The following is a 115,343-nucleotide window of genomic DNA, read 5'->3' on the forward strand; positions in this document are numbered from 1 at the left end:
GGAACAGCAGCAACTCGCTGAGATAGCTCGCCTAAAACGCCAGCTTGCCGAGAAAGATGAGGAATTGACCATCCTCCAAAAGGCGGCCACATACTTCGCCAAGCATTTTTATATGCTATAAATTCACCTTAATAATTAAGAGTCCTCGCTGACAAAACACATTTAACGATGAACTCAGCTCTCATTTATTATATATTTACTCAAATGTTATAGAGAAATTTATTTTGCATTGCCCGACTGACCTGTAACGCATTTCCGCCGATGATTAACTGCATCTTACCGGTACAATCTCGTTTTATTTTTTCTATTGCATTAACATTGACAACAACGGAGCGATGGATCTGCCAGAACTCGTCTGGATCAAGTTGTAACAATAGCTCTCGCAGTGAACTGCGCAGCAAGAAAACGTCTGACTGAGTTTTATTTTTCTTATACAGTGATATATATTTATCTTCTGCCTTAAAAAACTGGATGTCTGAACAATGAATTAATTCTATATCCTCACCCTTTTGCACACGGATCCATTTTAGATAGTTCTTATGCTCACTGGGAAACAAAGATTGAAATTTTTCGAATAACATATTGAGATCGGGTGTGGTTTTTTCTGTCGAGTGATCAATCAGACGTTGCTTCATCTTTAACACACATTGTTCCAGCCTTTTTTCATTCAGCGGCTTTAACAAATAATCGATGGCATTCGTTTCAAAAGCACGCACTGCATACTCATCATATGCCGTCACAAAAACAACAAACGGGAATTTATCGAACTGGTTAATCTTTCGCATCAATGTCATACCATCCATTTCTGGCATGCGAATATCCAGAAATGCAATATCAGGCTGCTTCGCGACGATAGCATCTAACGCGTCTTTACCATTCTCACAACTGACCAGTATGTCTAACTCCGGCCAAACATCAGCCAGCATTTTGTTTAGCTGGTATCTCAGTAATGGCTCATCATCAGCAATAATCGCGGTTATTCTTTTATTCATGACTCATTACCTGAGTTAAACCGGGTACAATCAGCGGTATGCAAATTTCTGCGGTGACGCCCTGGGATACATTCTCTTTGATGCGCAGTCGCGCTTTACCCATATAGATAGCTTCCAACCTTTGTTGGATATTCTCCAGACCCAGCCCATGCCCATGCCCATGCCCATGCCCACACGATGATATTTCCATAGAAAGACCACAACCATTATCTATCACCTGGATGCGCGCACCTTCAGTATCTTTGTAAACCTTGACTTCTATATACCCGGTTCGATGCTGTGGCTCGATACCATGTCGGATTGCATTTTCAACCAGTGGCTGAATTAACATGGGCGGAATAAAAAAAACATCGGCTTCGAACTCATTGGTTATCTGATAAACCAAACGCGTCCCTAATCTTATCTGTTGAATAGATAAGTAAGCATCAATCAACATCAACTCTTCATGGATATGAACAAAATCGCTTCGATTTTTTTTCAATGTACAACGTAACAAGTCAGTCAGATTAATCAGTAAAAGTTTAGCCAGTGCAGGATCTTTATCAATTAATACATCTAGATTCGCCAGAGTATTGAATAAAAAATGTGGTTCAATTTGACTTTGAAGCTGTTTAAGTTGACTCAATGCTAATATTTTCTTTTGTTCTGATTGTTGTCTCTTTGATACGTCAAGTGCATTCTGGGCTTTTAATTTTTGCTCATGAATATAAAAAAAAGTAAAACTGATAACCGACAGAATGAATCCTGGTACGAGTGTTGAACGTTGATTCAGAACAAACTCATGATAAGACAGTGGGCTAAACCAAAAAAACGCGTTAAGACTCCCAATCAGAATACAGCAGATTAAGGATATACCGTTAATTTTTGCTTCAGACAATGATGGTTTCATCCACCGTAACAGCACTGCACTGAACAACGCACTGTACCCATACCCAAAACTGATGATCATTTTCTTGAATAACAAGGATGCCCAGTTTTCGGATAAATCTGATGGCAACTCGAAAAAAATTAGCACCCCAGCAACGCCCATGCAATACAGACTCGTTTGTATTAGCTGCGATTGAAACCTTTGGCTTACTGGTAATATCCTGCGCATCCAAATGTCCTTTTAGCTTTATATTATAGTGATGTTGCCATTCTGTAATATTGTCTGAGCTAATGTATTTTTCTGCTACATAAAGAAAATAGTATCATATTGATTAGAAACTTCCTTTAAGATTTATAAAAATCAAATCCCGGTCCGGAACATTTGCATACACGGAGTTACCGAGTCCGGTATAAAACCGACTTGCCAGCTCAAGCTTCAGCTCAGATGCTCCAGACTCATACACCTGATATGAGAGTCTTGGGGTCGCTATCAGACCGCCATCGGTTGGCGACACCAACAGATCCAGGCTTGGTTCAAATTTTTCAAGCCACAGGTCATTGGAATGCAATGCGGACATATCCATCTTAAAATGCAGCATCACGTTCTGTGCAACTAAACTTGTATTGTCCAGCCCGTACGAATAGCTACTCGCTAAATCTATCGTAGCCGAGTGATGTGATAGTTCGCCTATTCGTTGAAATGCTTGCTTCCACATTTTTTTATCCCAACTACGGCCATCGTACCAATATTCACCGATAATATTCAAACCAGCGGTATTAGCCCAATTAAAACCCAGCAAAAATTGATACGAATCATCACTTATCCCCCATTTGACGGGCTCATTAATGTCACCTTGCTGGTATGCCTGATAACGCTGTGCATAAGCAAACGAACTGTGCACCTCCAGGGCTGGAGTAAGCACCGCCACGACAGATCCCCCAACAGTGCTTCGATGGATCTGATCAAAGTATATGACCCCCTGCAGCTCAGTATTACCCACCAAGGCATAGCGCCGCAGACCGATGCCATGTTGTTTTTTCGCCAGCCGGGCTTGATCTGTATTGGTTGAGGCCCAGGACTCATCGGTAGCCACCAGTTCCCATTGCCCGAGACCATCAAAATAGGAGGCCGTTGCCGCACCTACACCTTCGTCAACCTGTAATCCGATCGGGTTTCTCTCGTAAGACTTAAAAATGTCTAAGGGGCGAAATCCATACCCGACTCCCCAGTCCAGGCGTTCTTTGCCAATGCTTAAATCAATTGGCACACCTGCTAACGCTGTTTCCGGTTGCCAAAACAAATCCTGCACGATGAATTTTTTTTCTGCGGCGTCCTGGCTGGCTGTCGTTAAAAGATGATTACCTTCCAATGCAAACATCCCTGTTACGCTGTCCCACTCAACTTTTGACGTGAGTAGAGAATCCAGAGACTGGACCGCCGTCTCCCCGGAGGCGACGTTAAGCGTCGAGTGGCGATACTGTTCTTTTTCAAAACTGCTTTGCCATGTCCAGTTAATGTCTAATTTGGCTTCAGCTTGCCCATCAACAATGAGTATTGAGAATACAAGCAGTTGCCCCGTTGTGGTCACAAATCTACCCTTGGCTGTTGAATTAAATATGCTGGATTGTAATATTTTTCATCGAGCTTATAGGGCACTACATTCTGGTAATCAATTACCGTTTGTTTTTCAGGTTGAATGCTATCAAGCAATGTCATTGAAACTATTTTTTGCGGGTGAAGTGGATCATCAGGAGTAAAAAATGCTTGTTTCGCCATTTTTTGTGAAAGCAAATAAAGGTCGGCTTTTAGTGGGAAATCATTCGTTTTATCCAGCCATAGCTCGATTTTGGCGTAAGTTTCACCCGCTGTTTTTGCCGTCAGTTCAAGCTGATTCGACATTATGTGCTTATCTTTTATAACTATGTCCTGAGTTCCATGAAACGTACCCTGATAATGTTCGCTCCAGTTCAAGGTCGAAATATCGCCAACCGATGCATTTCCAAGGAGCTTTTGAATTGGGGTGATTCTGATTGGCCGGCGACTTTGCGGCATCAGCAACCAATAATTATCGTCCAACATAAGTAATTTCTGCCCATCTTCAGCTTTTGACTTGAACAACACCAGCGACTCACGCATTGGACGGATATAAACCTCATACAATCTGGTGGTATCAAGTTTATTATCCTGATAGAGCTTTACCAACGTAGTTACCTTTGCGTAGGGTTCTCTTGAACGATATTGATCCGCTTTTTTTAGCATCTGTTCGACTGTTTCAGCATGGGCGGAAAAAACAATAATCCCTGCTAATAATATTGCAAATAGCCTACACATAAGTCAGTGCCTCAATGATGGGTTTTTTCACGCCTTTACGGGCAGCAAACCATGCAACAACAAAGCAAATAATAGCCACGGCAAGCGCCACACTAATAAAAAGCTCTGCAGAGAAGTAAATATGGAGCGGATAACTTGCTGTCCTGCCGGGCGCCGGTGGCATTCTGACGTCAACGAATGTTAACAATATTGCCATACCGGCTGATAATCCTCCCCCCATTACCGCTCCGCAAATTGCCATTAGCACGGCTTCAAGTAAAAAACCTCGAATAATTTCTCCAGGATATGTTCCGAGGGCAGCAAGCGTCCCTATTTCACGTGTTCTTTCTGTTACCGACATGGTCATAGAGTTAAATAAAGCGGCAAATACAACCAATGCCATGACCCCGCCCATAATGACGAAGATACGGTTGTATAAATTTTTAACCCCATCATAGAATACGGCTAATTTCTGCCATGGCGTAGTCATTACCGGCTCTGCGAGTCTCATTTTACTCAGCTTTGCATCAATTTGTTTTTGTATCATTGAAGTTTGTTGTGTTTCAAACAAATAGACTGATAGCGTACTGACTTTATGCGTTGCGAGTAGAGCTTGCGCGGAAGCAATGTTGATATAAAGCTGCCTTTTATCCAGATCCGGTACACCTGTAGAAAAAATCCCGCGGACTTTGAAATCAATCGCATTAAGCACACCATCAGCGGTGGTCGACAGCAATGTGACGACGTCCCCGATGGTGACGTTGAGGTTCTGTGCAAGATTCGCCCCCAACATTACTTCCGGTTCATCTTTTTCAGCCGAACCGTCACTATACAGGGATAAGGTCTTCCCGGACTTCACTGCCAAGAATTCACCTTTGATCGCAAATTCCTGAGGATCTATCCCTGTGCCCATATAAATAGTCGACTTTCGGCCATTACTAATTAATCCATTAAATTCAATGCGCGGCAAAATAGCATGAATCTCCCGAATTGAGTCCAATCCTTTACTGATCATGGGATAATCAGACAACCCATTATCCAGTGGCAAGTCCTCTTCTTGCTCAAAATACTGCGGTTGACTAAGCGTTATATGACCGATACTCATTGCCGTTTCCTTCATTAACGACTGATAGGTATACAGACCAAACCCACCGGTACAACATAACGCAAAAACAACCACCGCTATAATTAGAATTGATAGTATTGACCGACGGCTATTACGTAGCAGGTTGAGCCATGCGCTTTTAATACTCATTGGCATCAGGCGTTCCATTGAATATCCTCGGAAGAGATTAGCCCATCGATCAGATTTATACATCTGTCACATTGACTTGCCATCCGCGAGTCATGCGTTGCTATCACGAATGTCGTTCCCATTTCATGACCGAGCGTTTTCATTATATGAATTACATTGTTTGCTGAATGGCTATCCAGACTGGCAGTGGGTTCATCTGCAATAACTAATCTGGGTTGATGCACCAACGCTCTTGCAATCGCCACTCGCTGTTGCTGGCCTCCGGATAATTGCTCCGGACGATAATGAAAAAAATCTTTCAGACCCACGTTCACCAGCATTTTTTCTGCTTTTTCTTTTTGCATTTTCGCGCTGAATTTATTTAGCATTAATGGATAGGCGACATTTTCGATAGCCGACATAACCGGGATTAAATTGAACCGCTGAAAGACAAAACCAAGACTGGATCGGCGTAACGCAGTGGCTTCGCTGACCTTACGGGGAAATGGTGTTCCATCAATAAATACATTTCCCTGATAGTTCATATCAAGCATCCCTAAAATGTTCAGTAATGTACTTTTGCCAGAACCCGATGGACCGCATAGTGCAACCATCTCACCTGACTGAATTTCACCATTCACGTCACCTAACGCTTGTACAGTTTGCGCTCCCAACCTGTAGTCTTTTTTAATGTTCAAAAATGACAACATCGCTATTCCCCTTTTAGATGCATGAATTAATGGTATCCAATCTAAGGAATATCGTAACCAAAAACTACACGAAGTGACGAACCGTCATATACGGAGATGAAAGGTAACATAGTGGGATAAATTGCAACGTTGAGTACAGCAGGACGCAATCAAAGGGGCGCGTCGCATCACTTTAAATCGACTGACGATATGCTTGTTGGATTTACTCCGATAACTTCAGGTTCATTCGACTCGATAATGAACTGAAGTGGTCAAGTAGAATTGATCACGTTATTAGAGTAGTAATGATGAAAGAGCCCGATATCGCCAGTTGTCAGATGCCGACACACAAATACAAACGAAGAGATAATGAACGCGTTGAAATCCCACATCGTCTCGACAGGCAGCTCGCGGTCACAGGACCGGATCAGATTTGGTGTGGTGGCGTGCCGATATCTGGACTGGCAAACGATCGGCCTACCTGGCTGCGGTGCTGAACGTGGTTGCCCGCAACCCGGTGGAATGGGCCGGTCTATCCAGTAAATCAAGCAGTGCATGCGACTGACGACCCGACACAACACGTCATGCATCGCTAATTCCGTCGACTCTCTTGGCGTCATCACAGTGGAAATGGCCGTAATGCGAACACCCACACATGCAAACTGTCTTCATTGGCGCTGTTGGCCGGTTTGATGTTGCCGAGGGCTTTCGCTACCGAGCTAAAGATTGCCCACGGTCCCCTTGCTTTCAGGAAACATACATCCGCCATTGCGGATCAGCGCCTTCACCTCTTCGCTCACCAGCATGGGGCTTTGACTTAATCGAGCAATGAACTCCTTGCGTCGCCGCACGTACGACTTCGAATCGTGCTTCGCGCTCCAGAGGACGATGTTAAGCACAATGGGAATGAGGTCCAGGCCTTTCTCGGTCAGAGTGAAGAAGTCCTTGCGCCTGTCGTCGGGGCTGGGCGCCCTCGAGAGAATGCCTTGTTCCTCAAGAAAGGCAAGGCGGGAAGCAAGTACATTGGTCGCAATCCCCTCTTCCGATTTCAGGAACTCACCATACGTCTTCTTGCCAACAAAAACGATGTCGCGAATGATCAAGAGCGACCACCGGTCGCCGAAGATCTCCACACCGTAGTTCACTGCGCAATGGGACCGAACTTCTTTACTCGTCGTTTTCATGGCGAGATCTTAACATCGCTTGCATGTCGCAAGCAAACTCAATTGCTAGCTTACTTGTTTGTTTACTTGCTTTTTACAAGTATTTTAACTTGCTTATTGCAAGTAATGTATCTAGCATGGCTTATATGTTGAGCGCGGTCGCTGGATCGCGCCGGCAGTCCATGATTGATCAACCCCATATCAGTAAGGAAAATGCACATGAGCACTATCAGCATTATCGGCTCAGGTGGCATGGCCGCAGCGATCGGCGGCCTTGCCGCCAGGGCCGGACACACCGTCGAGGTGATGAGTCGCGACGCCGTCAAGGCGAGGGCTCTGACCGGGCAGCTCGGAGTGGACGTGACGACAGGAACGTTCGGCGCTGCCCCGGCCGGGGATATTGTCATCCTGGCGGTACCCTATTCCGCCGTTCTCGACGTGGTGAAGCAGTACGGCGAATCGCTGGCAGGCAAGCTTCTTGTCGACATCACCAACCCCATCAAATCCGACTTCACCGGTTTCTTGACGCCTGATGACAGTTTCGGTGCGCAGGAGATCGCCAAGGCCGCCCCTGCCGATGCGGATATCGTCAAGGCATTCAATACCCAGTTCTCCCACGTCCTGGCTGCCGGTCCAGTCGAGGGTCATCCGTTGGACGTGTTCATCGCCGGGGACGACGCACAGGCTAAGGCACGCGTCTCGGCGTTCATCGAGAGCCTCGGACTGCGCTCGATGGATACCGGGCAACTGCCCATGGCGCGGACGCTGGAGCACGCCTGTATGCTGACGCTAGGCCTCCTTACCCACGCCATCACGCACACCAACTTCGCACTCGGCGTGAGCCTGCTCGGCTGAGCGCACCCGTAGCACCACTTTCTCGCATCATATCACTCACAAGGAGCAGTAATATGCGCGTTTTCATTACTGGCGGGACCGGCCATATCGGTTCGTACATCATCCCTGAACTCGTCGCGGCCGGACACGAGGTCACTGGCCTGGCCCGGTCGGAGACGGCCGCGGCTGCGGTGTCCGCGCTCGGCGCCAAGGTGCGTCGTGGTGAACTTTCCGACCTCGATGGACTCAAGGCCGCGGCGGCGGATTCTGACGGCATCATCCACGTTGCGCACAGGCAAGACCTGCTTCCCTCCGGCGGGATCGACGCCGTGGCCGCTGCGGAACTCCAGATCATGCTCGCGTACGGCGAGGCACTGGCGGGGACCGGAAAGCCGCTGGTCGCGTCGGGGAGCATTGGCTCGCCCGGGTGGGAAAACCTGGGCCGGCCTGCCACCGAGAACGATCCGGCCCTTCCCGGCGGCGCGGCGTACAAGGGGACCCTGCGGGTTCGTAACGAAGTTGAGCGCGCCGTCATCGACCTGGCACAGCGAGGCGTGCGCTCGTCGGTCGTGCGGATTGCCACCATCGCGCACAGCACGACCGATGCCGGCTTCCTGCCATTGTTGATCGGGCTGGCGAAAGAAAAGGGCGTCATCGGTTACCCCGGAGACGGCGCGAACCTGTGGCCGGCCGTGCACGCCCGCGACCTCGCTACCTTGTTTCGTTTGGCGCTGGAGAAGGGTCCGGCTGGCAAATATTGGCACGGGATTGAGGGCGAGGGCCTCCGGTTCCGCGAGATAGCCGAAGCCATTGGGCACCGTCTGGGCCTGCCGACAGTGAGCATTCCGGCGGACGTACTGATGTTGCCGGGGTATTTTGGGTTCCTCGCGAATCTGGTCACGCTGGACCTGCCGGCGTCCAACCTCATCACCCGCCATACCCTCGGCTGGGAACCCGCTCAGCCCAGGCTGCTCGCCGATTTGGACAACGGCCATTACTTCCCTGTCGGCTGATGATCTGACGGCAGGGAGACGGGTCGCAACCAGTCCGGCGGACAGCAATGTCGTGATGTCGTGATCCGTTCGACCAAAGACTCTGTCAAGCAATACACCAACTCACGAGGAAACTACATATGAGCACTATCAGCACTATCAGCACTATCAGCACTATCAGCATCATCGGCTCAGGAGGCATGGCCGCGGCGATCGCGGGTCGTACCGTCAAGGCTGGACACACCGTCGAGGTGATCAGCCGCGACCCAGCCAAGGCACAAGCGTTGGCCGACCAGCTTGCAGCCGGAGCGACCACTGGGACGTACGGCGCCGCGCCGGCGGGTGACATTGTCATCCTCGCTGTGCCGTACAGCAGTGCGGCGTCGGTGGTGGCCGATTACGGGAACGCACTCGACGGCAAGGTGATCATCGATATCACTAACCCGATCTCCTCCGACTTCACGGGCCTCGTCACCCCCGACGGCAGTTCTGGTGCGCAGGAGATCGCCAAGACAGCCCCCGCTGGCGCGCATGTCGTGAAGGCGTTCAACACCCTTTTCGGCCACGTACTTGCTCGGGGTGGACGCCTCGACGCGTTCATCGCAGCCGACGATCCGCAGGCCAAGGCGCGTGTCTCGACCTTTATCGCGAGTCTCGGGCTGCGTCCGTTCGATGTCGGCGGCCTGCACATGGCCCAGGCGCTCGAGGCGCTCGGTCTGATGATGATTGGCCTGGCCAAAAACGGCACCGGTACCTGGGACATCGCCTTGAACATCGATATAGGCTGAATCACCGGCAGGTTCACAAAGCATCCGAATAGATCGGACACGATCCTATGTAAGGGAAATGGAGAGATTTCGATGAGCACACAAAAGAATGTTCAGATTGTGAAGGATGCATTTGCAGCAATCGGCCGTGGCGATATACAAGGTCTGCTGGCGTTGTCTGCCGAAAGTATTGAGTGGATCATTCCGGGCGAGTGGCCGCTGGCTGGCACGCACCGTGGGCATGCTGGATTGGCGGATTTTTTTCAGAAGGCTTCCGAAACGGTGGAAACTGCCTTCTCAGAGCCCCGCGAATTCGTAGCGCAGGGAGACCGGGTTCTGGTTATCGGCTTCGCCAGGGGGAGAATCAAAGCCACGGATAAGACCTTCGAGGACCATTTTGTCTTTGCCATTACCGTTCAAAATGGCAAAGTGACGAACATCCGGGAGTATATCGACACGCTAGCACTGGCACGGGCCTTCGAGATGACCACGAGCCCCAGGCAATGCGGTGCCTCACGATAACGCGAGGCCGATGACGGACAACCAGCGGGTGATCCTACCCAGCAATAACGGACACAGCCCTAAGTAATGTGGGCTGCTACCGAAACCGTGGACATTTCCTGTCCCCACCACGAGGTCTGTTCGACGGTCTTAGGGCTGAGGCCGTCGAGGTGGGTCCGGTTGTAAAACAACGTAAACATACATAGAGGAAATATCACAATCGCTATCCCTCGCATCAACGACCAAATCCATGCTGGCAGACTTCTCAGTTCGGTGCCACTTTATGGTTGAATCAGCGATCACGTGTGGTACAAAATCAAGAGATAAACCCATCTTGACGCAGACATATTTGGCTTTAGCGTTCGATTGGCACTGTTATCGGTGAGCACAAAATGGGAATTTTGCCGATTAAACCGGACTGGTTATGAGTGTGTTCTGGAAGGAATATGCTGTTTTTTCAGACATCAACGCCGTAATCGGTTATCACTACGGCGCTGTTCTGTTCTCGTCGGAGGGGATCAGGCTGCGTTCACCGCTCTGATTTTTTTTGTGCCAGCATCGGCATCGTCATCAGCTTCCATGCTTTCCGGTTCATCTGAAGGAGCCTGAGCGACGACGACTTCCGGCAATTTGCTGGTACGCAGGATATGCTGAACGTCATCTTTATGCTCGGCCAGATAAAGACCCAGATTTTCAGTCTGCGTTTCATCCAACGGCATCCCGCTGTTCAACAACCAGTCGCTGAACGCTTCAGCCATATCCAGCATCTTGTCGTAGGCCTCTGCTGCTTTTTTACTGGCAAATGTCATTTTCTCTTCACCCTTTCTGACAACCACAAATTTTATTTCAATAGCCATAACCGCCTCCAATACTGTAATTATAAACAGCATACCAGCAAGTGCCGCTCATCGTCCACAACACATTCAACGATTGTGTGTATTGTGATCTATTTCCATTAAACACGTCTTGCTGGCCTCATGCTGGGGGACATGCGAGCCGCTATGCGATTTATCCGCCAGTGGGATACTAAAGCAGCAGCAACTTACGCGCATCACAACAAGCAATAACTATGGCGTTCAGTCAATTATGCGTCTGTATTCTGCCATTGCATCGGAGTAAGAGCCCTTTCGCACTGATAACATATTTATTTTATTTATAGTTAACCTGAATTAATGGCCGGATGCTTTATTTATAGCGCTGGTCAACGCTGTCTCATCCACAGCACCGGCAAACACCGTAATACGATCTTTATTATTTGCCGATATGGGCATAACAATAAAAGCCGGCGTTCCGTTAAACCCCAGTTTATGTGCCAATGAATTTATGTTGTCAATAACTGGAGTGGTTTGCGCTAACGTCGCTGGGCTAGGCGCAGGAATATCTATTTTTTTAAGTACCTCCGCGATATCTTTATCGGTCAATTCCCCTTCATCGTGACCTGTTTTGTAAATAGCATTGTGGTAAGCTATATAGTCATCTGAGCCCCGTTCTTTCCATACTGACAGACCTGTTTGTGCAGCGGTAATGGACGAGTGCCAGCGGCTGCCAAATATTGGCCATTCCTTGAAAATGAATTTTACACTGGGGTTAGACTTCATGACATTTTCTACAACAGGCGCCATTCGGCTGCAATAAACACACTGGTAGTCAAAAAATTCAATCACCGCAATCTTTGCGTCAGCGGGCCCTACAGACGGGGTATTTTTATCCGCAAGCAATGCGTCCTTATTAGCAAGTACAACTTCGGCAAAGGCATTTGCTTGCTGCGCCGCCTCTTGTTCCTGTAATTTCTGACTAACCTGGAGCAATATGTCAGGATGCGCGACGAGGTAATCTGCCGCAATTTTTCCAATCTCTGCTTGTTGTTTTGTGTTGAACGTGGGTTGGGGATCTTCAGCGTAGGCCAGATTAACTGAAGCAATGCATGTCGCTATCAAAAAAAGGGAATGTTGCAGATTTATTCTCACCACACTTGCTCCTTAGCAAAGATGACTCGACGTTCGAGTAAAACAAGACGACGCTTAATAAGGCATTAAAACCCAATGTAGAGCAGTTATAGAAAAATCAAACCTGTCTTTGATTATATAAATTTTCTATCCTTTCAACTATAACTGATAAAGTCATTCCACTATATTACATTGATAAAAAGACTGTAAACATGTATTAGCCCCCTTCCAACTATGACTTTTTGACCAAGCTACCGGCATTAACCTACTGATCGTGCACGCCTTCCACATTCATCGTAAGAATGTGGACATTCGGGTAAACAACCCGGACCAGTAGCTTACTTTGCCAGTGGACACGTTTCGGGTGCCGCAAATGCACTGAGATATACATCGGTCGCGTCCTCAACCGCAGCCCGGCGAATCGCTGCATCGGGAACCAGGTCTAGCCCCCACAGCTGGCGCTCGACGAGGCCTGCTTCACAGAGTGCCTTGAAATATAGACCGGCTTGCCGGACGTTAGTGCAACGCAGCTCGCCACGATCCATCAGCAGTTCGATCGTTTCGCAGATGACGATCAGGGTCTTTCGGGGACCGTTCTCATAGAAGATGCGGCTAAGTTGAGGATGTCGCCCGGCTTCTCCCATGATCAGCCGGTTGATCGCGATCACGTCCGAACGCGTGACCAGGTTCAGATATGCCATACCAAGGCGATGAAGAATCTCCTTCACCGACCCAAACTGCTTTGCGGCGTCGAGTTCTTCTAAGCCACCCTTGCCGGCTTCGTGCACAAACGTCTTGAACAGGGCTTCCTTGCTCGGAAAGTAATTATACAACGTAGCTTTGGAGGCACCGGCCCGCAATGCGATTGCTTCCATCGTAACGGCACCGAATCCCTGTTCGACGGACAGCGCGCCAGCAGCCTCAACAAAGCTCAGTCGACGATCCTCAGTTTTCCTTCTCACTAATGATTACTCCTTTAGACACTTCTGATTACACAGCGGTGATTCTGCTTACACCTTAATTGAACGACATCGTATAGAAAACTTGACTTTTATCAAAGAATAAATAATAACTAAACGATGTCGTATAGATATCATTTACCTATGGCCCATACATTGATACAAAACCGGTCCGACGAGAGGGCCTTTCCATCTCACCAAGCCCATCGTGAGATCGATTGTGTTCGAAAGGTACCTCACATGAATGTCCCACATTCGCAATGGCCTGCGATGTTCGCACTGCGGACAACAACCGCTGCGCTTTTCGCTTTCGCCGCCGCCTGGGACTTCGGTATCCACCATCCTTGGTGGGCTGCCATGACCGTGTGGCTTGTCGCACAACCGACACAGGGGCTTCTATTCGAGCGTAGCCTCGCGCGTCTTATCGGGACAATCTGCGGCGCACTAACCGGAGCATTGATCCTAAACCTGTTGGCAGAGAATCGGCTAGATGCGCTTGTGGCTGTCGCCGCCTGGCTGGCTCTGTGTGCCGGACTAGGCAGCATCTTTCGGCATTTTCTCAACTACGGCTTCGTATTGGCCGGCTACACGGCGTCTATCATTGTCCTGTTCGGAATTGGCGAGAGAGTGTCCGATCCCGGCCTCACGCTCGACCGGGTCATCTGTACAATGATCGGCATCATCTGCTCAGCGGTCTTCTCGTACCACGCATTGCCGGGCCGTGGCAAGGTACTGGCGCATCGGAGAGCCGACGTAGTGGACCGCTGCCTTGCTTATGTGGAGGAATTCCTTCGCAAGGGCACTATTGGCAAGCCCTGCGTTACTCTTTTGTCCGAAATCGCAACGCTCGATCGCTGCGTCGATGAATATGCCGCGGGTTCGCTCCATCGCCAACGCGAAGCCCGACGCACACGATGCATCTCGGGATTGCTGCTGGAATTGATCGCCCTGAGCGCCACGTCGCACGGGGGCAACTTGCCACAGGAGACTCAGGGCTCTACCAAAAGGCATCTGGCGATGCTGATCGCGGCGGCCAACAATTCCCGTCAGCCGGCCATGGCGGACACGCTTGACGAATTGCGGCAGATCCTGGTGAATGAGAGAACGTCGCCTGAGCCCTTACAGCTCGATATCGATCCATCGTCTGTCTGGCGTGCGGCGTCGCGTCCCGTTGTGGCCCTGGCGATTGCTGCAATCATCTGGTGGGTGTCGGGCTGGGGGACTGGTGCCATGATGGTGATGACGGCAGCACTTTTCACATCGCTGTTTTCCAGCCACGACCATGGCAATCACATGGTAATCCAAGTGCTACTCGGCACTATGGCCGGTGCTATCACCGGGGTCCTGGCTCGACTCTTTCTGCTGCCCCATGCTGATGGCCTCGCACCGACCTTGCTGTGTATCGCTCCCTTCCTGCTTGCCGGTGCCTGGTTAATGCAGCGTCCGGCAACATCGAAAATGGCAATTGACCTTACCATGACCTTCCTGCTGACGTCACAACCCTCCTCGCCACCCGTTGGGGTCGAGCTCGCGTTCAACGAAGCTGCAGCGATGATTGTTGGCGTGATGATCGCCGTGGCGACATTCTGGACCCTCCTTCCTGCCACACCCGCTGTTTACAGCAGTTTGCTAGCAAAGCGGATCGTCCGACTGACCCTGCAACTTTCGACAAATCGGGGCACCGCGTCGGCCAAAGCCATGCGGCAAAGTCTGCGCAGCGCTGTGGCAAGACTGCTCTGTTTCACGAAGCCGCAGGACGCGATTTTTCTGGCAGCTCAGGAATGCCTCGCAACCGCCAACCAAGTTCTGGCAACGAAGATCGGAGATCAAACCCCATCAACCTCATCGCCGAATGCATCAGCGTGTGACTCTGCTGCAAGGCAAGCTGCCGCCATGCTGGCCGACGCACTGACAAAAAACCAAAACGGAGAAACCTCATGAGTGCTATTTATCAAGCTCAAAATAACTACACAGGCCAATATATCGCAGGTCAATGGCGGCCCGGCCATGCCGGAACCACGCTTCAGGACCATAATCCCTATAATCAGAAACTGCTGACCGAGATTGCCTGTGCCTCGCACGATGATCTCGATGACGCCTACCGCTCCGCCGCCGCAGTTCAGCGCGACTGGGCGCGGCTGATGCCAAGCGAACGGGCCGCCGTCATGTACCGTGCTGTCGAGGTCCTTGACCGGCGTCATAGCGAGATCGTCGACTGGCTGATCGCCGAGTCCGGTAGCACACGACTGAAAGCAGAGATGGAATGGGATGGGGTTCGCGCCTGTACGCTTGCGGCTGCCACCATGCCGGCCCGTATCGCAGGGCAGATTCTACCGATCGACGTTCCCGGAAAGGAAAGTCGCGTCTACCGCCGCCCTCTCGGCGTTATCGGCGTCATCAGCCCCTGGAACTTCCCTATGCATCTGTCCAATCGCACGATCGCACCTGCACTTGCTATCGGTAACGGCGTTGTGGTCAAGCCGGCGGATGACACACCGATCACCGGAGGCCTGCTGCTCGCGAGCATCTACGAAGAAGCGGGCCTGCCTCCCGGCCTGCTCAATGTCGTGGTTGGCGAGGTCAGCGAGATCGGTGATGCCTTTACGCTTCACCCCATCCCGAAACTCATTTCCTTCACGGGGTCCACACGTGTAGGCCGCCATATCGGCGAACTGGCAATGACGGGGCCGATGTTGAAGCGGGTTGCACTTGAACTCGGCGGCAATGCCCCCTGTGTGGTGCTGGATGATGCTAATTTCGACCGCGCGGTGAGTGGGGCTATCGTCGGTCGTTTCCTGCATCAGGGCCAGATCTGCATGAGCAGCAACCGAATCATCATTGAAAATGGTCTTTACGACCGTTTTGTCGACGCCTTCGTCGAGCGGGCACGCAAGCTCAAGGTCGGCGATCCCAACGAAGCCGATACTGTGATCGGGCCGTTGATCAATGAGAAACAGTTCAAGGCCGCACTGAACCATATTAAAAAGGCCCGCGCCATCGGCACCCGTCAGCTTCTCGGGGAAGAGCCGTCGGGATTAGTGCTACCGCCGCAGGTCTTCGCCGATGTCGCCAACGACTCGGACCTCGCGCAGACCGAATTGTTCAGCCCAATCGCCCCGCTCATCCGAGCGAGGGACGAAGCCGATGCCCTGCGCCTAGCCAACCAGACAGAGTTTGGACTGTCAAGTTCGGTGTTCACCGAGAACACCGAGCGGGGCCTTCGTTTCGCCCAAAGCATCGAGGCGGGAATGACCCACATCAACGACATTTCTCCCAACGACGATCCCAACACGATGTTCGGTGGTGAAAAGAACAGCGGCCTTGGCCGCTTCAATAGCGACTGGATCATCCAGGAACTGACAACCGACCACTGGATTAGCGTGCAGCATGAACCGCGCGCCTATCCCTTCTGAGCAGCATCTGGTCGGCAATTTATCGAAAAAACTGAGGAGCAAGGATCATGAGTTTGAAATTTCCTGAAACGCCGGAGTTCACCGGTCTGTACAAACCGAGCCGTGTCGAGACGCAGATTTTCGATCTGGAGATAGAAGGCGACGTCCCACCCCAGATCAAAGGTACCTTCTTTCAGGTCTCGCCGGATTCTTACTATCCGCCGATGCGGGGCAAAGACATTTTCTTTAACGGTGATGGGCTTGTATCGGCCTTCAAGTTCGAGAACGGCCACGTCAGCCTGCACCGACGTTACGTGCAGACCGACAGGCTAAAGGCACAATGGAAGGAACGACGTTCCCTCAACGGCGTCTACCGCAACATCTACACCAACGATCCGCTGGCAGCCGAGAACAACACCACTGCCAATACTACCGTGTTGTTCCATGCTGGCGTCTTGCTGGCAATGAAGGAGGACGCACTGCCTTACGCGCTCGATCCTAATACATTGGAAACGCTTGGCGTCTGGGACTTCAACGGACAGATCAAATCGGCCACCTTCACTGCGCATCCCAAGATCGATCCCGACAATGGCGACCTTCTGTGCTTTTCCTATGAAGCCAAGGGCGACGGTACGTCGGACATTGCCTATTTCGAGATCGACGCCAACGGCAAGCTAAAGAAAGAAATCTGGTTCAAGGGACCCTATGCGGCGATGATTCATGACTTCGCTGTCACCGCCCGTCACGTCGTCTTCCCACTCATCCCACTGACCGTCGATGTCGACCGGATGAAAGCGGGCGGTCAACACTTCGAATGGCAGCCGGACCTGCCACAACTCTTCGGTGTCCTACCGCGTGACGGCAGCGGTGAGGATGTTATGTGGTTCCATGGACCGAAGGACGGCTTCCAGGGGCATACCCTCAACGCTTACGAGGAAGACGGTTTGCTGCGGGTCGATATGCCGGTGACGAGCGGCAACGTTTTTTATTTCTTCCCACAGGCCGACGGCTCTGTTCCCTTGCCAGAGGCCCTGAGTTCGCAGCTCATGCGATGGACGTTCAATCTCAACGGCCTGGGAGAATCAGAGGCTGGCAAACAGACTCTCCAGCCACAACCGCTCACTGCGTTCCCTTGTGAGTTCCCCCGCTGTGACGAACGCTTCATCGGCAAGTCATACGAGCACGGTTTCGTCCTTGCCTTCGACCCGACCCTGCCCTTCGACGAGACCCTGGGCGAACGGCCATTCCAGTTCTTTAACCAGCTTGCCCATGTCAACGTAAGGACAGGCGAGACCGAAGCCTGGTATCCCGGGAATGCGCAGTGCTTTCAGGAACCGATTTTCGTTCCCCGCTCACCAGATGCGCCTGAGGGCGACGGCTATGTGATCGCGTTGCTGAATCATCTCCACGGCAACAATACCGAATTGGTGGTGCTGGACTCGCTGAAGATGGCTACCGGCCCTGTCGCCCGTATCAAAGTTCCGTTCCGTCTACGCATGTCGCTGCATGGCAACTGGACCCCGGCAGAGGTGTTGGAGGGTACCCAATCTGGCCGGTGATTTGGACATTAGACTCCGTCAGAAAATGAAAAAACGAACAGCCCAACACAAACAAAGCCAAACTCCCCGTACAAAGAATACGAACGGCGCCGCAGGCGCCGTTCGTGGAGTTTATTTGGCGGGCCAAATGCCTGCGGGGCTTGCTTGCCACCCACGCAGACACCTTGTCGCTGACTTAAATGTCATCCTCAAAAAAAGCCGCGACGAGAGCACATGAAATCCTCGCTTTATTGTTTCCAGCCCCCACCCAGTGCTTTATACAGCGTAATTTGTTGATTCAACAAACCAAGATGGGTAGTAATCTCCGATTGTTGTGCGGAATAGAGCTCTCGTTGCGCCACTAACACATTTAAAAAATTATCGACGCCTGCATGAAAACGCAGGGTGGAAAGGTCGTAATTACGTTGATTAGCCGCCGTGTCTAACTGACGAGCGCTAAGTTCATCTTTGTACGTTGCCTGCCCCGCCAGCGAATCCGCAACATCCTTGAAGGCCTGCTCAATAGCCTGCTCGTAATTTGCCACTTCGATTCGTTTTGATAGCTTGGCAATATCCAAATTGGCGCTGTTCACGCCACCATCAAAGATCGGTATACTCACCGAAGGGACAAAGGACCAGTTGGCGGTCCCGGCGCTGAAGAGATGATCAAGGCTACTGCTTGCCGATCCCCCCGAGGTCGTCAGGCTGATACTGGGGAAGAAAGCGGCACGAGCCGCGCCTATATTGGCATTGGCCGCTTTCAGTGTATGTTCGGCCGCAATAATATCCGGGCGACGCGCCAATAGATCTGAAGGCAAACCCACCGGCGTTGCCGGAAAATGCCAGTTATTATCCAATTTGGCATTTTGCATAACGGATGTGGGTAATGCCGCGCCCACCAGTAGCGTCAACGCATCCAGATCCTGTTTCACCTGGCGAGTATATTTCGCCACATCCGCTTGGGCCGCCCGTACCGTGGTTTCCGCCTGGGCTAAATCCTGCGATGTACTGACGCCATAGTCATAGCTGCGCTTAGTCAGATCGTAAGAGCCCTGCTGACTTTGCATCGTTTGTTCAGCCAGTTTTAGCAAATCATTGTCGGAACACAGCGTCAGATAGCCCGTGGCCACGTCTGAAATCAGGCTGATCTGGGTCGCCTGCTGCGTGGCGGCGCTCGACAGATAACTTTCCAACCCCTCATCTTTCAGGCTACGCAACTTGCCGAAAAAATCCAACTCCCACGACGTTACGCCCAACCCGCCCTCATATTGATGATACGTTGCCGGACCGGTGCTTTGGGTGCTGTATAACCCTCCCGGCAAGTGTGCCGAAGTCTGACTCGCAGTGGCATCAATGGTGGGGAGCAAGGCAGCCCGGTCGATCCGGTATTGGGCTCGGGCCTTTTCGACATTCAGCACTGCGACCTTGAGGTCGCGATTGTTGGTTAACGCCAGGATAATCAACTGGCGCATCTCAGGATCGGTGAAAAACTGTTGCCATCCCGTATCCACCACATTCGGCATTGACTGCGGCCCTTTAGTCGATTGTTCCCAATGATTAACCACCGGCAACGCAGGTCGATGATAGTCCGGTTGTAAGGTACATCCTGTCAGTAACGCTGAAACAACCACAGCACTCACTGATAAAGACCTGACAGGATTACTCATCGGCGGACACCTCATTTTGACGACTAGTGGATAACGTTTTGCGACCTGTAAATAGACGCACCACAACAACATAAAACATCGGTACAAAAAATATGGCCAGGAAAGTGGCGGTGATCATGCCGCCAATAACCGCAGTCCCAATCGAATGCTGGCTACCCGCGCCCGCACCATGTGAGAGGGTCAGCGGCAGCACGCCCAGAATAAACGCCATTGACGTCATGATGATCGGGCGAACCCGAAGTTTAGCCGCGGCTATTGCGGCTTCGACAATATCTTTGCCCTCCTTTTCATGCAGATCTTTGGCAAACTCAACGATCAGAATGGCATTTTTTGCCGCCAGCCCCACGGTGGTCAGCAACCCAACCTGGAAGAACACGTCATTTTCCAATCCCCGTAATAACACCGCACCAATGGTCCCCAGTACGCCTAACGGGACCACCAGTAATACCGAGATGGGAATAGACCAGCTTTCATACAGCGCAGCAAGACAAAGAAACACAATGATGACCGAGATACCGTACAGTGCTGGTGCTTGGGAACCTGAGAGCTGTTCTTCATAAGACAAACCATGCCATTTCACTTCAAATCCCGGCGGTAATTTGGCAGCGATTTCCATTACCGCCTTGGTTGCGTCCCCTGAGCTATAACCCGGCGATGGCGAACCCATGATCTCAACGGAAGAGACCCCATTAAATCGTTCCATACGGGGTGAGCCATAGACCCATTTTCCGCTGCCGAACGCAGAGAACGGGACCATCTGATTACTGCTATTACGGAAATACCATTGTTTCATATCTTCTGGCGTAACCCGCGAAGACGCACGGCCTTGGATATAGACTTTTTTGACACGCCCCTGATACAAAAATTGATTGATATAACTCGAGCCCCAGGCCGCAGAAAGCGTATCGTTAATATCCTCAAGACTTAATCCCAGCGCCCGCGCCCGTTCATCGTCAATAATAAGTTGATACTCGGGTTCATCTTCCATGCCATTGGGACGCACGGCAGTAAGACGGGTATCTTGTGAGGCCAGTTGTAAAAATTGATTACGAGCCGCCATTAACGCCTCGTGCCCCTGTCCATTAATATCCTGCAAAAAGAAGTCAAAGCCGGTAGCATTACCTAACTCCATCACCGATGGCGGCACCAGGGCATATATTTTAGCGCTCTTAACATTGGCAAAATATTGCATAGCCCGCCCAGCAAGGGCTTGCACCGTATCTTCGCGACGGCGTTCACTCCAGTCCTTTAATCGCACGAAGGCCATACCTACATTTTGTCCCCGCCCGGCAAAACTAAACCCATTGGCGGTAAAAACCGACTGAACCGTCGCGCTTTCCTTGTTAATCAAATAATCCTTCACCTGCATCAACACTTCTTGGGTTCGTTCGGATGATGCATTGGCCGGCAGGGTAACCTGTACCATCATCGTGCCCTGGTCTTCATCAGGGAGGAAAGAACCGGGAACTTTGGTAAACAAAAAGCCGGTAACAACCACAATCCCCAGATAGATCAACAGGAACAGACCACGTCGAGAAATAACCCCGGCCACGCTTTTACTGTATATCACCGTCCCTGCATCGAATTTACGATTAAACCAGCCGGAAAATCCGCGTTTGGCTTTTTCCTCGTCGGTGGGTTTTAGCAAGGTGGCGCAAAGCGCCGGGGTGAAAATCAGTGCCAGCAGCACTGACAGAGCCATGGCCGAAACAATGGTGATAGAGAACTGGCGATAAATAATCCCGGTCGAACCACCAAAAAAGGCCATCGGCACCAGTACGGCGGAAAGAACTAACGCAATGCCGAACAGCGCGCCCTGTATTTGGCCCATGGATTTTTTGGTGGCCTCCTTGGGACTTAATTTTTCACTACTCATTACGCGTTCGACATTTTCCACTACCACTATTGCATCATCCACCAACAGTCCAATAGCCAAAACCATGGCAAACATCGTCAGTGTATTAATGGAATAACCGAAGGCCGCGAGGATACCGAAGGTGCCCAACAGTACCACCGGCACCACCAGGGTAGTGATAATAGTCGCACGTAAATTCTGCAAAAACAGGAGCATTACGCAAAACACCAGCACGATAGCTTCAAGCAGCGTTTTCACCACTTCGTGTATTGAAGCGCTAACCACCGGCGAAGTGTCATAAGGAAATTCAACTTTTACCCCCGCAGGCAGCGAAGAGTGCAGACTATCTATAGTTTGTCTGACCGCTTTGACGGTATCGAGAATATTGGCGCCACTGGCAAGACGCAGCGCGATACCGGCTGACGGTTTCCCATTGAAGGTGGAGGAAATACTGTAGTTTTCCGGTCCCAAATCGGTGGTGGCTACGTCCTTAATCCGCACCTGAGAGCCATCGGCATTGACTTTCAATAAGATATTTTCAAATTGTTTAACGCTGGATAACCGTGTTTTCCCGATGATGGTCGCACTGGTTTTTGTTCCAGGCAACGTCGGTGTGCCGCCGATTTTACCTGAGGAAATCTGTACGTTTTGTTGAGCGATCGCCGTGGAAACATCACTGGGAACAAGCTGGTATTGGTCGAGTTTGGCAGGGTCAAGCCAAATCCTCATACCATATTCAGCACCCATTAACGTATAGTCGCCCACCCCCTTGCTACGCAAGATCGGGTCCTGCAGTTTGGAAACCAGCAGGTTCCCCAAATCGGCATCGCTGAGCTTACCATCTTCAGATATTAGGCTGATAACCATCATAAAGTTGGCTTGATATTTGGCTACGCGCAATCCCTGTGACGTGGCTTCAGAAGGCAATTGGGCTTCTGCCAGCGAGACCTTGTTTTGCACCTGTACCTGGGCGATATCGGGATCGGTGCCCTGATCAAAAGTGGCAATAATCGTGGCACTGCCATCACTGCTGCTCTGGGATTCAATATAACGTAAATTGTCCAACCCATTGAGTTGCTGCTCAATAACCTGCACTACGGTGCTTTGTACCGTTTGCGCGGAGGCGCCGGGATAGGTTACGTTGACGGAGATTGCCGGCGGGGCAATGTTCGGATATTGGTTGATAGGCAATGTCAGGATCGACAATCCACCTGCCAACATGATGATAATAGCGACGACCCAGGCGAAGATCGGACGCTCGATAAAAAACTTCGACATTGGTTAACCCTTATCGTGCACTTGGATCGGTCATAGATAAATTATTGGTCACCGAGGGTGCGGTCTTATCTTCAATTTGTTCAGTGGCCTTAACGTTGCCGCCCACCCTCACGTTTTGTAATCCTTGTGTAATAACCCGCTCCCCGGCCCTCAGCCCTTGCGTGACCAACCACGAATCGCCGTACATCCGATCCGTTGTGATAGTGCGTTGCTCGACGGTATTATCATGGGTGACCACATACACATAAGGTCTGCCCTTCACATCCCGTCCTACCGCTTCTTGCGCTACCAAAATCCCTTGTTCCTGTACTCCTTGCGATAGCATGGCATGCACAAACATGCCCGGTAGCAGCTCACCACCGGCGTTGGGAAATGACGCTCGCATCGTGACCGAGCCGGTACCTTCATCCACCGTCACTTCAGAAAATTCGAGCTTACCCTCATGGGAATAGTGACTGCCATCCGCCAAGATCAAACCCACCGCGGCGGCATTATCACCTGCGGACTTCAGTTTTCCGGATGCCAGCGCGTGCCGTAGCCGCAACAGATCCTGCGATGACTCGGTAACATCAACATAGATAGGATTCAGTTGTTGGATTGTGGTCAAATATGAAGATTGGCCATTGGTCACCAGGGCACCTTCGGTGAACAATGAACGTCCGATATGCCCTGATATGGGGGCAAGAACTTTGGTATAAGTGAGATTAACCCGTGCAGTTTCAACATCCGCCGCGGCTTCTTTCTCTGAGGCTACCGCATCATCATATTGCTGCTGGCTAATGGCATGCGCCTGGGATAATGATTTGTAACGCTTAGCCAAGGCACTGGCATTCGCCAGTGTCGCCGCCGCCTTGTCATAAGCTGCCTGATAAGTCGCGGGATCGATTTGGTAAAGTTGTTGCCCCGCTTTAACATCTGAGCCTTCGACAAAATAACGTTTAAGGATAATGCCATTGACCTGGGGTCTAACCTCAGCACTGCGAACGGGTGACGTTCTGCCAGGGAGGCTGGTTGACAACGCGACGGGTTGCGTATGCAGCGTCATGACATCAACTTCAGGGATAACCGCCTGGATCCTGGGTGACGCGGCGCGATCACAAGCAGAAAGCAATATAACCATAGAGGCTATGTAAATTTTACGATGCATAGTTTTACTCTTGCAAAATGATGGGAACAATACCCAGCCCCCTTCCAAGACAACGGGTGCCGAAGGGTAAACTGATATGTACGTCGTGCTTGGTTTAAGGAGTGCCGTACGAGGAGATAAGATGCCAAACAAGCACCCGACGATCAGGATAGTGAAAAAAGTCTTCAGAATTCAGTGGGGCGGGTTTTGCCTTCAGAAAGTGGAGCCGGCATAACCCTCTAAAAAAACACAAAAACAAAGACATAAAATCACCCTCATAACTGTACGAATACGTTCACATTTAAACATACACTCACTTTCCCATAATGACAATATAAATGTACAATGTTGGACAGTTATAAACAGGAGGACAACATGCGCGTTAAAACTGAAACCCGCCGTCAGGCGATTATTGCCGTGGCGGGAGAATTATTCCTGCAACATGGTTATGCAGCGGTTTCAATGGCAGCAATCTCAGCAAAACTGGGTGGTTCGCGGGTTACGCTGTATAACTATTTCGCTACCAAAGAACAGTTATTTGAAGCTTATGTTATTGAGGCAGGCAGTGAACGTAGCAAGGCAATACTCAACTTCCATGATCAGTGCGTTACCGATCTGCGCAGCCGTCTTTTCAACCTAGGAAAAAGCTATTTGGCACTGGTGCTGGATAGCCAAGTATTGGCTATCCACCGCATGATCATTGGGGAAGTTGGCCGTTTCCCCGAACTGGCGAGTATATTCTACGAAAGTGGTGTTAAAATCATTTTGCAACAAATCCAGTCGATACTGGCAGCTGAAATAAAACCGGGTCGTTTAAGAACCTCGTGCCCCAAGACCATGGCTTTGCATTTTAGGGCACTATGTGAAGCAGGAAACGTCGAATGGCGGTTGTGGGGACTGCGAGAAGAGATAAATGAACAGAGTTCTGATCAGACATTATTTACTGCCATAGATGCCTTTCTAGAAATATATGCTGACAGCCCACGGGATGTGGGTTGATAATGAAAATTCCCACCGACTTAATAATATCTGTTAATCCCTTTAATATCTCCGGTGCACGTTTGAATAAGACTGCTAGCGGTGGGCTTTGGACTGTCAGCGCTGTTGATAGTATAAAACGCAGGCTTTGACATTTCAGTCACAAAAAATTGCCCGCATCGGACAATGGCGGGCAATGGAATGCAAATCTTGGATTATAAACTCAACGGCTCTCTGACCGTATATCAATTATAGTGCAACTGGTGGCTGGCGTGTGTTTAGATTATGTTTTGAAAACGTACAGATTTGAAAGGAAAGATGCATTTCTCAGGATCGAGTAGGCCGCAGGATGACTCCCGTTGTCCTCTCACATACCTTGACCCCCTGTTTGCTAAGCCTTCAATTGATGACGACACAGAGGAGGTTAAGATTGCTGCCATACATCCGGACTTTATGTGAGGTTATGCCCCTGTCCCTGATGGAATTGGCTGATCGGGCTCTTATCACCACCACGTGCTGGACGCGATGTTGCAGTGACCGTCTGAATCCACATGGCTGGATACTGCATGATATGGTTACGCGGATGCGGTATTTGTACGAGTTAAGGAAAACAGGCCAGCCCCAAGTGAGTCAGGGCTGGCACTGGCAGCTATCAGAAGCCGCCATCGATATCGGTCACGCCAATCAACTTATGATTGACGAACTCTTTCAGCCCAAGGCCGATAAGCTCACGGCCATAGCCTGAACGACGCACTCCGCCAAACGGTAAATCAGCTTTCACCGCAGTCGGGTGGTTGATATAAACCATGCCGGTGGATATCTGCGCGGCAACCTTGCGGCCGCGGTCGATATCCTGGGTGAACACTGAACCGCCCAGTCCGAACGGAGAGTCGTTGGCGATTTCAATAGCATGTGCTTCATCTTTGGCCTTGAAAACCAGCGATACCGGGCCGAAGAATTCCCAGTAATACGCTGGGTTGTCCTTTGTCAGGTCGGTGAGAAGCACCGGCTGCACAAAAGCGCCCTGCGTCGGCACGTTGGCACCGATCGTGGTCAACGTCGCCCCATGACCAACGGCCTGATCCACCTGCTTGCGCACATCGTCGGCCGCGCCCTGAGAGGACAGCGGTGCCAGGGTTGTCGCCGGGTCCAGGGGATCGCCAGCCTTGAGCTGCGCCACGCCGGCCTGGTACTTCGCCATAAAGGCATCATAGACAGCTTCAACCACGATGATACGTTTGGACGAGCAACACACCTGGCCAGCATTCCAGTGGCGTCCGAATACCGCCCACTTGGCTGCCTTGTCTACATCGGCATCTTCCAGCACCACAAAAGCATCGGCGCCACCCAATTCCATGGTGGATTTTTTCAACGCCTTACCGGCCTGTGACGCCACTATCGCGCCCGCATCTTCCGAACCGGTCAGCGCAACACCGTGCACGCGGGGATCGTTAATGATGGTTTCGAGTTGGTCGCGGGTGGCGTAAAGGTTCTTGAATCCGCCCACCGGCAGACCGGCCTCCAGCATCAGCTTCTCAAACATATCGGCGGATTGCGGCACGTTGGACGCGTGCTTAAGCACCACTACGTTGCCAGCAGCCAGCTGCGGCGCGATGATACGAGCAATTTGGTAGTAAGGGAAATTCCACGGTTCGATGGCCAGAATGATACCCAGGGGCTCGTTCACCAACCAGGCCTCGATCACCGCCGGATCCTTCGACGGCAGAGTTTCCGGTGCCAGTTGTTGCTCGGCATTCTCGACATAGTACTCAAAGATCGCGGCCGATAATTCGACCTCCGCCTCTGCTTCGCCCAACAGCTTACCCATTTCCAGCGTCAGCATCTTCGCGTATTCGGTGTGCTTGGCTCGCAGCAGGTCGGCTGCTTTTTGCAGCACGGCAACACGATCGGCTACACTCGTGGTTTTCCATTGCCGGAATGCAGCATCGCCTTGATCCAAGGCTCTTGAGACCTCGGCATCGGTAGCGTTGGGAAACGTCTTGATGGTTTTTCCTGTATAGGGATTGATTGTTGCATAGGCCATATTTCATTCCTTTTTTTATTACAGGGAGTTACCCCGAAAAAAACAGCCCGAAAACCAGGTTAAAATTCGAGATCACTATCTTAAACGTCAAATATTCTTTCTCTTGGATCAACATAACAAAGATAGTCGAACATTCACCGAACCTTTAAATAATGATCTCAATCAATATACGCTTATGGACTCACTGTTCAAGCGATCCGGTGTTGGTTAAACATAAACCAATAGCCTGTCCAGTGCACGCCGCGCAGCAAAAAATGAGGTTGAACAGAGTAAATATGCACTGAAGGTGAGAGCACCGACACACTATCTCCAAGGTTTACCGATGCGCATTATTCGTATTTAATACGATACTTGACGTTTTCGCGTTAAAGCAAAAGGAAGATTGTCTATGCTTCGCACTGCATTTTTTATTCGTCTCATCAGCATCGTCACTCTTTTGCATGTGTATATCGGCATGCGGCTCATTCCTGCCCTGTCTATCGCGACGCCCTTCAAATGGCTCGCGGCGCTACTGTTGGTGGCCTCTATTTTGCTGATCCCGCTCGGCATGGCGGCGCGCAGTATAAAAAAACAGCCGCTGTCAGACCGGCTCGCGTGGGTAGGCTTGCTCATGATGGGCGTTTTTTCGTTGCTGTTGGTGCTGACAGTGCTGCGCGATATGGTGTTTTTTTTGCTCCAGGTGGTGTTCCGCTTGCAGGGCATCACCCCCATTGCCATGGCGGAGTTCACCGCCACCAGCGCGCTGTGCGTGCCTCTATTTGCCCTACTGCTCACGTTGTTGGGTGTCTATAACGCGCGTCGCAATGCGCCGGTTAAGATGATCGATGTCCCGATCGCAGGACTGGCGACGGCGCTCAATGGCTTTAAAATTGTGCAGATCAGCGACATTCATATCGGCCCAACCATTAAACGCGGTTATGTCGAGAAAATCGTGGCAACCGTCAATGCGCTCAAGCCGGATCTGATTGCGGTGACCGGCGATGTCGTCGATGGATCCGTGTCGCAGCTGGAGGCTGATGCTCGACCGCTAGGCGCCTTATCCGCACGGCACGGCACATTTTTCGTCACCGGCAATCATGAATATTATGCCGGCGCGGAGACATGGATTGTGGAGTTTCGTCGGCTGGGTTTTACGGTGTTGATGAACCAACATGTGGTGATTAACCACGATGGCGCACGCGCCATCGTGGCGGGCGTGACGGATTACAGTGGCGGTAACTTCGACCCGGCGCACACCAGCGATCCGCACAAAGCCCTGCACGGCGCACCGCACGATATCTTGTTCCGGCTATTGCTTGCCCATCAGCCACGCAGTGCACCAGCAGCATCAGCGGCAGGTTTCACGCTGCAATTGTCCGGCCACACGCATGGCGGCCAGTTTCTGCCCTGGCAATACGTTGTTCGGTTACAGCAGCCGTTTGTTCACGGACTGTCCAAGCTCAATGATCTCTGGGTATACACCAGCCGCGGCACGGGCTACTGGGGGCCGCCGATACGCCTGGCTGCGCCGTCTGAAGTCACGCTCTTGCGTCTGGTTACGGCTACGTCTACCATTTGATCGAAGGCGTCATCAATACGGATATCACCCAAAAGCAACTGCGCACAGTGTGGTAAACCTGTCATTTTTTAATCCTGCATTTATTTTATTGTAAATAATATTTAATGTTATTATTTATAATAACATTACCAGTCATCGGCATGTATCCATTAATTTTCTATGCATTATTAACTTATACATCAAAACTTAGTTAGACAATATTCTAATAAGTGCGCTATTATTCGGTTGTTCCCGTTAAAAAACACCGTAAGGTAAATCAAGTGTACACCAATACAATGAGCACCACGTCGACTGTCACACCTATTAATAAATCAGAAAATATAATAAACAGTCATTTCACGAGCAAGTCGCTTTATGGGCGTGATGTAGTATTAATCAACCCTTTTATCGGTGGTAACGGGGATCATGTTTTAGCAAATAAAATAGCCAACATTGCATTAAATGAAGGCTGCCGGGTAACCATTTCATCCGTAGATGCTAATGAACCAAAAAAAATCATTTTACGCAACTTGTCTATGCGCGATAACGTCGTACATACAATAGGAGAACTGTATAATCCTATTTTTGTGGTTGCACCCCTTGATATTTTTAATTCGACCTATTTGGTGGACCATATCAATCAATTATGCGATAAATATCAGTTTCCTAAACACGATATTGTGCTTATTGAAGAAATGGATCTGTTATGTTCAAAAAATAAAGGTCTGAGTCACTACGAAACAGTAATTGATGGTATTGGCTTTGAAAGAATCAGTGCATATAATTTAGGATTTGGCGTAGATTCAATCGGTTACTTGCCAACAGATACCGGTACAAAAGATGCCATCAAAGCACGATTCAAAGGAGAATTGCTAAAATTAATTGACAGTAATAATATGTCTCTGGCACAGGACAGTCATTACCATTTGGCATATATCAGTTCAAAACTCATGATCACCGGCATGCAAGTTTTCATTGCGAACACCCTCAGTGAAACGATGACAGAGGATAAAGATCATAATTACATTATGGTAATGCGTCAATTAAACAGCGAGGTTAAACATAAGTTGCCAACGGCATTAAAAGATATACTTGAATTAAAAAATGACCAGTTTGACCTCCTTGGACTCTTTGCCAAAGCGACACTGTTTTTCGCCAACCCAGACAATGGTAATCTGACGCGTTCCATAGAAATTACTGGGCAAGGGAAGGCCAAGATAAATGTTGTTATTACCCAGTCTTTGCCACATCCTATTTTCGAAGATTTCATGTGTTTGTCTCATTCGGGTATGGCGAGTGGGGACCAATCGCTTGGAGAATTTTTGTCTCTGACCGGTAAGATGCCTTATTATGATACGCAAACCTGGAAATATCCGCTGGCGCAGGCGATAATGAACATGGGTGGAGCCGAGTTGCAACAATATATTGCCCAAAAAATAGTGGGTGTCAAACCCGTTTCTGCGGAAATATTTTATCAATTAGCTGCAAATCAAAATCAGCCCGAACCCAGCCCTGAGATACACAGCCAGCAGGATGAACTGGACCGCAAGCTATCATCCCGTACCGCAACCGAGGTTATCCGTAAGCACTTTATGGCTCGCAAAAATACGTTAAGCCGAGCCTAAAAACCTGACGTTTGAAGACCCGGCTGCGCGTTAACTTTGTTTATTTTTAGGTGTTATTTCGATTCTAATAACTTCAGCATCTCATGCGCCACCAACGCAGAAGATGCAGGGTTCTGACCGGTGATCAGTTGGCCATCGATCTGCGCAAAGGGCATCCAGTCAGGGCCTTTACTGTATTGGCCACCATTGGCGACCAGCATGTCTTCAACCAGGAAGGGTACAACGTCAGTTAATTGAACGGCTGCTTCTTCGCTATTAGTGAAACCGGTCACCCGTTTTCCTTTAACTAAGGGTTCACCATTGGCCGCCTTGGTGTGGCGGAATATGCCAGGGGCATGACACACCGCGCCCAGGGGTTTCCCAGCAGCATAGATGCGCTCGATTAGCTCGATGGATTTGGCATCTTCAGCCAGATCCCACAATGGCCCATGACCGCCAGAGTAGAATACCGCATCGTAATCCGAGGCTTGGATGTCACTGAGTTTGTGGGTATGCGCGAGTAAACCCTGGCTGCCCAGATCCGCTTTGAAGCGATCCGTTGCCGCTGTCTGAAAATCGGGTTCGTCACTTTTGGGATCAATTGGCGGCTGGCCGCCTTTTGGTGAGACCAATGTGATGGTGGCACCAGCATCTTTAAAGACATAATAAGGCGCGGCGAACTCTTCAAGCCAGAACCCGGTTTTAAGGCCGGTAGTACCCAGTTGATCGTGCGAGGTTAGAACAATAAGAACTTTCATTTAGTATTCCATGTGTTGCCAACAGTGTTTAGCCAACAGTGCTGATCATATGATGTTGCCAACGTGCGTCTTCAGTTGGCCGACATGACGGCCGGCACGTTAACGGGCAAAAAGTAGGTGGGCAAAAACGTGCGGGCCCGTTGGCATAATGGGCTCACAGCGCCGCCTCTAGCACTTTGCGACTTTCAGCCAACGTCACTTCATGGCGTTCGCCTAATGCCACCATGCCATGTTCTTCAAGTTGTTTGAGGATCGCCGTGATGCCATCTTCACCAATGTCGTAAGCAGCAAGGTGGGTTGGCAGGCCAAGTGATTCGAAGAACGCGCGGGTTTTAGCAATAGCCGCATCGATGATGTCATCATCAGAGCCCTCAGTGATCTGCCAGACGCGTTTGGCGTATTGCAGTAATTTCTCTTGTTTTGCTACCCGGCGGATTTGCATCATGGCGGGTAATACCACCGCCAAGGTACGGGCGTGATCGATACCGTATTTAGCGGTCATTTCATGGCCGATCATATGAGTACCCCAGTCAGAAGGCACACCAGCAGCGATCAGTCCATTGAGCGCCAGGGTTGCGGTCCACATCAAATTGGCGCGCGCAGTGTAATCAGTCGATTCGACGGCAAGCGGACCTTGTTCAATAAGGGTTAGCAGTAAGCTTTCAGCAAAACGATCCTGAATAACACCACCCACCGGATAAGTCAGATATTGTTCCATCACGTGGATAAACGCATCAACCACCCCATTGGCCAGTTGGCGCTGCGGTAAGGTGTAGGTTTTGGTCGGGTCTAAAACCGAAAAACGCGGGAAGACGTTATTATTCAAGAACGGTAGTTTGGCACCACGGGATTTAATGGTGATGACCCCGCCATTATTCATTTCTGAGCCGGTAGCCGGCAGTGTCAGCACCGAACCGAATGGCATGGCTTGGGTGATTTTAGCGCCAAAAGAGCTGAGGATCTCAGTCGGGTCGCCTTCATACAGGCTAGCGGCAGCAACGAACTTAGTCCCATCGAGTACCGAACCCCCGCCCACCGCCAGCAAAAAATCTATCTTTTCTTTTTTTATCTGCTCTACGGCCAACATGAGTTTTTCAAAACTCGGATTAGGCTCAATGCCATTAAATTCTGAAACCTGACGTGAACCTAGCGCGGTGCGCACTTCGTCCAACGTACCGTTTTTACGTGCACTTTCACCACCCAATAAAATCAGCACATGCGCATGTGCAGGAACCAGCGTCGCCAGATCAGCGATACGTCCTTTACCAAACGCAATATGGGTCGGGTTGTAAAAATCGAAATTAAGCATGAGGTTCTCCGTTAGGGAAAAATTTGCCAGGCTGACGGGTATAGGCATCAGCGCAGTTCTAAACCAATGGCCATAACTTAACACTGATTAGACCGGTCGTCTAGTTGGCTTTTTTTGTATTTGCAATTTTTGCCAAACACGTTGAAAATGCCTTCATTGATTATTAGACGATCGGTCTAATCTCTGTGGAAAACGAATCATGGCAACTGAACATAAAGATGTCCGGCAACATATCCTCGATACCGGCAAGCGGGTGATTGTAGGCAAAGGGTTTTCAGCCGTTGGGCTGTCTGAGATCCTGGGAGCCGCAAAAGTACCAAAAGGGTCTTTTTATCATTACTTTAAATCGAAGGAATCTTTTGGTGAGGCATTACTGCAAGATTACTTTACCGATTACAACCAGCGCCTGCAAAGCGTACTGACGGATCGTAGCAGGACCGCTGCAGCACGTTTGATGACCTACTGGCAATGCTGGCAAGAAACCCAGGAAGGTGACGATCTGACAGGTAAATGTCTGGTGGTTAAACTCAGTGCCGAGGTGTCTGATCTCTCTGAGATCATGCGTGAGGCGTTAAAACACGGAACAGAAAACCTGCTTGCACAGCTCAGTGCCTGTATTGCCGAAGGCATTCAGGATGGTTCCTTATCTGCTGATTTGATTCCGGAACACAGCGCACTGGCCCTTTATGAATTGTGGCTGGGGGCGACGCTGCTGACGAAATTGCGCCGTGATAGCAGTGCGCTGGATCAAGCGATGCTAACCACCCTTAGGCTTTTGCAACTATCGGACGCTGACATGGCCAGTCATTAAGACTTGGCGCCCACGACGGGAAATGCCTGGGGATTTTTTACTGATTAAGTTGTATTGGTCACGGTGTGTTGGTAAAGGCTGGCGCAGTTTGCCAGAAAGCACATCATGCTTAATAACAGAAAATCCCCTCAGAATCAGCGCCTCATTTAAATTTCTTTGTATTCGCGAGCGCAAGATAACTGATTGATATAGTTACGCAACATTGTTGCAGACGACCGATTCTGGCCGTCATGAAGATAATGCACCTGCTGCAGGACTTCGTGGTTAACGTCAGGACTAAGCGCCTCAAGTTCCGTGGTAGCAAGGCCTTGTAGCAGCTTTTCCTCACCTGATTCGGCATTGGCGCACATGATTTTATGGCATAACGGCATAACAAGCCCTCCCGTTTGATGTTTATTTTTTATAGACTGCTTTATACAGCAAGTTTGCTTTTTCCTCTGCAACCTTTGATTCACACAACCGCAAAACACACCATAATTGTGCAAATTAGCGTTGGCTAGTGCTGCCACTGTGAATTTGGCTAAACAACACCTCTACCTGCTTGAGCATCATTGATGCTGCCAGAGACAGTTGCCGTGACGGGGATACGCACAGCGCCAGGGTAAATGATTTAAGCTGTGGATCGGTAAGCGGGATAAACGCCAGTTGGTCGTTGGCGATCTCATCCAAGATGTCCAGGCGGCACAATACACCAATCCCTATTTGCTCCTTAATCAAGGAGCGAATCATGTGAATGTTATTAGAAACAGCGGCTTCTTTAACCGAAATACCCGTAATATTCACCAGTGCATCGACCGGTTCGCATAGCATCAGCGGGGCAGACGGCAGGATAAACGGGTATTCAGTACACTGATTAAAACGAATACCGCTTCTGCCCTCCAGGGGATGCCCTTTAGGGACCACAATTCCAATAGCAATTTCGGTAAAGGCGCGGACCTGTAACTCTCTTGAGCTTTGAGGATTGAGCATAATGCCAAAATCGGCATCGCCGGATATCAGCGCCTGTTCTATATCAACATTGTTCATGGTGGTTAATGTAAAGGAAATATTGGGGTATTCGTGATGTACCTTTTTTAGCATCGCCGAGAAAAAATTCCGGTTGATGGCATCAATAGTGGCAATGCGCACATGACCACGTCTGAGCCCCCGCAGGTCATCAAGTTGCTCACATACCCGGTTAAAATCTTTTTTCCAGTTATTGGCCGCATGCAGCAGCAGTTCGCCCGCGGCGGTTAACCTCAGCCCCGTCGGATGGCGTTCAAACAATGGCATAGCCAGCTCTTTTTCTACCCGGAGTATCTGTCTGTCGATAGACGACGCCGCGACGTGCAAGGTTTCTGAGGCTTTGCGAAACGATCCCTGGCGGCTAACTTCAGTGAAATACAGCAAAAACCGCGAGAATGCGAACATAGTTAACCTGCTCTCTTTTATGCAACGGGTTGTGCGAATCAAAGCTCTGGACGCAACAGTTTTATCACAATAACGTATCGTTCATGACAACGGAAACATTCGTTTCACAGATTCATCAACCAGCAGCGGATATCTATCCTGCTCGATGTTTAACTGGTAGGGATGCCACTAGGTATCAACATACATTCTATTTTTACGGTAACCGCTAATGAAACACACTGACCTGATTCCTGTATCCATCAAAACAATGACCGAAAACGGTCTGGGAAATGTGTCAATACAGATGGTCGCGCAGCAAGGTGGTGTTTTACCGGCTTATTCCCCAGGCGCTCATATTGATATTTTCATTCCCGATATTGGCACTCGACAATACTCACTTTGTACCGAATGTAACCACACAGACCATTATGAAATTTGTGTTAAATTGGCGGACCTGTCTGCCGGTGGGTCAGATTTCATTCATCATCGTCTCAAGCCCGGTGATAGCCTGAGTATCTCAGCACCCCGTCATCATTTCCCGTTGCCCGCAGCAGGACGCTATTTACTGTTTGCCGGGGGCATCGGCATTACCCCCCTGTTGGCAATGGCTGAAAATTTCGCCAATCAAGGCATTGATTTTGAGCTGCATTACTATGTTTCTGATGTTAAGGAAATTGCATTTAAACACCGTCTACATGCGTCACATCTGGCGAAACAGGTCTACCTGCATGGCAGCGACACCCATGATTCCCTTCGCGATACAACGCCGGTATGTTTATGCCATCCAGACCAAGATACTGCCGTCATTGCCTGCGGGCCAGACGGTTTTGTCCAACGCCTGAAAGAAATTATGCAACGGTATCAATGGAAACCCTCTCAATTATCCTTTGAACGATTCACTCATGCTGAATTGGATAAAAAAACGGAAAATCAGGATTTTTATATTGAACTGAATTCCACCGGGCAACGTTTCCTCGTCAAGCCTGACCAAACAATTGCCGAAGTCTTATTAAGTGCCAAAATCGACATTATGCTGTCCTGCGAACAAGGGATGTGTGGCGCCTGTATTACCGAGGTTATCGACGGAATTCCCGAACACCGGGATTGTGTGCTCAGCGAGGACGAAAAAGCACAGAACACGCAGATGACGTTGTGTTGTTCGCGCTCGAAAAGCCCGGTTTTGGTGCTGGATCTGTGATGCCTATGTGGAGCTATAGATGAGTATGCCCATGGCCCAAACGCAACTTAACGGCATCAGCAACGCCCGTTTACCCGTATGGGCGCTGCCCGCCGACTGGCCGATGCACCATGGCGAACCGCTGACAGCTGATATTGGTTTTGCCGACGGGATGATTTCCTCGCTCTCGCCGACAAAATCGTCTCAGTGTGCGTTATGGAACCTCGATGGCGCATTGGTCCTGCCGGGGCTGATTGAACCACACGCCCATCTGGATAAGACCTTCACCATCGGGCGCAGCCGTCCGGCTGGGCCGGGTTTATTAGCCGCCATTGACGCCATGCAACAGGATCGTTGGCACTGGAACGCACAAGATATTCATCAGCGTGCCGCCCAGGGATTGGCACGGGCAGCAGCACACGGCGTCTCGCACTTGCGCACCCATATTGATTGGTTCGACGCGACGGCGCCGGCTGCCTGGTTGGAAATGGCCAAACTTGAGCAACCGGGTGTCACCTTGGAGCGGGTTGCATTGGTACCGCTGGTTTTTTTTGCCGATGCAGCCACGGCAGATGCCATTGCACAAGCCGTAGCACACAGCGGTGAGCACGGCTTATTGGGCGGATTTATTCACTCGTCCAACTGGGATCCGGCGGCGATGGAAAATTTGATGCTGAGCGCCGCTCGCTGGCATTTGAATCTGGATCTTCATATTGACGAGGAACTGGGCAAAACCGCAAACGGGCTGGTCTGGTTGGCTGAGTATCTGTCCAACCACGAATTTCCAGGCCACATTTGCTGCAGCCACGGCTGTGCGCTGGCTTCTGGCGGTGAACAACAGGCAAAACAAGTGCTGGCCTTATTGGCCAAACAGCGCGTTACGCTGATCGCGCTGCCCATGACTAACCTGCTGTTGCAGGATGCGGTCGTGGGCCGAACGCCGCGCCAGCGCGGGATAACGCTATTAAAAGAGGCGCAAACCGCAGGGGTTCCAACCCTGCTGGGTTGTGACAACGTTCAGGATGCCTTCTGTCCGGCAGGCAGCTATGACCCGCTCGATACCCTGACCTGCGGGATGTTCGCCGCCCAGCTTGAGGATGTTTTCGACCAGCAGTCACGGCTCATCTGTGATCTGGCCGTGTTGACCGGTGCAACCCGTGCTGGCTCTCCGCTGGTTGTCGGAAACGCCGCCAATATCGTGATTTTTCCCGGTAGCGACCGCTTTACTTGGCCATTAAACAGTGCTGCGCGTCTGGTGATTAACCACGGCAAGCTTATCTATCAACGGATGTGGGATCAGGAGCATATCAATGAGTCTTGACGCAGGTGCAGGTAAACCCCTTGCGCACTATGCCGCTTGGCGTCGCGCCGGTGATTTTATCTTTCTCTCCGGCATTATTCCCGTCAATCCGCTGAGCGCGACATTGGTGCGCGGTTTTCAGGATATCCCCGCCGAGGCGCGGCAACTCCTGGGCGAAACGGGTGAGTTTTCTACGGATGCCAAACAGGGGCCGATTCTCGCACAAAGCTGGTATGTGCTCGAAAGCATACGTCAAACCGTTGAATCGGCGGGGGGACAAATGAGCGATGTGATCAAACTGGTGCAATATTTTCGCCACCTCGACCACTTTCCCTATTACAGCCGGGTAAGAAAACTGTTTTACCCCGAACACCCGCCGGCATCTACCGTGGTGCAGGTCAGTGAAATGCTGCCCAGTGCAGAGGTGCTCATTGAAGTTGAAGCGACGGTGTGGTTACCACAATAATTTCTGACACAGAGGCACAGCCATGATCAACGGTTATATTCCTGCCGCACGCTTTCTCCCTTTCCTTAGCTGGACGGCGATTGCGGCCCTGCCAGACAAAGCCAATACCGTTATCGTATTACCGACGGGCGCTATTGAACAGCACGGTCCTCATTTGCCGTGCTCAGTAGACAGTGTCATTTCCTCCGGAGTAGCCGGTCATGCACTCGCTCGCCTGTCGGCTGAGATTCCGGCTTATGCCATCCCACCGATAACGTACGGTAAGTCGGATGAACATCTGAATTTTCCCGGTACGCTGACCCTGACCGGTAGCACACTACTGCAGACCATTCTGGAGGTGGCCGAATCGCTCTATCGCGCGGGTTTTCGCAAGCTGCTGATGATCAATGGCCACGGCGGACAGCCGCAGGTATTGCAGATGGCTTCACGTGAAATGCGCCTGCGTCACGGCGATATGGTCATGATCCCTCACGACGTGTTTAACGTTCCCAATGTGGCAAAACAATTTTTGAGTGCTCAGGAGCAAAAAATGGCCATGCACGCAGGCCACAGCGAGACCGCCCTGATGCTGGCCCTGGCCCCTGAATGTGTTCATATGGAACACGCTGTTGCCCACTATCCACCGGAATTCCCTTGCCCGACACTGTCTAGCGGCCGCCCTGCTGCAGCCTGGGTCGCTTACGATTTTGGTCCCAGCGGCGTGATCGGCGATCCAACCCAAGCCACCGCCGAGCAAGGTCATGCCATTATTGATTCCTTGGCCGCCAGTTGGGCGCAAGCCATCACTGAGATCCACCAGATGGAATGGCGGGTGCGTAGCGAACCCACCTGGGGAAACCACCATTGGCACGGTTTTGTTCAATCCGCATTTACTCCACCGACATCTTCTTTGGTTTGTGAATAAAAGGGACTCCCATAATGAAAAATATGCGTACGCCAACTTATCCATTGCTTACTTTGCTGCTGATCAGTACCTCTTGGTCCACTCTGGCTGAAGAAAAATTCACTTTTCTCACTAACTGGTACGCTCAGGCGGAACATGGTGGTTTCTACGAAGCGCAGGCCAAAGGTTTGTATAAAAAAGCCGGACTTGATGTGACCATCAAAATGGGTGGGCCACAGGTCAACGTGATGCAACTGATGGCTGCAGGCCAAGCCGACTGTACTCTCGGCGACAATGGCCAAGCGCTCGAAACCTGGCAAGCGGGGGTGCATGCCATGACCGTCGCCACCGTATTCCAACATTCACCGACGGTGTTTATCAGCCACGATAAGATTGATAAACCACAACAATTAAAAGACAAAACGTTCCTGCTGGCCACCGAGGCCTATACCTCATTCTGGCCGTGGGCAAAAAGCGAATTAGGCCTGGGCAACGCCAAAATCCGTCCTTATACCTTTAGCGTGCAGCCTTTCCTGGCCGACAATAATCTGGTGCAGCAAGGTTACGTCACCTCAGAACCATTTTCGGTGGCCAAAGGGGGGAAACCTTTTTACGTCTATCCGCTCAGTGACTGGGGTTACCCGCCCTATGGCAACTCCATCATTTGCATGGCGGATACCGTTAAAAAACGGCCAACCGCCGTCGCGGCCTTTGTCAAAGCCTCCATGCAAGGCTGGAAAGCCTATCTGCAGGATCCCACCGAGGGTAATAAGCTGATCCACAAAGATAATCCGCGCATGGGTGTTGACCAGATTGAATTTGGCATCGCCCAAATGAAGAAATATCAGTTGGTCACCGGTGGCGATGCCCAAACCGACGGCATCGGCATTATTACCGAACCTCGGCTGAAAAAAACCTGGGATATGTTAGTGAAAAACAAGCTGATTGACGCTGATAAAGTCCCGTTTAACCAGACCTATACCCTCGACCTCATCAAAAACGCGAGGATCATGCCGTGAACACTGCGCAAAATTTGACCATCATGAGTCAACTGCGACCGCCGCGCCTGCCGACGACGCCTGCCATCGAGGTGCTGTCGGCAGAGAAAATCTACAGTAATGGCACACGTGCGCTGTTGCCGGTCAATCTGACGATCAATCAGGGTGAGTTTGTTACCCTGCTAGGGCCTTCGGGCTGTGGCAAAAGTACCTTGCTAAAGCTGGTCGCCGGTTTGGTCGAACCCAGCGACGGCAAACTGATGCTGTGGCGTCGTGACAGCCGTGAAAAAACGCAGGTGCCACTGTCCTTTGTGTTTCAGGAGGCCACGCTGATGCCGTGGAGCAATGTGCACAGCAACGTCCGTTTGCCGCTGGATTTAGCCGGGGTACCTCGCGCAGAGGCCAACACGCGTGTCAGCGAAGCATTGGCGTTAGTCGGGCTGGGCAAGTTTGCCAAGGTATTACCCCGGGAGCTTTCCGGCGGGATGCAGATGCGGGTGTCCATCGCCCGCGGGCTGGTGACCCGGCCTAAATTATTGCTGATGGATGAACCTTTTGGTGCACTTGATGAAATAACCCGCAACAAACTCGACAGTGACTTGCTCCGGCTATGGCAGGAGCAAGAGCTGACAGTGGTGTTTGTGACCCACTCGATTCATGAAGCCGTATTTCTTTCCCAACGAGTGATTATGATGGCGGCGCGACCAGGCCGGGTGGTGGAAGATATTGCCATTACCGAACCTTTCCCGCGCAACGATGATTTTCGCGTCAGCCCGGTTTTTTCACGCTATGCCAAGCGGTTGCAGGACAGCCTGCTGCACGCTAGCCAATCTGGTACGGAGTAAACGCATGAAAACCCATAAAACCGCCCCATGGATCGACAATCCACGTTTTCTCAAAATTATTTATCCGGCACTGGTCGCCGTGGTGATGCTTGCATTCTGGCAGGGCTCGGTCAGCTATTTCAACATTCCACAGTTTCTGGTGCCGTCACCGCTGGTCATGCTGCACAGCCTGTGGACTAACCTGGCATCACTGATGATGTCGTTATTGTTCACCCTGAAAATCACGCTTATCTCGTTTTTATTGTCAATTGTGATCGGTGCCGCTGTTGCTTTTTTACTGGTACAAAACCGCTTTGTGGAAACTGCGCTATTTCCCTACATTGTATTTTTGCAGGTGACACCGATTGTGGCCATTGCGCCGCTGATCATTATTTGGGTCAAAGATACCACACTCTCTCTGGTGGTCTGCGCTACCCTGATGGCAATATTCCCCATTATTTCCAATACCACTCAGGGGCTACGCAGCGTTTCACCAGGCCTGCTGAGTTATTTCCAACTGAGCCATGCCAGCCGATTACAAACGTTGGTCCGCCTGCGCATCCCTTCGGCTCTGCCCTACTTCTTTGGCGCGCTGCGCATTTCCAGCGGGCTTTCGCTGATAGGCGCCGTTGTTGCCGAGTTTGTTGCCGGTACTGGTGGCAGCAATACCGGTTTGGCTTATCAGATATTGCAGGCCGGCTACCAACTGGACATCCCACTGATGTTCGCCGCCCTGCTGTTAATTTCACTGACGGGCATTGTGCTGTTTGGGGTGATGTCCTGGATTTCGCATTGGGCGTTGAGCGCCTGGCATGAAAGCGAAGTCGTACAATCCCATTAACGCATCCATTATTTACGGGTAAAAAGAATATGGACAGTGAACAACGTCAGCGTGCGGTCGCACTAATACAGCAGACACTTCCTGACCTCGAGTGGACGTTACAGGCGGCAAAGGTCAAACGCCTTTCCCGTGATTTCCACTGGTTTAGTCCGCTACTGAACCAGCAACTGGAAGGTAAGCAGGCTGATGCGGTGGTTCGCCCACGCAATGAGGACGAATTGCATCGGCTGGTGTCAGCCTGTGTGCAACACCAATTGCCGCTGATGTTACGCGGTGGTGCAACGGGCAACTATGGTCAGTTGGTGCCGTTGCACGGGGGTATTCTCGTCGATATGACCGGCTTTAATCAGATTTGTGAGCTGAAAGACGGCGTAGTGCGTGCTCAAGCCGGTATTCGTTTGGTCGACATCGAAACGGTGACACGCCCGACAGGTTGGGAATTGCGCTGTATGCCGTCCACTTACCGGCTGGCCAGTTTAGGCGGGCTTTATGGTGGCGGCTTTGGCGGCATTGGCTCAATCAATTACGGACCGCTGGCCGCGCCGGGTAACGTGCTCAGCGTGAAGGTGATGACTATGGAGGCCGAACCCCGTATTCTGATCGTTCCCGCCCCCCAGGCACTGTTGTTACACCATGCTTACGGCACTAACGGCATTATTCTTGAGATTGAGCTGGCATTGGCTCCCGCCCACCGTTGGATCGAGCGGCTGGACGTGTTTGACGATCTCACTGACGCGCTGGACTACGCGAATACCTTTGCCCGCTCACCGGGACTGATAAAACGCGAACTGGCACTGTTTGGCGCACCAATCCCGCACTTTTTCACCCATTTGAACGGGCTTTACCAGGCACATCAGCACGCTGTCATCAGTATTATTGCGCAGGAAAGTGAAGGGTTGTGTGCAGACCTATTGCGCAAATCCCGGGGGCAAAATGCCGTGCGCCAGACCGCGGAACAGGCGCGTGACACCAACACATCGCTGATGGAATATTGCTGGAACCACACCACGCTGCATGCCCTGAAGGTCGACAGTTCCTTAACTTATGTACAAACGGCATTTGATCATACACATTATCGCGAACACATTCTCCATATGCATACCCTGCTCGGTAATGAGGTCATGTCGCATATTGAGTTTCTTCGCGACAATGAGGGAAATATCACCGCCAGTGGATTGCAGTTAGTGCGTTATTCAACGGAAGAACGATTAAATGAAATAATGCAAATATTCCGCGACAATCAGGTAAAAATAAACAATCCACACGTATTTCAAATTGAAGAGGGGAAACAAGGGAATATCCGCCCTGACGTGGTCTCGGTTAAGCAATGCCTTGACCCCAATGGCTTACTCAATCCCGGCAAACTGCGTGGATGGGATCTTCGCAATAGCTTAACCTTAGACGACAATCCCTTGTTGTTAGCGGATAACTAACGATTTACTCGATTAACAGGTGCTCTCATGCAATAACCGGGAATGCCGCTCAGCTAAACTTGATGAATACCATAGCGTGGCGAACAGGCAAAACGTATAACCCAGTAACTCAGTGCCTTCTTCAGCCATATTTTTCGCCACGCGCTGATAATCGCCTGATAGTATTCCTTTCCATAATATTTGCATGCCGAACAGGCGAGAAAATACCAATACGCACAATAAACCAGCAATCATCATTCCATAACTTGGATGTTTTAGGAATGCCACCAATCCGGTCAACGTAGTAGCCGGACGACGTAACGCGAATATGACACAGATGGCGGCTACGGCAGAAGCGAACCAAAACCAAGCACCTTGTCTGATGACATCCATTAAAAAATCCAATTCACGGATCAACATGCACGTAAAAAAACCGCCGACCAACACCAGGCTATGGCGTAGCAGAGGATACCGGTAGGCTTGATAGAAAAAGATTGATACCATCACCAACAGGAGAACTTCCTGAGTGATTTCGACCAAAGACGTCTCATGCACTGAATTATGTATCCAGTGAATATCAATAAACATCATCCCTATAATAAGACCAATAGCAATGGAACAAATAATAAACAAACCAAATCTTTCAAGTATAAAACGTAAATCTTGACGCATACAAACCTCAATGGCGATCTTTGACAGACTAATGATAATTTATTGTCATCACTTATTTTTGGCTATTGATGCGACTGTCTAAAAACCCAACAACATGGATGACATGGAACACTCAGCGCTGACAAGTAACCACTGAGTAAAATATACGCGTTATACAGCACAACAACGTAAATCGGTAAATATTGCTATCGTACCGGATGAATTAAATCATTCATTATCCCTTATTAATTTTACATACAATTTAGCGCGTTTAACTATCAGCTTTTACTCACTATAAGTAGGGTTATTCACATGATCCTGTGGCATCTTCTTGCGCCTTGCCCTGGATGATTGCGTATTTTTCATGCCAGACTGAGCCCTTTTTGATATGGAGGTTGTTGAACCTGACGCTTATCGGTTTTGTGTTGCTGTACCCCTCAATGCTAAAGGACCCTGCGGTCAACACCCGCACGTTGTTAAAGGTAATATCTCGAAACTCCGGTATCAAACTGCCACTGGCCGTGCTGTCATAATGGGTATCCAGTACAATGGGATGTTTCACGTTCTCCATGCACACGTTGTCATAGGTCACGCCGCTCACCAGCCCACCGCGTGAAGGGTCACTTTTGATGCGCAGGCCATTGGTGGTGCCGTTAAGGGTCAGCGTGCTGACCGTCACGTCACTGACGCCTTGGTTCACCTCGCTGCCGATAGACATACCGTGCCCGAAGCCAAAGTGGTTGTTCAGTATCGAAATATGAGAGGATGCCGCATTGCCGGCCTTGATCGCCACGTTGTCATCCCCGGTGCTAATGTTGCTGCGAGCGAGTGTGACGTTGGTTGATCCCATCGGGTCGACACCGTCAGTATTGCGGGCGCTGGCTGGGGTATTGATGGTGATAGCCCAAAGCGTCAGTCCGTTGGTTTTATTACTGGCGATGTGAAAATTCGGCGAGTTTTTCAAGGTGATCTGGTAAAGCGTGATGTTTTTTGAGTTATCAATCTGTATCAAACGAGGCGCGTTCTGTTTTTGGTGTTTATTTTTAGCGTCAGTGGCCAGTTGCCACCAGGTTTTACTTTTCCCGATCATGGTGGCATTACCCTGACCGTCAATGGTGCCTTGCCCGTAGATGCCGCTACCGACCGCATTTTTTATCCAGATAAACGGATTACAGCCTTTGCCTGAAGCGTCCAGCGTGCCGCAGGTGTGGTGACCGGTGTCATAGCGCGACGGATTGGCGATAGCGAAAAGAAAGGCCCCGTTGTCCACCCACAGGCTGACACCGGAAGGGAGTGTCAGTGGCCCGCTGTAGAATCTAGGGTGGTCCACCGTGGGTGACAGATGCACCGCCTTACCGCTGCCGCAGGTGTCAAGAGCATGCTGGATATTCTGAGTGGAATCGGCGGTGCCATTGGCATGGAGAACCTGGCAAGGTTGCGGGGGCACCGGCTGACTGACGGTGCGGGTGTCGCCCGCATGCGCTACGGCGATAAACAGCGTGGGTAGCAAGAATACCCAGCCTCTTGGCGTATCGGGATTTTGCATTTTTTCCCCTTGGTAACACAGCACTAGCGTCATACCTGCCTGGGTTGAACATCACTCATCAATTGCGGATCAACGGCTGACTGCCTGGACACCCAACAATGATATTAGACACTATTATGTCCTCAAATAGATAGAAGATGTCTTTATTTAATGAAGGTAATAATATTATTTAGCTAATAATAAGTCTTAATTTCTCACCGTATGACTGCTTGGTAAAAACGTTATGCCACTTTTCATCACCCACGTTTGGTGTCAGGCTCGGGCATTTTTGTTGATTTATGCTTGCCTGTATCTGGGCATCGGTATTTCTACCCTTCTGCCGATAACACTGCCGGGCAGTATTATCGGCATGCTGGTGCTATTCACGCTGCTGTCGTTACAAATCATCCCGAGTCCATGGGTAAAACCAGGATGCCATCTGTTAATCCGTCATATGGCCCTGTTGTTTGTGCCCATTGGAGTGGGTGTTATGCAGTATTTTGATGTATTACGTGCGCAATTCGCGCCGGTGGTCATTTCATGTAGCGTCAGCACCCTCATGGTTCTCATTACCGTGAGTTGGTGTTCACACGCGATACACAAAGAAAAACCCGTGCTGAGCACGACCGAAAGAAAGAAAGGAATAAAACATGCTTCATAATATCTGGTGGTCTTTGCCGACTACGCTGGTGGTGTTTTTCCTGGTACGTCGGTTGGCAACACGGCTTAATAATCCGTTATTCAATCCATTGCTGATCACGATGCTGATACTCATTGCTTTATTGATGCTGACCAAAATACCCTATACCCGTTATTTCAGCGGCAGCCAACTGCTTAATAGCCTACTGCAGCCTGCGGTGGTAGCGCTGGCGTATCCGTTGTATGAACAGTTGCATCAGATCAGGATGCGCTGGAAATCGATTATTAGCATATGTTTTATCGGCAGTCTGGTTGCCATGATAAGCGGCACCTGGATTGCGTTATGGCTCGGGGCCACGCCGGCCATCGCCGCGTCCATCATGCCGAAATCCGTGACCACACCGATTGCCATGGCAATCGGTAACAGTATTGGCGGCATCCCCGCTATCAGCGCGGTGTGCGTGATCTATGTCGGCATTTTGGGCGCCGTTTTTGGTCATATTATCCTCGATGCCATGTGTATCCGGACCAAAGCATCGCGCGGTCTGGCGATGGGCTCCGCCTCCCACGCGCTGGGGACTGCCCGCTGTGCCGAACTCGATTATGAAGAGGGGGCGTTCAGTTCGCTGGCATTGGTCATTTGCGGAATAATGACCGCCTTGATCACGCCTTTTCTTTTCCCGCTACTGCTGGCACTGCATTGATATGCCTGCCTAGACAACCGGATCATGTGAGGACAATGCAATGATGTCTTGCCCCGTAAAAACATTAACCACACGCGCTGAGACGCTGGCGAATACTGGCTTTCGCCGACGGGCGGTCCAGTTGTGGCGGACTATTGCCATACATCCAGATGCCAGCGACAGTGAGCGCGAACAGGCTTGGCGTCAGGTGTTGGCAACGCAAACATTGACCGTCGAAGCCCAGAGAGAGGCTGAACATAAAAAGCATCAAGCAACGGCTATGAAAAAAGAACAGTTGGAAAAAGATCGTCTACGCATTCTGGATCTATTTTCTCAGGGCTATACGCCGGTACAAGTACGGACAATGACCGGGCGCTCCCGTTCTTTTGTCTCCGGGTGTCGCAAGAAAACGGCCTAGTACCTGATACGTTTACATCTGCCGTTTTTCACGCCTGACAATCGGCGGGTTAAGGTCTAATAACGGGTCGGCGGTACGCCAAACATCTGGCGAAAGGCAAAAGAGAACGAGGCGGTGCCGGAGTAGCCGAGATCCAGTGCCACCTGGGTCACGCTGCGGTTATTTTTAAGCATGATCACGGATTCCAGCAATCGCATCCGTTTTTTCCATTCGCTAAAGGCAACGCCCGTTTCTTTTTTAAAACGGCGCGAAAAGGTACGTACCGACATCCCGATTGTAGACGCCCATCGTTCGATACTGTGCTCTTCATCGGGGTGTTCCTGAATGTCCCGGCATACCCGCATCAAGGTTGGCGAACTAGGCCATGGCAGTGAAAAACCGGCATCCGGCAGTTTTTGGATCTGTGCACTCAGCACAGCGACCAGCATGCCGTCATCTCCTTGGCTATCGTACTGTTCCGGCACATTTTTTGTTGCGTGATGAATAAATTCTCTGACGAAGTTGCTCACCACGACCACCCGGCAATTGTCGTGATTGAGAACCACAGAATCCGAACCGATATAGAGGCTTTCCAACAACACGTTGCTGGTAGTCAGAACGCGGTGCGGCACATTTGCCGGGATCCATATACCATAAAAACCCGGCACAATGAGTGCCTGTCCTTCGATCTCGACCCGCATCCCCCCCTCGCGCGCGTAAAGAAACTCAACAAACGGATGTTGGTGCTCGTTAATCAGCACGCCTTTAAGCAGTAAACAGGTGCGAAAATAGACAGGACGGGGCAAGGTCAGTCGCTCAGGCACCGCAATATGTTGAATTAACACGTCTTCATTCAATGACAACGGGGATGGGGATGAATATGACATGGAATGGCCGTAAATCTAAATAGTTTGTCCTTTTATGGTAACACAGGACTGCGTCATCTGCCTGATAATAAACCCGCCGCATTTACAGACGTAAAGAAACGTAATTTATTGTCAAATCAGGGTAATATTCATGAGTAATATATGCGCGATCAATAGCTGTGATAATAAAAACGAATGGTTCCGTATTGCCAACAGTATGCTTACCCAGGCCGGTATTGCCATCAATGGTTCTGCACCCTGGGATATCCAGATTAACAATCCGCTGTTTTTCAAGCGTGTATTACAGCAGGGTTCGATCGGTCTGGGAGAGAGTTATATGGACGGCTGGTGGGATTGCGATAGACTGGATATGTTCATTCAGCGAATATTGCTAGCCAAACTCGATAAAAAAATGCCATCGAGTATCAATGATATTCTGCGCATTGCCCTCGCGCGGCTGACCAATCTGCAGTCAAAAAAACGCGCCTGGATCGTGGGAAAAGAGCACTATGATCTCGGTAATGATCTGTTCTGTCATATGCTTGATCCTTACATGCAATATTCGTGCGGATACTGGAAGCAGGCCGAAAATCTGTGTGATGCCCAGCAGGCCAAACTGGAGATGATTTGCCGTAAGCTACAGCTGCAACCCGGCATGACACTGCTAGACATTGGTTGTGGTTGGGGGGGCCTGGCAGCCTACGCGGCGGAGCATTTTGGCGTCACGGTGCACGGTGTGACCATTTCCGCCGAGCAGCAAGCCTTGGCTGCCGAACGTTACCCTGCCCTGGACATCCAGATTCTATTGCAGGACTACCGCAGCCTGAACCAACAATATGACCGCATCGTATCGGTGGGTATGTTTGAACACGTTGGCCCGAAAAATTACGCGACGTATTTTAAGGTTGTCGACCGTTGCTTAAAATCGGACGGCATTTTTCTGCTTCATACTATTGGTGCCAACCAAACCAGCCATAATGTCGATCCATGGATTAATAAATATATTTTCCCGAACGGCTGTCTGCCATCAATTAAACAAATTGCGAACGCCAGTGAAAAAATTTTTGTCATGGAAGACTGGCATAACTTCGGTGCAGATTACGATACCACCCTGCTCGCCTGGTATGAGCATTTCCTCACCGAATGGCCTAGGTTGAGCGCGAGTTATTCCGCGCGATTCAAAAGGATGTTTGCCTATTATCTTAACGCCTGCGCCGGTGCATTTCGGGCCCGAGATATCCAATTATGGCAAGTGGTCTTCACCCGCGGTCTGCAACATGGGTTACGGGTACCACATTAACGTATGAGAACCATTATTATTTCTGTCTCAGCGTCTATTTAATAAAATCGTAATGCTATGAAGTTGGAGGCCGGTCGTGAACGTCAATATTTTTGTTACCTGCATTGGCGACGCACTCAAGTATCGTATGGCGCGCGACGTTGTGCTGTTATTAGAGCAACTTGGCTGTCAGGTCACTTTTCCAGACAAACAGTGTTGTTGTAGTCAACCAGCCATTAACAGCGGCTACATCAAGAACGCCATCCCCGGAATAAAAAACCTGATCGCCGCATTAGAGGAAAATGATGATCCCATCATTTCTCCTGCCGGATCATGCATGAATGCTATCCGGCACTATGCCGATTATTTGGCGGATGAACCGGCGTGGGCGCAGCGCGCCAGACGTGTGGCCCATCGAATGCAAGACCTGACATCCTTCATCGTAAACACATTGGATGTGACAGATGTCGGCGCTCGATTGCCTGGCAAGGCGGTGTATCATCCGTCTTGTAGTCTATTTCGTAAATTGGGGGTACGCGACGAGCCCATCATGCTGCTGCGGCACGTGCGTGATTTAGAGGTATTGTCTTTTCAGTCAGAGGAAACCTGCTGTGGTTTTGGCGGAACCTTTTCCATCAAAATGGCGGAAATCTCCGGTGAAATGGTGAAAGAGAAAGTGAGCCATATCATGGCGGTTCAGCCGGACTACCTGATTGGTGCCGATATCAGTTGTTTACTCAATATTGGCGGACGCATACAGCGCGAAGGCCATCCGGTCAAGATTATGCATATTGCCGAAGTCCTGATGAGTCGGTAAGGAGAGCTGATGTCCCTGAAAACCAGTAGTTTGACATTCAAGGATCGTATTCGCATCCAGATTCAAGATCCCATCATGCGCCAGGCGGTCGCCAATGCACAGGAACGCATCGGTGCCAACCGTCAAAAAATGGTGGACGATCTCGGAAATTGGGAGGCGTGGCGCAAACAGGCGCAAAGCATTCGCGACCATGTGCTGAACAACCTGGATGCTTACCTTTACCAACTGTCGGAAAAAGTGATCGCCAATGGCGGTCATGTCTATTTTGCCAAAACCAAAGAAGATGCTACCCGCTACATTCTTCAGGTTGCCCAGGCTAAACAAGCCAAAAAGGTGGTTAAATCAAAATCAATGGTAACCGAAGAGATCGGCATGAATGCGGTACTAGAGGCTGCCGGTATCAAGGTTGTCGAAACCGATCTGGCCGAATACATTCTGCAATTAGACCAAGATCCCCCTTCTCACGTCGTTGTGCCAGCCATCCATAAAGATCGGCATCAAATCCGCCGAGTGCTGCACGAGCAACTTGGTTATGACGGTAGCGAAACGCCGGAGGCCATGACGCTATTCATTCGACAAAAACTGCGAGAAGATTTTTTCAGCGCAGACATTGGCGTGACCGGCTGTAATTTTGCCGTGGCGGAAACCGGATCGATGTGTCTGGTTTCCAACGAAGGCAATGCCCGTCTGTGCACAACGCTGCCGAAAACCCATATTGCGGTGATGGGGATGGAACGCATCGCGCCGACGTTTGAAGAAGTCGACGTGCTGATCACCTTGCTGGCGCGCAGTGCGGTGGGCGCCCGGCTGACCGGTTATAATACCTGGCTAACCGGTCCGTGCGAATCGGGACAAATCGACGGTCCGCAAGAGTTTCATTTGGTGATCGTCGATAATGGACGCTCACAAGTACTGGGTTCACCCTTTCAGGCCATCTTGCGTTGTATCCGTTGCGGAGCATGTATCAATATCTGCCCCGCGTACCGACACATTGGTGGGCATGGGTATGGCTCGATTTATCCCGGCCCGATTGGCGCGGTGATCTCACCCCTGCTGGGCGGCTATAAAGACTTCAAGGAACTCCCCTACGCCTGTTCGCTTTGTACTGCTTGCGATAGCGTTTGCCCGGTGCGGATCCCACTGTCGACATTGATCCTGGAACATCGACGTGTTATGGCACACACCGGCATGACACCCAAGGCCGAGCGACACGCTACCAAGCTGTTTACTTACGTTAACAGCCATCCAACACTGTGGAAAGTCGGCATGATCGCCGGCGCACGGGCCGCCGGTTGGCTTATCAAGGACGGCCAACCGCGGGTCGGCGGCGGGGCCGTAAGTGCGTGGACCGAAGCCCGTGATCTTCCCAGTGCCGATGGCAAAAGTTTCCGTACCTGGTTCAAAGAGCATCAGGCCAAAGGACATCAATAATGGAAAACCGAGATACATTTCTAGCCGATATTGCCCGCCGCCTGGGCCGTAATGTGAGTCATACTCCCGAGCCACTACCGGAAGTTGAGCCTAATTATGCCAAGACACGGCTAACGGACTTAAACGCCCAGCAGCGTTGCGATGCCTTTATCACGGTCGCAACCGACGTGATGCTGGCACATTGTGAATTAACCGGCGCTGCAGACGCAGGGTGGGCAACACTGCGCCTTTGCGACAAATACGGTCATGCGCCGGTGATTGTCAGCGGTGATCGGCGCTTGGCAGAACTGGGGATCACCGAACTCTTGCAGCAAAAATGTCAGGCAACGGTGTGGAATTCCTGCGCGGGAGAAGACGACCTGCGCCTGGCCGCACAGGCCAAGATAGGCGTGATTTATGCCGAGTACGGTCTGACTGAGTCCGGCAGTGTTGTCCTGTTTTGCGCGCCCGACCGGGGAACAGCGATCAGTCTGTTGCCAGAATCTTCCATTTTTGTATTGCGCAAAAGCACACTCTTGCCACGCGTCGCCCAGTTGGCGCAGCTGCTCCATATGGCGTCACAACGTGGTGAACCGATGCCGTATTGTATCAATATCATTGGCGGTCCCAGTTCTACGGCAGATATAGAGCTGATTAAAGTCGTGGGCGTGCATGGCCCGATCAATGCGGCTTACTTGATAATTGAAGATTGTTGATTTTTTTTCTTAACCTATCAGGGGGTAAACAAGTATCATTTAACATCGCAACATAACGCCCGCTATAGAACAGGAAACACTCATGACAATGAATGCAGCAAAACGTTTGGTCGCTACCCTGGTAATGATGGCCGGACTGGTGATCACCCAACAGGCACAGGCGCATGCTCACCTTGAGCACGCGCTGCCCGCGGATAAAAGCGTGGTGCAAACATCCCCAAAACACCTCACGCTCTCATTCAGCGAAGGAGTGGAAGCCGCCTTTAGCGGTATCGTATTAAAGGATGCGGCCGGCAAAACCATTGCCACCGGCAAGCCTGCCGTTGACGCAGCGGATAACAAACAACTGCTCATTGCGCTGTCAGCGCCGTTGACAACCGGTAAGTATCAGGTCAACTGGCATGCCGTCTCGGTGGATGGTCATAAAACCCACGGTAACTATATGTTTACGGTAAAATAACCGATAGCGCACCGAGCTGCATACCGCTCGGTGCGCGCCAAGCTGACTTCGGGTTATCAGCACACAACGGAACATATCTCCACACCTGCCCCGCCCTGCGTAACAAAACGCAGACTACACCAGAGGTTGATGCGCTAAGGATTCCAGCACCCGCAACGGCGAGCGGCCCTGATCCTGCATCGACGCCGGCGATAATAAAAAGGTTTGTTCCAGCATAAACTGCCCCGACATTGCCGCATGGGGAGTCTGATCGGAGAAGCAGATCCAACTGCTTCCCGGCGGGAATTCTAGCGCTAATTGCGGCCCATGCTGCTGATATTCCTGATCCGCTTTCATGCTATCGTGCAATTGCAGCATCAGGTGGTCATAGTGGCTACGGCGGGTTTTGGTGATACCGAGCCGGTGTTGCACCCAACTGACCAGGGGCGAATAGCGCTTCAGGCGCGGCAAAAATCGTTGAGCCAAGGCGGGAAAAGGTTCACCCACCCGCCAAACGCGGTTTTGCCCTGAGGGATTGATATTGGTGAAAATACGCATAATACGTTCTCCCCGAGTGGGCCGGGAAGGAAAGGCGTCCACGTGTAGGCGACTGTCGTCTTTTCGCCATGAGGTGGTGTCGCGCCAGGCGGTGATCGGGTGTAGCCGCAAGGTGTTGGTCGGACTATGCAACACCTGTTGGTAATCGGGCAACACTGCGGCCACCAGTTGGCAACTTTGCTGGTAATAGCGTGTCAATAATTGCCGGATCGCCGGACTTTTGGCGGCCGAGGCAACACCTTTAAGGTGATGAGTCAGCGGTTGGAAGCTGATATTTTTGCGTTTCACATCCACCAGTTGCGGATCCAATAACGCCACCTCCTCCAGCGTTAACGGGAACGACAAATGGGGAAAAAATAGGACTTTTCCTTGTTCCAGTGCGTCGACGGCCCTCGCCATATCGTGCCCGGATTCATTCCATTGACGTGGTGAAAGTGTCATTACGGCCTGCTCAAATGCTATGCTAGTCGGCATACATTTTTTATCCTTCATCAATACGCCCGATATCTCTCAAGCTGTATCTACGCGCACTACGCTGTGAAATCTATTGGGTGTCGGTAGTTGATATTTTATCAGAACGGTTTTTTGTATTTTTAAAACCAAATAATGCTGCTTAAATTGAATTTTTCATCTACCCGATGCATTTGCATTACTGCTAGAAAAAAGTATAAACCTTCTCCGAGTAACGAAATAATTAAATCAAATAAAGCAATATTCCATCTAAGCCGAGGTATTTTGATCTGTGTTTATTGATATGAGTCGATAAATTCCCCTTACCTATCTTCTTTTGAGCGCTAAACATTTTAAATTACAACCAATAAGGGAAACGAACCTAATGTGCCTTTAGGCGTTCATTCTGCAGACGAGGCCGAGGCGCGTTGCCACATGCTTGCTAACGGGCTGCAAAACTAAAGTGAGTCTACACAATGAAACATAGACTGCCGACGCCTACGTAGGAGGAGGTCCATATATCGGCGGCACCGATGCCTGCCGGTGGGTTGTCGGACCGCTGAAACACCAAGAGAGTCGATAAAAAAATGGCCCGTGACGTAACGGGCCAACAAATTGGGTTGCTTAACAAGGGAATGGTCACTGCGCAGCGCACCAGCCCCAGCATTCACACCAGGTTATGGCTTAAATTTCAATTTGGGTTCCCAGCTCCACCAGTCGGTTTGGTGGGATTTCAAACTCCTCCGCCGAACGCAGCGCATTGCGACTCAGGTATAAAAACAGTTTGCCGCGCAGAATAAGATACCAAGGTCGCTTTGCCAATATCAGTGACTCTTTCGACATAAAAAACGACGTTTCCATAATTTGGCAGGACAACCCCTCCAGTCCGCAGCGATGGAACACTTCGAGCATATTCGGTTTTTCATGCCAACCATAGCGGGCTACCACCCGCCAGAAGGTAGGTGATAGCTGTTCGATAACCACCCGCCGGACATTATGCACATAGGGCGTATGCTCGGTACGCAGCGTCAGTAAAATAACCCGTTCATGTAATACTTTATTATGTTTGAGATTATGCAGCAGTGAAAAAGGAATCACGTTAATCCCGCGCGACATAAACACGGCGGTACCTGGCACCCGCACCGGCGGGTGTTTTTCCAGCGAGGCGATCATGGCTTCAAGGGAATTGCCATGCGCATTCATCCGCCGGATCAAACGAAAGCGTTCACTCTTCCAGGTGGTCATGATGGAAAACATCACCAAACCCAGCGTCAGCGGTAACCAGCCGCCGGAGAATAATTTTAGCGCATTGGCGGCAAACATAGGCACATCAATAATCAGCAATATGACCAGAATTAACGACACCAGCAAACGGTTCCAGTGCCAGTTTTTGACCGCCACCCAGGTGACCAACACGCTGGTCAGCAGCATGGTACCGGTGACGGCGATACCGTAGGCCGCCGCCAGATTGGTTGAATGACGCGCCACCAGGATCACCAACACCACGGCGATATACAAAATCCAGTTAATCACCGGGACATAAATCTGTCCGGCCTCCACTTCAGAGGTGTAGATAATCCGCATCGGCGGCAGATACCCCAGACGTACCGCCTGCCGGGTCAAGGAAAATACCCCGGAAATAACCGCCTGGGACGCGATAATAGTCGCCAGCGCCGCCAACACCAGCAGTGGGATCAACGCCCAACCAGGTGCGAGCAGGAAAAACGGATTGGCAATAGCGGCCGGATGCCGTAGCAGCAACGCCCCCTGGCCAAAATAGTTAAGCACCAGCGCAGGCAATACCACCGAGAACCAGGCTAACCGGATGGGAACTTTGCCGAAGTGTCCCATATCAGCATAAAGCGCTTCCACACCGGTAATCGACAGCACTACCGCGCCCAAGGCAAAAAAAGATAATTTTTTGAACTCGGCAAAAAAACCCATCGCCCATTTCGGGTTAAGCGCCTGCAGAATTTCCGGGTAAGCGATGATGCTGCGTGCACCCAGCAGCGCCAGGGTCACAAACCAGACCAGCATCACCGGCGCAAACAGCTTGCCGACACTGCCGGTACCGTGTTTTTGAATCATAAACAACAGCGTGATCACCACGATGGAGGCCGGGACAATATAAGCCTCGCAGGTGGGCTCGACGATCACCAACCCCTCCATGGCGGAAATCACTGAAATGGCCGGGGTGATCACCACGTCACCATAGAAAAAACCGCTGCCAATCAACCCAAGCACTACGATCCAGGTGGTGGTTTTCGGCAAGGTATTTCGACCGGCCAGCGACATCAGCGTCATGATACCGCCCTCGCCGGTATCATCGGCCCGCATGACGTAGAGCAAGTACTTCAGCGACACAATAAGGATCAGCATCCAGAAAATCAGCGATAGAAAGCCAAATACCGCATCGGGACGCATTGCAATGCCATAATTGTCGGAGAAACACTCCCTGAGGGTATAGAGTGGACTGGTGCCGATATCACCATAGACCACACCGATCGCCGCCAAGGTCACTACCGGCAATGATTGTTTTTTTTCTGTACTCATGTGTTTGCGGCAACATCCGAAGGCCATTGGCACGAGTCAAAAACCACGACGCCCGCGCAAAAGCGCTTATTATGCGCTTATGGGAAAAATTGCCCAGTTAAAATTTCATGTCAAACCACATTGCTGTTTGCTGGCCTGTATCTGCGCGTGAAGGCTTGACCCGCGACCTCAGCCGTTATCCATTACCACATAATAGGGGTTCGCCTGGCGGGATGAAACGTTAACTACTGGTCTGTTTATCAACCCAGGCTGCGATCTCTTGGTAAGGCACAAACAGGGTTTGATCACGCTTGGAATGGGTGGCGGTAAAAACACCAATAACCGCACCGTCATTGCCGTATACCGGACCGCCGCTCATGCCCTGCACACCGCCGGCGTTACTCATCCCCACCAGGCAACTCTGGTGTGGTTTGCCCCACCAGCCAAATGATTGTAATACCCCGGAGGATGACGTTGGCATGGCGGTATAGGCGTTATAACCGTACATTTGCATTTTTTCGCCTTGCGTCGCAGCCTCGAGCTTAGGTAATTTACGGCTGGCATTGTCATGGTAGATGATAGCGACGTCACACACGGGGTTATACGCCTTAACCCTGACCATCATGATTTTCGCCACATGTCCGGCGGTAAGGCTGTATTTTGCGGTAATGGGAAAACTGGAACCGATGGCACCAGCCAATACCGGGATCCCGACAAAATGGATATCCGCCTTTTTTGTTGCCGATTGATCCACATGATAATGACCCACAGCACTGCAGGCGGATAAAAACAATGATAAAAAGATAAAATAACGAAATTTCATATTGACGACTTCATAGATGCTCCTATATAGAATTGACTGATCAATTAATTACTCATAATCTGTTAGCTATGGTAATTGTGATTAACCACCGAAGACCATTCTTTAATGAATATCTTCTTTGTACACAATGTTCAACAACGGACTGCCAATAGTTCTTAGAATTGCTAATCAACTAATAAATCTAGCGTTACTCAGTAAAAGAACTTATGGTGTGAAATAATAAGATGGGAGGCAAAATATGCTATAAAAGGCTGATAATTTTTTTGCCAGACGAGAGAGGTGTAAATTATTTGATTACATCATGGTAACAAAAGGAAAGCATGCTGAGCTGAACAGCTTTAAATATGTTTGCTTGAGCAGTAAACAATACTCCAGATCACCTTCCACACTCCCTACATGATAGTCCTACTGGCGCATTAAAGCGAATAAAGTGTGTTATTTGATCCATGCCGTCGTCGGATCGCACGTTTCCATTAGCCATGCTAATGTCATTAATTTACCTGGCCGTAAAATAATATATTATTAAGATTGATGATTACATTAATAAAATTCCATTTACTTTGCCGGCACGGTGACAACAATATGATAGAGAGCCATTGCGCACTGGCCGCAGGCGATAAAACCCGATAAACGTTGTGATCGACTGGCCAGGTGCAAAGGAAGCACGGCGGGTCGGCCGACCAACAGCGTGGCAGGACCCTATACCGTTCACTGAGAAGGTAATCCGCATGAGCAGACCTGATATCTCCCGCGACATCTGGCTACGGAGCATGGTAATACTGGCTTGTCTGGTTATCGTGATGATGGGGATCCGTTTGGCCTCGTCAACGATTGTCGTCATGTTGCTGGCACTGTTTCTGGCGATTGTCCTGGAGCCGGTTATTGTGTTGCTGTCGCGTTTATGGCTGCCGCGTCTGGCGGCCATTGCACTGCTTAGTGCCGGACTGCTGATTGCGTTGCTGCTCACCCTCATGCAAATCATCGGCAGTTTGCCGGAACTGACGCAGATGAGCATCCAAATGCGCAACGTGCTGGCGGAGCATCTTACGACCGGGCTGGAACCGCTAACACGGCTTGGGCTGACGTTAACCTCAGATGAGCTCATGGCTTTGGTCGATCCTGGCCAATTACTGAGAATGGCCACCCGCACCGTCGGACGTATTTCGGATATTCTCTCGGCGGTGCTGGTGGTGTTCTTAATGGTGGTATTTATGCTGATCGAGGTGCCCGCGCTGACCGCCAAGAGCCAGCGTTTATTGCACCATTCCCCTGCCGGTCTGGCGGCTATTCGTTATGGTTTGAGTTCCGTTACCCGCTATCTGGCATTAAAAACCCTGATTAGTCTGCTGATCGGTCTGACGGTCTGGGGGACCTTACTGGTATTAACGATAAAATTCGCCTTTATCTGGGGCGTGTTGGCATTTCTACTGAATTTTATTCCGGTAGTCGGCTCGGTGATTGCCGCTATCCCGCCGTTGGTTCAGACGTTTGTGTTTAACGGCATCGGCGCTGGCGTTTTGGTACTGCTGGCATTCGTACTGATTAACCTGATTCTGGGATGCCTGCTGGACCCCTATCTGATCGGTCGTAAGCTTGACTTGTCCACCAGTACCGTCGTGATATCGTTACTTGTCTGGGGAGGATTGCTGGGGATAACCGGAGTTTTGTTGGCGGTGCCGCTGACGTTGTCGGTCAAACTGACCCTGGAACACATCAGCGGCGGTGAAAAACTGGCGATCCTGCTAGGCTCGAAGGCGTAAGGCCGAAGCATAGCAGGAGGTGAATCCATCTTCAGTGGCTGATATGTTGAAAACGTTGCCAAATATCATCTAGACCCGGCAGCGGCTGAGGTAAAAACTGGCACGCGGTAAAACTGCGCGCCACGATCTGGCGCCAACCGGCAAGGTCAGCCACATCACCCAGAGTCATCAGTTGGCACCCCACGTTACCAAGCGTCGTCGCCTCCACCGGCCCGGCGGTAACCGGGATCTGGCAAATGTCCGCACACAGCTGGTTAAGCAACTGATTTTGGCATCCCCCGCCAACGATATACAGGTGATCGAGCTCAGCACCCCGCAACGCGCTCAGTTCTTGCAACACCTGGCGATAACACAACGCCAGGCTATCGAGGATCACGCGTGCCAGGGCGGCATCATCTTGCGGTACCGGTTGGCCGGTTTCCTGGCACGCATCGCGAATGGCCTGGGCCATGGAGGGCGGGTTAAGAAATCGTGGGTCGTTGGGATTAATCAAACTGGCAAAAGGCGGGCACGCTGCTGCCCGGGCAATCAACGCCGGCAGATCTGCGATCGACAGTTCCAGGCAAATCCGTTGCAGCAACCACAGTCCCATGATGTTTTTCAACACCCGGAACGTACCACTGACACCCCCTTCATTGGTGATATTGGCCGCCAGCGCCGCATCATTATTATAAGGCTTATCGCTTTCAAATCCGATCAGCGACCAGGTGCCCGAGCTCAGGTAAGCGCTGTGCCTATCCTTTAACGGCGCAGCCACCACTGCGCTAGCGGTGTCATGGCTGGCCACCGCGATAACCGGTACCGAGCACCCGGTGGGGCTGGTCCATTGACCCACCGTGTTGCCGGGCAAGCGCGGAGTGCCGAACCAGCGCCGTGGAATACCGAGATAATCCAGCAGGCGCTGATCCCAATCACCCGTAGCCAGGTTAAGCATTTGCGTGGTGCTGGCATTGGTATATTCGCGGTTCATTTTTCCGGTCAGGCGATAGGTAAAATAATCCGGGATCATCAAAAAATGCGCGGTTTTCTCGACAATATCCGGTTGTTGCTCGCACAGCGCCTTTAGCTGGAACAGTGTGTTAAACGGTAAAAATTGGATACCGGTATGGCGATAGAGCATCTGACGGCTGAGCGCGGCGGTGACTCGCGCCATCACACCCTCAGTGCGATGGTCGCGATACGACACCGCGTTGCCCAGTCGTTTGCCCTGTGGGTCGAGCAACACATAATCGACCCCCCAGGTATCGATACCGATACCATCAAGCCGTACTCCATGGTTATCTAATTGGTTATCTAATTTGACCAGTCCGGTCACTATCTCCTGCTCCAGCTGGTCCAGATCCCAACAATCTTGACCCGCAACCGGCGTAAAACCGTTGGTAAAGCGGTGTATCTGTGTCAGGGTCAGCGTTTGTGCGTCAGACTGCCAATTGGCCAGCATTACCCTACCACTGGAGGCGCCGAGGTCTATCGCAGCCAGATTACGTATTGTCATATCTCCCCCCTATCAGGACGCAATGCCAAGGCCAACGATATTGGCGGCCAGGATGATCACCAGCGCACCGATACACAGCACCCGAACCGGTTTTTTGCCGACACCCAGCCACTCCTTGAGCACTAACCCTACCAAACCACCGCATAACACATAGAAACTCATGTGCAACATCCAACTGACGTAGTGGTATTGAACCGGAATGTTGGCCTGCCCCCAGGCATAAAAGAAAAACTGCAAATACCACATCACCCCGCCCAGGATGGAGAACAACGCATTCACCAGCAGCAACTGTTTACCCAGGGACATATCCGCTTTTAATGACAGTTCCGGTTTGGTGGCCAAGCGGATAAAGCAATACGCCAAATTGACGATAGCGCCACCGCCCATGATCACCACATAACTTGGCAAGGCCACATACAACGGGCTGATACCGACGCTTTTCGCGGCGGCCAGCATTGGCAGGGCGGCATCCATGGCGAACGACATGCCCGCGGAGAAAATGCCGCACATAATGGCCAAAATCAGCCCTTTTTTCAGGTTGAACTCTTCTGCGCCGATGCCCTGAGCCCGCTCTTTCAGTACGCCGGCATAACTGACGATACCAACGCCGACCACCGCAACCAAAACGCCCAGCAGGGTAACTTGCCCGCCGGTTGAGTGAATCATGGCACCGAATTTACCCTGGATAACCGGTGTCATCAGTGTCCCGACAATCAGGGTGATACCGATGGCAATCCCGATCCCCATGGACATGCCGAGATAACGCATGGTCAGGCCGTAATTGACATTACCGATGCCCCACATAGCGCCAAACAGAAATACCGGCAGCAGCGTTGAGAAGGAGAATGACGCGTAATATCCCCAAAAATCGGGTAGCAGAATGGCGCTGACCGTCCAGGGTAGGACGATCCACGAAAAGAAGCCGCCCAACGACCACATGGTTTCCCAACTCCAGCGTCGCACCTGCTTAAACGGTGCGTAAAAACAAGCGGCAGAGGCGGCACCAACAAAGTGCCAGAAAATACCGAGTATGATGGAACTGCCCATTGAAAAATTCCTTTAAAATAAATATCTATAAAAAGACAGGAAAGATCTTGAATACAGTAATAACGATATGCATGGTGGCTATTCTTAAGCATTGTTAACCGCATGACCTTATCGGCATTGCCATTTTTTTACCCAGCATGGCAGTCACCTAAAGAGCTAAGTGATGTTGATCACATAATCATTCAGATTTATTTTATAAATAGCGTTGTGCTATCCGCCTTCGGAAAAAGTCAATAAACAGATCACGCGTAGAGAATATGATAATGTCGAGCTAATGCTTAAAAAGCATAGAAATATCAGGATAACTTCATCCCATTGCCATGTTTTATTTTTAGCCGGCACGCAGAAGAAGGTCTGACAAACTGGGGCAGATTAATATTACTCACTGAGGATTGACAATAAGGAGACAATACACCATTGATCAATGATTTATTGGCAACCTTATCTTATCCATCTATGCCATTATAACCGTCAAGGTTCTTATTATGACTAATCGTATTATTTTAAATCAAACAGCTTATTTTGGGCGCGGCGCCATTTCACATATTATTGACGAAGCGAAATCACATGGTTATAAAAAAGCGCTGATTGTTACCGACAAAGAGTTAATTAGGGTAAATGTTGCTACCCGAGTAGTGGCTTTATTGAAAAGCGCCGGTCTTGATTTTGCCGTATTTGATGAGGTGATGCCCAATCCAACCGTAGATGTGGTGAAACACGGCGTTAACGCATTTAAACAGGCACAGGCGGACTACCTGATTGCCATTGGCGGCGGATCACCGCAAGATACCAGCAAGGCAATCGGCATCATTATCAATAATCCTGATTTCGCCGATGTGCTCAGCCTGGAAGGCGTGGCACCGACCACCGCGCCCTGTGTGCCGATTATTGCCATTCCCACTACCGCCGGCACGGCGGCGGAAGTCACCATAAACTATGTGATCACCGATGAGCAACGGCGGCGCAAGTTCGTGTGTGTTGACCCTCACGACATTCCTTTGGTGGCGATTATCGACCCGGATATGATGTCGAGCATGCCGGCGTCCCTTAAGGCTGCCACCGGTGTTGACGCCTTAACTCACGCGATTGAAGGGTACACCACCCAGGCAGCCTGGGAACTGACGGATATGTTTCACCTTAAAGCGATTGAGATCATCGCGCGCGCGCTACGCGCCTCGGTGCAAGGCGATCCTCAGGGCGTGGATGACATGGCGTTAGGGCAATACATCGCCGGCATGGGTTTTTCCAACGTGGGTTTGGGCCTGGTGCACGGAATGGCGCATCCGCTGGGGGCGTTCTATAACACCCCGCATGGTGTCGCCAATGCCATTCTGCTACCGCATATTATGGAGTACAACGCGGCGCAAACCGGTGAAAAATTCCGCGCTATCGCGGTGGCAATGGGCGTCGAACAGGCTAAAACCCTGTCCCTAGAACATGCCAGGACGGCGGCCGTTGACGCAGTTAAACAGCTCTGCCGCGAGGTGGGCATTCCGGCCAGCCTACGCGAAGTAGGGCTCAAAAAAACCGATATCCCGGCACTGGCGCAAGCCGCTTTGGACGATGTTTGTACTGGGGGCAATCCACGTCAAGCCACACTTGAGGATATACAGGCATTGTATCAAGCCATTTATTAACCCAGCGGCGTGTCAGCGAATTAACGTGGTGCCGGCCCTTTCGTGAGGGGGCGATACCCGCCGACATCCATGTCATCAGTGCCGGTATTAAGATGCACGGGTGCGCATGCACTCGGTCGTCGCCGGTAATGCTTTAAGTCTCGCGGCGGATATGGAATACTTTTGGCCTACTCAATATGGCCGGCTAATGCATGCCGGCCGTATTGATATGTCATGCCAGAATGAGGGCGGCCATGATGACCGACCCTACCGGGAGCGCCGTAAGATGTTGATCGACCTGAACTGCGATATGGGGGAAAGTTTTGGCCCCTGGACTCTGGGCGAAGACCTGGCGATGCTTGGCATTGTCACCTCGGCCAATATTGCCTGTGGTTTTCATGCCGGTGACCCGGACGTCATGTTTTCTACGCTGGTTCAGGCGCAAGCGAATGGCGTCGGTGCGGGTGCTCACCCCGGTTTTAACGATCTGCAGGGTTTTGGCCGCCGGCAAATTATCGGCGACAGCCCGGCACAAATCGAACGGCAAATCATCTATCAGATTGGGGCGTTACAGGCGCTGGCCGCCAGCATGGGTTATCCATTACAGCATGTCAAAACCCACGGCGCACTGGGCAATATGGCCGCGGAAAACGCCGACCTGGCCATGGCGGTGGCACGGGCTATCCACAGTGTCGATCGCAATTTAATCATGGTGGTCATGCCGGGTATGGCAACGGAAAAGGCCGGCGAAAAACTCGGTCTGCCGTTGGTCAGGGAGATCTATGCCGATCGCGCTTACGCAGACAATGGTAACCTGCTGTCACGCCAACTGCCCGGCGCCGTGTTGCACGATCCCGATCAGGCCGCGACGCGCATTGTGCAGATGTTGCAAGATCGCGCAATACTGACGGTAGGCGGCAAACGACTGCCCTCGCGTATCGACAGCATCTGCGTACACGGCGATACGCCCGGAGCCAAAGCGATGGCGGCACGGCTGCGCACCCTGCTAGAGCAACAGGGGGTGACCCTGGCACCAATGCGCCAGGTAATTGACGCCACGCCGTAATATTCACCGCCAGCGTGGGATCAATTGGCCGCGTCTGCGTCAAACTATTCACTATTCACTATTCACTATTCACTATTTACCGCCCGCGCGGGATACATTGGCCGCACCCGCGTTAAACACCCTTCAGGTCAGGGTGTTTGCCATGGTGGCGCGCAGCGCCATCACGCATCGGCCTCATCCACCAGCAGCACCTGGATGCCCTTGCCACGCAGCGCCTCCAGGTACTCTTGACTGATGCCCCGGTCGGTGATCAGAATATCCACCGCAGTCAGATCACAGACCACATTAGGGCTTTTGCGGCCGAACTTGGAGGAATCCACCAGCAAAATCAACTGCTGTGCGGCTTTACACATTGCCTGGCTGACGCCGTGCAGTTCGTTGAACGTAGTCACGCCGGCGTTCAGATCGACCCCATCGGCGCCGATAAACAATTTATCAAAACTAAAACGGGGAAACGCCGCTTCGGCCAGGCTGCCATGAAACGACGCGGAATTTTTCCGATAAGTGCCGCCGGGCATTAGAATAGTTTGATCATTGTCCAACTCCACCAGCTCATTGACGATGGTTAAGCTATTCGTCATCACGGTAATATTATTGAATCGGGCCAGATAGGGCACGATTTGCAGCACAGTGCTGCCGGCGTCGAAAATCAGCGAATCACCATCATTGATTAATTTGGCCGCCGCACCGGCAATGCGCTTTTTTTTGGCGGTATTGATATGGGTTTTACGATCAATAGGCTGATCACCCTCGTCCCGGGACAATACCACTCCACCATAGGTCCGGATCACCCCCCCTTCATCCTCTAGCAAGGTTAAGTCTTTACGAATGGTGGTCCCAGTGGTCACAAAGTGGCTGGCAAGATCATCCACTGAGGTTTTGCCGTGGAGTTGCAAATACTCCAATATCGCCGCCTGGCGCTGCTTAGGTTTCATAACGATTTCCATTTCAATACAATTGACAACCTCCTGACAATTATTATTCCAAATGAATAATCTCTAATGAAAGGAAGTTTCTTTTAAAATGAAAATATCATAATTTCGGTTCAATCGCTAACGCTAGTGCAGTTTGACTAGCCGGATCTTTCGCAAAGATCACACTTGGGACTAATTGCGTTTTATGCAACCCGATCAACCGGGTTAATGGTCGAGGCCGCGCAAACACGCTTAGGCCCCGCAGGGTAAAGCCATTACGCACATAACCATCGGCATCGAAGGCCAGCGCCATCACCACCCGTGGTGTAAAACGTCCGCCGGAGCGGCCCAACCCCACCAGGTGCCCCTGTCCGTGCAGGGCGTCATAGGCACAATTAAACTGATAAACCTGCCATCCTCCCAAGAGGATTTGACCGAGCCAGGCAAGGGCCGCAATACTGATAAACCACGACGTAGTGCTCATGTTATTTTTCCTTGTATCCAGCCCCAGCCGCCGGATTTAGCGTGCTGGGGTGGTAGCTCAGAACATCACTTGTCCGCCGGTAATGTTAATCGACTGCCCGGTGCAATAAGCCGCTTTATCACTGGCGTAAAATAGCAGTATGTTTAACACATCCTGGTAATCGCAGCCCCGCCTTAACGGCACTTTATCGATATAATATTGCTCCACCTCATCAACTTGCAGTCCGAGTTTTTCAGCGTATTGCGGTAACAGCGACTGAAACATTGGTGATTTAAGTAAATTGCCTAACATCAGTGAGTGGACGGTAATACCGTATTCCGCCAAATCGAGCGCCAATGATTGGGTCAGGCCAACGCCACCAAACTTGGCTGCGCTATAACCTGAATTATGTTTACTGCCGACTTTGCCGGACTTGGAATTGATCTGAATAATGCGCCCCGCCACCTTATCGCGAATCATCAACTGGGCAAATTCGCGGGCACAAAGGAAATAACCGACCAGATTCACCTGCAACGATAAGTCGAAATCATCCAATTTAAACTGGGTGATCGGTGCCGCTTTCGCTACGCCGGCACTGTAAACCAGCAAATTAACCTGGCCGAAGCCTTGATCAACCGCCTTTGCCAACTGTTTAACGCTGTTTTCATCCGTGGCGTCCGCGCCAATACCCAACGCGCGTCCCGCACCATAGCGCAGGTTAATGTCTTGGGCGACATGCTGGGCATGCTGCCCATTCAAGTCTGCCACCGCGATATGGTAACCGGCCTGTGCCAGGCCTTCGCATAAAAATGCGCCCAGGGTTTGCCCTCCGCCAATGACTACGGCAACTTGTTTCATGTGTTACTCCTGAACTGCTTAGTTAATCGAACATTACGCGAAAATAGAAAAATCACTGCCAATGGAGATATCGGTCGGTATCCTGCCAGCCAGGTGCATCGAACCGGGGAATTCCGCTTGCACCGCGCCATCAAAACGCAGGGTGAGATGACCCAGTTCACGCAAATTTTCGGTTGCCACAGCACCCACCGCAGTAATGGCATAGGTGTCTTCCCCGATGATCACCTTGCCCCCGACCCGCAATTCACCGTGAGTCTCGCTATGGCTGTGGATAAAACAATAGGATTCAAGGTCTTCAGGCGCCCCCTCCCGAAAGGTGATCACCATATTGTCTGCTAATGACTCGGCAGCATGCTCACCGATACGGGTGAAGGTCGTGTGAAAAATAGGGTTCATAGCTGTGCCTCCCAGGCTGTATGTTTAGTGATAAATAAATGCTGACGCGGCCCATGCCAACAACACCGTTGGCGCACCAGTCAGAAAACGACCCACCAGTACCGAAGGCACCCCAACCCGCACGGTGTCCTGCTTGGCTTCCGCTAGCGACAGACCCACCGGGATAAAGTCGCAAGCCGCCTGAGCATTGATGGCAAACAGCGCCGGTAACGCCAGGTGTGGTGGTATATTGCCCAAACCGATCTGCACGCCCACCAATACCCCGATCACTTGGGCGATAACCGCACCTGGGCCGAGAAAAGGTGAGAGCAGAGGAAAGGAACAAATCAGGGCCAGGATCACCAGGCCTATCGGGCTACTGGCCAGGGGCGTTAATCCATGGGCAATAAAATCGCCTAACCCAGAGGCCAGGATGATGCCGATTAACGCCGAGACGAAAGCCATGAATGGCAGAATGGTTTTTAACACCGTATCAATGGTTTCGCGGCCGGCCTGGAAAAATACCGCCACTACTGACCCCATGCCCATGCCGACTTTGGCCAACAGGCCATCGCTTTGTTCGGTGATTTTTTTGCTGGTGTCATAGTCACGACTGGCTAGCGACGCTTGCGGTTCTTTGCGCGAGTTAACCGCTGCTGCGTCGATATCGGCTGCAACGGTTGGCGACAGTTCGTCGTGTTCTACCCGTTGGATATTCTGTTCACGCACCCCGGAGACGTAAATATCCTCCAGAATATACTGAGCCATAGGTCCGGATTTTCCGGTAGCGTGGATGTTAATCGTCGGAATGCGACGTTTGGGATAAAGGCCACAGCGTAACGTGCCGCCGCAGTCGATAACCATAACGCCAATTTGCTCACTGGGCGGTTCACCGTCTTTAAACCCATCCACTGCGGGCCAGCCGGTCAGTTCGCTTAGCCGGTTGACGATCGCCGGTCGAGTGCCGGCGGTGATATACACCACTTTTTTACCCGAGACGGCCTCTAACACCAAAGGACCACCCCAGCCGCTTTCGCCTTTTTCAATCCGAATAAACTGGCTCATTTGACCTCCACGCTTGATAGACTCACGTCTTGTTCTAATTGAATATGCATTTTGCGTGCGAACAGGTTGGTCGTGAGATCGGTCACCCAGCCACGGAAAAAATTGGTGAACATCCCCACCAATAGATAACTCACGGCCAGCGGTCCCAACGGCAGATTTAACGTGGTAAGCCCGCTGGCAATGCCGAGATAAACAAACAGTTCACCAGGATTGATATGCGGAAATAGACCATTCATGGAATGGCAACTGTAGGATGCTGCGGCGTAGTAGCTGGGCTTATACTTCTCGGGCATAAAACGACCCAGGCTCAGGGTCATCGGGTTACAAAACACAAAAGTACCGATCACCGGCAACAACAGATAGCGTGATAGTGGGTTGCCCGCGCAGCGCTGTGCCAAACGTTCGATTCTAGCCTGTCCGACAAAGACGATTAACGCATTCATAATTACCAGCAAACTGATCAACAAGGGCAGTATGCCGGTCACCATGCCGACGAATACTGTCCCGCCCTTTTGGAACAAGCCGATAAACCACTCGGCGCCGTGGGTGATGATTTCTATCATGGTGTCTCCAGTGTTTTTTTATTAAGCGAAAGAGCGCCGACGCGCCCGGGGCCATGGCCCTTAAACTAGCCGTTTTCGCGTGGGTATAATTTGAACAAGATCACTTTCTTATGAATTTTCTTTTATTTTGAAATAAAAATAATATTTTATTATTCACAATAATCTTTTTTATTTTTCAAAATGATATTTTTTATTTTTCAAAATGATATTTTTAAATCACAAAATAGCTCATTTATTGATGGTATTAGCTCGATTTGGCCGGAGGGAATAGGGAAAGGGCAACATAGGCATAAGGCGATAGCGAGGAGAAGGATTTCGCTAGAATCATAAAAGATAAATTGTATCATTATCAATTAATTAATTTGAATTAATCGAATAAAAATCATCTCACCGCTCGCGCATTTTCCTGGGTAGTGACATGATGGAAAACCTTCATTTTGTCAAACGGCGATGAGGAGCCCGGCCCAATGATGACCATCACCCATCAGTGTCATCATAGTATTCAGCCGCAGCCACCATAACCGGCGTGACAAGAATAACGTTTGAAGTGAAAGAAAATGAATTTTCAAAAACAGAAACGTCCTGGGGTGTATCGCGCTCAGTGACAACAGGGTGTGCCGCGCGTTATACCACCGGAGGTATGGTCTACCGGCTGCTTGAAAAACAGCCAGTACACATACATTGCATTACAACCGCCCCCAAGGGAACTGATAGTTGATAATAAACCGGTACCCTCGCAGAGGATTCATTGATAAGTTTATCTAACCCGCCCTTGATGAATTTAACCACCAGATAATTATCCTGACAAGGAACCAGACTCAGCGCTCCTTTTAGCGGTTTAATATCAATTATCGGCGGCGGTAGTTCATCATACAGTACCGGTTTAATATCGTCAGAGTATAACTGTTATTTTTGACCGTGCTCCAGATAGATATCGGCTTTAATTTTATAGGTGGTGGGATTTGAGTATAAAAAGGCAATTAATTCATTGCCATACGCGGTTTTGCTTTGCACAACCCCGTCATGTGTCAGTAAATGATATTCTACTTTACAGTGGTGAATTCCCCCCAAGCATCGTACGTATATTTTGCCAGTAGGGCCGTAGGTACTATAATAATCCAACGATAAATTCATGGTTTTTCCTTATATTACAGTAAGAAAAAATATATTATGAAATACCATTAGTGAAGGTGGTCAATATCACTCATCACGACTCAATAGCGAAAAAAGGTAATATTAATATCTCACACGGCGAGCAATACACAGTAAAATTCGGTTTATAACGCAGACCATAAATAGCCTAAAACATCTTTTTTATTCAATAAAAAATATCATCTCATTCTTTATCTGACGATGTTTTTTTTTAGCAAAAGGCGTGGCCATTATTGCCGTTCGAATCGGCTTATTCCCTGGCGGCTATAGCGAGAAAAAATCGGGCATAGCACGGATTTTAAACGATACGCGCGCTGGCGTGGTTATTTTACGCCGTCTATCGTTATGTCTTCGCCTAACAAACGGTCGATATAAGCAATAGCCTGCGCCGCGTTCGGCCTGACACCTATACCGTCTTGCACCCCTTCCCGACCGCCAGTCGCATTGATAATGCTCAGCATTTGTCGATTGTTCAGGATCCGGTGGTACCTATTTTTTGCATGGGACTGCAGCAGGGTCAATACCCCGGCCACCATCGGTGTCGCAGCTGACGTACCACTATAATTGTAGGTATAGCTTCGGTTAGGGGTGCCAGGGTCAAACAAAGTGCCATAGCCGCAGGTGACCACCCACTGTCCCCAGGCGTTCACCATATTTCTGACGTTATAATTGGAAAAACCTAATCTGCGACCGTTAGTGGGATAGCAGGCTCCGACAATAAAGGCGCCACTATCACCATGGTCTATAAAACCTGACGCGGGATCGCTTAAATCAAGTCCACGGTTTGACGCGCTGATGACGACCAGCACACCGGCATTCACCATGCGGCTTATATTGTCCCAATGTTGTCGATTGTTGACCATGGGCAATCCCCAACCGTCGTGCAACGACATGGTGACCACGTCCCCGGGTTGTGCTTCTCTGAGTACCTGCCCCATGGAATAACGCTGGCTATTATAACTGGTGATCGCGGCATCATACGCAATCCCGGTCATGCCAGAACCATTATTGCGCGCCATAATAACACCAGCGCTGGCAGTACCATGGTGTAGATTGGATGCGCCGTGGGAAAAATTTCTGATCCCACTAAGATCTTCATGCTGTGCAAATATACCGGTGTCGCGCATATGAACGTGCATATTCTTCCCGGTGATACCTCGCTCCCACAGTGGCCGGACGTTCATGCCGAACCCATTTTCAACCTCGAGATAATCTTGATATTTGATAAAGTTCGGCGTCGGCATACTGGCTGGCAGCGGCGGCTGATAATGATCCCTCTCCGGGCTCGGTTGTGGCGAAAAATAAGGATCCAGCGACGGAGAATGATCGTGCTGATCGCCCAGTTTCCCGGCAAGTTCACAGTACTCGACATAATCCAGCCGCTGCAGTTCGTTGCCTAAATCAAGCAACACCTGATTGCCAATATCGGGTTCAACCTGGTACTCGTATTGTACGCTTTCCAGCTCCGGGCTATATTTGACAATCTTATCAATAGTCTCTTTATCAAAACAGGGTACAAAACGGATCACATTACGCAGTTGATAATAAAGCGGTATCTCTGCGGAGGATTCATTAATAAGTTGATCTAACCCATCCTTGCTAAATTTAACCACTAGATAATTATCCTGATCCGGAACCAGACTCAGTGACCCTTTTAGCGATTTGACCTCAATTATCGGCGACGGCAGTTCATCATATAACACCGGTTTGATATCATCAGAATATAACTGTTGTTTTTGGCCAGACTCCAGATAGACATCGGCTTTGATTTTATACGTGGTCGGTTTTGAGTATAAAAAGGCAACTAATTCATTGTCACAAGCGCTCTTACTTTGCACAACCCCATCGTGAGTCAGTAAATGATAATCCACTTTATAGTGGTGAACCTCACCCAGACAACGTACATATATCTTGCCAGAGGGACCATAGGTACTATAATAATCCAACGATAAGCTCATGATGTTTTTCCCTTAAATTTCACAATAAAAAATTATTATAAAACACTATTAATTGTGATGGGCAATATTATTCACCGCGACTCCATAACGGTGGATGGGTAATATTTTGCACTCTTGTTTCTTGCGATGCACAGTGAAATCCGGCTTATAAAATAGCCCGGAGATATCAAATGACATCTTTTTTCTTCAGTAAAAAATATCATCTCATTCTTTATCTGACGATGTTTTTTTTTAGCAAAAGGCGTGGCCATTATTGCCGTTCGTATCGGCTTTTATCTTGGCGGTTATGGCGAGAAAAAAACCGGGCATCGCCCGGTTTTTAAACAAGAAGCGGACTTGGCGTAGTTATTTGGCGCCGAAGCAGGAGTCAAGCCCCGCCTTGGCATTTATGCTGGGTTGACCGGGCATTGGTTGTTCCGCGATCAGCGTCACACCGGTATCGACATAACCTGAGGCTTTTTTACCGTGTTTGGCATACGCCACGGCGGCATCCACCCCCATCGCCGCCATGGTAAGCGGGTATTGCTGGGAGGTGGCGGCGATCACGCCGGACTGCACATTTCGTACGCCATCGCAGCCGCCGTCCACGGAGACAATCATGGCATTCTTATCTTTGCCCGCTGTCTTAAGCGCCTGGTAAGCGCCGGCGGCGGCCGGTTCATTTCCGGTATAAACCAAATTGATATCGGGATGCGCCTTTAGGCAGGCGGTCATCACCTCCCGTCCCTGATCTTCCGCGCCACCGGAAAAACCCATGCAAAGGATCTCGCGAGTACTCGAGAGCTCCCCAGACTCAGCGCCACTAGCTTTTAGCCCCAGGCCAGACATAAAACCGTTATGCCGCTGTGCTCCCACTGGTTGACCAGGGGATAAATCCAGCATGGCAATTTTCAGCGGTTGGCCGGGAAAGCGCAGCGGCATCGCCGCCTTGGCATACTGGCCAATCAGCTGACCGGCCCGGTAGTTATCGGTGGCAAACAGTGCGTCAGTCGCACTAATAGGGTCGGTGGGTGAGTCCAGCGCAATAACCTGCACGCCCATGGCACGAACACGATCAAGTGCCGGTACCACCATGCGTGAATCCCCCGGCGTGATCAATAATGTGGTGGCTCCAGCAGCCACCATGGAATTAATGGCGTTAACCTGGGTCGCGTAATCATTATCATTGTTGCCCGCTGCCGTGAGCAGCTTAACCCCATGTACCGTGGCACCCAGCATGGCACCCTCCTTCATCTTTTGGAAAAAAGGGTTGGTATCGGTTTTGGTAATCAAACCAAGGGTAATGGCGTCATTATTCACAGCAAGTGCTACCGGGCTAAACAGCACCGCCATCAGTAAAACAGAAGGGGACATTTTCATCGTTAGGCCTTAGCGGTTAGCGGAAACACTGCGATCGGTTTCACCGGCGTTGGACACATCAAAGGCCGAGATTTCCTGCAGTAAAACACCAGCCTGTTGTTTTAAGCTCTCAGCAGCAGCGGCGCTTTGTTCAACCAGTGCCGCGTTCTGTTGTGTTGCATCGTCCATCTGCACCACCGCTTTATTGACCTGTTCGATCCCGGTATGTTGCTCGGCAGTGGCCAGGGTAATTTCCGCCATCAGATCGTTGACACGTTGCACCGCCTCCACCACCTCTTTCATGGTGCTTCCCGCTTCGTCCACCTGCTGTGAGCCAACATTCACCCGATCCACCGATTGACCAATCAGATCTTTGATCTCTTTGGCGGCGCTGGCGCTACGCTGGGCCAGGATACGCACTTCCCCGGCCACCACGGCGAAACCACGCCCTTGTTCACCGGCGCGTGCCGCTTCAACGGCAGCATTCAGCGCCAGGATATTGGTCTGAAAGGCAATACTTTCAATCACGGTAATGATTTGCGTCACCTTGCTGGAACTTTCGGCGATGTCATGCATGGTGGCCACCACCCGCTGAACCACATTGCCACCGCGTATCGCCACCGCCGACGCGCCGGTGGCCATCAGATTGCCCTGACGGGCATTGTCAGCATTGTGTTTCACGGTGGCGGTCAACTGCTCCATACTGGCGGATGTCTGTTCCAACGACGCAGCCTGCGCTTCAGTACGACGGCTAAGATCTTCATTGGCGAACGTAATCTCCGACGAGGCGCTGGCGATACTTTGTGCGGACGAAGCCACCTGACTGACCAACCGATGCAATTGCTCTTGCATCCGGGCGATCGCCGCCAGTACGCTGCCTTCAGCAGCCTTCGCCGCGCCGGCCACCTGACTGAGATCGCCACCGGCAATGCGCTGCACGACGTGTCCCAATACCACCGGCTCGGCACCTAACGCCAGCAACAAACTGCGGGTGATGGCCAAGCCCAACAACACAGCCAGCGTCAAAGCAAACAGCCCTGCACCGGCTAAAATCAGCTGTGTGGTTCTAAACACTCTGCCCGACTCATTGACGCTATCCACCGCACGCTGCTGGCTATACTTAAGATAGTGCGTGGTGGCATCAAGTAGCCTGGTCAATTGAGGACGCAACTCGCGGTTCATCCGGTCGATGGCTTCAGCCTTTTTTTCTGCCAAGGCCAGTGCGACGATGCTGTTGGCAATCGGCGTATACGCGGCTTCGCTTTTGACAATTTCCGCCACCAAGTTGCGATCCGCATCGGTAACGTCAGGGTTGTGCGCAATTGCCTGGCGTAATTTTTCCAACGCACCGTCACTGATCTGCTCGGCAAGGGCAACCTGCTTTTTGCCCGCTTCGATATCGGCCGCTTCACTGACCAGCACCAGCCCATAAATATCTAACGATCGGTCTTTGATGGCGCTAAGGATCAAATTGGTCGAGGATTCACGAGCCGAAACCTGTTCGACATGGGATTTGAATCGACTATTCGCGTCGCTTAAGGCTTGGAATGCGAGCACCGATACCGCCAACACGGCGGCAACCAGTAATCCAAAAGCCAGTGTAAGCTGGGTACGAACCGTAGCACGATGAAATTGCATAATGTTGACTCCCTGGGATAAGCGCAAGCTCATCTGCTGTCGCGAAAAAACTGCGTTAACAGGCGATTATAGATGCGTGTGGTTTACGGGTGATAAGCGATAGGCTCACGCTAACGCTGGCGCGCATGTCGACAGCAGGTAACACGAGCACCCTTATCAACGTTAACGGCAGGAATGAGGGAAATCTTTACCGATAACCGCGGGTCATGGGGTTGATTGGATTATTTTTGTGAGGGAGATCGGATCAAGAGCAATATCACGACCAAAAGACTTGCAAACCCCCCCCATCTGACGGTGATTTACTCATGGTCATCCTGTAGCTCCGGCATCGCCGGCGGCGGCACCAGCGGCAGCGAAATATAAAAACAGGCGCCGCCCTGCGGCCGGTTACCGGCGCGGATGTGCCCGTGATGCATGTCGATAATGGCCTTGCAAATAGCCAGTCCCAGCCCGACGCCCGGCACCGAAGATTCTTTGGCGCCACGGGCGAATTTTTCGAAAATAGCCAATTCCTGCCCGGGGACAATACCCGGGCCGTTGTCCCACACCTCAAGTTCCAGCCAATCTTGTCGCTGATAAGCGGTAATACCCAGTTGGGCCTGTTCACCGGCATATTTCAATGCATTTTCCAGCAGATTGGTAAATACCCGCTCAAGTAACGGTGCGTCAACCTTGATAAGCAGCAGCGGATCGGCCAAATTAAGCACGATGCGCCGATGATTGAGCAACGGGTCAATGATTTTTAGCGCGCTGCCAATCGCCTCTTCCAACGTTACCCACTCTGCACGCAAGTTAAAGCCGCCGGACTGAATGCGCGCCATGTCCAACATGTTATTCACCAAACGTATGGTACTGAGGGTTTGTTGGCGTATCTGACTGGCCTGGGGTGCATATTGTGATCCTTCCGCCGCCAGATCCAGCGTTAATATTTCCGATTGGCCAAACAGCACGGTCAAGGGGGTGCGCAAATCATGGGACAAGGCCGCCAACAGCGAATTGCGTAATTCTTCTCGTTCGGCCGCCAGCCTGGCCCGTTGCTCGCGTCGGGTCAGTTCCATACGTTCCAGCGCGCTGGCAAGCAGCATCGTAAACGTTTTCAACATGCGCTGTTGTTCAGGGATCATCAGTTGGCGCAGGTTGGCTGGTTCAATCACCAACAGCCCCAAGGGCGCCAATGTGGTCTTAAGCGGCAGGATCTGCCAGGGCACGCCTGGCAAGGTATCCGTGCCGGCACCAGCCGGTAGCCCGCGATCAAAACTCCAGCGGGCAATGGCGCGATCGGGCGCCGTGGTCAAATGCGGTCCGCCGGCCGGAATTAACTCGCCATCCTCCTGCGGCAGCAGTAATTCGCTGCGCGCCTGTAGCGTCACATCAATGATTCGCTGACAGGTTTCGGCGATATCATCCATGTCGCGGGCACTGCTCAGCGCCCGTGACATTTCATACAAATGCTGGGCCCGTTGCTCACGATAACGCGCCACCCGCGCCTGGTAACGCACGCCCGCCGTCAGATTGCCGATAAGCACGCCCACCGCCAGCATGACGCCGAAGGTGAGCAGGTACTGCACATCCGATACCGCCATGCTGCCGGTGGGGGAAATAAACACCAAATCAAAAATGGCCACGTTCAGCAACGTCGCCAATACCGATGGCCAGCGCCCATAGCGCAATGCCACGATGACCACCCCCAACAGGTAGATCATCACCATATTGACGGCGTCCACCCCGGGCAACAACCATTTGCCACTCAGGGTTATCAGCGCGCACAGCGCTACCGCAGCCACGCAGCCACGCAGTTGTGCTCGCCACTTTTCCGTGGTCGGGCGGTGATCCGGCAGTGGATTGGGCACGGTATCCGGGTGTTCATCAAGGGCGACAATCACCAAATCGAGATCCTGGCCGAGCCGGCCCAGTCGTTCGGCAAACCCGTCCGAGCCCCAGCGCCAGCGGCGCGGGGGCCTGCGGCCAATCACGATCTTGCCCAGATTATGGTCACGCGCGTAGCGCAGGATGGCGTTGACCTCGTTGGGGTCTGACAGGGTGGCGGTCTCCGCGCCCAGTTCCTGGGCCAGTTGCAGCGTACGCAGGATATTGCGGCGACGCGGTTCTGCCAGGCGATGCAGCGCCGGGGTTTCCACATAGACCGCATGCCATACGCTGCCAAGCTTGGCAGCCAGCCGGGCGGCGGTGCGTACCAACTTTTCACTGCCGGTGTTATCGCCGATACACAGCAAAATGGCATCGTGGGTATGCCAGACTTTTTCCCGCCCTTGTACATCACGCCAGGCACGCATTTGGTCATCCACCCGATCGGCGGTACGGCGCAACGCCAGTTCGCGCAGGGCGAACAGATTACCCTTGCGGAAAAAATTCTCAATTGCCCGTTCCGCACGATCGCCTACATAGACTTTGCCCTCTTTCAACCGCTGGCGTAAATCATCCGGCGGTAAATCTACCAGCACCACTTCATCGGCAGAATCAAAAAAAGGATCGGGCACGGTTTCCCGTACCCTGATCCCCGTTACCCCACTCACCACGTCATTAAGGCTCTCCAAATGCTGCACATTGATGGTGGTGATAACATCGATACCACTGTTAAGCAGCTCGTCCACATCTTGCCAGCGTTTGGGGTGGCGGGAGCCGTGCGCATTGGTATGCGCCAGCTCATCCATTAACATCACCGCCGGGCGCCTGGCCAACGCGGCGTCGAGATCGAACTCCTGGTGCCGATGCCGACCCGTCAACCGCCGCGGCAGCAGCGTCAATCCTGCCAACAGTGCCGCCGTTTCGGCGCGGCCGTGGGTTTCCACCACGCCCACCAGCACATCCAGTCCCTGGGCACGCAGTCGCCGCGCCTCTTGCAGCATGGCCCAGGTTTTACCCACCCCCGCGCAGGCGCCGAAATAAATCTTCAGTTTACCGCGTGCCGTGTTGCCGGCTTGCACCAACAACGCGTCAGGATCGGGACGATGCTGCTCATCACTCATACCACTTCCTTAAGGACGTTGGATGTTGTCCAACGCCACATTCAGCTTTAGGATGTTGACTGTGGGGTCGCCTATAAACCGTAGCAGTGGCTGCATGGTGTTATCGTTGATCAGGCGTCGCACCAACTCCGGCGGTAGCTTGCGGGCGGCTGAAATCCGCGGTTCTTGCCATAATGCAGCCTGCGGTGAGATATCGGGGTCCAGTCCGCTGGCGGAGGCAGTCACCAAGTCTACCGGTACCGGCCCCAGCGCCTGCGGATTGGCGCTTTTCAACGCGGCGACCCGCTGCTTCACCGCCTCGTCCAGCGCCGGATTACTGGCCGCCAGATTACTGCCCGACGAGGCCAGAGGATTATAAGGCCCATCGCCGGTGGCGGAAGGCCGTCCTTGAAAATAGTCCGCACGAGTAAAGGACTGGCCGATTAGCGTTGAACCACGAATGACACCGTTTATGTTTAACAGTGACCCCTCAGCCTGCTGCGGAAAAAACCAGTGGCCAAGCTCAGTGGTTAATAACGGATAAACCACACCGGTTATCACACTCAACAGGATCAGCAACATCACTGCAGGACGTAATTGACTCATAGCCATTCCTCTCACGCCAAACCCATAACGGTCAGCAACATATCAATCAATTTGATACCGGCAAAGGGAACCAGCAGCCCCCCCACACCATATATCCACAGGTTACGACGCAGCAGCGCGGCGGCGCTCATCGGGCGATAACTCACGCCTTGCAGCGCCAGCGGGATCAGGAAAACAATCACCAGCGCGTTAAAAATCACCGCCGACAGAATGGCTGAATGCGGTGAATGCAAATGCATCACGTTAAGCCGGTTTAGCTGCGGATAGGTCACGGCAAATGCCGCCGGGATAATCGCAAAATACTTGGCCACGTCATTGGCAATGCTAAAGGTGGTGAGCGAACCTCGTGTCATCAGCATCTGTTTACCGATATGCACCACTTCAAGCAGTTTGGTGGGATTGGAATCCAAATCCACCATATTGCCGGCCTCCTTGGCCGCCTGGGTGCCGGAGTTCATCGCCACCGCCACATCGGCCTGCGCCAGCGCCGGCGCATCGTTGGTGCCGTCGCCAGTCATGGCCACCAGCCGGCCTTCTGACTGGTATTGTCTGATCAGCGCCAGCTTGGCCTCCGGCGTGGCTTCAGACAGATAGTCATCTACACCGGCCTCAGCGGCGATAGCGGCGGCGGTGAGCGGGTTATCCCCGGTGATCATCACCGTTTTAATGCCCATACGCCTTAACTCGACAAAGCGTTCCTTGATCCCGCCCTTGACGATATCCTTAAGTGCCACCACCCCCATCACCCGGGCATCTTCCGCCACCACCAGCGGCGTACCGCCGGCACGCGCCACCTCTTCCACCAGCGTATTGACCTGTGGCGGGAAGCGGCCGCCGTTGGATTCAATATGGCGACGGATCGAGTCCACCGCCCCTTTGCGAATCATCTGCTCGCCAACGTTGACACCGCTCATGCGGGTTTGCGCCGAGAACGGTATAAAGGTGGCATTCATGCTTTGCAAATCCCGTTCGCGCAGATTGAATTTCTGCTTAGCCAGCACCACGATACTGCGGCCTTCAGGGGTTTCATCAGCCAGGGAGGCCAATTGAGCCGAACTGGCCAGCTGTTGTTCGCTCACACCGGGCGCAGGCATAAAGCGCGTGGCCTGACGGTTACCCAGTGTAATGGTGCCGGTTTTATCCAGCAGCAACACATCAATATCGCCGGCCGCCTCTACCGCACGACCGCTGGTGGCAATCACATTGGCACCCAACATCCGGCTCATGCCAGCCATACCGATGGCGGACAGCAACCCACCGATGGTGGTAGGGATCAGGCAAACCACCAACGCCACCAGCACTGTGACGCTAACCGGCTCCCCGCCCCAAGCCGAGAATGGCCATAGGGTGGCGGTGGCCAACAGCAAAACCACTGACAACGACACCAATAAAATGGTCAGGGCAATTTCATTGGGCGTTTTGCGGCGTTTTGCGCCCTCGACCATGGCGATCATGCGATCGAGGAAGGTTTCTCCCGGATTCACACTGCATTGCACCACCAGCCAATCGGACAGAATACGTGTACCACCGGTCACCGAGGCAAAATCGCCGCCGGCTTCGCGGATCACCGGTGCCGATTCGCCGGTGATGGCGCTTTCATCCACCGAGGCGCCGCCGACCAACACTTCACCATCACAGGGGATTATATCACCCGCTTCCACCAGCACCCTATCGCCTTTGCGCAGCGATTCCGCCGCAACGCGTTGCTGGGCAGCGTCCTGGCGCGGCGCCGCCAATTTTTTCGCCCAACTGCTTTTTTGCACCCCTTTCAGGCTTTCCGCCTGGGCTTTGCTGCGCCCTTCGGCTAACGCTTCGGCAACGTTGGCAAACAGTACGGTAAACCATAACCAAACGGAAATGGCCGCTGAAAAACCCGCATCGCCCACCGTCACATGCATGGCCATGGCCATCGACAGCACGGTAGTTATTATGCTGCCGACATACACCACAAACATCACCGGATTACGAAACTGCACCCGCGGATCCAGCTTTTTGCAGGCATCGACGAGTGCAACACGCAGCATTGCCGCGTCAAACAGCACCTTTTGATTACGACTCATGACTCTATTCTCCGGCAATTACTGACCAAGCTGCTGCATATGTTCCGCGATCGGGCCAAGTGCCAGCGCGGGGATAAACGTTAACGCGCCAACCAGCATCACGGTGCCGATCAACAGTGATATAAACAGCATCCCATGCGTAGGCAGTGTACCGTTGCCCACCGGTTGCACTTTTTTCACTGCCAGGGAGCCGGCAATAGCCAACACCGGCACAATCACCGCAAAGCGGCCCAGCAACATGGCCACCGCCAGCAGCAGGTTCCAGAACGGCGTGTTGGCACTGAGCCCGGCAAACGCACTGCCGTTGTTATTGGCCGCTGATGACACCGCATACAGCACTTCGCTAAAACCATGGGGGCCGGGATTGGCCATGCCAGCGCGTCCAGCGTCGGTCATCATCGCCACGGCGCTGCCGAGCAACACCAGCGACGGGGTGATCAAAATGGCCAAGGCGGTCATTTTCATGTCCCATATGCCGATTTTTTTACCCAGGTATTCCGGCGTACGACCGATCATCAATCCGGCGATAAACACTGCCAGCAACACAAACAGCAGCATGCCGTACAAACCAGAGCCCACCCCGCCGAACACCACCTCGCCCAGTTGTATTAGCCACAGGGGGATCATGCCGCCAAGGGCAGTAAACGAATCGTGCATGGCGTTAACTGCCCCACAGGACGCCGCGGTGGTGATCACCGCATAAAGACTGGAATTGAGGATGCCGAAACGGGTTTCTTTCCCTTCCATATTGACCGCGCTATCAGCGCCCAGTGTCAGAAAATGCGGGTTGCCGTTCAGTTCGGCCCACATCACTACCGCTACCGCCGCGATAAACATGACTGACATGGCCCAGAGCAACGCATGCCCCTGGCGCCGGTCGCGGTTGACATCGCCGAAGGCAAAACACAGCGCGGCGGGGATCAGAAAGATCGTTAACATCTGGACAAAATTGGTGATGGCATTGGGATTTTCGAACGGATGGGCCGAGTTGACGTTAAAGAACCCACCGCCGTTGGTCCCCAATATTTTAATCGCCTCTTGGGACGCGACCGGCCCCAGCGGCAGCGTTTGTTTGGCCCCTTCCAGGGTGTGAAAGGTGAGGTAATCACCGAAACTTTGCACGGTGCCCTGACTGATGGCAAACAACGCGATCAGCAGTGACAGTGGCAACAGCACATACAACGTGATGCGGGTGATATCCCGCCAGGCGTTGCCCAGCGTCGCCACCGAGCGGTTGGCAAATCCGCGGGTCAACGCGAACGCGACGGCAATACCGGTGGCGGCCGACAGGAAGTTCTGCACGGTTAATCCCACCATCTGGCTAAAGTTACTCATGGTGGATTCGCCAGCATAAGATTGCCAATTGGTATTGGTGGTAAAACTAATGGCGGTATTGAGCGCCAAATGCCAGGACAGGCCCGGCAAATGCTGGGGATTGAGCGGCAACACGCCTTGAAATATCAACAAGGCAAACAGCACGATGATGCCCAGCAAATTGAATAATAAAATCGCCAGCAAGTACTCTTGCCACCGCATCGCCTGGTTTTTTACCCCGCATATACGCCATAATAACCGCTCGATACCGGCAAAGCCGGGCACCGGTTGATCATTGATTAAACCGGCCAATCCGCGTCCCAACGGCCGGGCCACTATCAGTAATACCGCCATATAACTGGCGATCAATAACAATGCGCTGGACACCATCAGAAATCCTCCGCCCTAACCAGGGCATAAATTAAATAGCCCAGCAGTAACAACACCAGCACGATGCCGGAAATCAAAGCCATGCTCATGGGGCAGCTCCATCGAGGGGAATTACGTGATGATGAGTGTAAAGTTTTGTCTGAAAAGGAAATGTAAAATTACTGATGTGGGATATAAAAATTTTATAAAAATCGCGCTACCGCCGTATCTATCGCGTTGCAGGTGCGCAGATCGTCCTGCAACATGCATTATTTAGCGAATACCACCCGAATAAGTCGCTAATCGCGCATTTTATTTTCGTTTATGGTTCGAAATTGTTCCTTATCACACAAATTAATCTCGACTTGTGCCTTAATACCTTCATACATTGCCGCCGGCACGGGGTGGATTGACAGGAGGTGCTATGAGTAACCGTTCTCCTTATGCAGATGCGGATGTGATTATCATCGGTGGCGGGGCAACCGGCGCGGGCATCGCCCGTGATTGTGCCTGCCGTGGTCTGAATTGTGTGCTCCTGGAACGCTATGACATCGCCAGCGGCGCTACCGGCCATAACCATGGCCTGTTGCACAGCGGCGCGCGCTATGCGGTTAACGACGCAGAATCCGCGCAAGAATGTATCGCAGAAAATCGCATTCTCAAGCGCATTGCCCGCCATTGTGTTGAACCGACTGACGGTTTGTTTATTACCCTGCCGCAGGATTCATTGGCTTATCAACAACAGTTTATTAGCGCCTGCATCGATGCGGGAATTGACGCGCAGGCCATCGATCCCACCCTGGCGCGACGCATGGAGCCCGCGGTGAACCCAGCCTTGATCGGTGCGGTTCGGGTGCCGGATGGCACCCTCGATCCCTTTCGTTTGTCCACCGCCAATATGCTCGACGCCCGTGAACACGGCGCGCGATTTTTGACCTATCACGAGGTCACCGGCCTGGTACGCCATAATGAGCGGGTCAGCGGTGTGCGAGTCTATGATCATCAATCCGGTCAACACCATGAGATACACGCCGCAGTGGTGGTTAACGCCGCCGGCATTTGGGGACAGCATATCGCTGAATACGCGGATTTACGCATCCGCATGTTCCCGGCCAAAGGCGCACTGTTGATACTGGGTCACCGGATTAACAACCTGGTGATCAACCGTTGCCGCGCGCCGGCCGACGGCGACATATTGGTGCCGGGCGATACGATTTCTTTGATTGGTACCACCTCGACCCGGGTCGATTATCAGGACATTGACCGGCTGTCGGTGACGGCACAAGAAGTGGATTTATTGATCCGTGAAGGCGCGCTACTGGCGCCACGGCTGGCCCAGACCCGCTTACTGCGTGCGTATGCCGGCGTCCGTCCGCTGGTCGCCAACGACGATGATCCTTCCGGGCGTAAGGTCAGCCGGGGCATAGTACTGCTTGATCATGCCAGTCGCGACGGTATGGAAGGGTTTATTACCATCACCGGCGGCAAGCTGATGACCTATCGTCTCATGGCACAATGGGCCACGGATAAAGTCTGCGAAAAACTGGGTGTGACCGTGCCGTGCTCCACCGCACAAAACCCGCTACCCGGTTCACGCGCGCCCGCTGACAACACCAAAAACACCCTCAGCCGACAGTCTGCCAGTATCGCCGGTTCGGCGGTCTACCGTCATGGCGATCGCGCCAACCGGGTGATCGGCGATAACCGGTTAGATAGCAGTCTGGTATGCGAATGCGAAGCGGTTACCGCCGGCGAAGTGCGCTACGCCGTAGGATCACTGAGCGTCAACAACCTGACCGATTTACGTCGCCGGACCCGGGTGGGCATGGGCACCTGTCAGGGTGAACTGTGCGCCTGCCGTGCCGCCGGTTTACTGACTCGGTTTAACGTCACCACCGCCGAGCGCTCCATTGAGCAGCTCTCTGCATTCCTTAACGAGCGCTGGAAAGGCGTCAGGCCCATCGCCTGGGGCGATGCGCTGCGGGAAAGCGAATTCACCAGTTGGGTGTACCAAGGACTGTGCGGGCTTGACGGCGCTCCCCAAGAACAACAGGAGACGGATGATGCAATTTGATACCCTCATTATTGGCGGCGGCCTGGCCGGCCTATGCTGCGCCATCCGCCTGGAAGAACAAGGTAAACATTGTGCCGTGGTCAGTGCCGGCCAAAGCGCACTCTATTTTTCCTCCGGCTCGCTGGATCTGCTGTGCCGTTTACCTGACGGCACGCCGGTGTCGGCGCCATCCAACGCCCTGAACGCGCTGGCCAGTCAAGCCCCAAGCCATCCTTACAGCCTGATCGGTGGACACATCGGTACCGACGGTGTCATGGCCCTGGCGCACGAGGCTCAGGCGCTGCTGGGCCGCTGTGGTCTTGATCTTTATGGCCATCCAGACCTTAACCATCAACGCATTACCCCACTGGGCACCCGCAAACCGACCTGGCTTAGCCCGGTGGATATCCCGGTCACCACACTCGAAGGTCAACTGCCCTGGCGTAAACCGGTGATTGTCGGTATCGAAGGCTTTTTGGATTTCCAGCCACAGATGGTGGTCAGCTCTTTAGCGACGGAGCAAGGCATCACCGCTGAAGTGGCTTACCTACACCTGCCGGCGCTGGATCTCTTGCGTAATAATCCCAGCGAATTTCGTTCGGTTAATATCGCCCGGGTACTGGACCAGCCGCAACATAGCGCCGCGTTGGCCGACGAGTTATCGCGACTGGCCGGCGACGCCGACTGCATTATTCTGCCGGCCTGCATCGGCCTGGACGATAACCTCGCCCTAGAACGACTTCGGGCAGCTGTTGACTGCCCCATTCTCCTATTGCCGACCCTACCCCCATCATTGCTGGGCATGCGTTTCCACCAAGCCATGCAACGGCGTTTTAATCAGTTGGGCGGTATATTTATGCCCGGTGACAAAGCGCTAAAGGCCCAGTTCGACGGCCAACGGATCGTGGGTGTGTATACCCGCAACCATGGAGACATTGCGCTGCGTGCGCGGCATCTGGTGCTGGCCAGCGGCAGTTTTTTCAGTAATGGGCTGGTGGCCACCCGCGAACGCATCATTGAACCGGTTTTTGGTCTGGATATCTTAAGCCACGCCGATCGCGGCGACTGGTGCCAGGCCGATTTTTTTGCCCCACAACCCTACCTGCATTTTGGCGTAAAAACCGATGGCGGGCAGCGGGCATTGCTTGCCGGCCAGGCGCTGGAGAATGTCTACGCCGTCGGCGCGGTATTGGGAGGATATGACCCGCTGCGTCAAGGTTGCGGTGGCGGTGTATCGCTAATAAGCGCCTTGTACGCCGCCCGGCAAATTGTCCTGGCGCAGGAGAAATAAATATGAACCTGTTAACCGAAAGTAGCTTTGACAGCTGCCTAAAATGTACCGTGTGCACCACCTATTGCCCGGTGGCTAAAGTCAATCCGCTGTTCCCGGGGCCCAAGCAGGCTGGCCCGGACGGCGAGCGGCTCAGATTGAAAGATCCGGCGCTTTATGATGAAGCGCTGAAATACTGCACTAACTGCAAGCGCTGCGAGGTTGCCTGCCCATCGGATGTCCCGATTAGCGACCTGATTCAACGTGCCAAGGCGCGTTATAGTCGTCACCGCCCGACATTGCGCGACGCCATCCTCAGCCATACGGATCTGATGGGTTCCTTGTCTACTCCGCTGGCGCCGGTGATCAATCTGACTACCGGTCTCGCGCCGGTGCGCCAGTTACTGGATAAAACGCTGCATGTCGACCACCGTCGCCAACTGCCAAAATACTCTTTTGGCACCTTTCGCCGCTGGTATCGCTCACAGGCGGACGCGCAACGATTATATCCGCAGCAGGTGGCGTTTTTTCACGGCTGTTTTGTCAATTACAACCATCCGCAGTTAGGCAAGGATTTGATACGGGTGTTTAACGCGCTGGATATTGGCGTGCAATTGTTAAAACAAGAAAAATGCTGTGGCGTACCGCTGATAGCCAACGGATTTATCGACCAGGCCACCCGACAGGCACGGGTCAATACCACCGCATTGGAACAGGCAGTGCTTGAACACGGATTAAGCGTGGTGGGCACCTCATCAAGCTGTATTCATGCGCTGCGCGACGAATATCCTCACCTGCTCGGGGTCGATACGTCACCGGTGCGCGACCGGGTTGAACTGGCGACCCGCTATCTGTACCGGCAACTGGAAGCTGGCAAGACACTGCCACTGAAATCAACGCCCATGCGGGTGGCCTACCACACCCCCTGCCATATGGAAAAAATGGGCTGGACCGCGTATACCCTGGAACTGCTGCGGCAAATCCCCGGTTTGGAACTGGTGGTACTGGATTCGCAGTGCTGCGGCATTGCCGGCACCTACGGGTTCAAAACGGAAAACTATGCCACGTCGCAGGCGATTGGCGCGACCCTGTTCGAGCAGATAGCCCAAAGCGGCGTGGACCTGGTGGTCACCGACTGCGAAACCTGCAAATGGCAGATAGAGATGTCTACCGGCCTGCGCTGCGAACATCCGATCACCCTGCTGGCACAAGCGCTGAGGTGATATCACGACGGGTAACGGCCAATCTCGCCGTTCCCGTCGTCAACCGGGGTAAATGGCGATAACTATAATGAGGTGGTTTGTGGCCGGCGTTTTACCATGGCTTTGGCTATCAAATGCGTCAACCCGCTAAAACAGCCGATACCGGATTTCTGCTTTACCCCCTCGTCACAAAATAACCCGGTGAGGGGATTGTAGCTTTTCCCCTTTTGCCCCAACTGTTTAATCTCCTGATAGTGATCATCAGGAGAAAACAGGTGGTGTTTAACATGACCTTCCAGCGCGATATTTTCATATATTTGTTTCCCAACAACCCGACGGTTGGGGGATGACGGGCGCGGTGCATCTGTGATCAACGATCGCTTACCCTCTAGCGCGCCTGCCTCGATGTTATGACAAAGCGTACCCCGCGACGCATTATAGTTTATAAGGGAAAACAGAGAGCTTTGATTACCGCTTATCCCTTGGGCCGCTGCAGAGGTCGCCGTTTCGCTATGGCATGCGTACCGGTGGTATACACCGTTATTTTGTGGGTGTTCAACATTACCCATACCTGACAATCGATCTGACGGCAGCGTTTTTATCTCCTCATAAATGGGGTCGCAGGAAGAGAGATAACCGCCAGCATCATAATGACAGGATGATAAACTCTCTACAGAGGAGCACATCGCGGCATGACAATTAGACACCATGACCAGAGGGGGCGCCAACAATCGGCACGGGTCTGACTCTCCCGCGGTTATCCTCTTTTTTTTATCCAATGATATATCCACTGGGTCTTTGACCTGATGAGGTTGGGCGTGATGGGTCTTGGAAGAACTCGAAGGAAAATGAGTTAATGGCATAATTTTCGCTCACGTAGACAACCGCATTGATGCAACAAAGATGCACGGATCACGACATATTCACCGGCTTACCCTGTAGAGAATATTCCAGTCAACGTCAATCCAACGCCAATCAAGTGAAATATCATCCTAGTAACAGGATGGGCAACGCTAACGCACAATCGGAATCAGATATTCACAATGGACCCAATCCGTTGTGTCGCCGGCGTGCGGGTCAGGCCATTGATGGAATTGTTCAATATCGTATCCATCGCGTCGCACCACCTGCATTAGCGGCAGGCAGATGCCGTAGAGTTCCAGAATAAAACCTTGCAATCCCTCGGGCACACCTTTATAGGTGAATTGGACATAGTCGCCCAGATTCAGACGGTGTATCGCCACATTAGCCAAAGGTTCTGACAGATACTGCGCTTCCACGGCAGTGGTATACCACACCTCGTTTCCCCCGTTTTTTACACTCTCCGGGCCAGAACAACACAACCCATACAGCACTGACGGATTGATTTGCGCCTGCTCCAGGAATCGGCGCCAGTGCCGTTCGCGTAATTGCGTACGGCACTGGCTCAATTGTTCCAGGGAGCAGGTATAGCACTCCGTCACCCCGGCCAATTGCATCTCGGGCAGCGTGACAAATTTCCCCTGAGGTAATTCCAGGTTACTCTTGCCCAGCGGTGGCTGAAAGCCATGGAAGTCCCATTTCATTGAGCGACGGTAGAGGGCCGGTGTCTGTGAAAACTGTTGTTTAAACGCACGATTAAAACTTTGCTGTGATTCAAAACAGTATTGCTGTGCGATAGCGGCCAACGGCTTGCTGGTTAAGCGTAATGCCATAGAGGCGTTAGACAGTCGCCGAGCACGAATATACGCGCCCAATACCTGCCCCGTGGTCTCCTTAAACTTGCGTTGCAGATGCCATTTGGAATAGCCCGAACGGGCCGCAACCTGATCCAGCGACAGCGGTTGGTCCAGATGTGTTTCCAGCCAGTTCAGCAGATCATCCATCGTTCGGGATTCGTTCATCATTAGGGGTACATTATCGCAAGAAAGCAAACTGCTAAAATAACGTGCATCGTCATATCATGGCGGCCTAATTGTGCTATTATTAACAATAAATGTTTTCAAAAAAATATTATAAATTGCGATAACTTAAAATGTAAAATGGACATAATGTGCTTTTTTAAACCGGAAGTGCGATATTTACAATAATACATTGTTCTTATTTTTAACATCTATTAATAAATGTTTCAAAAGAGATATTTTTTTATTTTTACCATGAAATGCTTTTTTTAACTGAAAATGCTATTCATATGTTATTTATGGATTTTTCATGCATTGGTTAATTGCATTTGTTCTAAGTTGATCACAAAAATTCATTATTAGCGCTTCGTTTTTCGCATAAATCGCGTTATTATCAAAATTCCCCAATGGTGCTTCCTGTGTCTACTCGATGCGCTTCCGCCTTGGCTTGGGGATGCAAAAAGCCAAGGCAACATTAACAACACCGTTCAAGAACCAGCCAATAGATTTTATTGTGAATGTTATCCAAGAGTATCAAGTAGTGGCGCGGGCGCTATAGCCCGTATTTAATAAAAATACTTTATAAGGTATCTATTCAATGAAATATAGCATCCTTGCAGTGATGATCCCGGCACTATTAGTATCCGGGATGACAAGTGCGGCCGAAGTATACAACAAAGATGGCAACAAACTTGATCTCTATGGCAAAATTGATGGCCTACACTATTTTGCCGATGATGATGGTTATGCTTCCGACGGCGACCAATCTTATGCCCGCTTAGGGTTTAAAGGCGAAACCCAAATTAATGACCAACTGACCGGATACGGCCAGTGGGAATATCAATTCCAGGCGAATAATACTGAAGGTGGCGCCGATGCCCAAAGCGGTAACAAAACCCGTCTGGGTTTTGCCGGCTTGAAATTTGCCAACTACGGTTCATTCGATTATGGCCGTAACTACGGCGTGGTTTACGATGCACTCGGCTGGACCGATATGTTACCTGAGTTCGGTGGTGAAACGGCCTACACCGATAACTTTATGGTCGGCAGAGCAACCGGGGTGGCCACTTACCGAAATAACAATTTCTTTGGCCTGGTTGACGGCCTGAATTTTGCCTTGCAGTACCAGGGCAAAAACGATCGCACTGATGATATGCGTCGTTCTAACGGCGACGGCTACGGCGGTTCTATCAGTTATATGTCGCCTATTGGCGTAGGCATTGTCGGCGCGTATGCGTCTTCTGATCGTACCGACAACCAAAAAACGGCCGATTATGGCAAGGGCGACCGTGCCGAACAGTGGGCGACGTCGCTCAAATATGACGCCAACAACATTTATGTTGCCGCCACCTACGGTGAAACCCGCAACGCCACCTATTTTGACGGCACCCTGTTAAACGGTGCGTCAGCGGAAGGTTTTGCCAACAAAACCCAGGATATGCTGCTGGTTGCGCAGTACCAATTCGATTTCGGCCTGCGTCCGTCCATTGGTTACACCAAGTCCAAGGCCAAGGATGTTGAAGGCATCGGCGATGTTGACCTGCTCAACTATTACGAAGTCGGCGCCACCTATTTCTTCAACAAGAACATGTCCACCTATGTTGACTACATCATCAACCAAATTGATGACAACAATCGCTTAGGCATCAACAGCGGCGACGTTGTTGCGCTGGGTGTGGTATATCAGTTCTAATTTACTGCCAGAACCCGGGCTGCATAGCCTGGGTTCATTTGCTTAACTGACCTTTCATTTTCTCCCCAAGCTTTTGTTTTGCCATGCCGCATATTTTCGCTGTCTGCCCCCGTCGCCAGCCATCATCATTCGCACAAAAAATCGCTATTTCCGTCATTTTTTTATGCCAATCGTTAACATAGCGATCCTCAAGCGGATAAAAAAAAGGTATCTTAGCCACTGTTTTCGAACGAGCGTGATAATTATCCTATGATCATTAAACCTAAAATTCGTGGTTTTATCTGCACTACTACTCACCCCGTCGGTTGCGAAGCCAATGTGCGTGAGCAAATAGCCTATGTGAAATCCCAAGGCAAACTGGCAAACGGACCCAAAAGGGTGCTGGTGATCGGCGCATCTACCGGTTACGGCTTGGCATCGCGCATTAATGCTGCTTTCGGATCCGATGCTGCCACCCTTGGGGTCTTTTTCGAAAAACCGGCCACCGATAAAAAAACCGGCTCGGCCGGTTGGTATAACGCCGCCGCGTTTGACAAAGCGGCCAAGCAAGCGGGACTGTACGCCAAAAGCATCAACGGCGACGCCTTCTCCGATGAGTGCCGCCAGGCAGCAATCGATCTGATTAGGCAGGACCTCGGCCAAATCGATTTGGTGGTGTACTCCTTGGCCTCGCCGGTGCGTAAACTGCCACAGACGGGTGAACTGGTGCGCTCCGCCCTGAAACCTATCGGCGAATCCTATAAATCCACGGCTCTGGATACCAATAAAGACGTACTGATCGATGTGGTAGTCGAACCCGCCAACGCTCAGGAAATCGCCGATACCGTTCAGGTCATGGGTGGACAGGATTGGGAACTGTGGATGGACGCGCTGCAACACGCCGGGGTGCTGGCGTCAGGCGCGCAAGCGGTGGCCTACTCTTATATCGGCACCAACCTGACCTGGCCCATTTACTGGCACGGTACCTTGGGCAAAGCCAAGGAAGATTTGGACCGTGCCGCTCATGCTATCGACGCCCAACTTAAACCCCTGGGCGGTAACGCTTATGTCGCGGTACTTAAATCCGTAGTGACCCAGGCTTCTGCCGCCATCCCGGTGATGCCGCTGTACATCTCCATGGCGTTTAAGATCATGAAGGAACTTGGCATTCATGAAGGCTGTATCGAGCAGATCCAACGCCTGTTCGCTACTCGCTTGTACAGCGGTCAGTCCCCCGCCACCGATGAAAAAAACCGCCTGCGCCTGGATGATTGGGAACTGCGGGACGACGTGCAGGATGCCTGCCGCGATCTCTGGTCTACAATTAACAATGATAATATCTATCAGTTAACGGATTATCAGGGTTATAAAAACGAGTTTCTGCGGCTGTTCGGTTTCGGACTGGCCGGTGTCGACTACGACGCCGACGTCAATCCTGAAGTCAGCTTCGACGTACGTGAACTGAACTGATGCGCCTATCGCCGGCCGGAAACGGCCGGCGTTTCACCCATAAATGACCTTAGGCTTGCGCGAACAAATGCTCGCCGCCAATAAGCGTCACAACCCTAGCCAGCACCTCGTCATAAAGCCCTGGCTCCGCCGCAACTATCAGCTTGGCTTTGCGCTGGCGCCAATCCAGGGTATGAAGTAGCGTGGTGGCCACAACACAGGGGTCACCAAGATTGGTGACAGCAACTTCAGTCGGTACGCCTCTGACGCTGGTGCTAATCGGGCAACAGATCACCAGCCCGGTGAGCCGATTATAGGTTTCATGAGAAAGAATCAGCGCTGGGCGGTATTTACCGTATCTCCGGCGGCAAAATGCGGGATGGTTTTCAAATTTCCCGATAAGCGCAGCGCAATGCTGTTACCCCACTTTTGTAAAATGGCCTGGGTATGCATACGGATCTCCTGATGACAAACAAGTATCTACAATGAGTAGACATATAGATAAGCCCCCGTCAATCAACAGGTGGTTTTTCCTCGGCAACCGAGGCAAAAAAACGTTCGAACTCCTCTTTGTCCAGCGGTTTGGAAAACAGAAAACCCTGCATTTGCGTACAACCGGCATCGCGCAAAAACTGCTGTTGTTCCTTCGTTTCCACCCCTTCGGCAATCACCTGCAGGTTAAGCTTAACCCCCAGATTGGATACTGCTGTGACGATGGCGGCGGTATCTTTTAACTGGGTAACAAACTGCACAAAGGATCGGTCGATTTTCACGCTGTCAACTGCAATGTCTTTTAGCAAGCTCAGGGTCGAGTAACCGGTGCCGAAATCATCAAGGGAAATGCGCACGCCTTCTTTGCGCAGTAACGCCAACTGCTGTTTGCCGTTGTCATCCGAATTCATTATTGCTGTTTCAGTCAGCTCCAACTCCAGCCGTTCGGGAGGGAACTGCTCTTGCGCTAAAATAGACAACACTCTCTGGGCAAAATCACCGTCACGCAGCTGGATCGGCGACAAATTCACCGACACCGACAAGTCATCCCATTGCCGCATATCCCTACAGGCCTGACGTAAAATCATTTGTCCTAAGGGGATAATCTGGCCGGTTTCCTCTGCCAGAGGGATGAACTGAACCGGCGAGATCTCCCCCAGATCAGCATCCGACCAGCGTGCCAGCGCCTCAACGCCGACAATTTTATTATCGGCAGAGCGGATTAACGGTTGATAAGCGCAGGTAATCTGTGTACCGCAGGCGATTGCCAGCGCCAAAGCTTTTTCCATTCGCCGTTTGCTGGTCACGCTGGCATCCAATGACTCGGAGTAAAAGCAGTGCACATTTTTACCCTGTCGTTTCGCTTCATACAACGCCGCATCGGCCTTGCGTAGCATTTCCCCGGCGGTAATGTCAAACTGACCGGTAAATGTCGCACCCACCGATACGCTCACATAAAGTGAGGCGCCGAGCAGGCTAAACGGCGTATGGGTCAGTTTAACGATGTTAAGGCACAGTTCTTGCGCCGCATCCATGCTCAAGGTGTGCTGGATGATCAACGCAAACTCATCACCACCCATTCGGGCAACCAAACTCCCCACCGGTGCGACCTGCTGCAAGCGCCGGGCAAACTCGCACAGCACATAATCCCCGGCCTGATGACCATAGGTGTCATTGATATTTTTAAAACCATCGAGATCCATCAGCACCAACAACCCGCCGACCAATCCCTCATCAACCGTAACCGGCACTAACGCATGATTAAGTTGGTCATACAGCGCGGTTCGATTATGCAACCCCGTTAATATGTCATGATAAGCCAGAAAACGGGTCTGAGACTCGGCGGCACGTAGGGCGGTGATGTCATTCAGGCTCACCAACAGATAGGGCTCCGAGAACAGATAAATGCGGGTGCTGCGTACAACAAAGGTCAGTGTCTCGTTGCCAGTATTAATAAACTGTTCCTCAAACTCCGCCGGTTCGCCGGTTTCCATCACTATCCGATCGTACGCCAGGATATCGGCCACCAACGGCGCAGGCAAACCCTCCAACGCCGTTTTGCCGAGCATTTCCGCCGCCGTTTTGCCTAATAATTCACACGCTTTGCGATTTAAAAACACCAGCCGCTGCTGCCGGTCTTTTAACAAGGTCGCGTCAGGCAGCGCATTTAACACCGCCTGACAGACGGCAAGATTATCGAACATAAGCCTGCTCCTGATGAGATTTATTACTAAGATTAGCAGGCCTTAACTCATCAGGATAACTGATATTCGAATCGGGTAAGCGTCTCAGGGCAACGGGTCGGTGGTGACCAGCGTTGAGTTGTCATTGGTTTGCCATAACCCACTCATCGCTGTTTCCAGTTGTTTGAACAACCGATAACGGGTGCTGTGAAAGGAATACAGGTCGTCATCGGGCAAAAATAGCTGTGGATTGAGCTGTACCGCCTGCGCCACACCAGCCGACATATCCCGCCAGACACCAACACCGACGCCAGCGCAGATAGCCGCACCCAGTGCGCCGGTTTCCCTGCATTCCGAGACGCGAATAGGAATGCCAAGGGCATCGGCGAACATTTGCGGCCAAACGCAACTGCGCGCGCCGCCTCCCGACAGTGTCGCCTGGGAAAATACGATGCCAGCGGCGCGTAAACGATCGACATGCGCCCGATGGGCAAAGGTGACACCTTCAAATAGGGCATACAACATATCGGCGCGGGTATGCCAGCCACTCATGCCGTAGAATCCCGCTTTTGCCGGTACATCTTTACGACCGGAATACAGATAAGGGTGGTAAAGCGGCAAATGCGTATGCGGTTTGACCATCGCCACTTCGGCGCTGCAGCGTTCTGCACCCTCAGGGCTGTTAGCGAATTCGCGCACAAACCAGTCAAGATTAGCGGCCGAGGTAGCGCTGGCCTCAATCGCCATATACCTGTCGCGCTCAATGATGGAATTCATAAACACCGGACGTTGATAATCTGGCGCATCCACCACGACCTGATTGATGCTCCAGGTACCGGCGACGATAGAAGCATCGCCGGTATGTACCACCCCCGAGCCGATAGCGCTGGCCACCACGTCAAAAACCCCAGCGACTACCGGAATGCCTGCGGGCAGACCCGTCAACCGGGCTGCGGCGTTGGTGATATGGCCGATAATGTCACAGGATTCACGCAGGCAAGGTAATAACGCCATGGCATCGTCTAGATCGTAAAGCGCCATCAGCTCGGCATCATACCCGCGGGTGGCGTAGTGTAATAAACCCGCCCCTGCAGCATCCGACACATCGCTTGATGCCACGCCGGTCAAAAAATGGCTAATGATATCCTTGGCAAACAGCACCGTACCGATACGGCGGTAAAGCTCGATATGGTGGCATTTTAACCAGCTCAGCAATACCGGCGTCGCTGCCGCCCAGGGTTTTTGCAGCGAACGGCGATAAATTGCGTCACTGAGTTTAAGCCGTTCCAGCTCACTCACCCTACCGGCGGCACGGCTATCAATGGATTGAATCCCAATCAGCGGCTGCTGATGTCGATCAAGAGCATATAAGCCGTTGCCATGCCCCGCAGCACCCACGCCGATCACCTGATGCGGCCGGACGCCGGCCCGCGCCAGACAATCATGGATTGCGCCGCCGGCGCCTTGGTATATCTCCGAAAAATAACGTTCGGCATGGCCTGGATGAGGCTGATGTGTGGTACCACCACACTCGCCCACGCCTAATACACGCCCCTGTAAATCGAACAGAACCGCTTTTATCATCGTATTGCCGGCGTCAATGCCCATCAAACAGTCGACCATATTTATTCTCCCGATGGAGGATACAACGATCGGCGCACGGCTTAAGCGCCGGAACAGATTCAGGCCCGGTGGTAAATATCCAGCGCACCTGGCCCATCCACCCCCTGATGAACAATGGCCATCAACGCACTCACTACCTGGGACGGATTACTGTGCTGGTAGACATTGCGGCCATAAACCAGTCCTGATGCCCCCTGGCTCATGAGTGCAGCGCTTTTGGTCAGCACCGCCTCCAGCGAATCTTTGCCGCCGCCGCGTACCAGTGTGGGACATCGCGCCGCCTGCACCACCCGGTGGAAATCTTCCACCCGCTCGGTCGGATCGGCTTTGACAATATCGGCACCCAACTCACGGGCCAGACGCACCAACGGCACCATCTTCTCCACGTCACCCAGGGAAATATAGGCATGGCCCTTTCCCGGCGGGGCCATAACCAAGGGTTCGATCATCAACGGCATGGCATAGCGGTCACAGGCATGACGCAATCGGCCGATATTCTCTACGCATTGCCGAAATATCCCCGGTTCATCGGGGATCATATACAGATTGGCCACCACCGCCACGGCGTCCATTTGCAGCGCCGCCAGAATCGGCTCGTCGGGATTGTGCAATACCGCCCACATCTCGCGGTGCCGGAAGGTGTTATAGGCATTACCCACATCGGCGCGCATCACCAACGCCGGCTTATCAGGCTCAAGCGCGTACTGCAAAAGATCCGCCTGACCATAATTCACCTGGATAGCATCCGGTCCGGCGGCAATAAGCGACGTCATCACCGCCGCCATATCCTCCAGACCAACTAAAAAATCCGGTTCGTTGGCAATACCATGATCGATGGCGACATCCAGGCATTTACCTTGACGAAACAAGCGATTCATTCTGACTTTATGATTGACTGACATCTAATGGGTCCTCGATGGCTATATCGCTTAGCGCACTTAACCCGTGATAGCTGGCCAAGTGCGTGAAGGTACGACGCAAGTGGGTTTGCGCCAGAGTGTGGTCCCAGCCGCGTTCGGCGGCGAACAATTCGACGATCTCCTCAACCAGCGCACAGGTCAATTGGCCGGCAATAGCCATCGCCGTGCGCCGCACCAGCAGATCTTCCGGCACCACCACCTGCTCATAAACCATTATCCAGCGCAACTCATTTACCGTATAGTCGGGCCGATTTTTCAACGGTCGGTCGTGAGATTGCGCGGCGAACGGCAATAACTGCTCAATCCGGCTGCCATAACGCTCCACCCAGCGCGTTACCTGCCCCCGCGTCAGGCCATATTGCGCAACTAGCCGGTCAATCCAGGCTGCGCGCGCACCGGCTATGGGAAAATTACGGCCGCCACCGATGGCCATATCCACGGTGGATACGATGCGCCGCGCACCTATCAACGTGAGTACCCGATCCGCGGCCTGTTCACCGAACGCGCGAAACGTCGTCCATTTGCCACCGACCAGACAAACCGTGCTAAAAGGTCGACCCGGGGCCGCGGCAATGGTTTTTAATGAGTGATTGCGTGAGATTCGACCGTTAACAGACGTATCGCTGACCGGCAACGGCCGAATTCCGGCGAAGGTATACAGAATATCCTTATCGGCGATATCAATATGCGGAAAGACAAAACGCAGGGAATCGAGTATATAACGCACTTCATCGCCACTACAGATCACATCATTGGGATCGTCGGTGCGGATATCCGTCGACCCCACCAGTACATGGCCAAAATAAGGAAACAAAATACATACCCGGCCTTCCTGATTCTCATAATACACCATGCCATCTTGCAAGGCCGCCAACAGCTCGGGGCACCGAATAATCAAATGAGAACCTTTGGTACCTCCAATCATTTTCCCAGTTTCTGCGGGCGGCAGCAGTACACCGTTAAGCTGGTCCACCCAAGCGCCGGTGGCATTGACTACCACTTGCGGCGTCAAGGTAAACCGCTCGCCGGTGGACTCGTCGCGCAGGGTGACCCGCCCATTTGCATGGCCCACCACACTGAGATAATTGAGCGCCAAAGCCTCAGGATTTTCCTGTTCAGTGTCTTCGATTAATTCATATCCCAACCGTTCGGGATAATTTATCCAGGCATCGTAATAGGTCGCGCTACATTTAACCCAATCGTTAAATGCTGGCCACTGGCGCCGGGTTTCTTTTGCCCCCGCCAGATGATGGCGCGGCATAACGCCGCTTTCACGGGTATACAGGTCATAGAGCGTCAGTCCAGCCTTGATAACCAGCGCGCCACGCCGTGAAGGCCGTTCCGACCACCCCAGGAACCGCTTACCCGCGTTAACCAGTCCGGAACAATAAGCATCAATGGGCACGGTGGTTCGCAGCGGTTGGACATAATGTGGCGCATTTTTCAGCAAACGATCGCGTTCAGTCACCGACTCCTTGACCAGGGTAAATTCCCCCGTTTCAAGATAGCGTAACCCACCGTGAATCATGCGCGATAGTGCCCCGCTCGCGCCTTGGCACCAGTCCTGCTGTTCAACGATGATCGCTGGAACCCCCTGCAGCGCCAGCTCGCGAAAGGTACTGATGCCGTTAATACCGCCGCCGACGATCAGCACCGGAATTTCATCGCGGCGCCGCAGCTTAGCCAGGCGTTCGGCACGGTCACAAGCGTCACTGTTTAGCATACTGGCGTCTCCTGCTGGCCGTTGAGAGTCTGCGAATATTCAATAATGCCGGCCGCGGTGGACTCATCGGTGACAATACCTTTGAGATAGCGCCCTCGCAGCACGCTACTGGCGGGTTCAACTTTATGACTGCCCGCTGCCACGGCAAAAGAAAAGGGGATCTTCCGCAGCTCTTCCAGCGTCAGGCTCACCAGCCGTTGATTATCCGTAAAGCAGGCCGGCCGCCCCTGCTCGTCCAGCAAATGGGCCAGAAGTTCGCTACGCGCACCGCTGGATTCCACACTGGCGGAGGCGTGCAGTACCGAGGGATTGAGGTCATAGTAACTGGAATTGGAGCTATGGATCGATCCCAGCCCCACGATGGCTATACTCGCGTCGCGCGCCTGTTGCAATATGTGATGTACCTGACTCATATCCATCAGCATCTGGCGTTGCTCAGGTGTATCGGCAAACAGCGGAGCATGAATTTGATAAGCGCGTCCGCCAAGTTTGGCCGCCAGTTCACTGGCCACATGGTTGACATCGGTATAATGCTTGCCTTGGACACACCCCAGTGCCGGCACCACGTCCACCCGGAATTTACGTGCAGTGGACAACGCATCAACCATCGCACTGACCCCTTTGCCACCGGTCAGAGTGATCACATCGCCATCCTTGATCCTACTCAGCAAAAACTCCGCCGCTGCCGCGCCTACTACCTGCAAATCCCCCTCGTCGCCGCCGGTAATATTCGGTGCCACAATGACTTCTTGCAGACCGCCAACCATGGCCAGATCCCGTTCCAACTGATGGGCGGACAGAAACGGTGATTTAATAGTGATCTCCACCATGCCGGAATCGCGTCCCTGGCGAATCATGCGGTTAACCGTCGCCACCGATAAGTGGGTAATTTCGGCAATGTCAGACTGTTTTTTTCCATCCAGATAATACATCACCAGTACCCGGTAGATCTGGCGTGTCAGGGTAAACGGCGGTAACTCAATATCATTATCCATGGGCAATAGCTCCCGCGAAACGAAGGTTATAAAAACATCAGGCGGAACGATATTTATTCATCACGTGATCCATCGATACCGCCGCCAACAAGATCAAGCCCTTAATCAAATCCTGCCAGTAAACCGAAACATTGATCAAAATTAACGAACTGGTCACGATGGACAATAGCGCTACCCCTAGCACCGCGCCAAGAATAGAGCCGGTACCGCCTTTCAGGCTAGCGCCACCGATCACCGCCGCGGCGATAACGTTCAGTTCCATGCCAACGCCGAACGTCGGCGTGGCCGATCCGAGACGCGCCATATAAATGATACCCGCCAGCCCCGCCAGGGCTGACGTTAAGATCGTCACCATTAATTTGACCTTTGCCACGCGAATGCCAGAGTAAGCCGCCGCGCGCTCATTGCTGCCGGTGTAAAACACCTTACGAAATACCGCCGCCTTGCGCAGTAGGACATCAAATACCACCACCAGTATAAAAAACAGGATAATCACGAACGGCACACCGTGCAGCGTACCCTGCCCGATAAACTTAAAACTGGTGGGCAGAGTAAACAGCGACAGTGGTGTACCCTGGGTGATAATCATGCATAACCCACGCACAATGACCATCGCAGCCAGAGAAGCAATAAAATGGCTCAGGCCGACCACCGTTACCATAATCCCCATCAGCACACCGACCAGCGCCGCCGCCGCCAGCCCCAACAAACTGGCTATCCAGGGGTCAACACCGGCCAGGAATAACTGTCCAGCCACCACCATGGACAGGCAAACTACCGATCCCACCGACAAATCAATGCCGCCGACAATCAACAGGATGGTCATGCCCACCACCACGATGCCCTCGATTGAAAAGGACAACAGCATGGCTTTCATATTGGCCCAGGTCAGAAAATAGGGTGAGGTGAAACTCATGATGATAAAAATCGTCAGGATAATGACCATCAAACCCACTTCACGCTGCCTGAATAATATGCCGATCCAGCGCAATGGTGAATGACGTACCTTGGACATGACAAATTGTGAGCTTAGGGTCATGCGGATGCTCCTGTTAATGATGCTGCCGCGCCGGCGGCGGCGAAACGCATGATTGTGTGTTCTGTGAGTTCGTCACCGCGCACTTCGCCACCGATTCGCCCCTCATGAATCACCAGAACGCGGTCACACAGGCCAATCAGCTCCGGCAGCTCCGATGAGATAACCACCAGTGCCACGCCGCTTTGTGCCAAGGCATGCAGGAGCTGGTAGATTTCCGCTTTGGCGCTGATATCAACGCCGCGGGTCGGTTCATCAAGAAACAAAATGGCGGGTTTGATCGACAATACTTTGGCTAACGCCACCTTTTGCTGATTGCCGCCGGATAACGACGACACCGGATCGCTCAACTGCCCCTTTTTTAACTGCACCTCCTTGCCCAGACGCTCTGCCTGCCGCCGCTCAACACCCCGACGTAGAAAACCGTAACTACCGGACACTGCCGCGATATCCAGCGCGGAGATATTCCAGTCAATGGGCATGTCCAAAAACAGCCCCGCACCTTTGCGATCCTCAGACAGGTACGCCATACCCTGGGCAATACAATCCGAGTAATGCCGAAATCGGACCGGTTGGCCGTTAATCGCCACGGTGCCGCGGCGGTAACGGTCGATAGCGCAAATAGCTTGGGCGATCTCCGTACGTCCGGCACCCATCAGCCCACCGAAACCAAGGATTTCCCCCGGGCGCAGTTGAAAAGAAATATCGAAAAATCGGCGATCATCGGACAACCCGTCAACCTGCAGCACCGGATCTCGGTGTTGGCATGATGCGCGTTTGGCCGGATAAAGCGTCGTCAGTTCGCGCCCCACCAAGCGGGTAATGACCCGATCAGAGGTCATAGTGGCCAGATCATCACAACCGACGGTACAACCGTCACGCATAATGGTTATCCGTTGGCACAGGGAAAATATTTCGCCCATGCGATGGCTGATATAAATCACCGATAGATTGTCGGCCCGCAGTTGCCGAATAATCGCAAACAACCGTTGCGCTTCGGGCTCAGTCAACGCCGCGGTGGGTTCATCCAGGATCAGAATTCGGCACTCCAGCGTCAACGCCTTGGCTATTTCCACCAACTGCTGCTGGGAAAGCGATAAATCGCCCACCCGAGCGCTCACCGGGATCGGCGCCAAGCGATCCATTATCTTTTGCGCCTTACGGCGAAGTTCATCATGGTTGACCCAGATTTTCCCGGCGGTATTGATATGGGCCATATAGATATTTTCATAAATCGATATATCCGGACAGAGCGCGATTTCCTGATGCACCAACGCAATGCCCAATCGCTGGGCATCAGCCGGTCGGCGGATCGCTACCACCTGGCCCCCCACCCGGATCTCGCCGGCATCAGGCTTGATAATGCCGTCGATAATATTCATTAAGGTCGATTTTCCGGCACCGTTTTCGCCGGCCAGGGCATGAATTTCACCCACCGCCAGCTCAAAGTTGACATTATGCAACGCGCGAACTGGCCCGAAAGATTTACAGATCCCACTAAGGCGCAACGCCGATGGCAAGGTCGGTGTTAATGGCGGTAAAATAGACATAACCGACCCCCTATTCATTAATGCCTTTGCTACCACGGCGTTTTAAATAGCGGTCCCAGCGAAAATCATCGGCATTCTCTTTGGTGACGATGGCAAAGCCATTGTCCAATAGAGGGAACGAGAACGGATTGACACCAGTGCGTTTGGCATCGTTCATGGGATCAATTAATTCGGGATGGGCCGCAAGGAACAGTGTCATAAACCCCATATAACCTTGTACGCCTTGGTTGGGATCAATAGCGGCATAAACTTGCCCAGCTTTGATCATATCCAACACTTTGGCATTCACATCCACCGTAATGACCTTGACCTTACCGCCGTTTTCTACCACTGCCTGCGCTGCGCCGATAGCCGAACTGGCCTCCGGCATAAACAACACCGACAGGTTGGGATGGGCCTGCAAGATTGACAATACGGCATTATACGCTTTGGATGCATCCTGGTTGGTCGCCGCCCGCGCCACCAGTTTCATGTCGGGATAGTGGGTTTTCATTTCATCGATAAAAGCGCTGACCCGCCGATCGTGGTTATCCTGACCGGGATTCTCCAGTACCGCATATTCTCCTTTCCCCTGGCTTGCCTTGGCCACTAGATCAGCCGCCGCCCGGCCTTCGCGGAAATTATCCGACGTAATGTAAGCAACACGTTTACTGTTGGGGGAATCAGCGGCAAAAGTCACTACCGGTATACCCTCCTGCGCAGCTCGGTTTATTGGTTCGATAAAAGGATCAGGATTCATCGGATGCAAAAAAATCCCGGCTGGTTTTTGCGCCAATACCTGTTCGAAGCTGGCCAGTTGCTGGTTAACATCATAGGCCGGCGTACCACCGTATACCGTTTTACAACCTAGCTGATGCGCCGCCTGTTTAAACATTTCATAGACCGGAAACCAATATTCAACCCCGGTAACCATCACGTTCATGTAGTAGGTTTCACCTGGCTTACAGCGGAACTGCGGGGCCGAATCATTGGCGCTAACGTTTGCGACAAAGGCCAATGCCGGAAACAGACAGGCGAGAGTTAAAAGTGCTTTTTTCATTTTTTTTCTCCGCATAACAGTAAGTTGGTCTGGCTCAACCGCGACGGCCGCACTGATACGGGACTGCGAGCCCGAAAACGTGTAATTTATTTCTTATGAATGAAATAAATTACAATATTATGTATAAATAATGTGAATATTTTGTTCAACTTTTGCTTTATTTATTCTGTCGAAAGCGTGAAGGCCGTCAAAAAGAGAGGACAAAACGTGAGCAGAACGACACCCTCGGTGAGGTCGTGATATGCCAATAAAAACTACGCACCATAGGTGCAGTGACGCACGCGAATGAAACCTACTCACCCTGGGGCAATGATGCACGCTAATGAAACATATGCACCAAAATAGGGAATGGGCTGAACCATTAGGATCGGAAAGTTTTAGTCAATAGCGCATTAATCTGCTGTAACACCCACAATTAGCTATATAATGCCCCCGCGACATCGTTTGCGTCCGTTGAATCACCGGCGGAATATAGTGGCATAGCGATTGCTTAAGCTGTGCTAACAACTTCATAGAGATAATATTCATGTTAGAAAAACTATTTCAATTAAAAGCTCACCGCACCAATGTGCGAACTGAGATTTTGGCAGGGCTGACCACTTTTTTGGCAATGGCATATATTCTTTTTGTTAACCCCTCAATCCTAAGCGCCACCGGCATGGACAAGGGCTCGGTCTTCGTCGCCACCTGTCTGGCTGCGGCCATTGGTTCGGCGTTAATGGGTTTCATCGCTAACTACCCCATAGCACTGGCCCCAGGCATGGGTCTTAACGCATTCTTCACCTATACGGTGGTGCTGCACATGGGCTACACCTGGCAAGTGGCATTGGGTGCAGTATTTTTGTCGGCGCTGATCTTTTTTGCGTTATCGATTTTCAAAATCCGTGAATGGATTATCAGAAGTATCCCTTTGCCGTTAAGATCGGCAATCGCCGCCGGTATCGGTCTGTTCCTGGCGATTATCGCCCTGGAAGGCGCGGGCATCGTAGTAGCCAACCCGGCTACCCTAGTAGGATTAGGCGATTTAGGTAAAGCCGCGCCGCTGTTCGCCATGCTCGGTTTTGTTATCATTGTGGTATTGGAAGCCCGCCGCGTGCCTGGCGCGGTATTAATCGGCATCCTGGCGGTGACATTCCTTTCCATTGCCTTGGGTTTTAGCCCATTTGTCGGCGTTGTCTCTATGCCTCCGTCCATCGCCCCCACCTTTTTGCAATTGGATATCCGTGGTGCGTTGAACATTTCTTTGGTCAGCGTCGTGTTCGCTTTCCTGTTCGTCGACGTATTTGACAACTCCGGTACCTTGATCGGCGTCACCAAACGCGCCGGACTGACTGACGAGGAAGGCAACATTCCGCGGATGGGCAAAGCCCTGATCGCCGATAGCGCCGCCGCCTTGTTCGGTTCTCTGCTGGGGACGTCCACCACCACCAGCTATATCGAATCCGCTGCGGGCGTCAGCGCCGGCGGCCGTACCGGTTTGACGGCAGTCGTCGTCGGTATTTTATTTCTGGCCAGCCTGTTTTTCGCACCACTGGCATCGAGCGTTCCAGCGTTCGCCACCGCACCGGCGTTACTGTTTATCGCCGTACTGATGACCTCTGGTCTGGCGGAAATCGATTGGCGGGATATTACCGTTGCCGCCCCGGTAACGGTGACCGCGCTCACGATGCCGCTGACCTATTCCATCGCCAACGGCATCGCGTTTGGTTTTATTACCTGGACTGTGGTGAAATTACTCAGCGGCCGTTTCCGCGATCTTAACGCCGCGTTGATCATTCTTTCCCTACTGTTTGTGATCAAGCTTGGCTGGTTGAGCGCCTAATATCAGTGGGGTGGTGCCACGAAGCTGTGGCACCAGGCCAATGGCTTATCGTGCAAAGCGTCGTTAGCAGGGCACATTCCAGGCTCGACACCGCTGAAACCAACACGCGGTCCCCAAGCTAAAAACGCCCTGTCGGCTGATGCCCGCAGGGCGTTTTTTATCAGTCTACCGGCACCGCTAAGTGAGTAACGGCGGCTCGGGACTTGCACTCAATGGCGCAGTGGAACACGCCCATAAATACAACGAGGCAGTCGATCCATAAGGAGAATAGCGTCGACGGTAACGTTCAAATCGCTCGCGGGTCAGCGTCTTATGGCGGTAAAGGTTCATCATGCCGCGACGTATCGCCAAATCGCCCCAGCTCAGAATATCGGGCCGACCCAAGGAAAAGATCATCAGCATTTCCGCCGTCCAGATGCCGATACCGGGCAATTTGCACAAGGCGTCAATAACCTGTTGGTCCGAATAACCGTGGATCGCCGGCAAATCCAGCTCACCGCTCATGGCGGCGCTGGCCACACCCTTAATATACAACGCCTTGCGCATGGACATACCGCAGGCCTGGATTTGCTCCGCCGTCAGCTGTTCAAGCCGTGCTGGGGTATAAGCGCCCGCCATAGCCTGCAGCCGTGCGTTGACGGTTTTACCGGCTTTGGTGGAGATTTGTTGGTCGATAATGGTGCCAACCAAGGCGGTAAACAAATCAGGCATCAGTGGCCGGGAAATCATGCCAATGCGCTCAATGGCTTCAGCCATGCGTTTATCTTTTCCGGCCAGGAACGCCAGCTCTTTTGCGCCGTATTCAAATTGCGGTCCAGACTGTCGTTGTGTCGGGTTTTCCAGACTTTGCATCAAAAATACCTTGTTAACGTCGCCACCATGGGGATAAATACCGGCATGAGAATAGCATTTTAATCATAAGATAATCGTTCTTTCAAACCGCATCATTCACAAAGGAAATAGACATGAAACCACGCAAGGTCATGATCATTGGCGCCGGCAATGTCGGCTCATCCGCCGCTTATGCACTGTTGAACCAGCAGATTTGCGAAGAAATTATCCTGGTGGATCTCAACAGCCAATTGGCGCAAGGCCATCGTCAGGATCTGGCCGACGCGGCGGCTTATATGCCTAGCCGTATCACCATCGCCACTCGCCCCAGCAGCGACTGCGCCGATGTGGATATTGCCGTGATCACCGTCTCTGGCGGCGCGCTTAAACCGGGGCAAACCCGACTGGATGAACTGGACGCCACCGCGCGCATTGTCAATCATATCGTGCCGGAAATGATGCAAAATGGTTTTAACGGCATCTTTCTGATTGCCACCAACCCTTGCGATATCATTACCTATCAGGTTTGGAAACTGTCAGGCCTACCGCGCAATCAGGTGCTAGGCACCGGTGTATGGCTCGATACCACCCGTCTGCGACGTATATTGGCCGAACAACTGGACATCGCCGCGCAAAGTGTCGATGCATTTATTCTCGGTGAGCATGGCGACACGCAATTCCCGGTATGGTCACATTCAACGGTGTATGGCATGACGCTAAAAGAGTACAGCCGTCTGAAAACCGGCCAGGAACTGGATTTTGTCGCGCTAGGCGATCGTATCCGGCAACTTGGTTTTGAAATCTATTCGCAAAAGGGCTGCACCGAATATGGCGTAGCGGGCACCATCACCGAAATCTGTCGCAACCTGTTTACCAGCAGTTACCGGGCACTCACCGTTTCCTGTGTGCTCGACGGCGAATATGGCCAGCAAGGCTTGGCTATCGGTGTACCTGCCGTGTTGAGTCAAAACGGCATTGCACAGATTATCGAGCTGGACTTAAACGAGTTGGAACAACGGCAATTTAATGAATCCGCCGCCAGCATCAAACTCAATATCCAACGTCTGGCGGTTGTGCATCATTGAACCCAATCTGGGACTATAGCAAAATATGCCCGTTTTACGTCAAGTTGCATAAACGTTGGTTTTCCTGCAACTCGAATGATGTAGGTTATAACCCGGCAACAGGCCAGACCATCAGCGCGTCAGAACGGCAAACACCGCCAACTGCGTGTCACGCGTTTCAACATCTTTTTCAGCGTTCCGGTGTTAATAAACCGGCACAGGCTTTGATCTCGTGCCGGTATCCCTTGACAAAGACTATCCTTACTGGCAGCAGGGAACGGGGTGTGAGTAAAGTAACCCTGGTGCAGATGACAAGGGCAATACGTTGGCGACACGCCACTATGGCAGGTTTTTACCGCGCACAGCGGATTGTCCTGCCGGGTTAACGGCGATGTCACGTGATAATGATGTTTTGGTAATGCCGATCGGACCAACGGTACCGAAAGCCTGGCATTGTGCATTGATTGAAGTAAAATCATTATCGTAAACAATATGAAAACCGGACGTAATAGCATCCTGATCGCGTATTTTCTAAAAATCATGAAATAACATACCTGCGATGTGCTTATGTCGTTGTCAGTTCCTCAATAAACCCACTGGCGTGTTTAATATAGGAAATGTGTTTTTTTTCCGCCGGCAAATAACTTACTACATCTATTATCATTTATAATAAAATCAATATAGCAATTGATTTTATATTGTAATGGATAGGTTATATCCGCAGCAAGTGCCCCGACTGAATGATAAACTCAACGTTAGCATGCAATAAAATACCCCTCTTTCTCAAGAGTAATAATTGCTTGATCACCTGTGCCACCCATTTTTTATTCTAGGTGGATCGGGAGATTATTTATCGATGTTTTATCATTATAATTTATTGAATGGATTTCATTGGGCAATATTATCTCCCCGTCCGATTGGGTCAGGGTTTACGGACGTTGCGCTAAGCCCTATCATGACATTAAAACCATCCGATGCGGTTGTAGTCTAGATAAATCGAATTGCTCGAAGACGCCAACGCAGTGAATCATCAGGCGTTTGACGTACATCGCTGCCGCCGGGAAACGGCAGCAACGATGTTAGTACCCGCCACGTCGCAGGTGCGTTGGCGGTCAAGTATACGATGCGTATTACACCGACTTACTTGTCACCCGGCAGCGCAGCAGCGGCCATTGCCTTCGCTTCACCAATGGCTTTTAATTTTTTCGACAGCTCGCGGCGTTCTTTCGACAGTTCAGCATTTTTGATGATGTAATCATCCACGCGATCTTCATAATCGGTACGCATGCTGGCAATAATCGCCTGCACTTCCTCAATAGACATACCTTGTTTGATATAATCACTCAGGTTATCAAGCAGTAACACGCGTTTTTGGTTATCACGGATTTTTTTCTCGTTATCGGCGATCTCGCGCTGCAACTTGTTCTTGCGGCGAAACATCCGTACGAACTCCAGAACATCCTGAAAAGAGGGTTTGATATGGTCCATTTTAATATCCTTGATCACGTCATAGGTTAAAAGGTTGCAGTGGCGCATTGATAATCGTTACTTTACAGAGTAGCAGTTATCAGTTGCAATGGCATTGGGCTATTTTACCCGCTTTTGCCGTGTTCGCCATACTTCAATCTTCCTTTAGCGGCAATGGCTTACGCAACGCTTGGCAAAGTAACCGTGCCATCTGCTCCAATTGTTGCGTCAACTTCAAGCTCAGCCAAACATAACCGAATATCGGCGCTTCAAATTGGTTACGTTGGCTAGCCTGTTCCATCAGTTGCTTTAGCTCAGCGGCAATCAGCGTCAGTTCGCCGCTATTGGCAACAATCGGTGCCGGATTACCCTGACGCAACGCGTTGGCCAGGGTCGACAGGGTGCGCAAGGTGACCATTTGTGTACTGCGTAGCGTAGTGGCGTTTAATAAAATAAAATGACTCTCCCTCGATGCCCACCAGGCGTCGATTTGCAGTTCCAGCACACACACAATATTACGATTCAGATTCTGTATCGCATCGAAAACGTCCCTGGATATGGCGCTCTCCTTGCTGGCAGGCGCCACCAGCGCACCCATTTTAACCACGTCGCCCAACAGTTTTTTTAATCGACCGTTCAGCCGTGGCCGTTCGATAACATTGGGCGAAACATAGGCGGCATAAATTTTACTTAGCGCCGTCAGGCTAAAACTCATCTGCATACGCCAATGAATAAACGCCCGCTGTGGATAGATGCTGGTAAACAGCAGCGCCAACAATGAACCGATGATCACATCACCGCTACGCCACAGGGCGGTCTGCATATCCCCTGCCCCGGCGCCACAGACCACCGCCAGCGTAATGCCGATCAACAGCGCCATATAAGGCCGTTTGCCAAGCGTAAGATAACCGCAAATAAACATCACCACACCGCACCATAACAGCATCAGCGGCAGCGAATAAAGTTCAAGACGCAGGGCAATCAATCCCGAGGTGGCACCAAATACCGTACCAATAATCCGCTGTCCGGCGCGCTGCAGCACATTACCCCAAAATGAAATCGGCCCCATCACCACCACCAGGGTGATCAACGGCCAGGTTCCCTCGGGAATGTTCAGCATCCGGATGATCATAAAGGTCAGAACAAAAGCCAGACCGATACGCAGGCCGTGAGCAATACGATAGTGCTGGTAAATGCTGTGTTCAAAGGAGGATATTTTTCTGTCCAAACGCACGTGAAATTGACCTGGAAAAACTTGCGGAATGCACAGTTTAAAGAATTTTACCGTGTTTCACAGCACTAATTCTCAACATCCCAGTCTAGCGGGAAATTGAGCATGATCTGTCACCCATTACTGCGCGTTGGGCGCTCACTGCCGATACCCCGCGTCATACTGCAAGGTTGCAGACGTATTGAAACAGAGGTGTCGCGATGTCGCTGCCTTCGGACAACGCAACGTCGATCAATAGACAGGCCCGCACCGTCAAAGGGCGGGCCGTGTGGATTATTTGGTCAACGGCAGCGCTTGATACGGCACTTCCCGATCGCTGCGACTGTCTTTGCCATACGCGAGATAGGCCGCACGCAGGCCAAATAAAAAGATGCTAACCATCACAAAGATAAACAATGCGGTCAGGCCGGCATTAAGCTGGTTGTTAAATACCAACCGCCCCATTTCACTCATGGTTTTGGCCGGCCCGATAAGCTGGTTATGATCAATCCCGGCCTGGAATTTGCGCGCCAGCGCCAAAAAACCTACCCGCGGATCGGCGGAAAATATTTTCATCAATCCGGCTGTGGTGGTAAAAATCAGCAACAGTATCATCGGTACCCCGGCCACCCAGGCGTATGCCTGCCGCTTCATCTTGAACAACACCACAAAACACAGCGTTAGGGCCATGGTGGCCAGCATTTGATTGGCGATACCAAACAGCGGCCACAGGGTATTGATGCCGCCCAGCGGGTCCACTACGCCTTGATAGAGAAAATACCCCCAGGCCGTAACGCACAGCGCGGTGGCCACCACATTGGCCACCAATGAATCGGTACGCCGCAGTGACGGCACCGCCACGCCCAACAGATCCTGCAGCATAAACCGCCCGGCGCGGGTCCCCGCATCCACCGCGGTCAGAATAAACAGCGCCTCAAATAGAATGGCAAAATGATACCAGAACGCCATGCTGATAAAACTCACCGCCTGGCTCAGGATATGCGCCATACCCACTGCCAGGGTCGGCGCACCACCGGCCCGCGATACAATACTGTTTTCGCCTACCGAGGCGGCGTAGTCGGTTAGCATCTGAGGGGTAACCTCAAAACCCCAGCCACTGACGGTGGCCGCCGCGACCTCCACCGTGTTGCCGCCTAGCGCCGCCGCCGGACTGTTCATCGCAAAATAAATGCCCGGATCGATAACCGACGCCGCCACCAGCGCCATAATGGCCACAAAGGATTCCATCAGCATGCCGCCGTAACCAATAAACGCGGCTTGCGTCTCATTCTCCAGCATTTTCGGCGTGGTGCCCGAGGCGATCAGTGCATGAAAACCAGATACCGCGCCGCAGGCAATGGTGATAAACAAAAACGGAAACAACGCGCCCGACCATACTGGCCCGGAGCCATCGATAAACCGGGTCGTGGCGGGCATTTGCAAGGTCGGGGCAATCAACACAATACCGATGGCCAGCCCGAAGATGGTGCCGATTTTCAAAAACGTCGACAGATAATCGCGTGGCGCCAGTAGCAGCCAAACCGGCAAAATAGACGCAATACCGCCATAAATCATCAGCGTCCAGGTCAGCTGTTTACCATCGAGGGTAAAATAGGGCGCCAGGGTCGGACTGCGTGCCACGTCACCACCAAATACGATGGCCGCCATCAGCAACACAAAACCGATCAACGACACCTCACCAATCTTGCCTGGACGAATAAACCGCAGATAGATCCCCATAAAGATCGCCAGCGGAATAGTACAACCCACGGTAAACGCCCCCCATGGACTGTTGGTTAAGGCTTTAACCACGATCAGCGCCAGTACCGCCAGAATAATAATCATGATCATAAAGGTGCCAAACAGTGCTATCACGCCCGGTACCGTGCCCAGTTCCTGCTTGATCAGATCACCGAGCGAGCGCCCATCGCGCCGGGTGGAAACAAACAGCACCATAAAATCCTGCACCGCCCCCGCCAGTACCACCCCGGCCAAGATCCAGATCATGCCGGGCAAATAGCCCATCTGCGCCGCCAATACCGGCCCGACCAAGGGCCCGGCACCGGCAATAGCGGCAAAATGATGTCCGAACAACACATATTTATTGGTTGGCACAAAATCCAGCCCATCGTTATGCCGCCAGGCCGGGGTCATGCGCGTGGCGTCCAGCCCCAGCACCCGATTGGCAATAAACCGACTGTAATAACGATAGGCAATAAGATAAACCGAAACCGCCACCACCAAAATCCACAACGCATTGATCTTTTCGCCATGGTGTAAAGCAATCACACTCAACCCAAAAGCACCCGCAACCGCAACCAAAACCCACACAAAATGCGACGCAATGTTACGCATACATCTGCTCCTTGATTATTTATTCAAGTAATAAAAAACCCTAGGCTGGTTGATGACTTAACCGTGATATTCCCGTTTCTAATAACATTGGTTTAATAACTTGGAAAGAAAAAAGCAGCGTATTTGTGATGGGTTAGAAAAGATTTAACTATTTGATAGCAAAATATCACCTTCTGCTACACTGTTTGGCGCGGGTTAACTGCACTCGTCACAATGGGGGCGTCACGATTGGAGTACACATCACCATGGCCGTTAACCAACAGCATCGTGATGAGATAACACATAAATCATCTTGATGAACGGCATCCAGCGCTACAGTGGATGCCGACAAACTTGATGCCTAATACATCATACAAAAGGCCGGTAACGACATAACAAATTAAACATTATGCATACGGTATTCTGTATTCTTCAACGTATTCGAACGTCTTCATCGTTAACCTCAGATCATGATGCTTTTTGACCTGATTCACACAGATTGGCAGTATTTTCCGGTGAGTGGAGACGCACGAATACTGGATGACGTCTAATCTCCCGTTCGAAAAGGGTGGTCCCTTGCCATGCGCAGGGGAGATCAGCCCGATCCGCCATTCTTTTAAACAGGCGGTTATCCTGTATATTGTTTATTAGGGTAGATTTAACCGGTAAATAACTTTTCGCTTTTGGTGTTGCAGGCTGATTGCGGTTATCCGGCGAACGCAAACTGGATAACGCTTTTGCCAAGGTATCCTCCTGTGGGTTAATCATCCTATTGGCAGAGCATAAAAATTGACGCGAAGACGCATCAACAACAGTCCCTAACAATAACGCACTCACCTTGGTTTGTGGGACGATGTTCACCGTAACAGCCTTAATAAACGGTGCCGGTTGCTGCTTTACCGTAATAACAGAGTTCTTATTTACCGTAACGGCAGAGTTGTTAATGTCACGCAGCGAACTTGCCATGACATGAGTCCATAATAATTCTCGTGAACGGTCCAACCTCGCAGAGTAAATAAAAGACTGCTGCAGCAGTTTCAGTGGATTCAACTGACTAAGATTCAACATAACGTTGATGTATCCTTTGCGTTAAATAAGGTTTAAAACAACAGTGGGGTCTGTAAAAAATAACGTTCCATGCCACACATAAGTAGAGGGCATGCCACGACACAAATCAATGTCAAACGCCCGGTTTATTTCCATAAATAGGTTGTTGTTAAACGCTTTATTTCTAATGAGAACGACGGTTTGGGGGGATAATGCCTTGAATTAAAAATTCAAGGTCAAGGCTAGGATAGAGGGACTGATATCCGCTAGGGAAATGCTGTTGTTGAGGATGATGCGGATTATGCGCTTTGGTGAGTTCAGCGTTTAACTTATTTATGCTCACAGGCGTTTTTACTTGATTTTGAGATAATGCAGATAACTTATTATCAGTTGTGATAGTCCGTGGTTTAGTAAGTGGTTTATATTTTGTTACTGAAATAACGTCTTTTGCCTCCCAGCTTGCGCCATGGTGCCCGTGAGATCGTTGCATATCACGGTTGCTGCTCTCCTTAAACGCATGGCCAATCACACCAAATGTCTTTTTAAATGTTTTACCCGCAAAATCGACTAAAGCGTTACTCGCCGTATTTACATTCATGACCTAAACCTCTTATTCGATATAAAAATATATTTACATTAAGAATCATTATTATAACAATGTTCTTTTGCGAATAAGAGCATACACGGTCAAACTTAATAAACACCAAACGCACCCGCAAATGTACATAAATCAGTACAAAATAATTAACATGCCAAATACGTCACTGGGCATGATCCCCAATAGATCTCGCGTTGCGGGTGAATAGACCATGCTAATCCGTGCCAGGTGCGATAGAATTAATGCCATACTCAGGCCGTTATGGTCAGCATAAAAACCGCAGCCTAACCCTATTGGACATGACGCAACAGTGAGCAACCCGATAAAACGACCCAGCTTCCTGGTACATGACTACGAGACCTTCGGCAAACACCCCGCGCTGGATCGGCCGGCGCAGTTCGCCGGCATCCGCGCCGATCTGGACTTTGAGCCGCTGGACGCACCGCAGGTGTTTTTTTGTCAACCCACCGACGACTATCTGCCTGATCCCGAAGCGGTACTGATCACCGGCATCACCCCTCAGCAGGCGGCACGCGAGGGGGTTAACGAAGCCGAATTTGCCCGCCGGATCCATGCGCTGTTCAGCGTGCCCGATACCTGCATTCTGGGTTATAACAATATTCGCTTCGATGACGAAGTGACCCGCAATATTTTTTACCGCAACTTCTACGATCCTTACGCCTACAGCTGGCAACAGGGCAATAGCCGCTGGGACTTGCTGGACGTCATGCGGGCATGCTATGCGCTGCGCCCCGAGGGCATTAACTGGCCGCTGAACGACGACGGTCTGCCCAGTTTCCGGCTGGAGCACCTGACCCGGGCCAACGGCGTGGAACATACGCATGCGCACGACGCCATGGCCGATGTTGATGCCACCCTAGCCATGGCCAAGCTGGCCCGGCAGGCGCAGCCGAAACTGTTTGATTACCTCTATCAGCACCGGGGCAAACAACAGGTGAAGACCCTGGTAGATATTGCCGCCATGAAACCGCTGGTCCACGTGTCGGGCATGTTTGGTGCCGCACGGGGCAATACCGCCTGGATTGCCCCGCTGGCCTGGCATCCGGTCAATCAGAACGGGCTGATAGTCTGTGACCTGGCCGGGGATATGGAGGTATTACTGACCTTGGATGCCGATGAACTGCGCAGCCGACTGTACACTCGGCGCGATGAATTGGGGTCACGATCAGCGGTGCCGATTAAGCTGGTGCATATCAATAAATGCCCGGTATTGGCTCCGGCCAATACGCTGCGACCGCAAGATGCCGAACGGCTGGGCATCGACAGACAACGCTGCCTGGATAATCTGCGGCTGCTGCGTGAACACCCGCAGGTGCGCGAAAAAGTGGTGGCGCTGTTTGCCGACGCCGCGCCGTTTGCCGGTTCGGATAACGTTGATGCGCAATTATATGACGGATTTTTCGGCGAGGCCGATCGCAGTACCATGGCGATCATCCTGGAAACCGATCCGGTCAATCTGCCGGCATTGGATATCAGTTTTGTCGATCCCCGCCTGGAGCCACTGCTGTTTCGCTACCGGGCACGTAATTTTCCTCAGACCCTCGACGATGGTGAGCAACAGCGCTGGCTGGCGTACCGTAAATCCGTGTTCACCGAGGCGACGCTGGAAACCTACCTGGCCAATTTACAACAGCTGTATATCGAACATGAAGCGGATGAAACCAAAACCCGCCTGCTCAAGGCGTTATTTGACTATATGCAGGAGCTATGAGCGAATACTGGTGCTCAAATCGAAAGGTCGCAGCAGGATCCGCCGCGATGCAAGAGCAGTTGCAGCAGAACCCCATCCGCACCGGCGGGCCATCACCGGCCGACCGTTGTGGTGTGGTGCAGCGCACCACACACCGTCTAGGACAGTCGCATTGGCATTGCCGCCGGATCGGTATAAAGATAGTCAAATCCCAGTTCACGACAAATGCGGCTACCGTCGATAATCTTACCGGTATCAGGTTCATCGTCGGCCAAATAAAGCGGCGGCACCAAATTCAGCTCACGTGCGCAGGCCGGATAAAAATCCCGTTTAGCCGGGTGTTGGGGCGCGCAAATATTATAAATATGACCGCCCTTGGGCAGTTTAAGCAATAACTCAATGGCGGCAATGACATCCGACTGGTGAACCAGATTCACCCCATGGGAACCGCCCGGCAGTTGGGTTCTTCCGGCCAGAAACCGTCCTGGATGGCGATTGGGTCCCACCAGCCCGGCCAGGCGCAGGATATCCACCGACGTATTCGGCAGGCGGTGCAACCAACGCTCGAGGTCCACCAGGCACTTGGCCGTTGGTGTCACCGGCATCAACGAACTGTCTTCATGCATCGTGCCCACCGTATCACCGTACACTGAGGTGGAACTGGTAAAGATGATGCGCGGCACCTCATAGACCAGTGCGCTATCCACCACCTGTTGTACCGCCAGGCAATAATCTTCGGCACGCGCCGAGGTGCGACCGGCCGGCAGGGTAATGATCAGCGCATCGACCTGAAACAACGCCGCCAGATCGTCTTGTTCGGCATTGATTTGTGGCGTCAGCAACAGCGGGTAGCATTCCACGCCGCACATGCGCGCCGCTTCCACACCATCTGGAGTCGTCTTGCTACCGGTGACCCGATAACCGCTGGCAAGCAACGAGAGCGCCAGCGGCATACCCAACCAACCCAGACCGACAATGGCTATTTTTTTCATAGTTCCTCTCAGACTCCAGCGAATGTTTCTATCGCAAAAAAAAGTTGCACTTTACGCTAAAGATCGTTAGCTTAAATGCCAAGGTAACGTATCACCTAAACATACACGTTATATTACATCGCATGAGTCATACGATGGGAAGTTATTTTAATCACAGCACATGGAAACCAACATGAATAACGTTCTGTTTAACCACCATCATCACCATCACCCTGACTAGTCTTTCAGGCGTTTGGTGCTGGAAGACATAAAATCTTCCAGTGGCGCAGAATGTTAAGAGAGAGCCCTCGGAAGATTACTTCCGAGGGTTTTTTTTTGAGCAAAAACAATCACTTTTTAGGGCAGAGGAATGTATGTTGGACAAATCACGTTTACGCATAGCGATGCAAAAATCAGGCAGGTTGAGTACCGATACCCAACAGTTGCTCGAACACTGCGGTATTAAAATCAATTTACAGCAGCAGCGCCTGTTGGCCTTCGCGGAAAATATGCCCATCGATATCATGCGCGTGCGTGACGACGATATCCCGGGGTTGGTCATGGACGGCGTGGTGGACTTGGGCATCATCGGCGAGAACGTATTAGAAGAGGAACTGCTCAATCGCCGCGCCCAGGGCGAAGACCCCCATTATTATATGCTACGACGCCTGGATTTCGGCGCCTGTCGCCTGTCACTGGCGCTGCCGCTCGATGAACCCTTTACCGGACCCCAGTGCCTCGAGGGCAAACGTATTGCCACCTCGTATCCGCACCTGCTGAAACAGTATCTCGACAAACTGGGCATCAATTTCAAGTCCTGCCTGCTCAATGGGTCGGTGGAAGTGGCACCGC

At 51.7% G+C, this 115,343-nt stretch carries 100 protein-coding genes and 1 other annotated feature (1 of these 101 running past the window's edge); of the genes, 40 read left to right on the forward strand and 60 right to left on the reverse strand.

Annotated elements, in window-relative coordinates; translation table 11 throughout:
* Positions 1 to 200 precede the first annotated feature (200 nt).
* The 6 genes from SJI19_RS13505 to SJI19_RS13530 form a co-directional block, all read right to left on the reverse strand.
* Entirely contained in the window at positions 201 to 992 is a 792-nt protein-coding gene (locus tag SJI19_RS13505) for a LytTR family DNA-binding domain-containing protein (protein ID WP_323478788.1), read from the reverse strand.
* A complete protein-coding gene (locus tag SJI19_RS13510) occupies positions 985 to 2,022 on the reverse strand; it encodes a sensor histidine kinase (protein WP_323478789.1) in 1,038 nt (345 codons plus the stop codon). Before SJI19_RS13510 ends, SJI19_RS13505 begins: the two co-directional genes overlap by 8 nt.
* Positions 2,023 to 2,191: 169 nt before the next feature.
* Positions 2,192 to 3,448, reverse strand: a complete 1,257-nt coding sequence (locus SJI19_RS13515) for a hypothetical protein (RefSeq protein WP_323478790.1) — start codon at positions 3,446 to 3,448, stop codon at positions 2,192 to 2,194.
* Positions 3,445 to 4,191, reverse strand: coding sequence for an outer membrane lipoprotein-sorting protein (locus SJI19_RS13520; RefSeq protein WP_323478791.1), 747 nt, complete (start codon positions 4,189 to 4,191; stop codon positions 3,445 to 3,447). Before SJI19_RS13520 ends, SJI19_RS13515 begins: the two co-directional genes overlap by 4 nt.
* Complete coding sequence (locus SJI19_RS13525; RefSeq protein WP_323478792.1) at positions 4,184 to 5,443, reverse strand: ABC transporter permease; 1,260 nt, start codon at positions 5,441 to 5,443, stop codon at positions 4,184 to 4,186. The genes SJI19_RS13520 and SJI19_RS13525 overlap by 8 nt, the downstream gene beginning before the upstream one ends.
* On the reverse strand, positions 5,431 to 6,114 hold the full coding sequence (locus tag SJI19_RS13530) for an ABC transporter ATP-binding protein (RefSeq protein WP_323478793.1): 684 nt from the start codon (positions 6,112 to 6,114) through the stop codon (positions 5,431 to 5,433). Before SJI19_RS13530 ends, SJI19_RS13525 begins: the two co-directional genes overlap by 13 nt.
* A 412-nt stretch (positions 6,115 to 6,526) precedes the next feature.
* Between SJI19_RS13530 and SJI19_RS24855 the strand changes: the two genes are divergently transcribed.
* Positions 6,527 to 6,658 (forward strand): hypothetical protein, encoded by a 132-nt coding sequence (locus SJI19_RS24855; RefSeq protein ID WP_416347542.1) that lies wholly within the window; start codon positions 6,527 to 6,529, stop codon positions 6,656 to 6,658.
* A 154-nt stretch (positions 6,659 to 6,812) separates the two neighbouring features.
* Here the strand turns inward: SJI19_RS24855 and SJI19_RS13540 are convergent, their stop codons facing one another.
* Positions 6,813 to 7,277, reverse strand: a complete 465-nt coding sequence (locus tag SJI19_RS13540; protein ID WP_323478794.1) for a helix-turn-helix domain-containing protein — start codon at positions 7,275 to 7,277, stop codon at positions 6,813 to 6,815.
* 198 nt (positions 7,278 to 7,475) lie between these two features.
* Here SJI19_RS13540 and SJI19_RS13545 point away from each other — a divergent pair, with 198 nt between their 5' ends.
* From SJI19_RS13545 to SJI19_RS13560, 4 genes are all read left to right on the forward strand, one after another.
* Positions 7,476 to 8,111 carry an NADPH-dependent F420 reductase gene (locus SJI19_RS13545; RefSeq protein ID WP_323478795.1) on the forward strand — a complete coding sequence of 212 codons (636 nt, stop codon included), beginning with the start codon at positions 7,476 to 7,478 and terminating at the stop codon, positions 8,109 to 8,111.
* A gap of 53 nt (positions 8,112 to 8,164) precedes the next feature.
* Positions 8,165 to 9,103 (forward strand): SDR family oxidoreductase, encoded by a 939-nt coding sequence (locus tag SJI19_RS13550; RefSeq protein ID WP_323478796.1) that lies wholly within the window; start codon positions 8,165 to 8,167, stop codon positions 9,101 to 9,103.
* 119 nt (positions 9,104 to 9,222) lie between these two features.
* A complete protein-coding gene (locus SJI19_RS13555; protein WP_323478797.1) occupies positions 9,223 to 9,870 on the forward strand; it encodes an NADPH-dependent F420 reductase in 648 nt (215 codons plus the stop codon).
* A gap of 72 nt (positions 9,871 to 9,942) precedes the next feature.
* The gene (locus SJI19_RS13560) at positions 9,943 to 10,371 is read left to right on the forward strand and encodes a nuclear transport factor 2 family protein (RefSeq protein WP_323478798.1); all 429 of its coding nucleotides are present in this window, start codon (positions 9,943 to 9,945) and stop codon (positions 10,369 to 10,371) included.
* A 497-nt stretch (positions 10,372 to 10,868) separates the two neighbouring features.
* On the opposite strand, the gene SJI19_RS13565 is transcribed toward SJI19_RS13560, so the two are convergent.
* The 3 genes from SJI19_RS13565 to SJI19_RS13575 all read right to left on the reverse strand — a co-directional run bounded on the left by SJI19_RS13565 (position 10,869) and on the right by SJI19_RS13575 (position 13,258).
* Positions 10,869 to 11,207 carry a YebG family protein gene (locus tag SJI19_RS13565; protein WP_323478799.1) on the reverse strand — a complete coding sequence of 113 codons (339 nt, stop codon included), beginning with the start codon at positions 11,205 to 11,207 and terminating at the stop codon, positions 10,869 to 10,871.
* Between the two features lie 312 nt (positions 11,208 to 11,519).
* Positions 11,520 to 12,311: a DsbA family protein gene (locus SJI19_RS13570; RefSeq protein ID WP_416347544.1), complete on the reverse strand. Its 792-nt coding sequence runs from the start codon at positions 12,309 to 12,311 to the stop codon at positions 11,520 to 11,522.
* 323 nt (positions 12,312 to 12,634) lie between these two features.
* Positions 12,635 to 13,258 carry a TetR/AcrR family transcriptional regulator gene (locus SJI19_RS13575; protein WP_323478801.1) on the reverse strand — a complete coding sequence of 208 codons (624 nt, stop codon included), beginning with the start codon at positions 13,256 to 13,258 and terminating at the stop codon, positions 12,635 to 12,637.
* Positions 13,259 to 13,495: 237 nt separating this feature from the next.
* Between SJI19_RS13575 and SJI19_RS13580 the strand changes: the two genes are divergently transcribed.
* Genes SJI19_RS13580 through SJI19_RS13590 form a run of 3 tightly spaced genes read left to right on the forward strand, consistent with a single transcriptional unit; the run spans position 13,496 to position 18,206 of the window.
* Positions 13,496 to 15,196: an FUSC family protein gene (locus tag SJI19_RS13580; protein ID WP_323478802.1), complete on the forward strand. Its 1,701-nt coding sequence runs from the start codon at positions 13,496 to 13,498 to the stop codon at positions 15,194 to 15,196.
* Complete coding sequence (locus SJI19_RS13585; protein ID WP_323478803.1) at positions 15,193 to 16,668, forward strand: aldehyde dehydrogenase family protein; 1,476 nt, start codon at positions 15,193 to 15,195, stop codon at positions 16,666 to 16,668. The genes SJI19_RS13580 and SJI19_RS13585 overlap by 4 nt, the downstream gene beginning before the upstream one ends.
* A gap of 47 nt (positions 16,669 to 16,715) precedes the next feature.
* Positions 16,716 to 18,206: a carotenoid oxygenase family protein gene (locus SJI19_RS13590; RefSeq protein WP_323478804.1), complete on the forward strand. Its 1,491-nt coding sequence runs from the start codon at positions 16,716 to 16,718 to the stop codon at positions 18,204 to 18,206.
* A gap of 227 nt (positions 18,207 to 18,433) precedes the next feature.
* Here SJI19_RS13590 and SJI19_RS13595 read toward each other — a convergent pair whose 3' ends face one another.
* Genes SJI19_RS13595 through SJI19_RS13605 form a run of 3 tightly spaced genes read right to left on the reverse strand, consistent with a single transcriptional unit; the run spans position 18,434 to position 24,132 of the window.
* Positions 18,434 to 19,852 (reverse strand): efflux transporter outer membrane subunit, encoded by a 1,419-nt coding sequence (locus SJI19_RS13595; protein ID WP_323478805.1) that lies wholly within the window; start codon positions 19,850 to 19,852, stop codon positions 18,434 to 18,436.
* Positions 19,845 to 22,985: an efflux RND transporter permease subunit gene (locus tag SJI19_RS13600; protein WP_323478806.1), complete on the reverse strand. Its 3,141-nt coding sequence runs from the start codon at positions 22,983 to 22,985 to the stop codon at positions 19,845 to 19,847. Before SJI19_RS13600 ends, SJI19_RS13595 begins: the two co-directional genes overlap by 8 nt.
* 10 nt (positions 22,986 to 22,995) lie before the next feature.
* Positions 22,996 to 24,132 carry an efflux RND transporter periplasmic adaptor subunit gene (locus SJI19_RS13605; protein WP_323478807.1) on the reverse strand — a complete coding sequence of 379 codons (1,137 nt, stop codon included), beginning with the start codon at positions 24,130 to 24,132 and terminating at the stop codon, positions 22,996 to 22,998.
* 354 nt (positions 24,133 to 24,486) lie between these two features.
* Between SJI19_RS13605 and SJI19_RS13610 the strand changes: the two genes are divergently transcribed.
* On the forward strand, positions 24,487 to 25,110 hold the full coding sequence (locus SJI19_RS13610; protein WP_323478808.1) for a TetR/AcrR family transcriptional regulator: 624 nt from the start codon (positions 24,487 to 24,489) through the stop codon (positions 25,108 to 25,110).
* A gap of 631 nt (positions 25,111 to 25,741) precedes the next feature.
* On the opposite strand, the gene SJI19_RS13615 is transcribed toward SJI19_RS13610, so the two are convergent.
* Entirely contained in the window at positions 25,742 to 27,133 is a 1,392-nt protein-coding gene (locus tag SJI19_RS13615; protein ID WP_323478809.1) for an NAD-dependent succinate-semialdehyde dehydrogenase, read from the reverse strand.
* A 388-nt stretch (positions 27,134 to 27,521) separates the two neighbouring features.
* Between SJI19_RS13615 and SJI19_RS13620 the strand changes: the two genes are divergently transcribed.
* Together SJI19_RS13620 and SJI19_RS13625 are read left to right on the forward strand one after the other, a co-directional pair.
* Complete coding sequence (locus SJI19_RS13620) at positions 27,522 to 28,691, forward strand: metallophosphoesterase (RefSeq protein ID WP_323478810.1); 1,170 nt, start codon at positions 27,522 to 27,524, stop codon at positions 28,689 to 28,691.
* 260 nt (positions 28,692 to 28,951) lie between these two features.
* Positions 28,952 to 30,295 (forward strand): hypothetical protein, encoded by a 1,344-nt coding sequence (locus SJI19_RS13625; protein ID WP_323478811.1) that lies wholly within the window; start codon positions 28,952 to 28,954, stop codon positions 30,293 to 30,295.
* A gap of 53 nt (positions 30,296 to 30,348) precedes the next feature.
* On the opposite strand, the gene SJI19_RS13630 is transcribed toward SJI19_RS13625, so the two are convergent.
* Complete coding sequence (locus tag SJI19_RS13630; protein WP_323478812.1) at positions 30,349 to 31,032, reverse strand: type 1 glutamine amidotransferase domain-containing protein; 684 nt, start codon at positions 31,030 to 31,032, stop codon at positions 30,349 to 30,351.
* A 154-nt stretch (positions 31,033 to 31,186) separates the two neighbouring features.
* Positions 31,187 to 32,341, reverse strand: a complete 1,155-nt coding sequence (locus SJI19_RS13635; RefSeq protein ID WP_323478813.1) for an iron-containing alcohol dehydrogenase — start codon at positions 32,339 to 32,341, stop codon at positions 31,187 to 31,189.
* Between the two features lie 199 nt (positions 32,342 to 32,540).
* On the opposite strand from SJI19_RS13635, the gene SJI19_RS13640 reads away from it, so the two are divergent.
* Positions 32,541 to 33,152, forward strand: coding sequence for a TetR/AcrR family transcriptional regulator (locus SJI19_RS13640; protein WP_323478814.1), 612 nt, complete (start codon positions 32,541 to 32,543; stop codon positions 33,150 to 33,152).
* 146 nt (positions 33,153 to 33,298) lie between these two features.
* Here SJI19_RS13640 and SJI19_RS13645 read toward each other — a convergent pair whose 3' ends face one another.
* Entirely contained in the window at positions 33,299 to 33,523 is a 225-nt protein-coding gene (locus SJI19_RS13645) for a hypothetical protein (RefSeq protein ID WP_323478815.1), read from the reverse strand.
* Between the two features lie 115 nt (positions 33,524 to 33,638).
* Positions 33,639 to 34,562, reverse strand: coding sequence for a LysR family transcriptional regulator (locus SJI19_RS13650; protein ID WP_323478816.1), 924 nt, complete (start codon positions 34,560 to 34,562; stop codon positions 33,639 to 33,641).
* 208 nt (positions 34,563 to 34,770) lie between these two features.
* On the opposite strand from SJI19_RS13650, the gene SJI19_RS13655 reads away from it, so the two are divergent.
* From SJI19_RS13655 to SJI19_RS13690, 8 genes are read left to right on the forward strand one after another with little or no spacing between them, the layout of a single operon-like run.
* Complete coding sequence (locus tag SJI19_RS13655) at positions 34,771 to 35,739, forward strand: PDR/VanB family oxidoreductase (protein WP_323478817.1); 969 nt, start codon at positions 34,771 to 34,773, stop codon at positions 35,737 to 35,739.
* A gap of 19 nt (positions 35,740 to 35,758) precedes the next feature.
* A complete protein-coding gene (locus SJI19_RS13660; protein ID WP_323478818.1) occupies positions 35,759 to 37,039 on the forward strand; it encodes a cytosine deaminase in 1,281 nt (426 codons plus the stop codon).
* Positions 37,029 to 37,484: a RidA family protein gene (locus SJI19_RS13665; RefSeq protein ID WP_323478819.1), complete on the forward strand. Its 456-nt coding sequence runs from the start codon at positions 37,029 to 37,031 to the stop codon at positions 37,482 to 37,484. Before SJI19_RS13660 ends, SJI19_RS13665 begins: the two co-directional genes overlap by 11 nt.
* Before the next feature lie 22 nt (positions 37,485 to 37,506).
* Positions 37,507 to 38,388: a creatininase family protein gene (locus SJI19_RS13670; RefSeq protein ID WP_323478820.1), complete on the forward strand. Its 882-nt coding sequence runs from the start codon at positions 37,507 to 37,509 to the stop codon at positions 38,386 to 38,388.
* 14 nt (positions 38,389 to 38,402) lie between these two features.
* Positions 38,403 to 39,386: an ABC transporter substrate-binding protein gene (locus tag SJI19_RS13675; protein WP_323478821.1), complete on the forward strand. Its 984-nt coding sequence runs from the start codon at positions 38,403 to 38,405 to the stop codon at positions 39,384 to 39,386.
* Entirely contained in the window at positions 39,383 to 40,210 is an 828-nt protein-coding gene (locus SJI19_RS13680; RefSeq protein ID WP_323478822.1) for an ABC transporter ATP-binding protein, read from the forward strand. The genes SJI19_RS13675 and SJI19_RS13680 overlap by 4 nt, the downstream gene beginning before the upstream one ends.
* Before the next feature lie 4 nt (positions 40,211 to 40,214).
* Positions 40,215 to 41,030, forward strand: coding sequence for an ABC transporter permease (locus SJI19_RS13685; protein WP_323478823.1), 816 nt, complete (start codon positions 40,215 to 40,217; stop codon positions 41,028 to 41,030).
* Positions 41,031 to 41,059: 29 nt separating this feature from the next.
* Complete coding sequence (locus SJI19_RS13690) at positions 41,060 to 42,463, forward strand: FAD-binding oxidoreductase (protein WP_323478824.1); 1,404 nt, start codon at positions 41,060 to 41,062, stop codon at positions 42,461 to 42,463.
* Positions 42,464 to 42,475: 12 nt separating this feature from the next.
* On the opposite strand, the gene SJI19_RS13695 is transcribed toward SJI19_RS13690, so the two are convergent.
* A complete protein-coding gene (locus tag SJI19_RS13695; protein ID WP_323478825.1) occupies positions 42,476 to 43,114 on the reverse strand; it encodes a hypothetical protein in 639 nt (212 codons plus the stop codon).
* 283 nt (positions 43,115 to 43,397) lie between these two features.
* A complete protein-coding gene (locus tag SJI19_RS13700; protein WP_323478826.1) occupies positions 43,398 to 44,639 on the reverse strand; it encodes a glycoside hydrolase family 28 protein in 1,242 nt (413 codons plus the stop codon).
* Positions 44,640 to 44,862: 223 nt separating this feature from the next.
* Between SJI19_RS13700 and SJI19_RS13705 the strand changes: the two genes are divergently transcribed.
* Genes SJI19_RS13705 through SJI19_RS13715 form a run of 3 tightly spaced genes read left to right on the forward strand, consistent with a single transcriptional unit; the run spans position 44,863 to position 46,358 of the window.
* Entirely contained in the window at positions 44,863 to 45,279 is a 417-nt protein-coding gene (locus SJI19_RS13705; protein ID WP_323478827.1) for a CidA/LrgA family protein, read from the forward strand.
* Entirely contained in the window at positions 45,269 to 45,961 is a 693-nt protein-coding gene (locus SJI19_RS13710; RefSeq protein ID WP_323478828.1) for a CidB/LrgB family autolysis modulator, read from the forward strand. Before SJI19_RS13705 ends, SJI19_RS13710 begins: the two co-directional genes overlap by 11 nt.
* A gap of 40 nt (positions 45,962 to 46,001) precedes the next feature.
* The gene (locus SJI19_RS13715; RefSeq protein ID WP_323478829.1) at positions 46,002 to 46,358 is read left to right on the forward strand and encodes a hypothetical protein; all 357 of its coding nucleotides are present in this window, start codon (positions 46,002 to 46,004) and stop codon (positions 46,356 to 46,358) included.
* A 56-nt stretch (positions 46,359 to 46,414) separates the two neighbouring features.
* On the opposite strand, the gene SJI19_RS13720 is transcribed toward SJI19_RS13715, so the two are convergent.
* Positions 46,415 to 47,224: a helix-turn-helix transcriptional regulator gene (locus tag SJI19_RS13720; protein WP_323478830.1), complete on the reverse strand. Its 810-nt coding sequence runs from the start codon at positions 47,222 to 47,224 to the stop codon at positions 46,415 to 46,417.
* A 130-nt stretch (positions 47,225 to 47,354) separates the two neighbouring features.
* Between SJI19_RS13720 and cfa the strand changes: the two genes are divergently transcribed.
* The 5 genes from cfa to copC all read left to right on the forward strand — a co-directional run bounded on the left by cfa (position 47,355) and on the right by copC (position 51,885).
* The gene (cfa, locus tag SJI19_RS13725; RefSeq protein ID WP_323478831.1) at positions 47,355 to 48,503 is read left to right on the forward strand and encodes a cyclopropane fatty acyl phospholipid synthase; all 1,149 of its coding nucleotides are present in this window, start codon (positions 47,355 to 47,357) and stop codon (positions 48,501 to 48,503) included.
* Between the two features lie 76 nt (positions 48,504 to 48,579).
* Entirely contained in the window at positions 48,580 to 49,299 is a 720-nt protein-coding gene (locus tag SJI19_RS13730) for a (Fe-S)-binding protein (RefSeq protein WP_323478832.1), read from the forward strand.
* 9 nt (positions 49,300 to 49,308) lie between these two features.
* Entirely contained in the window at positions 49,309 to 50,730 is a 1,422-nt protein-coding gene (locus tag SJI19_RS13735) for a LutB/LldF family L-lactate oxidation iron-sulfur protein (RefSeq protein WP_323478833.1), read from the forward strand.
* Positions 50,730 to 51,425: a lactate utilization protein C gene (locus tag SJI19_RS13740; RefSeq protein ID WP_323478834.1), complete on the forward strand. Its 696-nt coding sequence runs from the start codon at positions 50,730 to 50,732 to the stop codon at positions 51,423 to 51,425. The genes SJI19_RS13735 and SJI19_RS13740 overlap by 1 nt, the downstream gene beginning before the upstream one ends.
* An 88-nt stretch (positions 51,426 to 51,513) precedes the next feature.
* Complete coding sequence (gene copC / locus SJI19_RS13745) at positions 51,514 to 51,885, forward strand: copper homeostasis periplasmic binding protein CopC (RefSeq protein ID WP_416347545.1); 372 nt, start codon at positions 51,514 to 51,516, stop codon at positions 51,883 to 51,885.
* Positions 51,886 to 51,999: 114 nt separating this feature from the next.
* On the opposite strand, the gene SJI19_RS13750 is transcribed toward copC, so the two are convergent.
* From SJI19_RS13750 to SJI19_RS13760, 3 genes are all read right to left on the reverse strand, one after another.
* Positions 52,000 to 52,896 carry a Kdo hydroxylase family protein gene (locus SJI19_RS13750; RefSeq protein ID WP_323478836.1) on the reverse strand — a complete coding sequence of 299 codons (897 nt, stop codon included), beginning with the start codon at positions 52,894 to 52,896 and terminating at the stop codon, positions 52,000 to 52,002.
* Positions 52,897 to 53,556: 660 nt separating this feature from the next.
* The gene (gene kup, locus SJI19_RS13755; protein WP_323478837.1) at positions 53,557 to 55,425 is read right to left on the reverse strand and encodes a low affinity potassium transporter Kup; all 1,869 of its coding nucleotides are present in this window, start codon (positions 55,423 to 55,425) and stop codon (positions 53,557 to 53,559) included.
* A 220-nt stretch (positions 55,426 to 55,645) separates the two neighbouring features.
* Complete coding sequence (locus tag SJI19_RS13760; RefSeq protein ID WP_323478838.1) at positions 55,646 to 56,227, reverse strand: trypsin-like peptidase domain-containing protein; 582 nt, start codon at positions 56,225 to 56,227, stop codon at positions 55,646 to 55,648.
* A 728-nt stretch (positions 56,228 to 56,955) separates the two neighbouring features.
* Between SJI19_RS13760 and SJI19_RS13765 the strand changes: the two genes are divergently transcribed.
* Positions 56,956 to 57,987 carry an AI-2E family transporter gene (locus SJI19_RS13765; protein WP_323478839.1) on the forward strand — a complete coding sequence of 344 codons (1,032 nt, stop codon included), beginning with the start codon at positions 56,956 to 56,958 and terminating at the stop codon, positions 57,985 to 57,987.
* A gap of 31 nt (positions 57,988 to 58,018) precedes the next feature.
* Here SJI19_RS13765 and rhaB read toward each other — a convergent pair whose 3' ends face one another.
* On the reverse strand, positions 58,019 to 59,482 hold the full coding sequence (gene rhaB, locus SJI19_RS13770) for a rhamnulokinase (RefSeq protein ID WP_323478840.1): 1,464 nt from the start codon (positions 59,480 to 59,482) through the stop codon (positions 58,019 to 58,021).
* A 12-nt stretch (positions 59,483 to 59,494) separates the two neighbouring features.
* Positions 59,495 to 60,529, reverse strand: coding sequence for an L-rhamnose/proton symporter RhaT (gene rhaT, locus SJI19_RS13775; RefSeq protein WP_323478841.1), 1,035 nt, complete (start codon positions 60,527 to 60,529; stop codon positions 59,495 to 59,497).
* A gap of 485 nt (positions 60,530 to 61,014) precedes the next feature.
* Here rhaT and fucO point away from each other — a divergent pair, with 485 nt between their 5' ends.
* Together fucO and SJI19_RS13785 are read left to right on the forward strand one after the other, a co-directional pair.
* On the forward strand, positions 61,015 to 62,166 hold the full coding sequence (gene fucO / locus SJI19_RS13780) for a lactaldehyde reductase (protein WP_323478842.1): 1,152 nt from the start codon (positions 61,015 to 61,017) through the stop codon (positions 62,164 to 62,166).
* A 106-nt stretch (positions 62,167 to 62,272) separates the two neighbouring features.
* The gene (locus SJI19_RS13785; protein WP_323478843.1) at positions 62,273 to 63,211 is read left to right on the forward strand and encodes a 5-oxoprolinase subunit PxpA; all 939 of its coding nucleotides are present in this window, start codon (positions 62,273 to 62,275) and stop codon (positions 63,209 to 63,211) included.
* Positions 63,212 to 63,372: 161 nt separating this feature from the next.
* On the opposite strand, the gene srlR is transcribed toward SJI19_RS13785, so the two are convergent.
* The 15 genes from srlR to kdpF form a co-directional block, all read right to left on the reverse strand.
* A complete protein-coding gene (gene srlR, locus SJI19_RS13790) occupies positions 63,373 to 64,146 on the reverse strand; it encodes a glucitol operon DNA-binding transcriptional repressor SrlR (RefSeq protein WP_323478844.1) in 774 nt (257 codons plus the stop codon).
* Between the two features lie 97 nt (positions 64,147 to 64,243).
* A complete protein-coding gene (locus SJI19_RS13795; protein WP_323478845.1) occupies positions 64,244 to 64,609 on the reverse strand; it encodes a transcriptional regulator GutM in 366 nt (121 codons plus the stop codon).
* Between the two features lie 57 nt (positions 64,610 to 64,666).
* Entirely contained in the window at positions 64,667 to 65,446 is a 780-nt protein-coding gene (srlD, locus tag SJI19_RS13800; protein WP_323478846.1) for a sorbitol-6-phosphate dehydrogenase, read from the reverse strand.
* A 33-nt stretch (positions 65,447 to 65,479) separates the two neighbouring features.
* Positions 65,480 to 65,842, reverse strand: coding sequence for a PTS glucitol/sorbitol transporter subunit IIA (gene srlB / locus SJI19_RS13805; protein ID WP_323478847.1), 363 nt, complete (start codon positions 65,840 to 65,842; stop codon positions 65,480 to 65,482).
* A gap of 24 nt (positions 65,843 to 65,866) precedes the next feature.
* On the reverse strand, positions 65,867 to 66,886 hold the full coding sequence (locus SJI19_RS13810) for a PTS glucitol/sorbitol transporter subunit IIB (protein WP_323478848.1): 1,020 nt from the start codon (positions 66,884 to 66,886) through the stop codon (positions 65,867 to 65,869).
* Positions 66,883 to 67,449 carry a PTS glucitol/sorbitol transporter subunit IIC gene (locus tag SJI19_RS13815; protein WP_323478849.1) on the reverse strand — a complete coding sequence of 189 codons (567 nt, stop codon included), beginning with the start codon at positions 67,447 to 67,449 and terminating at the stop codon, positions 66,883 to 66,885. Before SJI19_RS13815 ends, SJI19_RS13810 begins: the two co-directional genes overlap by 4 nt.
* Before the next feature lie 906 nt (positions 67,450 to 68,355).
* Positions 68,356 to 68,583, reverse strand: coding sequence for a hypothetical protein (locus SJI19_RS13820; RefSeq protein WP_323478850.1), 228 nt, complete (start codon positions 68,581 to 68,583; stop codon positions 68,356 to 68,358).
* 341 nt (positions 68,584 to 68,924) lie between these two features.
* Positions 68,925 to 70,559, reverse strand: coding sequence for a S8 family serine peptidase (locus SJI19_RS13825; RefSeq protein ID WP_323478851.1), 1,635 nt, complete (start codon positions 70,557 to 70,559; stop codon positions 68,925 to 68,927).
* Between the two features lie 345 nt (positions 70,560 to 70,904).
* The gene (locus SJI19_RS13830) at positions 70,905 to 71,918 is read right to left on the reverse strand and encodes a substrate-binding domain-containing protein (protein ID WP_323478852.1); all 1,014 of its coding nucleotides are present in this window, start codon (positions 71,916 to 71,918) and stop codon (positions 70,905 to 70,907) included.
* A gap of 9 nt (positions 71,919 to 71,927) precedes the next feature.
* Entirely contained in the window at positions 71,928 to 73,535 is a 1,608-nt protein-coding gene (locus SJI19_RS13835; RefSeq protein WP_323478853.1) for a methyl-accepting chemotaxis protein, read from the reverse strand.
* A 299-nt stretch (positions 73,536 to 73,834) separates the two neighbouring features.
* Positions 73,835 to 76,522 (reverse strand): two-component system sensor histidine kinase KdpD, encoded by a 2,688-nt coding sequence (gene kdpD / locus SJI19_RS13840; RefSeq protein WP_323478854.1) that lies wholly within the window; start codon positions 76,520 to 76,522, stop codon positions 73,835 to 73,837.
* Between the two features lie 9 nt (positions 76,523 to 76,531).
* On the reverse strand, positions 76,532 to 77,107 hold the full coding sequence (gene kdpC / locus SJI19_RS13845; protein ID WP_323478855.1) for a potassium-transporting ATPase subunit KdpC: 576 nt from the start codon (positions 77,105 to 77,107) through the stop codon (positions 76,532 to 76,534).
* A gap of 11 nt (positions 77,108 to 77,118) precedes the next feature.
* Positions 77,119 to 79,167: a potassium-transporting ATPase subunit KdpB gene (kdpB, locus tag SJI19_RS13850; RefSeq protein WP_323478856.1), complete on the reverse strand. Its 2,049-nt coding sequence runs from the start codon at positions 79,165 to 79,167 to the stop codon at positions 77,119 to 77,121.
* Positions 79,168 to 79,185: 18 nt separating this feature from the next.
* Positions 79,186 to 80,871: a potassium-transporting ATPase subunit KdpA gene (gene kdpA, locus SJI19_RS13855; RefSeq protein WP_323478857.1), complete on the reverse strand. Its 1,686-nt coding sequence runs from the start codon at positions 80,869 to 80,871 to the stop codon at positions 79,186 to 79,188.
* On the reverse strand, positions 80,871 to 80,960 hold the full coding sequence (gene kdpF / locus SJI19_RS13860) for a K(+)-transporting ATPase subunit F (protein ID WP_323478858.1): 90 nt from the start codon (positions 80,958 to 80,960) through the stop codon (positions 80,871 to 80,873). The genes kdpA and kdpF overlap by 1 nt, the downstream gene beginning before the upstream one ends.
* A gap of 314 nt (positions 80,961 to 81,274) precedes the next feature.
* Between kdpF and glpA the strand changes: the two genes are divergently transcribed.
* The 3 genes from glpA to glpC are packed head-to-tail and all read left to right on the forward strand — an operon-like array spanning position 81,275 to position 85,396.
* Positions 81,275 to 82,924: an anaerobic glycerol-3-phosphate dehydrogenase subunit A gene (gene glpA / locus SJI19_RS13865; RefSeq protein WP_323478859.1), complete on the forward strand. Its 1,650-nt coding sequence runs from the start codon at positions 81,275 to 81,277 to the stop codon at positions 82,922 to 82,924.
* Positions 82,914 to 84,194 (forward strand): glycerol-3-phosphate dehydrogenase subunit GlpB, encoded by a 1,281-nt coding sequence (gene glpB, locus SJI19_RS13870; RefSeq protein WP_323478894.1) that lies wholly within the window; start codon positions 82,914 to 82,916, stop codon positions 84,192 to 84,194. Before glpA ends, glpB begins: the two co-directional genes overlap by 11 nt.
* A 2-nt stretch (positions 84,195 to 84,196) precedes the next feature.
* Positions 84,197 to 85,396: an anaerobic glycerol-3-phosphate dehydrogenase subunit GlpC gene (glpC, locus tag SJI19_RS13875; RefSeq protein WP_323478860.1), complete on the forward strand. Its 1,200-nt coding sequence runs from the start codon at positions 84,197 to 84,199 to the stop codon at positions 85,394 to 85,396.
* Between the two features lie 62 nt (positions 85,397 to 85,458).
* Here glpC and SJI19_RS13880 read toward each other — a convergent pair whose 3' ends face one another.
* The gene (locus SJI19_RS13880; RefSeq protein WP_323478861.1) at positions 85,459 to 85,749 is read right to left on the reverse strand and encodes a hypothetical protein; all 291 of its coding nucleotides are present in this window, start codon (positions 85,747 to 85,749) and stop codon (positions 85,459 to 85,461) included.
* Between the two features lie 639 nt (positions 85,750 to 86,388).
* A complete protein-coding gene (locus SJI19_RS13885) occupies positions 86,389 to 87,258 on the reverse strand; it encodes a helix-turn-helix domain-containing protein (protein WP_416347546.1) in 870 nt (289 codons plus the stop codon).
* A gap of 595 nt (positions 87,259 to 87,853) precedes the next feature.
* Between SJI19_RS13885 and ompF the strand changes: the two genes are divergently transcribed.
* Complete coding sequence (gene ompF / locus SJI19_RS13890) at positions 87,854 to 88,948, forward strand: porin OmpF (protein WP_323478863.1); 1,095 nt, start codon at positions 87,854 to 87,856, stop codon at positions 88,946 to 88,948.
* 34 nt (positions 88,949 to 88,982) lie between these two features.
* Here the strand turns inward: ompF and SJI19_RS13895 are convergent, their stop codons facing one another.
* A complete protein-coding gene (locus tag SJI19_RS13895) occupies positions 88,983 to 89,168 on the reverse strand; it encodes a hypothetical protein (protein ID WP_323478864.1) in 186 nt (61 codons plus the stop codon).
* A gap of 29 nt (positions 89,169 to 89,197) precedes the next feature.
* Here SJI19_RS13895 and fabV point away from each other — a divergent pair, with 29 nt between their 5' ends.
* Entirely contained in the window at positions 89,198 to 90,397 is a 1,200-nt protein-coding gene (gene fabV, locus SJI19_RS13900) for an enoyl-ACP reductase FabV (protein WP_323478865.1), read from the forward strand.
* A gap of 49 nt (positions 90,398 to 90,446) precedes the next feature.
* Here fabV and SJI19_RS13905 read toward each other — a convergent pair whose 3' ends face one another.
* The 9 genes from SJI19_RS13905 to SJI19_RS13945 all read right to left on the reverse strand — a co-directional run bounded on the left by SJI19_RS13905 (position 90,447) and on the right by SJI19_RS13945 (position 101,436).
* Entirely contained in the window at positions 90,447 to 90,713 is a 267-nt protein-coding gene (locus tag SJI19_RS13905; protein ID WP_323478895.1) for a type II toxin-antitoxin system PemK/MazF family toxin, read from the reverse strand.
* 175 nt (positions 90,714 to 90,888) lie between these two features.
* Complete coding sequence (locus SJI19_RS13910) at positions 90,889 to 92,571, reverse strand: EAL domain-containing protein (RefSeq protein WP_323478866.1); 1,683 nt, start codon at positions 92,569 to 92,571, stop codon at positions 90,889 to 90,891.
* Between the two features lie 84 nt (positions 92,572 to 92,655).
* A complete protein-coding gene (locus SJI19_RS13915; RefSeq protein WP_323478867.1) occupies positions 92,656 to 94,173 on the reverse strand; it encodes an FGGY-family carbohydrate kinase in 1,518 nt (505 codons plus the stop codon).
* A 59-nt stretch (positions 94,174 to 94,232) separates the two neighbouring features.
* On the reverse strand, positions 94,233 to 95,075 hold the full coding sequence (locus SJI19_RS13920; protein ID WP_323478868.1) for an aldolase: 843 nt from the start codon (positions 95,073 to 95,075) through the stop codon (positions 94,233 to 94,235).
* On the reverse strand, positions 95,059 to 96,816 hold the full coding sequence (locus SJI19_RS13925) for a glycerol-3-phosphate dehydrogenase/oxidase (RefSeq protein WP_323478869.1): 1,758 nt from the start codon (positions 96,814 to 96,816) through the stop codon (positions 95,059 to 95,061). Before SJI19_RS13925 ends, SJI19_RS13920 begins: the two co-directional genes overlap by 17 nt.
* A complete protein-coding gene (locus SJI19_RS13930; protein WP_323478870.1) occupies positions 96,810 to 97,811 on the reverse strand; it encodes a sugar-binding transcriptional regulator in 1,002 nt (333 codons plus the stop codon). The genes SJI19_RS13925 and SJI19_RS13930 overlap by 7 nt, the downstream gene beginning before the upstream one ends.
* A gap of 37 nt (positions 97,812 to 97,848) precedes the next feature.
* A complete protein-coding gene (locus SJI19_RS13935) occupies positions 97,849 to 98,850 on the reverse strand; it encodes an ABC transporter permease (protein ID WP_323478871.1) in 1,002 nt (333 codons plus the stop codon).
* Positions 98,847 to 100,397 (reverse strand): sugar ABC transporter ATP-binding protein, encoded by a 1,551-nt coding sequence (locus tag SJI19_RS13940; RefSeq protein WP_323478872.1) that lies wholly within the window; start codon positions 100,395 to 100,397, stop codon positions 98,847 to 98,849. The genes SJI19_RS13935 and SJI19_RS13940 overlap by 4 nt, the downstream gene beginning before the upstream one ends.
* A gap of 10 nt (positions 100,398 to 100,407) precedes the next feature.
* Positions 100,408 to 101,436, reverse strand: coding sequence for a substrate-binding domain-containing protein (locus SJI19_RS13945; RefSeq protein ID WP_323478873.1), 1,029 nt, complete (start codon positions 101,434 to 101,436; stop codon positions 100,408 to 100,410).
* Positions 101,437 to 101,962: 526 nt separating this feature from the next.
* On the opposite strand from SJI19_RS13945, the gene SJI19_RS13950 reads away from it, so the two are divergent.
* Entirely contained in the window at positions 101,963 to 103,258 is a 1,296-nt protein-coding gene (locus SJI19_RS13950) for an NCS2 family permease (RefSeq protein WP_323478874.1), read from the forward strand.
* A gap of 177 nt (positions 103,259 to 103,435) precedes the next feature.
* Here the strand turns inward: SJI19_RS13950 and SJI19_RS13955 are convergent, their stop codons facing one another.
* Entirely contained in the window at positions 103,436 to 104,110 is a 675-nt protein-coding gene (locus SJI19_RS13955; RefSeq protein WP_416347543.1) for a DNA-3-methyladenine glycosylase family protein, read from the reverse strand.
* Between the two features lie 107 nt (positions 104,111 to 104,217).
* Here SJI19_RS13955 and SJI19_RS13960 point away from each other — a divergent pair, with 107 nt between their 5' ends.
* Positions 104,218 to 105,174: an L-lactate dehydrogenase gene (locus SJI19_RS13960; protein WP_323478897.1), complete on the forward strand. Its 957-nt coding sequence runs from the start codon at positions 104,218 to 104,220 to the stop codon at positions 105,172 to 105,174.
* Positions 105,175 to 106,293: 1,119 nt separating this feature from the next.
* Here the strand turns inward: SJI19_RS13960 and SJI19_RS13965 are convergent.
* The 5 genes from SJI19_RS13965 to SJI19_RS13985 all read right to left on the reverse strand — a co-directional run bounded on the left by SJI19_RS13965 (position 106,294) and on the right by SJI19_RS13985 (position 111,809).
* Positions 106,294 to 106,641, reverse strand: a complete 348-nt coding sequence (locus SJI19_RS13965) for a DUF496 family protein (RefSeq protein WP_323478875.1) — start codon at positions 106,639 to 106,641, stop codon at positions 106,294 to 106,296.
* 133 nt (positions 106,642 to 106,774) lie between these two features.
* Complete coding sequence (locus SJI19_RS13970; RefSeq protein WP_323478876.1) at positions 106,775 to 107,854, reverse strand: FUSC family protein; 1,080 nt, start codon at positions 107,852 to 107,854, stop codon at positions 106,775 to 106,777.
* A 270-nt stretch (positions 107,855 to 108,124) separates the two neighbouring features.
* On the reverse strand, positions 108,125 to 110,185 hold the full coding sequence (locus SJI19_RS13975; RefSeq protein WP_323478877.1) for a carbon starvation CstA family protein: 2,061 nt from the start codon (positions 110,183 to 110,185) through the stop codon (positions 108,125 to 108,127).
* Positions 110,186 to 110,632: 447 nt separating this feature from the next.
* Positions 110,633 to 111,232 carry a hypothetical protein gene (locus tag SJI19_RS13980; protein ID WP_323478878.1) on the reverse strand — a complete coding sequence of 200 codons (600 nt, stop codon included), beginning with the start codon at positions 111,230 to 111,232 and terminating at the stop codon, positions 110,633 to 110,635.
* A 163-nt stretch (positions 111,233 to 111,395) separates the two neighbouring features.
* Positions 111,396 to 111,809 carry a hypothetical protein gene (locus SJI19_RS13985; protein WP_323478879.1) on the reverse strand — a complete coding sequence of 138 codons (414 nt, stop codon included), beginning with the start codon at positions 111,807 to 111,809 and terminating at the stop codon, positions 111,396 to 111,398.
* Between the two features lie 310 nt (positions 111,810 to 112,119).
* Here SJI19_RS13985 and sbcB point away from each other — a divergent pair, with 310 nt between their 5' ends.
* Positions 112,120 to 113,541, forward strand: coding sequence for an exodeoxyribonuclease I (gene sbcB / locus SJI19_RS13990; protein ID WP_323478880.1), 1,422 nt, complete (start codon positions 112,120 to 112,122; stop codon positions 113,539 to 113,541).
* A gap of 137 nt (positions 113,542 to 113,678) precedes the next feature.
* Here the strand turns inward: sbcB and SJI19_RS13995 are convergent, their stop codons facing one another.
* Entirely contained in the window at positions 113,679 to 114,512 is an 834-nt protein-coding gene (locus SJI19_RS13995; RefSeq protein ID WP_323478881.1) for an SDR family oxidoreductase, read from the reverse strand.
* A 195-nt stretch (positions 114,513 to 114,707) separates the two neighbouring features.
* Positions 114,708 to 114,829: a sequence feature (His leader region), on the forward strand.
* Between the two features lie 36 nt (positions 114,830 to 114,865).
* Between SJI19_RS13995 and hisG the strand changes: the two genes are divergently transcribed.
* Positions 114,866 to 115,343, forward strand: partial view of an ATP phosphoribosyltransferase gene (gene hisG / locus SJI19_RS14000; RefSeq protein WP_323478882.1) — the 5' portion only. 422 nt of this gene lie beyond the right edge of the window; 478 of the gene's 900 nt are visible here — the first part of the coding sequence; it begins with the start codon at positions 114,866 to 114,868; its stop codon lies off the right edge, out of view.

It is taken from the genome of Acerihabitans sp. TG2 (assembly GCF_035013185.1).
GTDB lineage: Bacteria > Pseudomonadota > Gammaproteobacteria > Enterobacterales > Enterobacteriaceae > Acerihabitans.

Excerpts from the sequence above, each read along its gene's own strand:
- SJI19_RS13505 (WP_323478788.1), bottom strand. The coding sequence starts at position 992 with ATGAATAAAAGAATAACCGCGATTATTGCTGATGATGAGCCATTACTG.
- SJI19_RS13510 (WP_323478789.1), bottom strand. The coding sequence starts at position 2,022 with ATGGGCGTTGCTGGGGTGCTAATTTTTTTCGAGTTGCCATCAGATTTA.
- SJI19_RS13520 (WP_323478791.1), bottom strand. The coding sequence starts at position 4,191 with ATGTGTAGGCTATTTGCAATATTATTAGCAGGGATTATTGTTTTTTCC.
- SJI19_RS13525 (WP_323478792.1), bottom strand. The coding sequence starts at position 5,443 with ATGGAACGCCTGATGCCAATGAGTATTAAAAGCGCATGGCTCAACCTG.
- SJI19_RS13530 (WP_323478793.1), bottom strand. The coding sequence starts at position 6,114 with ATGTTGTCATTTTTGAACATTAAAAAAGACTACAGGTTGGGAGCGCAA.
- SJI19_RS13540 (WP_323478794.1), bottom strand. The coding sequence starts at position 7,277 with ATGAAAACGACGAGTAAAGAAGTTCGGTCCCATTGCGCAGTGAACTAC.
- SJI19_RS13545 (WP_323478795.1), top strand. The coding sequence starts at position 7,476 with ATGAGCACTATCAGCATTATCGGCTCAGGTGGCATGGCCGCAGCGATC.
- SJI19_RS13550 (WP_323478796.1), top strand. The coding sequence starts at position 8,165 with ATGCGCGTTTTCATTACTGGCGGGACCGGCCATATCGGTTCGTACATC.
- SJI19_RS13555 (WP_323478797.1), top strand. The coding sequence starts at position 9,223 with ATGAGCACTATCAGCACTATCAGCACTATCAGCACTATCAGCATCATC.
- SJI19_RS13560 (WP_323478798.1), top strand. The coding sequence starts at position 9,943 with ATGAGCACACAAAAGAATGTTCAGATTGTGAAGGATGCATTTGCAGCA.
- SJI19_RS13565 (WP_323478799.1), bottom strand. The coding sequence starts at position 11,207 with ATGGCTATTGAAATAAAATTTGTGGTTGTCAGAAAGGGTGAAGAGAAA.
- SJI19_RS13580 (WP_323478802.1), top strand. The coding sequence starts at position 13,496 with ATGAATGTCCCACATTCGCAATGGCCTGCGATGTTCGCACTGCGGACA.
- SJI19_RS13585 (WP_323478803.1), top strand. The coding sequence starts at position 15,193 with ATGAGTGCTATTTATCAAGCTCAAAATAACTACACAGGCCAATATATC.
- SJI19_RS13590 (WP_323478804.1), top strand. The coding sequence starts at position 16,716 with ATGAGTTTGAAATTTCCTGAAACGCCGGAGTTCACCGGTCTGTACAAA.
- SJI19_RS13595 (WP_323478805.1), bottom strand. The coding sequence starts at position 19,852 with ATGAGTAATCCTGTCAGGTCTTTATCAGTGAGTGCTGTGGTTGTTTCA.
- SJI19_RS13600 (WP_323478806.1), bottom strand. The coding sequence starts at position 22,985 with ATGTCGAAGTTTTTTATCGAGCGTCCGATCTTCGCCTGGGTCGTCGCT.
- SJI19_RS13605 (WP_323478807.1), bottom strand. The coding sequence starts at position 24,132 with ATGCATCGTAAAATTTACATAGCCTCTATGGTTATATTGCTTTCTGCT.
- SJI19_RS13610 (WP_323478808.1), top strand. The coding sequence starts at position 24,487 with ATGCGCGTTAAAACTGAAACCCGCCGTCAGGCGATTATTGCCGTGGCG.
- SJI19_RS13615 (WP_323478809.1), bottom strand. The coding sequence starts at position 27,133 with ATGGCCTATGCAACAATCAATCCCTATACAGGAAAAACCATCAAGACG.
- SJI19_RS13620 (WP_323478810.1), top strand. The coding sequence starts at position 27,522 with ATGCTTCGCACTGCATTTTTTATTCGTCTCATCAGCATCGTCACTCTT.
- SJI19_RS13630 (WP_323478812.1), bottom strand. The coding sequence starts at position 31,032 with ATGAAAGTTCTTATTGTTCTAACCTCGCACGATCAACTGGGTACTACC.
- SJI19_RS13635 (WP_323478813.1), bottom strand. The coding sequence starts at position 32,341 with ATGCTTAATTTCGATTTTTACAACCCGACCCATATTGCGTTTGGTAAA.
- SJI19_RS13640 (WP_323478814.1), top strand. The coding sequence starts at position 32,541 with ATGGCAACTGAACATAAAGATGTCCGGCAACATATCCTCGATACCGGC.
- SJI19_RS13645 (WP_323478815.1), bottom strand. The coding sequence starts at position 33,523 with ATGCCGTTATGCCATAAAATCATGTGCGCCAATGCCGAATCAGGTGAG.
- SJI19_RS13650 (WP_323478816.1), bottom strand. The coding sequence starts at position 34,562 with ATGTTCGCATTCTCGCGGTTTTTGCTGTATTTCACTGAAGTTAGCCGC.
- SJI19_RS13655 (WP_323478817.1), top strand. The coding sequence starts at position 34,771 with ATGAAACACACTGACCTGATTCCTGTATCCATCAAAACAATGACCGAA.
- SJI19_RS13660 (WP_323478818.1), top strand. The coding sequence starts at position 35,759 with ATGAGTATGCCCATGGCCCAAACGCAACTTAACGGCATCAGCAACGCC.
- SJI19_RS13665 (WP_323478819.1), top strand. The coding sequence starts at position 37,029 with ATGAGTCTTGACGCAGGTGCAGGTAAACCCCTTGCGCACTATGCCGCT.
- SJI19_RS13670 (WP_323478820.1), top strand. The coding sequence starts at position 37,507 with ATGATCAACGGTTATATTCCTGCCGCACGCTTTCTCCCTTTCCTTAGC.
- SJI19_RS13675 (WP_323478821.1), top strand. The coding sequence starts at position 38,403 with ATGAAAAATATGCGTACGCCAACTTATCCATTGCTTACTTTGCTGCTG.
- SJI19_RS13685 (WP_323478823.1), top strand. The coding sequence starts at position 40,215 with ATGAAAACCCATAAAACCGCCCCATGGATCGACAATCCACGTTTTCTC.
- SJI19_RS13690 (WP_323478824.1), top strand. The coding sequence starts at position 41,060 with ATGGACAGTGAACAACGTCAGCGTGCGGTCGCACTAATACAGCAGACA.
- SJI19_RS13695 (WP_323478825.1), bottom strand. The coding sequence starts at position 43,114 with ATGCGTCAAGATTTACGTTTTATACTTGAAAGATTTGGTTTGTTTATT.
- SJI19_RS13700 (WP_323478826.1), bottom strand. The coding sequence starts at position 44,639 with ATGCAAAATCCCGATACGCCAAGAGGCTGGGTATTCTTGCTACCCACG.
- SJI19_RS13705 (WP_323478827.1), top strand. The coding sequence starts at position 44,863 with ATGCCACTTTTCATCACCCACGTTTGGTGTCAGGCTCGGGCATTTTTG.
- SJI19_RS13710 (WP_323478828.1), top strand. The coding sequence starts at position 45,269 with ATGCTTCATAATATCTGGTGGTCTTTGCCGACTACGCTGGTGGTGTTT.
- SJI19_RS13715 (WP_323478829.1), top strand. The coding sequence starts at position 46,002 with ATGATGTCTTGCCCCGTAAAAACATTAACCACACGCGCTGAGACGCTG.
- SJI19_RS13720 (WP_323478830.1), bottom strand. The coding sequence starts at position 47,224 with ATGTCATATTCATCCCCATCCCCGTTGTCATTGAATGAAGACGTGTTA.
- cfa (WP_323478831.1), top strand. The coding sequence starts at position 47,355 with ATGAGTAATATATGCGCGATCAATAGCTGTGATAATAAAAACGAATGG.
- SJI19_RS13735 (WP_323478833.1), top strand. The coding sequence starts at position 49,309 with ATGTCCCTGAAAACCAGTAGTTTGACATTCAAGGATCGTATTCGCATC.
- SJI19_RS13740 (WP_323478834.1), top strand. The coding sequence starts at position 50,730 with ATGGAAAACCGAGATACATTTCTAGCCGATATTGCCCGCCGCCTGGGC.
- copC (WP_416347545.1), top strand. The coding sequence starts at position 51,514 with ATGAATGCAGCAAAACGTTTGGTCGCTACCCTGGTAATGATGGCCGGA.
- SJI19_RS13750 (WP_323478836.1), bottom strand. The coding sequence starts at position 52,896 with ATGCCGACTAGCATAGCATTTGAGCAGGCCGTAATGACACTTTCACCA.
- kup (WP_323478837.1), bottom strand. The coding sequence starts at position 55,425 with ATGAGTACAGAAAAAAAACAATCATTGCCGGTAGTGACCTTGGCGGCG.
- SJI19_RS13760 (WP_323478838.1), bottom strand. The coding sequence starts at position 56,227 with ATGAAATTTCGTTATTTTATCTTTTTATCATTGTTTTTATCCGCCTGC.
- SJI19_RS13765 (WP_323478839.1), top strand. The coding sequence starts at position 56,956 with ATGAGCAGACCTGATATCTCCCGCGACATCTGGCTACGGAGCATGGTA.
- rhaB (WP_323478840.1), bottom strand. The coding sequence starts at position 59,482 with ATGACAATACGTAATCTGGCTGCGATAGACCTCGGCGCCTCCAGTGGT.
- rhaT (WP_323478841.1), bottom strand. The coding sequence starts at position 60,529 with ATGGGCAGTTCCATCATACTCGGTATTTTCTGGCACTTTGTTGGTGCC.
- fucO (WP_323478842.1), top strand. The coding sequence starts at position 61,015 with ATGACTAATCGTATTATTTTAAATCAAACAGCTTATTTTGGGCGCGGC.
- SJI19_RS13785 (WP_323478843.1), top strand. The coding sequence starts at position 62,273 with ATGCACTCGGTCGTCGCCGGTAATGCTTTAAGTCTCGCGGCGGATATG.
- srlR (WP_323478844.1), bottom strand. The coding sequence starts at position 64,146 with ATGAAACCTAAGCAGCGCCAGGCGGCGATATTGGAGTATTTGCAACTC.
- SJI19_RS13795 (WP_323478845.1), bottom strand. The coding sequence starts at position 64,609 with ATGAGCACTACGTCGTGGTTTATCAGTATTGCGGCCCTTGCCTGGCTC.
- srlD (WP_323478846.1), bottom strand. The coding sequence starts at position 65,446 with ATGAAACAAGTTGCCGTAGTCATTGGCGGAGGGCAAACCCTGGGCGCA.
- srlB (WP_323478847.1), bottom strand. The coding sequence starts at position 65,842 with ATGAACCCTATTTTTCACACGACCTTCACCCGTATCGGTGAGCATGCT.
- SJI19_RS13810 (WP_323478848.1), bottom strand. The coding sequence starts at position 66,886 with ATGAGCCAGTTTATTCGGATTGAAAAAGGCGAAAGCGGCTGGGGTGGT.
- SJI19_RS13815 (WP_323478849.1), bottom strand. The coding sequence starts at position 67,449 with ATGATAGAAATCATCACCCACGGCGCCGAGTGGTTTATCGGCTTGTTC.
- SJI19_RS13820 (WP_323478850.1), bottom strand. The coding sequence starts at position 68,583 with ATGAATTTATCGTTGGATTATTATAGTACCTACGGCCCTACTGGCAAA.
- SJI19_RS13825 (WP_323478851.1), bottom strand. The coding sequence starts at position 70,559 with ATGAGCTTATCGTTGGATTATTATAGTACCTATGGTCCCTCTGGCAAG.
- SJI19_RS13830 (WP_323478852.1), bottom strand. The coding sequence starts at position 71,918 with ATGAAAATGTCCCCTTCTGTTTTACTGATGGCGGTGCTGTTTAGCCCG.
- SJI19_RS13835 (WP_323478853.1), bottom strand. The coding sequence starts at position 73,535 with ATGCAATTTCATCGTGCTACGGTTCGTACCCAGCTTACACTGGCTTTT.
- kdpD (WP_323478854.1), bottom strand. The coding sequence starts at position 76,522 with ATGAGTGATGAGCAGCATCGTCCCGATCCTGACGCGTTGTTGGTGCAA.
- kdpC (WP_323478855.1), bottom strand. The coding sequence starts at position 77,107 with ATGAGTCAATTACGTCCTGCAGTGATGTTGCTGATCCTGTTGAGTGTG.
- kdpB (WP_323478856.1), bottom strand. The coding sequence starts at position 79,167 with ATGAGTCGTAATCAAAAGGTGCTGTTTGACGCGGCAATGCTGCGTGTT.
- kdpA (WP_323478857.1), bottom strand. The coding sequence starts at position 80,871 with ATGGTGTCCAGCGCATTGTTATTGATCGCCAGTTATATGGCGGTATTA.
- kdpF (WP_323478858.1), bottom strand. The coding sequence starts at position 80,960 with ATGAGCATGGCTTTGATTTCCGGCATCGTGCTGGTGTTGTTACTGCTG.
- glpA (WP_323478859.1), top strand. The coding sequence starts at position 81,275 with ATGAGTAACCGTTCTCCTTATGCAGATGCGGATGTGATTATCATCGGT.
- glpB (WP_323478894.1), top strand. The coding sequence starts at position 82,914 with ATGCAATTTGATACCCTCATTATTGGCGGCGGCCTGGCCGGCCTATGC.
- glpC (WP_323478860.1), top strand. The coding sequence starts at position 84,197 with ATGAACCTGTTAACCGAAAGTAGCTTTGACAGCTGCCTAAAATGTACC.
- SJI19_RS13885 (WP_416347546.1), bottom strand. The coding sequence starts at position 87,258 with ATGAACGAATCCCGAACGATGGATGATCTGCTGAACTGGCTGGAAACA.
- ompF (WP_323478863.1), top strand. The coding sequence starts at position 87,854 with ATGAAATATAGCATCCTTGCAGTGATGATCCCGGCACTATTAGTATCC.
- fabV (WP_323478865.1), top strand. The coding sequence starts at position 89,198 with ATGATCATTAAACCTAAAATTCGTGGTTTTATCTGCACTACTACTCAC.
- SJI19_RS13910 (WP_323478866.1), bottom strand. The coding sequence starts at position 92,571 with ATGTTCGATAATCTTGCCGTCTGTCAGGCGGTGTTAAATGCGCTGCCT.
- SJI19_RS13915 (WP_323478867.1), bottom strand. The coding sequence starts at position 94,173 with ATGGTCGACTGTTTGATGGGCATTGACGCCGGCAATACGATGATAAAA.
- SJI19_RS13920 (WP_323478868.1), bottom strand. The coding sequence starts at position 95,075 with ATGTCAGTCAATCATAAAGTCAGAATGAATCGCTTGTTTCGTCAAGGT.
- SJI19_RS13925 (WP_323478869.1), bottom strand. The coding sequence starts at position 96,816 with ATGCTAAACAGTGACGCTTGTGACCGTGCCGAACGCCTGGCTAAGCTG.
- SJI19_RS13930 (WP_323478870.1), bottom strand. The coding sequence starts at position 97,811 with ATGGATAATGATATTGAGTTACCGCCGTTTACCCTGACACGCCAGATC.
- SJI19_RS13935 (WP_323478871.1), bottom strand. The coding sequence starts at position 98,850 with ATGACCCTAAGCTCACAATTTGTCATGTCCAAGGTACGTCATTCACCA.
- SJI19_RS13940 (WP_323478872.1), bottom strand. The coding sequence starts at position 100,397 with ATGTCTATTTTACCGCCATTAACACCGACCTTGCCATCGGCGTTGCGC.
- SJI19_RS13945 (WP_323478873.1), bottom strand. The coding sequence starts at position 101,436 with ATGAAAAAAGCACTTTTAACTCTCGCCTGTCTGTTTCCGGCATTGGCC.
- SJI19_RS13950 (WP_323478874.1), top strand. The coding sequence starts at position 101,963 with ATGTTAGAAAAACTATTTCAATTAAAAGCTCACCGCACCAATGTGCGA.
- SJI19_RS13955 (WP_416347543.1), bottom strand. The coding sequence starts at position 104,110 with ATGCAAAGTCTGGAAAACCCGACACAACGACAGTCTGGACCGCAATTT.
- SJI19_RS13965 (WP_323478875.1), bottom strand. The coding sequence starts at position 106,641 with ATGGACCATATCAAACCCTCTTTTCAGGATGTTCTGGAGTTCGTACGG.
- SJI19_RS13975 (WP_323478877.1), bottom strand. The coding sequence starts at position 110,185 with ATGCGTAACATTGCGTCGCATTTTGTGTGGGTTTTGGTTGCGGTTGCG.
- SJI19_RS13980 (WP_323478878.1), bottom strand. The coding sequence starts at position 111,232 with ATGTTGAATCTTAGTCAGTTGAATCCACTGAAACTGCTGCAGCAGTCT.
- SJI19_RS13985 (WP_323478879.1), bottom strand. The coding sequence starts at position 111,809 with ATGAATGTAAATACGGCGAGTAACGCTTTAGTCGATTTTGCGGGTAAA.
- SJI19_RS13995 (WP_323478881.1), bottom strand. The coding sequence starts at position 114,512 with ATGAAAAAAATAGCCATTGTCGGTCTGGGTTGGTTGGGTATGCCGCTG.